Below are 115,343 nucleotides of genomic sequence, written 5' to 3' on the forward strand. Positions count from 1 at the left end.
CGTCACCCTGCAGCGCAGCCTGCTGCCCCGGGGCGTACCGGAGCAGTCCGCCGTCGAGGTCGCGCACCGCTATCTGCCTGCCCAGGCCGGTGTGGGTGGTGACTGGTTCGATGTCATCCCGCTGCCCGGCACCCGGGTGGCCCTGGTGGTCGGCGACGTCGTCGGCCACGGTCTCCACGCAGCCGCCACCATGGGCCGCCTGCGCACCGCCGTGTACAACTTCTCCACCCTCGACCTGCCTCCGGACGAACTCCTGAGCCACCTGGACGAGCTGGTCGCCCACATCGACACCGACGAGCAGGAGTGGCAGGGGATCACCGGAGCCACCTGCCTGTGCGCCGTCTACGATCCCGTCACGGGGCAGGTGACGGCCGCCACCGCCGGGCATCCGGGTCCCGCTCTGGTCCGCCCCGACGGAACCGTGTCCTTCCCCGAGGTGCCCGTCTCCCCGCCGCTGGGCCTGGGCGAGGGCCTGCCCGTGGAGACCATGACGGTCACCCTGCCCGAAGGCTCCCGGCTGGCGCTCTTCACCGACGGGCTGATCGAGAGCCGCGACCGCGATCCGGACGCGGGCCTGGCAGCGCTGCGCGCCGCCCTGGCCGGGCCCGCCCGCACCCCGGAGGAGACCTGCACCGCGGTGATCGACGCGATGCTGTCCACCAGGCCCAGCGACGACGTCGCGCTGCTGGTCGCCCGCACCCGCCGACTGGACCCCGCGCGGATCGCCGAGTGGGACGTGCGGCCCGACCCCGCGGCGGTGTCCCCGGTGCGCAACGCCTGCGCCCGCCGACTGGCGGACTGGGGCCTGGAGGAGATCGCCTTCACCACGGAACTCATCCTCAGCGAGCTGATGACCAACGCCATCCGCTACGGCACCGAGCCCATCCGGGTGAGGCTGCTGTACGACCGCAGCCTGATCTGCGAGGTCTCCGACGGGTCCAGCACCTCCCCGCACCTGCGCCGGGCCGAGGCCACCGACGAGGGCGGCCGCGGTCTGTTCCTCGTCGCGCAGTTCGCCGAGCGCTGGGGCACCCGCTACACCGCCCGCGGCAAGATCATCTGGAGCGAGCAGGCCCTCCTCGACGGGGCCGCACCGCCCGCGATGGATCTCGGGGAGGCGCTCCTGGCCGGGTGGGACGACGAGGGGTTCTGAGAACGCGCCGGCACGGCAGCCGCAGGGAAGCCAGCGGACACCACCGTCCGGGACTGCGCCGCCGAGGCCGCCGAACGTACGCTGGCCTCGATCAGTACGCGTCCGCCCGTTATGGAGCCTTTGTGCCCACACCTCGTCTCCGGACAGCCTTCGTCGCCGCCTGCCTGGTCCTCGCGGCGCCCCTCGGCGCCTGCGGAGACAAGCCCGGCACCGCGCCCAGAGCACCCGCGGTGGCCACCTCCGCCGCGAACGCCGGCGGCATGGCGGCACTGACCACAGCGGCGAAGAAAGAGGGCTCGCTCAACACGATCGCCCTCCCGAGCGACTGGGCCAACTACGGCGCGGTGATCGACGGCTTCGAGAAGAAGTACGGGATCAAGGTCATCGTGGAGAACCCGGAAGGTACCAGCCAGGACGAGATCAACGCCCTGAAGGAGCACAGGGGCGGAGGCCGGGCCCCCGATGTGATCGACGTGGGGGACTCGTTCGCGCGGTCCGCGGCGCGGCAGGGCCTGCTCGCTCCGTACGAGGTCGCCGCGTACGACGAGATCCCCGAGGAACAGAAGGACGACCGGGCCCGCTGGTACAACAACTACGGCGGTTACGTCTCGATCGGCTGTGACGCCAAGCGCGTCAAGACCTGCCCCGCGACCTTCGCCGACCTGCGCAAGCCCGAGTACAAGGGCAAGGTCGCGCTCAACGGCGACCCCACCAAGTCCAACTCCGCCTTCGCCGCGGTCTACGCGGCGGCCCTGGCGAACGGGGGTTCCTTCGACGACATCCAGCCCGGCATCGACTTCTTCGCCGAGCTCAGCGAGAACGGCAACTTCATCCCGGTCGAATCCACCCCGGCCACGATCGCGAAGGGCCGGACCCCGATCAGCATCGACTGGGACTTCCTCAACCTCGGATACGCCGACGAGTTCCGCGAGAAAGGCACGGACGTCGACTGGCGGACCGCCATCCCCTTCGACGGCAGCTTCGCCCAGTACTACGCGAGCGGGGTGAACAAAGACGCTCCGCACCCCGCGGCGGCACGTCTGTGGCAGGAGTACGTCTTCAGCCCGGAGGGCCAGAACCTCCGGCTCGGCGACTATGCACGCCCCGTCCTCATGGACGCCATGGAGAAGGACGGCACCCTCGACAAGACCGCCGCGGAGAAACTGCCGACGGTCGAGGGCACGCCGACGTTTCCGACGGAGGCGCAGACGGAGAAGGCGAAAGAGACCGTCAACCGCGGTTGGGCCGAGGCCGTCTCGGGCTGAGGGCCAAGAGCGCTCCTGGCCAGGCACGCACACGCCCGTCCGGGCCTCACACCGGTGGCCACGGAACTCGCGGCCGCTGTCCGGCCCGGCTACAGGCCGTGCCCACCGTTCGACGATCGGATCGAGGAGCTCGGCGAGACGGTCCCCGACCGCCTCACGGTGGTGAAGGGCGTCCTGTGTCGACTCAGCGCCCGGCCGCACGCCCCGGTCCGCGAAGGCATGGAGCATGCGCAGGACCACCCGTACAGCACCACGGTACGCCGCGACGCTCATCGAACTGCCGCCCGCCCGAAGCCCCTCGGCAGCATGGAACTCGCGAGCGACGGCTTCCCGCCCGGCGGCCTCGCGAGCCGGAGACGCGGTAGGAAACCGACCCCGGCCGGCGGCGCACGGGCCCCCTCGGCGAGGGCCGCGTGCCGTCCGGTCGCCGACATGACGAGCGTGCGCCCTCCGCACCCGCGCGAGGCCATGGTCTGGGCGACGGTGGAGCCCGAGGGCGCGCCGACCGGCGCCACACCCGGCAGTCCGACCCCGACCAGCCACGAGGAGGAGGCCGCCCGGGCGGGGAGGGCCGAACCCAAGCGGGCCATGACCGACCGCACCGCTTTCACCGTGGTCTCCCGCCGTGGCTGGACCCACCGGTTCAGCCTGCGGCCCCTCGCCCCCACCCGGGCCGGCGACGGGTCCGTCAGCTACGTGCTGACCGGTGCTCCGGCGTCGGACGGCAGGTACAGGACCTGGTCGGTGGGGTGCCCGGGGCAGTCTCACCGGTGATCCGCGCCCCTCCGCCGAGGCGGCGTCAGCCCCGTTGGCTCGTGGCGGCGGACGCCACGGACGCCACGGTCGCGGGGTCCTCGCCGGTGAGTTCCGCGATGCGGTGCGGGGCGATTCCCGCCGCCACGGCCCGGGCGAGGAGCGCGTCACGGTCACCGGCGCAGTCGCGGTAGGCCAGCAGCTCCTCCTCCACCCGGGCGAGAGCGCCGGGCGCGAGCGCGTGGCGCAGTCGGAGCAGTTCATCGTCGCTCAGCGGCACGGGCAGTTTCTCCGCCCCTTCCGGGATGGCCGCCGTCTCCTCGGGCGGCAGCAGCCGGAGCGCGCCCGAGGCGGCCGTGACTCCCTGTGCGTTCAGCCAGGCCCGTACCGCCGGGGTCTCGAGGCACTCCAGGTCCCCCACGACGGCGACCGGCGCGCCCGGCGGGGTGACCGGGCCGTCCACGAGAAACAGGTAGGCGTCGTCAGTCATGTTCTCTCCTCGGCGCACACGATGGTCCTGTGCCGCCCCGCCTACCCCCTCCGGCGCCGGCCATCACCGTCCTCGTGCGGGAACTCAGTGCAACCGGGTGGTGGAGAGCCGCACCTCGTAGATCCGGACGCCCTGCCGGGTGCGGTCGTCGCCGACGGAGAAGTGGACGGTCGAGCCGCCCCGGACCGAGTCCTCGATGTCGGGGGCGGCCCGCTGGGATCCGCCGCGTTCTGCGCCGATGAGATGCGGACGCCGTCCCCTCCGGGCAGAGTGGGGAAGGACCTGTTCGTACCGAGGTGGTCCCCCTGTGGTCCCGCGTGCTGGAGACGGGACGGAGTGATGCGAGGATTGTCGTGACGTCGGAGTGATCGATGTTCCGCAGACGGCCGGCCGACAACAGCGAGGACCTTCTGGTCCGGCTCGGGTCGCTGACCGCCAGGGCGCGGGAGCTGGCCGAGACGCAGCGTTCCCGTGTCGAGCTCGCCGTGGCCCTGCAGCGCGACATGCTGCCCTCGGACCTGCCCGGTTTTCCGGGCGCCCGGCTGGCCGTCCGCTATGAGCCCGCCAACCACGGGCTCAACGTCGGCGGTGACTGGTACGACGCCTTCTCCCTGCCCGGCGGGCAGATCGGCATGTCCATCGGTGACGTGCAGGGGCACAACATCGAGGCCGCCGCCTTCATGGGACAGGTCCGCGTGGCACTGCGCGCGCTGGCCTCCGTCACCGGAGACCCGGGAGAGCTGCTCGGTCGCACCAACGACCTGCTGATCTCTCTGGGCGCCGACCTCTTCGCCACCTGCACCTTCCTGCGGCTCGACCCCGCTGCCGGCACCCTGGAGTGCGCCCGGGCCGGTCACATCCCCCACATCTGGGCCACCGCCGACGGCCGCTCCGGCATCGACGACAGCGAGGGCGGGCCTCCGCTCGGTGTGCTCCGCGACGTCGACTACCCGACCACGCGCCACCGGCTCACCGCCGACGGTGTCTTCGTCCTCCTGACCGACGGGGTGGTGGAGGGGCCTTCGCTCCACGTCGACGAGGGTCTGGACCGGGTGACGAGGCTCGCCGGGATCACCGCCGTCGCCGGGATGGACGTCGACGCGCTCGCCACCGCCGTCATGAAGCTGGCGGCCACGGTGGGGCACGAGGACGACGCGGCCGTCCTGGTCGTCGGCCACGACGGCGGTCCGGCCCGGTCGGCGGCCGAGGAGTGAGGGGAGGGGGCTCGCCTCGGGCCGGATCGGTCCTCGGGCCGGATCGGGCCCGTTCCGTACGACGGTGCCCGACACGCAGGGGTCCTTGCCCGGTCGCGGCGGCCCGGCCGGTGTCTGATGGCTGACGTGTTGGATACTCGGCAGTTCCGGCCCTCTACGGAGGCGGCTCTGACGTCGCTGGCCGTGGCGGTCTGCTACTACGCGGCCGGACGACTCGGCCTGCTGGGCAGCCTCGTCGTCGAAGGCGTGGTGGTCACCCCCATCTGGCCGCCCACCGGCGTCGCCGTCGCCGCCCTGCTGCTGCTCGGCGCGCGGGTCTGGCCCGGGATCGCCCTCGGCTCCTTCCTCGTCATCGCCTCCCTCACCACTCCGGGGCCCACCACGGTGGTCACCGTGGTGAGCAACACCGTCGCGCCGCTCTGCGCCTTCCTGCTGCTGAGACGGGCCGGCTTCCGGCGCGACATGGCGCGGCTGCGGGACGGACTCTCCCTGGTCTTCCTCGGCGGGTTCGGCGCCATGCTGATCAGCGCGACCGCGGGGGTCGGGCTGCAGGTGACGAAGGGCTCCCTGAACAAGAGCGAGTTCTGGCCCGCCTGGCTGGCCTGGTGGGTGGGCGACACGATGGGGGTGCTGCTCGTCGCCCCGCTCCTGCTCGTCCTCGCGGGGCCGGCCGGACGGTTCCGGGTGCGGCGCTGGAAGGAGGCGGCCTTTCTGGGGCTGACGACCCTGGTCCTCATGCCCATGGCCGTGCTCAGCCCGATGAGCATGCTGTTCCTCGTCTTCCCCCTGCTGATCTGGGCGGCGCTCCGCTTCCAGCTCGCCGGAAGCATGCTGTGCGCGCTCTTCGCCTCCGTGCTCGCCACCTTCGAGGCGACCTCCGGGCGGGGCGCGTTCCTCCACCTGACGGACGTCGAGATCATGGTCAAGCTCCAGGCGTTCAACGGTTCCGCCGCCCTGACCGCCCTGCTTCTCGCCTCCGTCGTCACCGAGCAGCGTGCGACCCGCCGGTCGGTGCGCCGCGCCTGCGAGGAACTGGCGGAGGTCCTGGAGCACCTCACGGCGGGCGAACTCTCGCCGGGTCCACCCGGCACCACCGAGAGCCGGGCAGCCCCACCCGGCGGGCACCGGGATCCGTGACACCCGGCAAGCACCGGGATCCGTGACACCCGGCAAGCACCGGGATCCGTGATCCCCGCGCCGGAGCCGGAGCCGGCGCGGGGATGCCGACGAACCGGGTCGCGGACGGTGCCGGGTGGCGGAAGCCCCCTCGGGGGTCTCGAAGCGAAGCCGCCGGGGGCGCTTCGCAGAACCGTCATTGCCCCTTAACGCCGGATCGTTGACCGGTCCCCTCGCGCTTGCGAGCATCGGGGCATGAGGTCGTCGAGCTGTCCCCCGCATCCCTAGGCCCTCGGTTGCCGGGGCCGCCGTGCCACCGTACGACCGCCTCCCGGACCGAGGAATCCCGATGCGACCAGCGCTCATCGCGACGCCGGGCGGAAAGCCCGCCGCCGACCAGCCCGACGCCGCCGCCGTCCTGCGGGCCATCCTGCGCGGAGGCCCGCTGGCCCGCACCGCGATCATCGGGGAGACGGGCCTGAGCGCGGCCGTCGTGTCACGGCACGCGGCCGAACTGCTCGCGATGGGACTGGTCTGGGAGCCGCCCGAGCCGCACCGGCCGCCCCGGCCCGGACGCCCCCGCATCCCTCTGGACATCGAGACCGCGCACCACGTCGCGGCGGGCGTGCACATCGCCGTCCCGCGGCTCACGTTCTCGCTCACCGACCTGCGCGGCAGCGTCATCGCGTACGAGCACGTGCCACGGCAGCCGCAGCACGGGGCGGTCCTCCAGGACGTCGCCGCACGACTGCCCGGCTTCCTGCGCAGACACCTCGGCGGGCGCTCCGTCCTCGGCCTCGGCGTGGCCACCGGCGGCTGGGTCGATCCCGACGCCGGGGTCCTGGTCGAGAACGCCGCGCTCGGCTGGCGCGACATCCCGCTGCGGCGCTCGCTGCAGCGCGCGGTGGGACTGCCGGTCCATGTGGAAGGCCACGCCCGGGCGCTGGCCCAGGCCGAGCTGCTGTTCGGCGCGAACCGCGGCGGCGACCTGGTGCACCTGTTCGTCGGCAACGCCGTGGACGCGGCGATCGCCACCGGCGGCGTCCTGCTGCAGGGCCGGCGGTACGGCGCCGGCGGCATCGCCCACCTGCCCGTACCGGGGTCGGCGGAGCCGTGCCCCTGCGGCCGCACCGGCTGCCTCCAGGTCACCGTCTCCGACCGTGCCGTCGCGCGGCGCGCCGTCGCCGAGGGCGTCATCCCGCACCCCGATCTGCGGCTGCTCGTGCGTGCCGCCCGCGCGGGCGACGTCCGGGCGCTCGACCTGTGCCGCACCCGCCTGCGGCTGATCGCGCACGCGGTGCGGCCGCTGCTCGACCTGATCCGCCCGGACGACCTGGTGCTGACCGAGTTCGCCACCCTCCGTCTGCCCCGGCTGCTCGACGAGCTGACCCGCGAGCTGACGAGCGGCGGCGACCAGGTGCGGACCGGCTCCTTCGGCGCGGACACGCTCGCGGTGGCGGCGACCGCGCCGGTGCTCGCGGCCGTCTACCAGGACCCGTTGGGGCTGCGTACCAGCGGCGGCGCCCGATGAGCGGGGCGGGGCGGGGTGGGTTTCTTCCGCGCCGCCAGAAAATATTGCCCGTACCGGCACGGGAGCAGCACACTCTTCCCATGGACGCACAGCAGAGGGCCACGATCCGGGCAGCCGCAGACCGGCACCCCGTGAACGCCTTCCGCGCGCACCACTTCGCCGGACTGGGCTGTCGCGCCCGCTGACCGGCTCTCCGCCGGCGCGCGCCGCCGCGCCGGGGCACTGGGTACTGATCCCGGCGTACGCCTCCGCCGGACTCCGGCCTGAATCAGGGACGTTCACCGGCTGAAGCACGGCCGGAGCGCAGCGGAGCACCGACTGGAGCACTCCCTGGGGCACCAGGCCGGTGCTCCGGCCGAAGCACGGCTGAGCACCGCCCGGAGCTCTGGCCGAAGTACCGGCCGGAGCACCGGCGCCGGCCCCTTTCCCGGCTTCGCCGCGCACCGGACACCGGCCGGGCGCCCTTCACACCCGTGCGCCCGCGCCCGGCAGGTGGCCCCACGGGCCCCGACGCCGGCCCGGTACGCCCGGTCGCCTTCCTCACCCGCCCTCATTCGTCATGCCCGAAAGGACTCGCCCCATGAGCACGCTCACCGTCCGTCCCGTCGCCGGTCACATCGGCGCCGACATCGACGGCGTGGACCTCGCCGGCCCGCTGGCCGTCGAGACCGTCGACGAGATCAAGCAGGCCCTCCACCGTCACAAGGTCGTCTTCTTCCGGGGGCAGCGGCTCGACCACGCCGCGCAGATCGCCTTCGCCCGCCACTTCGGCGAGCTCACCTACGCCCACCCGCACGACGACGCCCCGCCGGAGGACCACCCGGAGATCTTCACCATCGACCCGCGCCGCTTCGAGGAGCGCTACGGGGAGAACTTCCGGGCGGAGTACCGCAAGCGCCAGTACAGCTACTTCGACGGCTGGCACACCGACGTCACCGCCGCGGTGAACCCGCCCGCCGGGTCCATCCTGCGCGCCGAGACGGTCCCGGAGTTCGGCGGCGACACGCAGTGGACCAACCTCGTCGCCGCGTACGAGGGGCTGTCCGCCCCCGTCAGGGCGTTCGTGGACACGCTGCGCGCCGAGCACCGGTACGGCGGCGGCCGGCCGGTCGGCGAGGACGGCGCGTACGCCCGCCGGGTCAACGACAACCTGCTCGTGTCCGTGCACCCCGTGGTGCGGGTGCACCCGGAGACCGGGGAGCGCGCGCTGTTCGTCAACCCCGGGTTCACCAGCCACATCGTGGGCGTCACCGCCGCGGAGAGCCGACGGATCCTGGACCTGCTGTACGCCGAGATCACCCGGCCCGAGTACACGGTGCGCTTCCGCTGGGAGCCGGGGCACGTGGCGTTCTGGGACAACCGGGCCACCGCGCACCTCGCCCCGCGCGACCTGGAGCACCTCGACGTCGAGCGCCGGCTGCACCGGGTCACGCTGATCGGCGAGGTCCCCGTCGGACCGGACGGACACCCGTCCGAGTCGGTCGCCGGGCGGCCGTTCACCGCCGACCACCGGGTCGTCGCCGCCTCCTGACACCCGAGCGGGGCCACCGACGTCGGCGGCCCCGCCACCCCCTCGGCCCGTCTCCTCGGTCCCCCTCTCGGTCTGTCTCCTCGGTCCCCCCTCGCTCGGCCCTTCGAGCCACCCCGCCGGCCCCCGCCGGCCCTCCGCTCCCGGTCGCGTCCCTCCTCCCCCGGCCGATCCCTCGCCGGCACGTGAAAGGCCCCGTATCGCCATGTCCCTGCACACCTCAAGACCCCTGAACCGCCGGGGATTCCTCGCCCTGGGCGGCGGCGCGCTGCTGGCACTCGCGGGCTGCGCCTCCCCCGACCAGCCCGGCTCCACGCAGCTCGGCGCGCTGCCGACCGTCGCGCCCGACAAGAAGACCACCCTCCGGCTCGGAACGGCCACGACGCAGGCACAGCTCGCCGCCGAACCCTCGCTCGGTCCGCTGCCGTTCTCCGTCGAGTGGGTCCGGCTCAACGGCGGCCCCGAGACCATCCAGGGCTTCCGCGCGGGCGCGGTCGACCTGGCGAGCAACGCCGGGATGCCGCCGATCCAGGCGCACGACATCGGCTTCGACGCCAAGATCGTCGCCGTCGCGCACAACACCGCGGTCACCTACATCCCCACCACCCGGCCGGGCAGCGACATCCGGACGGCGAAGGACGTCGTCGGCAAGCGGATCGCCTTCTCCCAGGGCCAGGCGCAGGGCGTGACGATCCTCAAGTGGCTGAACGGGAACGGCATCTCCCACAAGGACGTGACCCTGGTGCCGCTGCCCAGCGCCCAGTTCCTGACCGCCCTCCAGGGCAACCAGGTCGACCTCGCCCCGCTGACCGAGCCGTCGTTGACGAAGTACCTGAAGCAGTACGCGAAGGACGGCGCGCGCACCCTGCCCACCGACGTCCAGGACCTCCTGAGCCTGCTGTGGGCGCCCACGGCGGTGCTCGCCGACGAACGCAAGGCGGCGGCGATCCGGGCGTTCATCCCGATCTGGGTCCGGGGCAACAACTGGTCCTGGGAGAACCCCGAGCAGTGGGTCGAGTCGTACTACGTCAAGGATCAGGGCGTCACCCGCGAGGACGGCGAACGGATCGTCAAGGCCCGGAGCAAGCCGCTGTATCCCACGAACTGGGACTCCTCGATCGCCTGGGAGCAGTCGATCGCCGATCTCATGTCCGGCGCCGGCTTCGTGAAGAAGTTCGACGTCAGCGTGCTGTTCGACCGGCGGTTCGAGAAGGTCGCGGCGGAGGCCGCGCCCGCCGCGTACCGAGGACAGGCCTGAGATGGGCGAACACCTCTGGTACATCCCGAACACCGTCGAGCCCGGGCATCGCGGCGACGACACCGTCGAGGGCCGGGGCACGCTGGACCACTCGACGGAGCTGGCCCGCGCCGTCGAGGACCACGGCTGGGCCGGGGCGCTCCTCGGCACCGGCTGGGGCCGTCCGGACACCTTCACCGTCGCGGCCTCCCTCGCCGCCCGTACGACGACGTTCAAGCCGCTCATCGCCATCCGGCCCGGCTACTGGCACCCGGCGAACTTCGCCTCCGCCGCGGCCACCCTCGACCGGCTCAGCGAAGGCAGGGTCCTGGTCAACGTCGTCAGCGGCCTCGACGACGCCGCGTCCTACGGCGACGGCGAGTTCGACCCCGCCCGCCGCTACGAACGCACCCTGGAGTTCCTCCGGCTGGTGCGCCGCTTGTGGAACGACGAGGAGGTGACGTTCCGGGGAGAGCACTACCGGGTGGAGAACTCCAGGGTCCGGCCGCGTCCCTGGCGCGCCGAGGAGGGCCGGCACCCCCGGCTGTACTTCGGCGGCGCGAGCCCGGCCGCCGAGCGGGTCGCCGCGCAGGAGGCCGACGTCCAGCTGTTCTGGGGCGAGCCGCTGGACGGCGTCGCCGAACGCGTCGACCGGCTGCGGACGCTGTCCGACGAGGTCGGGCGCGGACACCGGCCGCTGGAGTTCGGGCTGCGCGTGACGACCCTCGTGCGGGACACAGCCGAAGAGGCGTGGCGCGCGGCGGAGGAGAAGGTCGCCCGCATGGCGCGGCAGGACCCGCGCGCCCGGGAGGCGTTCCGGCGCGGCACGGCCGTCGGCCAGCGGCGGCTGCTCGACCTGGCGGACCGGGGCGACGTCCTGGACAGCTGCCTCTACACGGCCCCCGGCCGCTACGGAGGCGGCGGCGCCGGTACGACCTGGCTGGTCGGCTCCGCGCGGGAGGTCGCCGACGCGCTGCACCGGTACCGCGAGCTCGGCGTGACCCACTTCGTGCTGTCGGACACCCCGTACCGGCAGGAGATCGCCCGCGTCGGCGACGCCCTGCTCCCGCTCCTGGCGGAACCGGCCGCGTCCCCCGCCGGATCAGCCCCGCGGCGGCTGTCCGCCGCCCGCTCCTCGGAGGCCCCCGCATGACCGCCGTCCTGCACGACACCACCTCCCTGCGCGCCGTGTACGGCGCGTTCCCCACCGGCGTCACGGCGATCGCCGCCCTGGTCGACGGCGAGCCGGTCGGGCTGGCCGCCAGCTCGTTCACGACCGTGTCCCTCGCGCCGCCGCTGGTCTCCGTCTGCGTGGCGCACACCTCCGGCACCTGGCCGGTGCTGCGCCGCGCCGGCCGCCTGGGCGTCAGCGTGCTCGGCGCGGACCAGGGGGCGCTGTGCCGGCGGCTCGCCGGTCCGGCCGGCGGGCGTTTCGCCGGGACCTCGTGGCAGGCGGACGAGGACGGCGCGGTGCTGCTGGACGGCGCCGCCGCCTGGTTCACCTGCTCGGTCGACGACGAGATCCGGGCCGGTGACCACGACATCGTCGTCCTGCGCGTCCACGACCTGCGCCTCGACCGGGACGTGGACCCCCTCGTCTTCCACGCCAGTTCGTTCCGCTCCCTCCTCCCCCGACCTCCGGAGCCTCGATGAACCTCGACCTGACCTCCCGAACGGGCGGTGGCACGGCCACCGTGACCGGCGGGCCGGAGAAGGCACCGCCGTCCTCGGCGCCCCCGGCCTCCACACCGCCGGCGGACGCGACGACACCGGACACGGCGGCGGCCGCCGGTCTGGTGCCGGCGATCCAGCGCCGCCTCGGGCGCGGCAAGTCGGTCCCGTTCGGCCGGCTCCTCGGCCCGCTGCTGCTCGTCCTCGCCTGGTGGGGCGCCTCGGCGGCCGGCTGGCTGGACCCGCGCAAGCTGTCGTCGCCCGCCTCGGTCGTGACCTCCGCCCAGGAGCTGTGGATGAGCGGGCGTCTGCAGGAGAGCGTGCAGGCCTCGCTGTCGCGTGCGCTGCTCGGCCTGCTCATCGGCGTCGTGGCCGGCGTGGTGCTGGCGCTGGCGTCCGGGCTCTCCCGCATCGGTGACGCGGTCGTGGACGGCACGCTGCAGGTCAAGCGTTCGATCCCCAACCTGGCGCTGCTTCCGCTGCTGATCCTGTGGCTGGGCATCGGCGAGACGATGAAGGTGGTCGTCATCGCGCTCGGCGTGACGGTCGGCATCTACATCAACACCCATGCGGCGCTGGTCTCCATCGACGCCCGCTACGTCGAACTCGCCGAGGCACAGCGGCTGTCGCGCCGGCTGTTCCTGCGCAAGGTCGTGCTGCCGGCCGCGCTCCCGGGCTTCTTCACGGGGCTGCGGCTGGCGGTGACCGCGGCCTGGCTCGGTCTGATCGTGGTCGAGCAGATCAACGCCACCTCGGGCATCGGCCACATGATGTTCCAGGCCCAGCAGTACGCCCAGTCCGGGATCATCCTCGTCGGTCTGGTGCTGTACGGCACCTTCGGCTTCGCCTCCGACGCCCTCGTCCGCCTGGTGGAGGGGAGGGTGCTGTCGTGGCGACGTACGATCACCGCCTGAGCGACGGCGACCCGGTCGCCGAGGCGGTGGACTCCGCCGCCGTCCGCGTCAGCGGCCTCACCCGGTCCTTCGGTGACCGCCAGGTCCTCCGGAACGTCGATCTGACCCTCGCCCGCGGCGAGTTCACGGCGCTCCTCGGGCGCAGCGGCTCGGGCAAGAGCACCCTGCTGCGCGCGGTGGCGGGACTGGACCACACCACCGTCGGCACGGGCGAGATCCTGGTGCCGCGGCGGGTCTCGCTGGTCTTCCAGGACTCGCGGCTGCTGCCGTGGCTGAGGGTCCTCGACAACGTGGTGCTCGGCCTGCCCGGCGGCGACGCCAAGGAGCGCGGCCGTGCCGCCCTCGACGAAGTCAGCCTGGGCGGGCGGGTGTCGGCCTGGCCGCACGAGCTGTCCGGCGGCGAGCAGCAGCGGGCCGCGCTGGCCCGGTCGCTGGTGAGCGAGCCCGAACTGCTTCTCGCCGACGAGCCGTTCGGCGCCCTCGACGCGCTGACCCGCATCCGGATGCACCGGCTGCTGCGCCGACTGTACGAGCGGCACCGGCCGGCCGTGCTGCTGGTGACCCACGACGTGGACGAGGCGGTGGCCCTCGCCGACCGGGTGCTGGTCCTCGACGACGGCGGCTTCGTCCTGGACCTGCGCATCGACCTGCCCGCCGGACGCGACCCGGGCGACCCGCTGTTCCAGCGGCACCGCACCACCCTGCTGGGCGCCCTGGGCGCCCTCCCCGACGACCGTACGAAGGACACGAGGGAACCGTCATGAGCAAGCGCGCCGAGAAGCTCCATCTGAACGCCTTCCTGATGGGCGTCGGCCACCACGAGGCCGCCTGGCGGCTGCCGGAGTCGAACCCGTACGCCTCCTGGGACGTCGAGCACTACCGCAACCTCGCCCGGATCGCCGAACGGGGCAGACTGGACTCGCTGTTCCTCGCCGACAGCCCGGGACTGATGGGCGATCCCGCCCGCCGGCCCGGCGGGCGGCTGGAACCGACGGTGCTGCTGACGGCGCTCGCCGGGGTGACCGAGCACATCGGTCTGATCGCGACCGCCTCGACGTCGTACAACGAGCCGTACAACCTGGCCCGCCGGTTCGCCTCCCTCGACCACGTCTCCGGCGGGCGGGCCGGGTGGAACGTCGTCACGACCGCCGGAGCGGACGCGGCCCGCAACTTCGGCCTGGACGACGCGCCCCTGCACAAGGAGCGCTACGAGCGCGCCGACGAGTTCCTCGAGGTGTCCACCAGGCTGTGGGACAGCTGGACGGACGACGCGATCGTGGCCGACAAGGACGCCGGTGTCCACGCCGACTCCACGAAGGTCCGCAGCATCGATCACGCCGGGCGGTTCTTCCGGGTCGCCGGACCGCTGAACGTGCCCCGTTCGCCGCAGGGTCACCCGCTGCTCGTGCAGGCCGGTTCGTCGGAGGACGGCAAGGCGTTCGCGGCGCGGTGGGCGGAGGCGGTGTTCACCGCGCAGCAGACCCTCGAAGAGGCACAGGCGTTCTACGCCGACCTGAAGAAGCGGGCCGTGGCGCACGGCCGCGATCCGCAGGGCGTCAAGATCCTGCCCGGGATCGTGCCGGTCATCGGTGACACCGAGGCGGAGGCGGAGGAGCTGGACCGCGAGCTGGACCGGCTGATCAGCCCGGAGTTCGCCAAGCGGCAGCTCGCCCGGCTGTTCCGGATCGACCCGGACGCGCTGGACCTGGACGGACCGCTGCCGGACGACCTGCCGTCCGAGGACGAGATCGAGGGCGCCAAGAGCCGGTACACGCTGATCGTGGAGCTGGCCCGGCGGGACGAGTTGACCGTGCGTCAGCTGATCGGCCGGCTCGGCGGCGGCCGCGGGCACCGGACGTTCACCGGCACGCCGGTGCAGGTGGCCGACGCGATCGAGGAGTGGTTCGACGGCGGCGCCGCGGACGGGTTCAACATCATGCCGCCGGTCCTGCCGTCCGGTCTGGAGGCGTTCGTCGGCAAGGTGGTGCCGATCCTCCAGGAGCGCGGCAGGTTCCGCACCGAGTACACCGGCAGCACGCTGCGCGACCACTACGGACTGCCCCGCCCCGCGGACCCTCTCACGACCCCGCAGGCCCTCGGAGCGTCCGCGTGACGGTCGCACCTTGTCGCACCGCGGACCGTACGTCCCCGGCGTCGCCCGGACCGGCCGGCGCGGGCTGGGTGCGCCGGCTGGTCCGGTACTGCCTGGTCCACCGCTCCGACCTGGCCTGGGCGTACGGCGCCGCGCTCGTCGCCGCGGTGGCCACGGCCGTACTGCCGCTGGTCCTGCGCCACGTCGTGGACGGGGTGGCGTCCCCCTCGGCCGTGCTGACCCCCTGGGTGGTGCTGTTGCTCGGTCTCGGCGCGCTGCGGTTCGGGGCGAGCTTCATGCGCCGGTACCGCTCCGGCCGGGTGTCCCTCGGAGTGCAGTACGCGCTGCGCAACGACGCCTTCGCCGCGCTGCTGCGGCTCGGCGGCCGCCAGCAGGACGAACTGCACACGGGCCAGGTCGTCAGCCGGGCCGTCTCCGACGTGACGCTCGTCCAGATGCTGCTGCAGTTCCTGCCGAACATGTTCGGCAACGCGCTGATGTTCGCCCTCTCGGTGGCGCTGATGTTCGCGCTGTCGCCGCTGCTGACCCTGGTCGCCCTCGTCGTCGGCCCTGTGCTGTGGCTGATCGCGTACCGCAGCCGCCGCGACCTGTTCCCGGCCAACTGGCACGCGCAGCAGGAGGCGGCCGAGGTCGCGTCGACCGTGGAGGCGGCGGTCGCGGGCGTCCGCGTGGTCAAGGGGTTCGGGCAGGAGGAGCGTGAACTGGCGGAGCTGGAGCGGCGGTCGCGCGGGCTGTTCTCCTCGCGGTTCCGGGTCGCCCGGCTCACCAGCGGGTACAACCCGGCGCTGCAGGCCGTGCCGGTCCTCGGGCAGGTCGCCGTGCTCGCGCTGGGCGGCTGGCTGGCGCTGCGCGGCAGCGTCTCCCTGGGCACCTTCGTGGCGTTCAACGCCTATCTCGGCTCGTTCGTGACGCCCGTGCGCCAGGTGGCCATGCTGCTCACCGTCTGGCAGCAGGCACGCGCCGGGGTGGAGCGGGTGCTCGACATCGTCGACACGGCTCCCGGGATCACCGACGCCCCGGACGCCGTCGCCGTGCCGGACGGGGCGCCGGCCCTGGAGTGGGACGGTGTGGTGTTCGGCCATGACGCCACGGCCGCCCCGCTGCTCGACGGGTTCACCCTGAGGGTGGAGCCCGGGGAGACGCTGGCCCTGGTCGGTGCGGCCGGGTCGGGCAAGTCCACGGCGGCGGCGCTGCTGCCCCGGTTCTTCGACCCGGTCGCCGGGACGGTACGGGTCGGCGGCGTCGACGTCCGCGGACTGCGGCTCGCCGAACTGCGAGCCCGGATCGGCTTCGTCTTCGAGGAGCCGCATCTGCTGTCCGACACCATCGCGGCGAACATCGCCTACGGGCGTCCCGGCGCCGGACCGGCGGAGATCCGCCGCGCGGCGCGGCTGGCGCAGGCCGACGCGTTCGTCAGCGCCCTGCCGGACGGCTACGACACCGTGATCGGCGAACAGGGCCTCACCCTGTCCGGCGGGCAGCGCCAGCGCATCGCCCTGGCCCGGGCGATCCTGCCCGACCCCGCCGTCCTGGTGCTGGACGACGCGACCTCCGCCATCGACGCCCGGGTCGAGGCGGCCATCCACGCCGGCCTGCACCAAGTGGCACGGCAGCGCACCACGTTGGTCATCGCCCACCGGGCGTCCACCCTTGAACTGGCCGACCGAGTCGCCGTCCTGGACCACGGCCGGGTCGTCGACACCGGCACGCCCGACGAACTCCGGGAGCGCAGCGCGCTGTACCGGTCGCTGCTGTCTCCCGATGAGCAGCCCGGCGAACTCGGCGTGGACGAGGCGTCGGCCGCGGAGCCGCCGCGGCCGCGCGGTGTCACCGAGGAGCTGTGGCGCCCCGCCCCGGACGCTCCGTCGGCCGGTCCGGACGTCGGGGCGCGGGCCGCCGCCGCCTACGCGCAGGCCGCCGCGACTTCCGGGCCGGGCCGCGCGGGGCCGGGCGGAGGACTGCTCGGCGGCGCCCCGGCCGGCGAGGAACTCCGGGACCGACCGGCGGCGCTGCCGCGTGTGGACGTGGATCCGAAGGTCTCGCCCGAGCAGGCCCGCGCCTGGGACCCGGACTTCGGACTGCGCACGCTCGTACGGCCCTTCCGGCTGCCGCTGCTCGGCGGTCTTGCGCTGGTCGGCTCGGACGCGCTCGCGCAGCTCGCCGTACCGGTCCTGGTGCGGCACGGCGTCGACAGCGGCGTCGGCCGGTCCGCACCGGCGGTGCTGCTCGCGACCTCGGCCGTCGCGGCGGTGGTCGTGCTGCTCGGCTGGCTGGTGAACGTCGCCCAGGTGCGGGTGACCGGCCGCACCGGCGAGCGTCTGCTGCACACGCTGCGGGTGCGGACGTACGCCCAGTTGCAGCGGCTCGGTCTGGACTACTACGAGCGCGAGCAGGGCGGCCGGATCATGACCAGGATGACCACGGACGTGGACGCGCTGTCGGCGTTCCTGCAGACGGGTCTGGTGACCTTCGTGGTCTCCCTGCTGACGATGCTCGGTGTGCTCGTCGCCCTGCTCGTCATCGACGCGGGGCTCGCCGTCACCCTGCTCCTCGCCCTGCCGGTCCTCGTCGCCGCCACAGCGGTGTTCCGGGCGCGGTCGCTGCCCGCGTACCTCGACGCGCGGGAGCGGGTCAGCGCGGTCAACGCCTACCTCCAGGAGAACGTGGCCCTGATCCGGGTCACCCAGGCCTTCGGCCGCGAGGCGCGCAACGCCCGCGACTTCGCCCGCCTGGCCGGGGCGTTCCGCGACTCCAGGCTGCGGGCGCAGCGGCTGATGGCGACGTTCTTCCCGTTCGTCGAGTTCCTCGGCACGGCGGCGACCGCCGTGGTCCTGGCGATCGGCGCCGGGCAGGTGCGCGACGGCCGGCTCACCGCCGGTGTCCTGATCGCGTTCCTGCTCTACATCGAGCTGTTCTTCTCGCCGGTCCAGCAGCTGTCCCAGGCGTTCGACGGCTACCAGCAGGCGGTCGTGGGCCTGGGCAGGCTGCGCACGTTGATGCGCGAGCCGGTCGGCACGCCGGTCGCCGAGCGCCCGGTGCCGGTGCGCGAGCTGCGCGGCGAGATCGAGTTCGACCGGGTGTCGTTCGGCTACCGGGGCGGCGGGCGTGAGGTACTCCACGAGGTCAGCCTGCGGGTCGCCGCCGGCGAGACGGTGGCCCTGGTCGGGACGACCGGCGCGGGCAAGTCGACGATCGTCAAGCTCGTCGCCCGCTTCTACGACCCGACCGCCGGGACCGTACGGATCGACGGCACCGACCTGCGCGCCCTGGATCCGGCGGGGTACCGGCGCCGGCTCGGGGTCGTCCCGCAGGAGGCGTACCTGCTGGGCACGACCGTGCGGGACGCGATCGCGTACGGCCGTCCCGACGCCACCGACGCGGAGGTGGAGGCCGCGGCGCGGGCGGTCGGCGCGCACGCGATGGTGGCCGGACTGCCGCACGGCTATCTGACCGAGGTCGGCGAGCGCGGCCGGGGCCTGTCCGCGGGCCAGCGGCAGCTGCTGGCGCTGGCCCGGGCCGAACTCGTCGACCCGGACGTCCTGTTGCTCGACGAGGCCACCGCCTCGCTCGACCTGGCCGGCGAACGCCGGGTGACCGCCGCGACGGCGGCGCTCACCCGGCGGCGCACCACGCTCGTCGTGGCGCACCGGCTGACCACCGCCGCCCGCGCGGACCGGGTGATCGTGCTGCGGGACGGCACGGTCGCCGAGGCCGGCACGCACCACGAACTGCTCGCGGCGCACGGCCCGTACCGGAGGCTGTGGGACGCGTTCCGCGCCGCCGGCGGGGCGGCGAGCGTCGACCGGCTCGCGGAATCCGGGACGGCACCCGGACGGCGGCCCGTCTCCACGGCCACGGCCACCCCCGCGCCCGTTCCCACAACCGTCCCCACGCCCGTCCCTGCGGCTGTCCCCACGGAAGGAACGTCATGACCATCCCGTACCGGCCCTTCGGCCGCACCGGCGTGCAGACGAGCGCGCTCGCCCTCGGCGCGATGAACTTCGGCGCCCGGGGCAACCCGGACCACGAGGACGGGGTCCGCATCATCCACCGCGCCCTGGACGCCGGGATCAACATCGTCGACACGGCGGACGTGTACTCGCAGGGCGAGTCGGAGGTGATCGTCGGCAAGGCCCTCGCCGGTCGCCGGGACGACGTCTTCCTGGCCACCAAGTTCCACGGCCGCATGGGGGACGACGTCAACCGGTTCGGCAACTCGCGCCGGTGGATCCACCGTGCCGTCGAGGACAGCCTGCGGCGTCTCGGCACCGACCACATCGACCTCTACCAGGTGCACCGGCCGGAGGAGGACACGGACTTCGACGAGACGCTCGGCGCACTGACCGATCTGGTCCGCCAGGGCAAGGTCCGCTACCTCGGCACGTCCACGTTCCCGCCGTCGCGGATCGTCGAGGGGCAGTGGATCGCGGAGAGGCGGGGCCGTGAGCGGGTGGTGGCCGAGCAGCCGCCGTACTCGATCCTGGCGCGCGGCGTGGAGGCCGAGGTGCTGCCGGTGGCCCAGCGGTACGGCTTGGCGGTGATCCCCTGGAGCCCGCTGGCCGGCGGCTGGCTGACCGGCCGCTACCGGGCAGGCGGGCCGCAGCCGGATTCGAGCCGGGCGGGCCGCCAGCCGGGCCGCTTCGAGATCGGCAGCGCGGAGAACGCGGCCAAGCTGGAGGCGGTCGAGGCGCTCGCGGCCCTGGCCGAGCAGTCGGGCCTCACCCTGATCGAACTGGCCCTCGGCTTCGTCCTCGCCCACCCGGCAGTCACCGCCCCGATCATCGGCCCGCGCACCCTGGAGCAGCTGGAGTCCCAGCTCGGCGCGGCCGACAGGCCCCTGCCGGCGGACGTCCTGGACGAGATCGACAAGATCGTTCCCCCGGGCACCACCCTGTCGTCCCAGGACTCGGGTTACGCCCCGCCGTCCCTGCGCGAGCCGGCGATCCGCCGACGTCCCCTCGGCTGACGGGGACGGATCAGGGCGGGCCCGGCCCGCCGACGGCTCGCCGAAGCCGATCCGGGGGCCGCGGCGATCACCGCGGCCCCCGGGAGCGATGAACCACGCACAGGCGCCCACTTGCCCGACGAGGCGTCAGCCATGAGAAGCCGGAGGCCCCTCGTGACGGTCAGGACCCCGATGACCGCCGTGACCACGCCAATCGCAGGTACGAGCGGGGGAAACACCGGGCCGGACGGGCCGAGAGTCGCTTTGCCGAGGATGAGCGACGTCACCAGCGCGGCCCCGCGTCCCGAAGCCGGCCGGCCGGGTACTCAGCCGCTCGCGCCGTCGTCAGGAGCGCGCCAGTCGGGCCGCGAGATAGGGCGCGGTGGCGCTGCGGCGGGCCTTCGCCACCTTGGCCGGCGGGCCCGCCGCGACCACCCGTCCGCCCGCGTCGCCGCCGCCCGGACCGAGGTCGATGACCCAGTCGGCGGTGGCGATCGTGTCCAGGTCGTGCTCGACGAGGACGACCGTGTTGCCGGCGTCGACGAGCCGGTGCAGCTGCCGCAGCAGCAGCGCGATGTCCGAGGGGTGCAGCCCCGCCGTCGGCTCGTCGAGCAGGTAGAGCGCGTGCCCGCGGCGGGCTCGCTGCAGTTCGGTGGCCAGTTTGACGCGTTGTGCCTCACCGCCGCTGAGTTCCGTCGCGGGCTGGCCCAGCCGCAGGTACCCCAGTCCCACCTCGCGCAACGTCTCCAGACTGCGGGAGGCGGCCGGGACGGCGGCCAGGAACTCGGCGGCGGCGTCGACGGACAGCGCCAGTACTTCCGCGATGTTCTTGCCGCGGTAGGTGACCTCCAGCGTTTCGGCGTTGTACCGGGCGCCTTCGCAGGTCGGGCACGGCGCGTAGGTGCCGGGCAGGAACAGCAGTTCCACCGCGACGAACCCTTCGCCCTGGCAGGTCTCGCACCGCCCCTCGGGCACGTTGAAGGAGAACCGCCCGGCCGAGTAGCCGCGCGCCCCGGCTTCGTCCGTCGCCGCGTACAGCTTGCGCACCGCGTCGAACATCCCGGTGTACGTGGCCAGGTTGGACCGGGGCGTCCGGCCGATGGGCCGTTGGTCGACCCGGACCAGCCGGTCGAACGACTCGACCCCCGACGCGTCCTGGACGTCGACCTCCAGCCGCGCCTCGTCGGGCTCCTCGGGTACGAGTCCGAGGTGGCCGCGGACGACCTCGGCGAGCACCTGCGTCACCAGCGTCGACTTCCCGGAACCGGACACGCCCGTCACCGCCGTCAGTACGCGGAGCGGTACGTCGACGGACACGTCGTGCAGATTGTGCCGGGAGACGCCGCGCAGGCGCAGCCAGCCGTGCGGCGTGCGCGGGCGGTGATCGAGCGGCTGGGCGCGCCCGAACAGGTACTGGCTGGTGGCCGACTCCCCGACCCGCTCGAGACCGGCGACCGGGCCGCTGTACAGCACGCGTCCGCCGCCCTCGCCCGCACCGGGACCGATGTCGACCACCCAGTCCGCCCGCCGCACCACGTCCATGTCGTGCTCCACGACGAACAGCGAGTTGCCCGCCGCCTTGAGGCGGTCCAGCACCTCCAGCAGCGGTTCCGCGTCAGCCGGGTGCAGGCCCGCGGAGGGTTCGTCGAGGACGTAGACGACGCCGAACAGCCCCGAACGCAGCTGGGTGGCGATCCGCAGGCGCTGCGCCTCGCCCGGCGACAGGGTCGTCGAGCGGCGCCCGAGGCTGAGATATCCCAGGCCCAGGTCGAGCAGCACCTCGATCCGCGCGACGAGATCGCCGCAGATCCGGACCGCGGCCTCGGTCGTCTCCCCGGACCGGGCGGTCGACGTGGTGGCGTCGGCCTCGGACCGCCCCGCGACGGGCCGCAGCAGCGCCACGACCTCGGTGAGCGGCATCGCGCTGATCTCGGCGATGGAACGTCCGGCGAAGGTCACGGCGAGCGCCTCGGGCCGCAGTCCGCTGCCGTGACAGGCGGGGCAGGGCACACTCCTGACGAACCGCAGCGCCCGTTCGCGCGTCTTCTCGCTCTTGGAGTCGGCGAGGACGTGCATGACGTGCTTGCGGGCGCTCCAGAACTTCCCCTGGTAGCCGTAGTCGACGCGGCCCTCCTCCGGCTCGATGTACACGGAGGGCTGCTCGTCCGTGTACAGCAGCCAGTCCCGGTCCTTCTTCCTGAGCCTGCGCCACGGCCGGTCGATGTCGATCCCCAGGCCGTTCACGACACTGCGCAGGTTGGCGCCCTGCCAGGCGCCCGGCCAGGCGGCGATCGCCCCCTCGCGGATGCTCAGCGAGGGGTCCGGGACGAGCAGGTCCTCGGCGACGTCGTGCACGACGCCCAGCCCGTGGCACTCCGGGCAGGCGCCGGCCGCGGTGTTGGGGGAGAACGACTCGGCTTCCAGCCGTGCGGCCCGGGGCGGATAGGTGCCGGCGCGGGAGTACAGCATGCGCAACAGGTTCGACAGCGTGGTGAGGGTGCCGACCGTCGAGCGCGAGCCGGGCGACCCGCGTCGCTGCTGCAGGGCCACGGCCGGCGGCAGCCCGGTGATCTCCTGCACGTGCGGTGCGCCGACCTGTTGCAACAGCCTTCGGGCGTACGGTGCCACGGACTCGAAGTAGCGCCGCTGGGCCTCCGCGTAGAGCGTGCCGAACGCGAGTGAGGACTTGCCCGAGCCGGAGACGCCGGTGAAGGCGACCAGCGCGTCCCGCGGAACGTCGACATCGATGTTCCGCAGGTTGTTCTCACCGGCGCCCCGGACATGCACGAAGGGGTCGGTCGTGTCCTCGTTCACCGTTCCTGATTACCTGATCGCGCCGCGAACCGCGCGACAGGCGCCGTCACCGGCTCCCGCTCCCGCTCCCGCTCCCGCTCCCGGGGAACGTCCGGGGGTGCTCCACCGTGGATGTGCCGACCGGGGGGACGCCGAGCCGGTGCTCGTGATGGCGCACGCGACCGTGTGGCCCGGTGGGTGCAGACCAGGGCCCGGCAGGCCGTGAAAGAGACCGTGCTCAGCTCGGCGGGCCCCCGGGCACCGGGTCGAGGTGCCTGCGGGCAGTCAGCCGCCGCGGGGCCCTTCATCGGTCGTCTCGCGCCCCTCCATCCGGGCCGGGCCGGTGAGGAAGAGGGCGGCTCTCCGCAACGTGTCCACGGTCATGACTGTCGGTATCGGGGTGGTCGTCCGCTACGCGGGCTTGGTGGTCGTCGACCTGGTGTGGGCGCTGTTCGTCCTCGACGACCGGCCGTTCGCTTCCACTGGTGGTCGTCCGGGCAGGAGCCGCTGATCGGCCGGTGCGCGGTTGTTTCGCCCCGGGGCCGACGGGTACCCGCAGGGCGCGCCGCCGGAGCGCCGAAGCTCCGCCTGGCGGGCCGGTGGCGGCACCACCGATCCATCCGATCCGGGTGGAACGGCCTGTAGAGGCGTGCCGGGGCCACGGACTCCGTCGTAGCGACTTCCGCGAGTCAGGCTCTTCGCGCCGCCTCGTCATCGCCGTGCCGCGGCCATGCCGCGGCACCGAGGGAAGTCATCATGAAGGCAGCGGTATACGAAGGACCGCGAACGGTCACAGTGAAGGACGTACCGGACGCGAAGATCGAACACCCCTGCGACATCATCGTCAAGATCACCACCACCAACATCTGCGGTTCGGACCTGCACATGTACGAGGGCCGCACCTCGTTCGAGTCCGGCCGCACCCTGGGACACGAGAACCTGGGCCAGGTGGTGGAGGTCGGCCCGGCCGTCCGCAAGGTCCAGGTCGGCGAGTACGTGGTCCTGCCCTTCAACATCGCCTGCGGCTTCTGCAAGCAGTGCGAGCGGGGTCTGACCAACTACTGCCTGACCATGCAGCCGGAACCCGCCCTCGCGGGAGCCGCCTACGGATTCGCCGAGATGGGCCCCTACCAGGGCGGCCAGGCGGAGCTGCTGCGCGTGCCCTACGGCGACTTCAACGCGCTGCGTCTGGGCGAGGACGCCGCCGAGCGGCAGACCGACTACGTGATGCTCGCCGACATCTTCCCCACCGGCTATCACGCCACCGAGATGGCCCACGTCAAGCCGGGCGACCAGACCATCGTCTTCGGGGCCGGTCCCGTCGGGCTGATGGCGACCTACTCCGCCCTCCTCAAGGGCGCCGGCCGCGTCTGGACGGCCGACCACCAGCCCGACCGGCTGCGCATGGCGGAGGAGATCGGGGCCATCCCGATCAACACCGCCGAGCAGAACCCGGCGGAGGTCGTCAAGGAGGCCACCCTCGGTCTGGGCGCCGACAACGGCTGCGAATGCGTCGGCTACCAGGCCCACGACCCCCAGGGACACGAGGACGCGAGCCTCACGCTCAACGGCCTGATCGACTCGGTCAGGTTCACGGGCGACATCGGCGTGGTGGGCGTGTTCCTGCCCGAGGACCCCGGCGGCGCGGAGGCCCAGGGCGAGCTGGAGGCCCAGGGCAAGGTCCCGATCGACTTCGGCATGATGTGGTTCAAGGGCCAGCGCATGGGCACGGGGCAGGCGCCGGTGAAGAAGTACAACCGGGCGCTGCGGGATCTGATCGCCGGCGGGAGGGCGAAGCCGAGCTTCGTCGTCTCCCACGAGCTCAGCCTGGACGAGGCCCCCACCGCCTACGAGCACTTCGACGCCCGTGACGAGGGCTGGACCAAGGTGGTCCTGCATCCGAACGGACACGGGAACGGCCACAAGCGGTAGGAGACCCGGGGCCGCCGTACCCCCCGTTCCCCCGGACCGGTCCGGGAACGGGTAGCGGTATGCCCGTCCGCCGGACGGGGCTGGGGGCGATCGCCGTGCTCCGGCGGGACCCGAACCGACAAGGATTGCCCGCGCTCCGGCCCGGAGGACGGACGGCGGACGTTCAGCGGTGTCCGCAGCGGGCAGCACCCCCTCCCCGCGGCCTCGGCCGCGGGGAGGGGGCCGTGTGGGGGGCTTCCTCGCCCGACGGTTGCCGCGGTTGCCGCACCTCGACCGGGCCGACGCGACGCGGCAGAGGCACCTCTCGGAACTCCCCCGCGGGCATCCGTGATCACCCCCGCCCCGACGGGCCGGCAGCCGGCCCATGACTTCCGGACCTCGGTCCGGAGGTGGCGGTCGGAAGTGGGCGGATCCGGGGCGTTGACAGTGCCGCCGATACCTCTCGATACTGACTGACGGTTCAGTTAGCGACCCTGTTGCCACACCTGGAGGCACCATGTCCGACCTCCCCACCGAGCTGGTCCCGTTCACCCCCGAACAGCGTGGCATCGTCGAACTCACCCGGACCTTCGCCCGTGACGAGATCCGCCCGCGGGCGCGCGCCGTGGACGAGGCCGACGTCGAGACGCCGTGGGACCTGTGGCACAAGGCCGCCAAGGTCGGCATCACCGGCTTCATGCTTCCCGAGGAGTACGGAGGCGGCGGCTTCACCGACGTCTTCACCCAGTGCCTCGTGCAGGAGGAGCTGTGCGTCGGCGACCTCGGCATCGGAAACCTGCTCTGCTCCAACGGATTCTTCGCCGACCCGGTGCTCGAACTCGGCACCGAGGAACAGAAGCGGACCTGGCTCACCCCGCTGACCGGTCCCGACACCCCGATGACCGCCCTGGCCACCACGGAGCCCGGCGCAGGCTCCGACGCCGCGTCCATCGTGACGACGGCCACCCGCACCGACGGCGGCTACCTGCTGAGCGGCCAGAAGGCCTGGATCTCCAACGCGGGCGAGGCCGAGCAGTACGTCGTCTTCGCCAAGACCGACCCCACCCGGCGTTCCAGGGGCGTGACCGCCTTCCTGCTGCGCAAGGACACTCCCGGCGTCACCTTCGGCGAGCCCATGCGCAAGATGGGCCAGCGCGCCATCGTGTGCCGGGAGGTCTTCTTCGCCGACGCCCTCGTGCCCGAGGAGAACCGCCTCGGAGAGGAGGGGCAGGGCTTCCAGGGACTCATGCGGACCTTCGACGTCTCGCGGGTCGTGCTGGGGGCGGCGGCGACCGGCGTGGCGCGGGCCGCGTACGAGTACGCACGCGACTACGCGCGCACCCGGCAGCAGTTCGGCAAACCGATCGTCGAGCACCAGGCGGTGGCGTTCCGCCTGGCCGACATGCGGACCCGGATCGAGCAGGCCCGCCTGATGACCTGGCGCGCCGCCAAGCGCCTGGACGCCGGCCTGTCCGCGACGACCGAGGCCGCCATGGCCAAACTGACCGCCTCGGAGACGGCCGCGTACTGCACCTGGGCCGCCGTGCAGACCCTCGGCGGCTGGGGCTACTCGCGCGAGTACCCGGTGGAGCAGTGGATGCGGGACGCCAAGCTGGAGGAGATCGAGGAGGGCACCTCGGACATCATGCGGCTCGTGATCTCGCGGGGCCTGTGATGACGACTCCGCCCGAGGAGGGCGAGGCCGTCACCGGCGGCGAGGCCGTCGTCCGCGCCCTCGCCTCGCACGGTGTCACCGACGCCTTCGGGATCCCCGGCACGCACAACCTGGAGATCTACCGCCACCTCCGGGCCTACGGCGTAAGCCATGTGACGCCCCGTCACGAACAGGGTGCGGGATACGCCGCCGACGCGTACGCCCGGGTGTCCGGCCGACCCGGTGTCGCGATCACCACCACCGGCCCCGCGCTGCTGAACATCGCCGCCGCCGTCGGCCAGGCCCACTCCGACAGCGTGCCGCTGCTCGTCGTCTCCCCCGGCATGCCGCTGCGGCACCCCCGCCAGTCCACCGGACTCCTCCACGAGATGCGCAGCCAGACCGAGGCCCTGCGCGGCGTCGCGGCCTTCAGCCACCGGGTGTCGTCGGTGGAGGAGATCGGCTCGGCGGTGGCACGGGCCTTCACCCTCTTCCGTACGGGCCGGCCCCGTCCGGTGCACATCGAGGTGCCGCTGGACCTTCTGGAGACCGTGGAGCCGGCGGGGCCCGTACGGCGTGCGCCGCTCACCGGACCCCCCGCGCCCGACCCGGCGGCGGTGGGGAAGGCGGCCGAAGCCCTGCGCGCGGCCCGGCGGCCCGCGCTGGTCCTGGGCGGAGGGGCCCGGGCGGCGGCCGCGGAATGCGCGGCGCTCGCCGGGGAGCTGGGCGCGCCGGCCGTGACCACCGCCAACGGCAAGGGCGTGATGGACGAGCGCCATCCGCTCTCGCTGGGCGTGTCGCTGCACAGCCCGGCCGTGCAGAAGTGGCTGGTGGACCGCGACGTGGTCCTCGCCGTCGGCACGGAGCTGGCCGAGTCCGACCTCTGGGGTCCGCCGCCGGCCCTGACGGGCACCTTGATCCGGGTCGACGTGGACCCCGCCCAGATGTACGCGGGGCTCCCGGCGGACGTGCCCCTGGTGGGCGACGCCCGTGCCCTGCTCAGGGCGCTGCTCGCCGAGTGCCGGGGAAGAACCGACGGCGTCCCCGCGGACCCCGACGGCGTCCGTGCCCTCCGTGCCGCCCGGGACGACGAGACCCGCACCCGCGACGCGCGCTGGCTGCCGTACCTCGAAGCCGTGCGCCGCGTCCTCGCCGAGGACGCCGTCCTCACCTCCGACAGCGCCCAGTGCTGCTACTACGGCGCACTGCCCCATCTGCCCCTCGGTCCCGAAGGCCGCTATCTGCACCCCACCGGTTTCGGCACCCTCGGCTACGCCCTGCCCGCCGCGATCGGCGCGAAGACCGCGTGCCCCGGGCGGCAGGTCGTCGCCCTCAGCGGCGACGGCGGCCTGCAGTTCTCCGTGCAGGAGCTCGCCACCGCCGCACAGCTTCGGCTCCCGCTCCCCGTCGTGGTCTTCGACAACGGCGGCTACGGCGAGATCCGCGAGGAGATGGCGGCCCGCGGGGACACTCCCCTGGCGGTGGACCTGCCCGCCGTCGACCTCCCCGCGCTCGCCCGCGCCTACGGCGGCCGGGGCGCGGTGGTCCGCTCGCCGGAGGAGCTCGCCGACGCCCTGGCCCTCGCGCTGACCGCTCCCGGACCCACCGTCCTCACCGTCCCCGAAGTTCCCGAAGTTCCCGAGGAGTCCCCCCGATGACGCCCGAGACCGCGACCGCCCTCACGCACACCCCTCTCATCTCCCTCACCTGGACGGACCATGTGACCGGCCGCCAGGGCCACCTGGTGATCGACCGGCTCGTGCGCGGCGTCTCCAGCGGCGGGCTGCGGATGCGGGAGGGCTGCACCCTCGACGAGGTCGCCGGCCTGGCCCGCGGCATGACGATGAAGGAGGCCCTGCACTACGACCCCGAGGGCCGCTACATCCCGCTCGGCGGCGCCAAGGGCGGCATCGACTGCGACCCGCGCGACCCCGAGGCGTACGGGGTGCTGGTCCGCTACCTCCGCGCGATGCGGCCGCACATCGAGCACTTCTGGACCACCGGCGAGGACCTCGGCCTCACCCAGGACCTCGTCGACCGCGCGGCCGCCGAGGCCGGTCTGGTCTCCTCGATCCAGGCCGTGTACCCGCTGCTCGACGACGAGGCCGCGGCCCGGCGCCGGCTCGCGGACGCGTTCGCCGTGGACGTGGACGGCATCGGGCTCGACGAGCTGGCGGGCGGCTGCGGGGTCGCCGAATCGGTCCTGACGGCGCTGGACAGGGCCGGTGTCCCGCACGCGGGGACGCGGGTGTCGGTTCAGGGCTTCGGGACGATGGGCGGGGCGACCGCCCGCTTCCTGGCCCGGGCCGGGTTGAAGATCGTCGCCGTGGCCGACGTCAAGGGCACGATCGTCCACCCGGACGGCCTGGACGTGGAGGCCCTCCTTGCCGCCCGGGACGCGTACGGGACCGTGGACCGCGCCGCCCTGCGCGCGGACGACCGCGAACTGCCCGGCGACGCCTGGCTGTCCGCCGACGCCGACGTACTCGTCCCGGCCGCCGTCTCGTACGCGGTCGACGCCGGCAACCAGGCCGGGATCACGGCCCGCTGGATCGCCGAGGCGGCCAACATGCCGGTCCTGCCGGAGGCCGAGGTCCTGCTGGCGGCGCGCGGCATCACCGTCCTGCCGGACGTGGTCGTCAACTCGGCCACCAACGCCTGGTGGTGGTGGACCCTCTTCGGCGACATCGGCGCGGACCCGGACGAGGCGTTCGCCCACATCCGGCGCTCCATGCGCGCGCTGGTCGAGCAGGTCCTGACCCGGGCCGAGCACGACGGGACCACCCCGCGCGCGGCGGCGCACGGCGTCGTCGCGGACCGGCTGCCGGTGATCGCCGCACGCTTCGGCTGGTACGCATGAGCCTGGACGCCCTCTTCGACCCGCGTTCCGTCGCTGTCGTCGGGGCCTCCGCCGACCCCGCCAAGTGGGGTTACTGGCTGGCCGCCGGCGCCCTCGCCGGACGCTCCCGGCGCACCGTCCACCTCGTCAACCAGCGGGGCGGCAACCTCGGCGGCGTGCCCTTCCTGCCGGACCTCGGGTCCCTGGCGACCGTTCCCGAGCAGGTCGTCGTCGCGGTGCCGCCGCCGCAGGTGCGGCCCGTGGTCGTCCAGGGGCTCGCGGCGGGCGCGCGGTGCTTCACCGTGATCACGTCCGGGGGGTCAGGTCCGCAGGAGGAGCGGGAACTGGCCGCGCTCGTCACCTCGCACGGCGGGCGGCTGCTCGGCCCCAACTGCATGGGCGTCGTCGACACCACCACCGAACTGCGCCTGAGCTGGGGCGACTTCCCGGCGGGCGGGGTCGGGCTCGTGTCGCAGAGCGGCAACCTCGCACTCGAGATCGGCAGGCTGCTGGCCCGGGCCGGACAGGGATTCTCCCGGTTCGTCTCGCTCGGCAACCAGCGCGACATCGACGCGGCGGACGCCCTCGACGCGCTGATCGCCCACGAGGCGACGCGCGTCGTCGCCGCGTACGTGGAGGACTTCCGGGACGGACGGCGCCTGGCCCGTACCCTGGCCGCCGCCCACGCGGCCGGCAAGCCCGTCCTGCTGCTGACCCTCGGCCGCAGCGAGGCCTCCGGCCGCGCGGCGGCCTCCCACACGGGCGCGCTGGTGAGCGCCCGGGCGGTGGTGGACGCCGTCTGCCGCGACACGGGCGCGATCCTGCTGGAGTCGGCGGGCGAACTGGTCGACACGGCCGTCCTGTTGACGGCGGCACGGCACGGCCTGGGGCAGAGGCGGGCGCGGGGACGGGGGCAGGCACAAGGGCCGGGACAAGGGCCGTGCCTCGGGCTGAGCCGGGCCGTGCCCGCGGACGCCGCCGGCGGAGCCCCCGCGTCCCCCGAAGCGGCGCGCATCGCCGTCGTCGGCGACAGTGGGGGCCAGGGTGCGCTCGCCGCCGACGCGCTGGCCGCCCGCGGGCTCGACGTCCCCGTTCTCGACGAGGCCACCCGGGCCGCCGTCGCCGCGCACCTCCCCGGTCGGGGCGGCTGCGGCAACCCCGTCGACCTCGCGGGCGCCGGGGAGGCGGACCTCCGCAACTACGCCCGGATCACCCGGGCCCTGCTCGACGGCGGGGACACCGATGCCACGGTCCTCACCGGCTACTTCGGCGACTACGCCACCGCCAACCCCGACCAGACCCGCGAGGAGTGCGAGGTCGCCGAGGAGCTGGCGGAGGCCGCGGGAAGAGCCGGCCGGCTGCTCGTCGTCCACACCATGGCCCGCGACACCCCTGCCCTGACCGTGCTGCGCGAACACGGCGTGCCCGTCTACGAGCGCATCGAGCAGGCCGCGACCGCCCTGGCCCATGCGACCCGGCCGGCACGCGCGACGCCGTACGCGCCGCCCGAGCGGGTGCCGTCCCCGTCCCGCCCCGTCGCGGACGGGGAGTACGAGAGCGTCCGGACCCTGCTCCGGTCGCACGGACTCGACTTTCCCACCGCCGAGTTCGTCGGCACGGCCGACGAGGCGGCCGACGCCGCCCGCCGCACCGGGTACCCGCTCGTCCTCAAGGCGATGGGCCTGGCCCACAAGACCGAGGCGGGCGGGGTGGCCCTCGGCATCGCCGACGAGACCGCGCTGCGCGTCGCCTTCGCCCGGATGCGCGACGCCACCGGCGCCGCCCGGTACGCGGTCGAGGAGATGGCCGTCCACCCGCACTCCGTCGAGCTCATCGCCGGAGTGCGATACGACCCGGCGTTCGGGCCCGTCGCCATGGTCGGCCTCGGCGGGGTCACCGCCGAACTGCTCGCCGACACCGCGCTCGCCCTCGCCCCGCTCACCCCGGGGCGGGCGCGCGAGCTGCTGCTCTCCCTGCGGCACGCACCGCTGCTCACCGGCTGGCGGGGTGCGCCCGCCGTCGACCTGGATGCCGCCGCGGACGCCCTGTGCGCACTGGCGCGGGCCGCGTCCGAGCATCCCGAGCTCACCGAGCTCGAAGTCAATCCGCTGCTCGTCCACCCGGGCGGCGCGGTCGCCCTCGACGCCCATGGAGTGCCGGCATGACATCGGAACCCGGCCGGTTCGCCGGCCGTACGTACCTCGTGACCGGCGGCGGCAGCGGCATCGGCCGCGCGATCGCGCTGGCGCTGGCGGCGGCGGGTGCGCGCGTCACCGTGGCGGGCCGCACCCCGCAGCGGCTCGACGAGACGGTCGCCCTGATCGAGAAGGCCGGCGGGGAGGCCCTCGCGGTGCCGACGGACGTACGCGACCCGGAGGCGGTGGACGCGCTGGTGGCCGCGGCGGTCGAGCGGTTCGGCAGGCTGGACGGGCTGGTCAACAACGCCGCAGGGAACTTCGTCGTCCCCGGCGTCGACCTGTCCCCGGGCGGCTGGCGCGCCGTCGTCGACATCGTCCTCAACGGCTCGTACTACTGCACCCGTGCCGTAGCCCGCAGGCTGCGCGAACAGGGCACCGGCGGGTCGATCCTCTCCGTGATCGCCACATACGCCTGGCACGGCCATCCGGGCACCGTCCACTCGGCCGCCGCGAAGGCCGGCGTCCTGGCCATGACGCGGACCCTGGCGGTCGAACTCGCCCCGCTGGGCATCCGCCTGAACTGCATCGCCCCCGGCCCGACGGAGACGGAGGGCGCCGGCGCGGCCCTGTGGGCCACCGACGAGGCCCGCGAGGAGGTTCTGGCCACGGTCCCGGCGGGCCGCTTCGCCGACCCCGCCGAGATCGCGGAGGCGTCGCTGTTCCTCCTGGGCGACGGGGCGTCGTACCTGACCGGCGAGTGCCTCACGGTGGACGGCGGCCAGTGGCTGGGGAAGCAGGTGTACGGGCGGTCGGCCGGGTAGCGGAGCAGACCGTACGCAGCGAGGGGCGGCCCGTGCGCCGCCCCTCGGGCATGGGAGGGCCGGCACCGACACGGGGGCCGGCCCTCCGCCTGCTCGGGCGCCGGGACATCGGGCCGGGCCGGACCGCAGGTGCTCGCCACGGCAACGGGCTTCCGGACGCACGCACGACCGCGGCCGAGGAGAACCGGGCTTCCGGACGCACGCACGGCTGCGGCCGAGGAGAACCGGGCTTCCCCGGCGCTCCTCGGCCCCATCGGTTTCCGTCACGTGCGGGACGTCCGCGAGGACGACGGCACGGTCACCCGTGTGCCGGCCCTCGGTCGCCCGGCCTGAGCCTCAGCTCTTCGTACGACGGGTCTTCGCGCCCGCCGCGTAGAAGACGAGGCCGATGACCGCGATGATCAGCAGCGGCACGACCTGACTCAGCGTGTACGCGGAGCGCTGGCCGGCGAAGGCCTCGGGCAGGGAGTCCGCGGGGGAACCCTCCGTGCCGAACCAGCCGACGCCGAAGCCCGGCCAGATCAGCACGACCACCGTGAAGGCGACCAGGCCGGTCGCGAGCGCGGTGACCGTCCAGGTGCCGAGGCGACCACCCGGGACGGCGTACGGGCGCGGGGTGTCGGGGTACTTGCGGCGCAGCACCACCAGGCTCGGGAAGGTGATGACGTACGAGATGAAGGTCGTGCAGATCGTCAGGCCCAGGCCCGCCGCGAAGTACTTCTCGCCGTCGCCCCCGGTGAGGTTGAGGGCGGCGACGAGGAGGATCGACGCGAGGACCGCCGAGAGCAGGTTCACCCGCACCGGGGTGCCGTGCTTCTCGGAGATCGTGCCGAGCCAGGCCGGCCCCGCGCCGTCGGCGCAGGCCACGGCCTGGGCACGGTGCGCGCCCATCGCCCAGGTGACGCCGGAGGTCAGCAGGCCGATGATGAGCCCCGCGGCGGCGATGCCGCCGAAGACCGCGCCCGCGCCGGTGAGGGTGACCGTGCCGTCTGCGGCGATGGATCCCCCGTAGACCGTGAAGACGGCCTTGCAGGCGTCGATGAAACCGCCGAGGCTGCCGATCCTCTCGCTGGGCAGGACGAACATGATGCCGAGGATGGGACCGCCGTAGAGCAGGAGCGAGGCGATGCCGGAGCGGAGGATGGAGAGCGGGATGTCACGGCGCGGGTTGCGCATCTCCTCGGCCGCGGAGCTGGGCAGTTCGAAGCCGACGTAGTTGAAGATCAGGACGGGGACGAGCGCCACGAAACCGGCGTAGGTCGGTGAGAACTCGCCGGCGGGCAGGGCGTGCACGCCGTTCCGCACGGCGAAGACGACCACCGAGACGAGGAAGAACCCCAGCAGCACGATGCGCGCGACGGCGCCCGCGATCGGCACCCACTTGCCGACCCGGACGGACTGGACGACGGCGAGCGCGCCGCCCCAGATGAAGACGAGACCGGCGGCGTACTTCCAGAGACCGGGCAGCGGCGTGAAGAACTCCTCCCAGGTGGTGAGGGCGATGATGCACAGGCTGCCGCCCACCCACACCGGGTTGGAGATCCAGTAGAGGATCTGGTTGAGGCCCGCGGTGAGCCGGCCGAAGGCGAGCCGGGTCCAGACGTACGGGCCGCCCTGGACGGGGAAGGCCGAGCCGAGTTCGGCGACGAGGAGTCCGTAGGGAAGGAAGAAGAGCACCGCGAGGATGGCCATCCAGGTCAGTCCCTGCGGGCCCTGCGCCGCGACCGACCCGATCGTGTCCAGTCCGACGAGGGTGCATATGAGGAACAGCAGGACGTCGAAACGGCGCAGCTCCTTGCGGAGCCGGCCGCGTTGTTCGCCCCAGCCCTCGGAGAGGTCTGGGGTCTCGGGTGCGGGCTCTTCGGCCCTGCTGGCGGTGACGGGTGCTTGGGTCACGGGGCGGACTCCTACGGCAGCACGGGGGAGGGTCACGTACGGAGCGGCACGGCATCTGACTGAACGGCCAGTCAGTAGCCAGCACTGTGAGCCCGGCCACACGGCACTGTCAAGGGCTGTGTAGGGTAAAGCCGTGGCCAGAGTCCGGTTGAGCGTGGAGGAACGGCGCGCGGAGATCCTGCGCGTCGCCGTCGAGCAGATCGAAGCCCGTGGCGTCAGCGGCGTGCGCATCGCGGACGTCGCCTCGGCGCTCGGAGTCAGCAGTTCCCTGGTGCTCTACCACTTCTCCACCAAGGAACTGCTCGTCGCCGAGGCCTTCGCCCACGCCGCCGAGGGAGACCTCGCCCACCTGCGCAGGCTGCTGGACAAGCCCCGTACCAGCGCCGTGCTCCGGCTGCGCTCGGCCGTGCGCTGGTACGCGCCGACCGGGCAGGCGAAGGGCTGGCGGCTCTGGATCGAGGGCTGGGCGGCCGCGCTGCGCGAACCCGCCCTGAGGAAGGTCGCCCACGACCTCGACCAGCAGTGGAAGGCCGCGATCGCCGACGTCGTCGCGCAGGGCGTGGCGGCCGGCGAGTTCGTCTGCGACCGCCCCGAGGACGTGGCCTGGCGTCTGACCGCGCTGCTCGACGGACTGGCCGTGCAGATGACCTCGTACAAGGGTCCGCTCAGCCGCGCCACGATGCTGGAGTGGGTGGACGACGCCCTCGTGACCGAACTGGGCATCGACCACGAGACGCTGACGACCGGTCGATAGGGCCGCCTCTCCCCCACCGGCCGTGCGGCGCGGTCCTTCTGCCGCAACCATTGACGCGCTCGTCAGTGTTGCCGCATCCTCTCGGGCCATGGAGAGACAGAGCGGAACGCGTCTGATCGAATCCGATGTCGTCGTCGTGGGCGGAGGGTACGCCGGGCTGGCCGCGGCACTCCGGCTCCACGACAACGCCGTCGACTTCACCCTGGTCGAAGCCTCCGACCGGGTCGGCGGACGGGTCCTGACCGAGATCCGACCGGGCTGCGGCCCCATCGACCACGGCGGCCAATGGGTCGGCCCCACACAGACCCGCCTCGTCGAACTCGCCGCACGCTTCGGCTGTCCCACCTTCCCGACCTGGGAGAAGGGCAGCCACATCGAGGTCTGGCACGACGGCGCGAGGGTCCCCTACACCGGCGCCGCGCCCGCCGACGGGCCCGGCACGGCCGAGTACGTCCGGATCACCGGGCTCCTCGACGAGTTCGCCCGCACCGTGGACACCGTCCGGCCGTGGCGCACGGCCCGCTTCGCGGAATGGGACGCACGGACGGCACGGTCCTTCTTCCGGTCCGAAACCGACGACGCGGACGCCCTGCGCCGCCTGGCCCTCGCCGTCCAGGGGCTGTGGTGCGCGGAGCCCGACGAGATCTCGCTCTTCCACGTGCTCTTCTACATCGCCGCGGCCGGCGGCTTCGAGCAGCTGATGGAGACCCGCGGCTGCGCCCAGGACAGCCGGTTCGTCACGGGCGCCGCCGGCCCGGCCCGCGCGGTCGCGGCCCTGCTCGGCGACCGCGTCCGCCTCGGCGAGCAGGCGCTCGCGATCGCGTACGACGCCGACGGCGTCCGCGTCCGCACCCCGGCCACCTCGCTCCGGGCTCGCCGGGCGATCGTGGCCCTGCCCCCGCACGCCGTACGGGCCATGGGCTTCGCGCCACCCCTGCCCGCCGCCCGGGACGGCTGGCTGTCGCACAGTCCGATGGGACGCGTCGCCAAGGTCCACACGGTCTACGACACCCCGTTCTGGCGCGAGGAGGGACTGTCCGGAGTGGCGACCCTGTACGACGACGGGCCGGTCGGCGTCGTGTTCGACAACTCCCCGGAGGACGGCTCGCACGGCGTTCTCGTCGGATTCGTGTACGGCGACCGCCTGGACGGCTTCGCCGCCCTGGACGGGGCCGGCCGCAGGGCGGCCGTACTGGACGGCCTCGTCTCCGTCGCGGGCCCCCGGGCCGGACGGCCGCGCGACTACACGGAGAAGATCTGGTCCGAGGACCCCTTCGCCCGGGGCGGATACGAGGCCTACACGACGCCCGGCGGATGGAGCGGGCACGGCGAACGCGGCTGGCGGGAGCCGACCGGCCCCCTGCACTGGGCGGGGACGGAGACCGCTTCGGAGTGGAACGGCTACATCGACGGCGCGGTGTCGTCGGGATACCGGGCCGCCGACGAAGTCCTCGCCGTCCTGGGCGGGGCGGACAGGGCGGGCGGGGCGACGCGATGACGGCGATCCGGCGGGCGCAGGACGACGACGCCCGGGCCGTGGCGGATCGGGCGCGCCTGGTGGTGCGGTCGGCGGCGGTCAGCCAGCGCGAGTTCGCCGCCCGCGTCGGCATGGAGCCCACCGCGCTGTCCAAGGCCCTCAACGGCGGCCGCCGCCTCGCGGACCGCGAACTCGCCGCCATCGCGCGGATCGGGAAGGTGTCCCTGCGGTACCTGCGGACCGGGGAGGGCCGGCCGCCCACCGCCCCGGACGACCCGGTGCCGCCCGAGGCGCGACGCCGCGCCGACGCCGTCGACGCGGAGGTCCGTCGGGCCCAGATCCTCGAGGAGACCGCGCGGCTCATCGCCCGCCGCGGCTTCCACCAGGTCCGGGTCGCGGACATCGCCCGCGCCTGCGGAACCAGCACGGGCACGATCCACTACCACTTCCCCACGAAGGGCGACGCGCTGCGCGCCGCCCTGCACCACTACGCCGAGCGGCTCCACCGGCGGCTCGAAGCCGAGTTCCGGGACGCGGACGGGCCGGTCGAGAAGCTGCGGCGGCTGATCGACGTCCAGCTGATCAGCGGCGAGGACGACAACGACGAATGGTCGGTGTGGGTGCAGTCGTGGAACGAGGCGATCCTCGACCCCGCGCTGCGGGAGGGCCAGCGCGAGATCTACGCCCGCTGGCGGCGGACCGTGCTCGACCTGGTGCGCGCCTGCCAGTACGAGGGGATGGCCGGGGACGCCGATCCGGAGGCGCTGACCAGCCGGTTCACCGCTCTCGCGGACGGCCTGGCCATCCAGGTGCTGGCGGGGAACGGGGAGATGTCCCCGGCCCGGATGCGGGACCTGCTCCTCGACGCGTTCGAACCGCACATCACGCTCCGCTGACGGGGCGCGGCGGCCCTCTTCCGGCCGCCGCCCGCCGGGCCCGAGAAAGGACGTTCCATGACGACTCGGTTCCCCCACCTGTTCAGCCCGCTGAGGATAGGCGGCGTCACCGTGCCCAACCGGATCCTGTCCTCCGGCCACGACACGGTCCTGGCCGAGGACGGCGCGGTGACCGACGACCTGATCGCCTATCACGAGGCCCGCGCCGCGGGCGGCGTCGGCCTGATCGTGCTCCAGGTCTCCGGCGTGCACGAGTCCGCCCGCTACACCACGCACGTGCTGATGGCCACGGACGACGCGTGCGTCCCCGGCTACGCCCGGCTCGCGGCGGCGGTGCACCGGCACGGTACGAAGGTCTTCGGCCAGCTGTTCCACCCCGGCCGGGAGATCCTGGAGTCCGGGGACGGCACCGCGCCGGTGGCGTGGGCGCCCTCGGCCACGCCGAGCGAGCGCTTCCACGTCATGCCGCGCGCCATGACCGAGGCGGAGATCCACGAGGTCGTCGACGGTTACGGACAAGCGGCGCGCCGACTGCGCGAGGCCGGACTCGACGGCGTGGAGGTCGTCGCCAGCCACGGCTACCTGCCGGCGCAGTTCCTCAGCCCCCACGTCAACGTCCGGACCGACGGCTGGGGCGGCGACCGCGAGGGGCGGCTGCGGTTCCTGCGCGAGGCGCTGCGCAGCGCCCGGGCGGAGGCCCGGCCGGGCTTCGCCGTCGGCCTGCGCGTCTCGGGCGACGAACTCAGCCACGACGGCCTGGACACCGAGCTGGTCCTGGAGACCGTCGCCCGGCTCGACGCCGAAGGCCTCCTCGACTACGTCTCGGTGTGCGCGGGCAGCTCGTCCAGCCTGTCCGGGGCCGAGCACATCGCTCCGCCCATGTTCCGGCCCGCCGGTTACACCGCCCCGCTCGCCGCGAAGGTACGCGCGGTGGTCGGCGTCCCGGTGATGGTGGCCGGCCGGATCAACCAGCCGCAGGAGGCCGAGCAGATCCTCGCGGACGGGCAGGCCGACGCCTGCGCGATGACCAGGGCGCTGATCTGCGACCCGGACCTGCCGGCCAAGACCGCCGAAGGCCGTGCCGAGGAGATCCGTGCGTGCGTCGGCTGCAACCAGGCCTGCATCGGCCACTTCCAGCTCGGCCATCCCGTCTCTTGCATCCAGCACCCGGAGACGGGGCGGGAGCGTCGCTTCGGGGTTCTGCCGCTCGTGTCACGGCGCAAGAAGGTGTTCGTGGTCGGCGGCGGCCCGGCCGGCCTGAAGGCCGCGGCCGTGGCGGCCGCACGCGGTCACGACGTGGAACTGCACGAGGCGGGCCGGCGTGTGGGCGGCCAGGTGCTCCTTGCCGAACGGCTCCCGGGGCGGGCCGAGTTCGGAGGCGTGGTCACCAACCTGGAGGGCGAGGCGCACCGCGCCGGAGTCCGCGTCGTGACGGGCTCGCGGATCGACGCCCCGGACCTCGCCGCCGCGGCCCCGGACGCCGTGGTCCTCGCGACCGGGGCCCGGCCCCGCCGACCGCGCATGGAGCTGATGGACGACCCGGTGGTGCTGGACGCCTGGTCGGTGATCCGCGGCGACGCCGAGATCCCGCGCGGCCGCCGGGGACGGATCGTGGTGGCGGACTGGCGCGGCGACTGGATCGGCCTCGGCACCGCCCTCCTCCTGGCCGGCCAGGGCCGGAAGGTGACCCTCTGCGTGACCGGCTTCGCGGCCGGCGAGCACCTGCAGCAGTACGTACGCGCCGCCATGCTGGCCCAGGCCGTGCGCGCCCGGATCGAGATCGTTCCCAACGTCCGGCTCCACGGCGCGGACGACGACACCGTCTACCTCCAGCACACCCTGACCGAGGACCCGGTGGTGCTGGAGGGCGCGGCCGGAGTCGTACTGGCCCAGGGCCACCTCCCGGTCACCGACCTCGACCCGCTCGCCCTGGGCGTCGCGCCCGACCGTGTCTTCGCGGTGGGCGACCGCGTCAGCCCGCGCACGGTGGAGGAGGCGGTACTGGAGGGCCTGACGGTGGCGTCCGGGCTGTAGACGTGGCGACTCCGCCGCCGCCGAAGGATCCGCGCATCGTTCACCCCTGAGCTCTTCGCCCGCCGCCGGCCCCGCCGCCGCGCGACCTGCACCCGCCCGCACGGCGTGAGGCACCTGTCCGCCGCCTACCGAGATCCGGACCATGCCGGAAGGACACGGTCGGCCGCTCGTTCAGTGCCGCGGGAACGCCAGTGCCGTCGGAGCCGGCCCCAGCGTCGTCGTGCCGGGGGGCGACCGATGGCCCAGCCCCGTACGGTACGCGTCCAGCGCGGCCTCGGTGCGGCCGCCGCGGCGCAGAAGGTCGCCCAGCAGACGGCACAGATCGGCGAGGTCGCCGCTCGCGCCGCTGCGCTCCAGCAGTCCGAGCGCCATGACGTAGTGCTCCTCGGCGGTCTCGGTGTCCCCCCGCTCCTCGGCGATCAGCCCGAGCAGCCTGTGCGCACCCCCCGCGTGCACCGCGCCGTGCCGGTCACCCAGCTCAAGAAATGCGGAGAGCAGATCCGACGCCTCGCCGTGCCGTCCGAGCCGCCGGAGGACATCGGCCAACTCCACCTCCACCTGCGCGGTGAACAGAGTCGCGCGTCTGGCGCTCAGCATGTCCCGGGCGGCCCGCAGCTCCTTTTCGGCTGAAGCCAGTTCGCCCTTCTGGGCCTGGACGTAGCCGCGCATCCAGTGGCAGTGCGCGAGATCGGTGCACAGGCTCAGCTGCTGGTAGACGGCCTGCGCCTTGGCCAGTGAGGCGTCGGCGTCGGCCGTGCGCCCCTCGGCGAGGAAGGTGCGGGCCACCTGCCGGTGCATGCCCGCCACCAGTGCCGGATCGTCGACCTGCGGAGCCAGCGCCAGGGCGAGCTCGGCCGCGTGCGCGGCACGGGCGTGTGCACCCATGTCGATGTACGGGCCGATCACGGCCGCGTACAGGATGACCAGCGCCTCGGGGTCGGCCAGGCCGCTCGCGCCGAGCTCGTCGATGGTGGATTCGAGGAGGTAGCAGGCGTAACGCAGCTCCCCCGCCAGGAGGTGTGCGACGGCACGGCCCCGGATCGCGCGTGCGCGGCGGGGCAGCGGCTCCTCGGCGAGGAGCCGCTCGGCGGCCTGGAAGTGACGTCCCGCGTCGACCAGTTCACCGGTCTCCAGGGCACAGTCGCCGAGCCCGAGCAGCGCCTCGGCCTGCTCGGGAACGAGTCCGAGGTGTTCCGCATCGGCGAGGAGCCGGCGGTAGCGCACGGCGGCCTCGTCAGCCGTCCCGGTGGCCAGCTGCTGGTGGGCGTCGGAGAGGGCGAGCCGCAGCTCGGTGGCGAGGTGCGCGGGGCGGCCGGTGGCCAGTTCTTCGTACGACGTACCGAGCCGCTCCGCGAGGAAGCGCAGTGCGGTCTCCGAGGGCCTGACCTTGCCCGACTCCAGCGTCGAGACGTACGCGGGGGTGTACGAAGGCTCGGCCAACTGCCGCTGCGTCAGACCGCGTTGAGTGCGCAGGCGCTGTACTCGGTGGCCGATCGTGATCGGATCGTCCATGTGGACCCCCTGGTTCGTGAACTCCCCAGTATCCAGAAGCGGTAGGCATTGCGCACCCCTCGCCCTCCCTCTAGGTTAAGCAACTTGTTCAGCCCATTTACTGACGCGGTTAACTCGCCTGACAGGGGACTGATTTCATGCGTTCAGCACGACGCGGAGCCATGGCGGCAGGAGCGGCCCTCGCCCTCGCGGCCGTACTCGCCGCCGCACCCGGCAGCGCCGCCGCGGATCCGACGGCACCCCCCACGGCCGAGGTCGAGGTCGAGGTACCCGGGCCGGAACACGGGAAGCTCGCCGGATCCGGCCACACGCGTGTGCCACCGGAGGGCCGGAACCGGCCGGCCTCCCGCCTGACGGCGACCGAGGCGGTCGCCGACGGCGAGGTGGCCGAGGTGGTCGACAACGGCCCCGTCGCCGACCGGCTCGACATCGTGGTCGTCGGAGACGGCTACACCGTCGCCGAACTGCCCCGCTTCCACGCCGACGCCCAGCAGAAATGGGCCGAGCTGACGGCCGTCGAGCCGTACACCACCTACCGCAACCTCTTCAACGTCTGGACCGTCGACGCCGTCTCGAACCAGTCCGGCGTCTCCGGCGACCCCTCTCCCGACACCCTCCGTGACACGGCCCTCGGCTCGTACTTCTGGTGCGACGGCATCGAGCGGCTGCTCTGCGTCGACCAGGACAAGGTCGACGGATACGTGGCGAAGGCTCCCGAGGCCGACCTGGTGCTCGTCCTCGCCAACAGCACCAAGTACGGCGGCGCGGGCTACAACGAGCCCAGCAAGACCCTCGGCTACGAGGGCATATCGACGGCCTCGGCGGGCAACGAGAAATCCGGCCAGGTCGCGATCCACGAAACCGGCCACTCCCTGGGCAAGCTCGCCGACGAGTACTTCTACCCCCACTACCCCGGCTACGAGCGCTACGTGGGCCCCGAGCCCGCCGACTCCAACATCACGACCCTCACCGCCGACGACATGGCCGACCGGGGCGCCAAGTGGCACCGCTGGCTCGGTGAGGAGTCTCCCGACGGCGGCGCCGTCGGCGCGTACGAGGGCGGCGGCTACTACGTCACCGGACTGCGGCGTCCCACCGAGAACTCCATGATGCGCTCCCTCGGCAAGCCCTTCAATCTGCCCGGAGTGGAGGCGATGATCGCCGGCTTCTACCGCGAGGCGCGCATCGCCTCCCCCGTCACGCCCACCGATCGCACCCTCCGCAGGGGCGACACCGCCGAAGCCCTCGTACCCCGGCTGACGGGGGCGGACGGGCGTCAACTCACGATCCGCTGGTACCTGGACGGGCGGGAGGTGAAGTCCCTCGCGGGCCGCACCGACGTACGGGTGTCCGACCCGGCCCTGCGGCTGCTCGACCTTCGGACGCACACGCTGTCCCTCACCGCCGAGGACCGTACGCCCTCGGTGCGGGACCGCGCCGTCGCCCGGACGATGAGGTCCACGGTCAGCTGGTCGGTCCGGCTCTGAGGGCTCCGGCGGGCATGCGTCGCGGTTCGCGGGCGGTTCGAGGACGCCGTCCGGGAGCGTGACGCAGTGGCGGTCGATGCGGATCGGGCGGTCCGGAGGTGCGGGCCGTCCCGTGGGTGACCACAGTGCGGCCCCCGCACCACATGTCCTGGTGGAAGGCGACGTCCCACGGCGGCACTCCTGCCCGCGGTCGAGCCCGCCTCCCCACCGAGTGAGGTGGCCGACACCAGGATCCGGGCCACTCTCGGACCAGCCTCCACCGACAACGACCGTCACGGCCGCTCCCGCGTGGGGCACGGCCGGCGCGGTGCACTCGCCGTGCCCCACGCGGGAGCGGAGCCAGTGCCTGGCGGGCGCCGGCCCGCTGCTCGAGCGTCATCTCATCGAGCTGTCGGCCCGCGCGGCGGGCCGGGGCCCGCCCCCTCGACGACGGGCTTCACACGAGGGCGCCTTCCCTCCGACGACGGCCTCAGCGGCGGCATCCGCTGCCCACCGGCGCTCGTCGAGCGATCGTCCGGTTCACGGGACGGTCCCTCTGAGCACAGCCCGATCCGGACATGCACCGGACGTCCCGCCGCGTCAGACGCTTCCTCCCTTTCGCGATCGCGCGACCGGGATGTCGGACGAGCTCTCGCAGGACCGGGCGGCGGCCCGGCGTCCGGAACGGGAGCCGTATCCGGCAGGCTCCCCTGTCCCTGCGGGTAGGGTCGCTCTGCTGGGAGGACCTGTGCAGAGTGGGAGTCACGTGTGAAGCGGCCGACGATTGCGGACATCGCGCTCCGCGCCGGAGTGTCCAAGGTGGCCGTCTCCTACGCCCTCAACGACCAGCCGGGGGTCTCCGACTCGACCCGTGCGTCGATCAAGGCGATCGCGGAGGAGCTCGGCTGGCGTCCCAACAGCGCCGCGCGGGCTCTCAGCGGTGCTCGCGCCCAGGCGGTCGGGCTCGTCGTGCGGCGGCCGGCCTCCACCCTCGGTACCGAGCCCTTCTTCATGGAGTTCATCAGCGGCATCGAGAGCGTCCTCTCCGACCGCGCGTACGCCCTGATGCTGCAGATGGTCGACAGCGAGGAGCGCGAACTGGAGATCTACCGGCGCTGGTGGGGAGAGCGGCGGGTGGACGGCGTGTTCCTGGTCGACCTGCGCACCGACGACCCGCGCGTGCCGGCGATCGAGGCCCTCGGCCTGCCCGCCGTGGTCATCGGACCGCCGCACACGGCGGGCTCCCTGCCCGCCGTGTGGTCGGACGACGGAGAGAGCGTGCGGGAGGCGGTGCGGTACCTGGCGGCGATCGGCCACCGGCGCATCGCGCGGGTGGCCGGTCCCGAGGGCTTCGCGCACACCGTCGTCCGGGACGCCGCCCTCCGCGAGGGCTGCGCGGAGGCAGGGCTGCCCGAGCCCGAGATCGTTCATACCGACTACACCGGCGACGAGGGAGCCCGCGCCGCCCGCCGGTTGCTCATCGCCGCCGAGCGCCCCACGGCGGTGATCTTCGACAACGACATCATGGCGGTGGCCGCGTTGTCCGTGGCCCAGGAGATCGGTCTCTCGATCCCCCGCGAGCTGTCCGTCGTGGCCTGGGACGAATCGCCGCTCACCCAGGTCGTCCGGCCCGCGCTGTCCGCTCTCGCCCGGGACATCCCGGCGTACGGAGCCAGCGCGGCACGGACCCTGCTCGCCCTCGTCGCGAACGGGGAGGCCGGGAACGCGGAGGAGGAGTACGCCCGGTTCGTACCACGGGGCAGTACCTCCGCTCCGTCGGCCTGAGCCGCCCCGCGGGCACCGCGCCCGCTACTTCGTGGCCCCTTGCGCGAAACCGTTGTAGATCCACCGCTGGAGCAGCAGGAACACGACGAGCGTCGGCAGGATGACGAGGATCGCGCCCGCCGAGATGGCCTCCCAGTGCGCACCGAAGGGGCCCTTGAAGCGGAACAGCGAAGTGGAGATGGTCCCGAGGTCCTCCGAGTGCATGTAGAGGAAGGGGATGTAGAAGTCGTTGTAGGTGGTGATCCCCTTGATGATGACGACGGTGGCGATCGCCGGCTTGAGGAGCGGAAGAATGATCTTCCGGTAGATCGTGAACGCGTTGGCGCCGTCGAGGCGGGCGGCCTCGTCCAGCGAGCGGGGGATGGAGCGGATGAACTGCAGGAAGACGTACACCGAGACGATGTCCGTGCCCATGTAGAGGAGGATCGGGGCCCAGCGGGTGTCCACCAGGCCGAAGCTGTTGACGACCTGGAAGGTCGCGACCTGAGTGGTGACGCCCGGTACGAGGGTGGCGACGAGGAAGAGCGCCATGACGAGCTTCTTCGCCCGGAAGTCGAAGCGGTCGACCGCGTAGGCCGTCATCGAGCCGATGATCACGGTGCCGCCGACCGAGAAGACGAGGATGAAGGCGGTGTTGCCGAAGGCCGCGAGCATGTGGCCGTCGGTGAACGCCGTGGCGTAGTTCCGGAAGTTCAGCCAGTCCCCCGGCAAGGAGAGCGCGCCGCCGTCGGAGACCTCCTCGGACGTCTTGAGCGAGGTGAGGAAGACGACAGCCAGTGGCAGCAGGACCACCACCGTCGCGGCGAGCAGGGACAGGTAGGTCAGCGCGGTCCCGACCGGCAAGCGGCGGCGCGTCGTCGGGGCGGGGGTCATACGAGGTCCACCTTGTCGTCGGGCACGAGCCGGCGCTGGAGCCAGGTGATCAGCAGGATGATCGCGAGCAGCACCACGGCCGCTGCCGAGGCCAGGCCGGTCTTGTTGAACTGGAAGGCGAGCTTGACCGTCTGGATGACGAAGGTCGACGTGCCGGTCGCGCCGCCGGTCATGATGTAGGGGATCTCGAACACGGACAGGGAGCCGGAGACCGCCAGGATGACGCTGAGGCTGAGGACGGGCTTGATGCTCGGGGCGATGATGTGGCGGAACTGCTTCCATTTGCCCGCACCGTCCAGTTGGGCCGCCTCGTAGAGCTCTCCGGGGATGGACTGGATGGCGCCGAGGAAGAGGACGAAGTTCAGCCCCGTGAAACGCCAGACCGACACGCCCGCCAGGGACACGTTGGCAGAGGTGGGATCGCCGAGCCAGGGATGATCGGTGGTCACACCGAGCCGGGCCAGTACGGAGTCGAGGGTCCCGCCGTCCTGGAAGAAGTAGAGGAAGACGAAGCCGATCGCGACGCCGTTGATGAGGTAGGGGAAGAAGAGGATCCCCTTGAAGAAGTTGCGGAACCTGAGATCGAAGCTCAGGACCGTGGCGAAGTAGAGGGCGACTCCGATCTGGAGGACGGACGCGGCGAGGTAGTAGCCGCTGACGAAGAAGACCCGGAAGAGCTCGGGGCGGGTGAAGATCTGGACGTAGTTCTCCACCCCCGTGAACTCGCGGTCGGGGCTCACTCCGTCCCAGTCGGTGAAGCTGTAGGAGATCATGCTCGCCACGGGCACGTAGGTGAACGTGATCAGCAGCGCCAGCGGCACCGCCAGGAAGAACCACGGGGTGATGCGCCGGAGCGGGGAGTCGCGCCAGGAGCGTCCCCGGGTGCTCGTGGCGCCCGGGAGTTTCCGGGCCGCGACGGCGACCGGGCCCGCCGGGCGGTCGTCCCGGGTCGTCTGACGCGGCCTCCGCGTCGGCTCGGTCCGGGAGGGGGCAGGAGGTGTGTCGGTCATGTCGGCCTTTCGTGTCCGCGGCTGCGGGAGATCGGGGCCCGGCCGGTGTCGTACGGCCGGGCCCCGCTCCGCCGGTGTCAGGAACCGGCGGTCTTCGCCGCCTCGTCCCACCTCTTGTCCAGGTCGGCGAAGAAGTCCTGGAGGCTGCCCTCCTGCGCTCCGCGGGCGGTGTCGATGAGCTTCTGCCGGTAGTCGGGCTTGTTCAGGCCGATTTCGGCTGCGTTGTCGATGTCGTTGACCAGGGCCGTCCTGGCCTCGGAGCGCTCCACGAAGGTGACATCGTTGTCAACGAAGTCCTTGAGGGTCGCCGGCATCGGAGCCGACTTCACCGCCGGCACCGCGCCCTCCTGCTCCGAGTAGCCGGACTTCTCCGTGAACCAGTCGATCCAGGCGCGCGCGGCCGGCTTGTTCTCGGAGTAGGCGCTGACGGCCTGCTGGTAGTCGGAGACCAGGGTGGCGCAGAACTTGCCGCCCTTCTGGGCGGGGAAGGGCATGAAGCCGATGTCCGCCGGCGAGCCGCCGGCCTCCTTCGCCGCGCCCTGCATCTGCGTGATCGACCAGGAGCCGAGCATCATCGTGCCGACCTTGCCCTCGGCGAGCATCGCCTTGGAGCTCTCCCAGTTCGTGGTGGTCGGGTCCTTCTCGGCGAGACCCTGCTTCACGATGTCGTGGACCAGCGTGTCGATGGCGTGGAGCTCTCCCCCGGCCTTCCACGGCGACACCGGGCCGGCCAGCTTGTCGGTCGCCTTCGCGTCGCAGGTCACGGAGCCCACGTTGGCGGTCCACTGGACCAGCGGCCAGCCGTCCTTGAAGTTCGTGTAGTAGGGAACGGCCTCGGTCTTGTCGCCGATGGCCTTCAGGTCCGCGAGGAACTCCTGCGGGGTCTTCGGCCACGCGGCGATCCCGGCCTTCTTCCACACGGCCTTGTTGTAGACGAAGCCGTTGGCGGTGCCGAACTGGGCGATGCCGTAGACCTTGCCGGCCACCTCGGTCTTGTCGCTGAAGCGGTACTTCTCCGCGAGTTCGGCGGTCGGCCCGAGGGGGGCGAAGAACTTCGGGTAGTCGTTCTTGGCGACCGCCGCGGGGATCATCAGCACGTCACCGTAGGCCTTGGCGTTCATACGGATCTTCACCTCCCCCTCGTAGTCTGTGATCCCCTCGAACTTCACCTTCACCTTGGGGTAGAGCTTGTTGAACTCCGCGGCGTACCGCTTCAGCGTGCCGTTCTGGACGAGGTCGGTCCGCTGGGTGAGGACCTTGATCTCCCCGGAGACCTCGTTCGGGTCGGCGGGCGCCGCCGCGGTCTCGCCCGACGCGGCACCTCCGCCACTGCATCCCGCCACGGTCAGCATCGCGACGGTGAGAAGCGCGCCCGTGAGCGTCTTCGTCTTCCCCATGTGCCCAACTCCTTCAGGGTTACGGCTCAGGTCAAAGTGGGATGTCGGCACTATGACAGGACCGTATGAACCGGTAAAGCTCCGGATTCCCGCACGATGCCCAATCGTTATCGGTGCACCACGAAGACGCCCAATCGCGCCCTCATTCGAGACTCTCCGTACACATTCCATTACGGAAATGAGCTTTACCGGTTCATAGACAGCCGGTGTGCGTACGGCTAGGTTGTCCGGGTCGTATACGCATCCCGCCGCAGTCAGGCGATTGGAGCCGCACACATGAAGGACGTCACCCAGCTGACCGAGGGCTGGAGCCTGCGCCACGAGGGCGCGCTGCTCCCGGCCCGCGTTCCCGGCTGCGTCCACACCGATCTGCTCGCCGCGCAGGTCATACCCGACCCCTTCATCGGCCGGAACGAGACCGAGATCGCTTGGGTCGGCAGGCAAGGGTGGTCCTACGTCACGGAGTTGACCCACGACAGCACGCACGAGCGCACGGAGCTGGTCTTCGACGGACTGGACACCGCCGCGGAGATCGTCCTGGCCGGCGACGTCCTCGGCACGACCCGCAACATGCACCGCGCCCACCGCTTCGACGTCACGGGCCTCACGGGCCGCCTGGAGGTGCGCTTCGGCTCGGCGTACGAGGAGGCGGACCGGGTCCGCGCGCTCACCGGGGAACGGCCCAACGTCTATCCGGAGCCCTTCCAGTACATCCGCAAGATGGCGTGCAGTTTCGGCTGGGACTGGGGGCCCACCGTCGTGACGGCGGGCATGTGGCGCCCGGTGCGCCTGGAGCACTGGTCGACCGCCCGGCTCGCCGAGGTCCGCCCGCTCGTCACGGTCGACGGCGCGACCGGTCACGTCGAGCTCCGGCTCCGGGCGGAGCGCACGGAGCGCGGCACCGGTCGGCCGCTGACCGTCCGAGCCACCGTCCGAGGGGAGGAGGTGGAGACCGAGGGCCAGGTCTCCTTCACCGGCGACGAGGCGGTGCTGCGTCTCGAAGTGGCCGCGCCGCGGATCTGGTGGCCGCGCGGCTACGGGGACCAGCCCCTGTACGAGCTCGAAGTGACCCTGCTCGACGAGGAGGAAGGGCCGCTCGACGCCTGGCGACGCCGGATCGGCTTCCGCAGCGTCGAACTCGACCGGTCCCCCGACGCGCACGGAACCGGCTGCACCTTCGTCGTCAACGGCGTCCGGATCTTCGCGCGCGGGGTCAACTGGATCCCGGACGACGTGCTGCCCTCCCGGATGACGCCGGAGCGCTACCGGACCCGGCTCCGTCAGGCCGCCGAGGCCAACGTCGACCTGGTGCGCGTCTGGGGCGGCGGCATCTACGAGGACGACGCCTTCTACGACGTCTGCGACGAACTCGGACTCATGGTGTGGCAGGACTTCCTGTTCGCCTGCGCCGCCTACCCCGAGGAACAGCCGCTGCGCGGCGAGGTCGAGGCGGAGGCGCGTGACAACGTTGTCCGCCTGATGACGCACCCCAGCCTGGTCCTCTGGAACGGCAACAACGAGAACCTCTGGGGCTTCCGCGACTGGGACTGGGAGGGGCCTCTCGCGGGCGACTCCTGGGGCGAGGGGTACTACCTCGGCGTGCTCCCGCGCATCGTCGCCGAACTGGACCCGACCCGCCCGTACACGGCGGGCAGCCCGTGGTCGGGTTCCTGGGAGCACCACCCCAACGACCCCCGCCACGGAACCCACCACTCCTGGGAGGTGTGGAACCGCCAGGACTACGCCGAGTACCGCGCGAACGTCCCGCGTTTCGTCGCCGAGTTCGGCTGGCAGGCACCCCCCGCCCTCGCGACGCTGCACCGCGCCCTGCCCGGCGAGCACCTCGCCCCGGACTCCCCCGGCATGCTCCACCACCAGAAGGCCGAGGACGGCAACGGCAAACTCGACCGGGGCATCGCCCGGCACTTCCCGCTCCCCGAGGACGACTTCGACCGTTGGCACTACCTGGCGCAGGTGGTGCAGGCGCGGGCCGTGGCGGCGGGCATCGAACACTGGCGGGCCAACTGGCCGGTGTGCGCCGGCACGGTGGTGTGGCAGCTCAACGACTGCTGGCCGGTGAGCTCGTGGGCGGCGATCGACGGCGACGGCCGGCTCAAGCCGCTCTACCACGAACTGCGCCGGGTGTACGCGGACCGGCTGCTGACGCTGCTGCCGGGCGAGGACGGGCCGGTGCTCGCCGTCGACAACCAGTCGGGCGCTTCCTGGCACGCCCAGGTCACCCTGCGGCGGTTCGACGCGGACGGCACCGTCCTGGCGAGGTGCGTGGTCGAGGTCGAGGCCGCGCCGCGCTCGGTCGCCCGGTCGGTGCTCCCGGCGGAACTGCTGCCCGCCCCCGGATCCTCCAAGGAGTTCCTCGTCGCCGACGCCGACGGGCTGCGTGCGGTGCACTTCCCGGTGCCGGACCGGGAGTTCGCCTACCCGCCCGCCCGCTACGACATCCGGCTGGAGGCCGTCCCCCGTGAGGGCACGGCCGTCGACGTGGTGGTGACGGCGCGGACGCTGGTGAGAGACCTCCTCCTCCAGCCCGACCGGCTCGGTCCGGCGGCGAGCGCCGACCGGGGCCTGCTCACGCTGCTCCCCGGCGAAGAGACCAGGATCCGGTTGAGCGGCTGCGGAGACCTCGACCTCGACGGCGTCGAACGGGTCCGCGCGGCCCTGTTCAGCGTGGACCCGGCGTGAGCGCCCGCGCTCCTCGCGTGACCATCAACGACGTCGCCGCGCGGGCCGGCGTGTCGAAGGGCGCCGTCTCCATGGCGTTCAACGACCGCCCGGGGGTGTCGCGGGCGACCCGCGAGCGGATCTTCGAGGTCGCTCGCGAGCTGGGCTGGGCCCCGCACCAGACCGCGCGGAGCCTGTCCGGCCGACGCGCGGGCATCGTGGGCCTGGCCGTCTGCCGCCCGGCCCGGCTGCTCGGTCTGGAACCCTTCTACATGGAGTTCATCTCCGGCATCGAGAGCGTGCTGACGGACCGTTCGTGCTCTCTGCTGCTCCGTCTGGTGCGGGACCTCGACGAGGAGGTCGCCCTGTACGAGGAGTGGTGGCGGAGCAAGACGATCGGCGGGGCCATCCTGGTCGACTTCCACCAGGAGGATCCCCGGATCCCCCCGCTGCGGGCGCTGGGGCTGCCCGCGGTCGCCGTCGGACACCCGTCGCTGACCGGCGGTTTCCCCTCGGTGTGGACGGACGACGCCACGGCGGCCGCAGACGCCGTGCGATACCTGGCGGCGCTCGGCCACCGGCGCATCGCCCGTGTGGGCGGTCCGGCGGGACTCGGGCACAGCGCCATCCGCGCGCGGGCGTTCGAGGCCACGATGGCCGAGCTCGGTCTCGACGGCCGCCGCCAGGTGTCGACCGGCTTCGCCGGCGAGGAGGGTGCACGGGCTACTCGCGGGCTTCTGCTGACGCGGGACCGCCCGACGGCGATCGTGTACGACAACGACATCATGGCCGTCGCGGGGGCCGCCGTGGCGGCCGAGATGGGGCTCGTGGTGCCGGACGACGTGTCGTTGCTGGCCTGGGACGACTCGCAGCTGTGCCGACTCACGCACCCGCCGCTGTCGGCGATGAGCCATGACGTGCACCGCTTCGGCGAGGAGGTCGCGCGTGCCCTGTTCGAGGTGATCGAAGGCACCCGGAGCGAGGCACTCCAGGTGCCGACGCCGTCGCTGACCCCCCGGGGTTCCACGGGCCCGCCCCGTACGCGCGAAGGCGCATGACGAGGGGCCGTACCCCCTGCCGGAGGTACGGCCCCTCGTCCCGACAGTCGTGGGAACGCCCCCGGCCGCCGGTTCCGCGGAGCCTGCGCTTTCGCGAGCCGCCCGAGCCTCGGCACCGGCACCTTCGGTGTGCCGCGCCCCTGGCACTTCCGACCCGGCGGGTCACCGGAACACCCGGCGCGCGGCCGCCTCAGGAGGGACGCAGGCGCGGGTGCGCCCGCAGCCAGCGCAGGTGCTCGACGGCGGTGGCGCCCCTGCCTCCGGCGTGGTCGCCGAAGGGCCACTCCCTGATGTCCTTCTCCCCCGCGTACGCGCGGAAGGCCGCGAGGACGGTGGACGGCGGGCAGACGGGATCCATCAGACCGGCGCTGAACAGCGCGGGAGCCGTGGCCCGGCGGGCGAAGTGCACACCGTCGAAGTACCCGAGGGTGGTGAAGACCCGCTCCGTCGCGTACGGGGCGTGGTGGCGGAGGTGGTCGACGAGTTCGGTGTACGGGCCTTCGGTGGCCGTCTCGGCGCCGCGCCGGATGTGGCAGAGGAAGGGCACGTCGGGCAGGGCGCCCGCGATGCGGTCGCCGGTGAGTCCGGCGACGGCCAGGGCGAGCCCGCCTCCCTGGCTGGCGCCCTGGACCACGATCCGCTGCGGGTCGACGTGGGGGATCGTACGTGCGGCGTCAACCGCCCGGACGCAGTCGGTGACGAGGCGTCGGTAGTAGTGGGCGTGGGGCGACTCGATGCCCCGGGTCATGTACCCGTGCACCCAGTGGGTGCCGCCGTCCGGGTGCGGATCGGGGGTGTCGTGGCCCTGGCCCCGGCTGTCGACGACGAGGTGGGCGTATCCGGCGGACGCGTACAGGAGATGGTCGACGACCCGCCCCCGGCCTCCGCTGTAACCGATGTACGTGACCACCGTCGGCAGGGGCTCCTCCGCCTCGGAGGGAACCAGGAGCCACGCCGCGACGGGGTCGCCGGCCCAGCCGGCGAATCTCACGTCGTAGGCGTCGAGCGTGGTGAGGGGCGAGTCGGACACCGGCCGGACGGCCGGATCGCTCCCGGCCTCCCGCGCGGTCCGCAGGGTCTCGTCCCAGAAGGCGTCGAAGTCCGCCGGCTCCTCCGGGAGATCGGCGGTCCGGGCGGCCGGGTGGTCCGGCGGAAGGTCGGTGTACGGCACGGGAGGCTCCTCACGGAGGGGACCGGCCGCGCTCGGCCCGTCGGGGCGGCGCGGCCGGTCGTGTCGGGTGGGTGCGGGCCCCGTCACGGGGGGGGGCGGGGCCCGGAGGGGCGGGTGTGAATCAACTCATGGCGCAGATGGCGCCGTTGAGGGTGAAGGTGGCGGGGACGGCGTTGCCGCCGGTGGACGAGGCGCTCAGGCCGAAGCTCACGCTGCCGCCCGCCGGGATGGTCTCGGTCCAGGATTCGTGCGTGGCGTGCACCTGGTTGCCCTCCTGGGCGACCTTGGCGTTCCAGGCGGAGGTCACCGTCTGGCCGCCCGGGAAGGCGAAGTCGAGCCGCCAGCCCTTGACGGCCTGGGTACCGGTGTTGCGGATGGTGACGTCGGCGTTGAAGCCGGTACCCCAGTCCTGCAGCCGGTAGCCGACGGTGCAGCCTCCGGCGGACGGTCCGGCCGCGGTGGTGAGGGTGGTGGTGACGGAGCGCGGGGAGCGGTTGCCGGCGGCGTCGCGGGCGTACACGGCGAAGGTGTAGGTCGTGGAGGGCGTCAGACCGGTGAGCGTGGCGCTCGTGCCCGTCGTGGTGGTGACGGGGGTCTCCGCCGAGCCGGTGACGCGGACGACGTCGTAGCCGGTGACGCCGGTGCCGTCGGTGGCGGCGGTCCAGGTCAGCCGGGCCCCGGTGGCGGTCACCTCGGACGCGGTGGGAGCGCCGGGGGCGGTCGGCGCCTGGGTGTCGCCGCCGGTCCCTCCGTAGACGCTCGCCTCGCGCGAGGTCTGCCGGATGCCGTCGGCACCGTCGAACAGGCGCTGTCCCCAGGGCGTGAGCCGGCTCGCGTCGAAGTCGGTGGCGAGGTCGAGGTATTCCACTCCCCCGCCGTTGCCGCTCCACGACCAGCCCAGGTAGCCGAGGTTCAGCTGCCGGGCGGTGGCCATGATGGCGTCCTCGTCAGGGTTGCCGTCCGAGTGGTCGTTGCCGAACTCGCCGACCACCAGCGGGAGTTTCCGGCTGATGAAGCTGTTCAGGTACGCCTGGACCTCGGCGGCGGTGTCGTAGACGCCGTACATGTGGATGGAGAAGACGGTGTTGCGTTCCGGGTCGGCGGCGAAGACGGCGGGGGCGTTGTCCCGCATGGTGTTCGACCAGTCCTGGCCCCAGTTGGGGGCGTCCGCCATGAGGGTGTGGTGGAAACCGGCGGCGCGCAGCCGGGTGACGGCGTTCTTGGTGTCCTCGGTCCAGGCGCTGTAGCCGGTGTTGCCGTGCGGCTCGTTGCCGAGGTTGATGACGACGTACTTCTCCTGGCCCTTGACCGCGCCGGCGACCTCCAGCCAGTAGTCGACCGCCTTGGCGAGGGAGACGGCTCCGCTCTGTTCGCCGTAGCCGGTGGTGTCGTGGGCCTCGAGGACGCAGACCAGCTTGTTGGCCTTGCACTGGGTGACGATGTTCGCGACGTCGGCGGCGCCGTTCTTCGTCCACCGGTCGCCCGTGCTGAGCACGATCCGGGCCGAGTTGGCGCCGAGCGCCTTGAGGTCGGCGAGGGCCTGACCGGTCCTGCCGGGGTACCAGGCGTGGGCGTGGTTGACTCCGCGGAAGACGAAGTCCTGGCCGTTGGCATCGAGGAGCCGGCCGTCGGTGACGTGGAAGCCGGTGGTGGAGGTGTCGGCCGCGTGGGCCGCGGCGGGCGCGGTGATCGTCGCGGCGGCGAGGGCGAGCAGCGCTCCCGCCGCAGTGGCCAGTGTCCTGTTCATGTGGTGCTCCCAACTCGGTCGCGCGCATGCCGGGGGCGCGGTGCCATGGCGTGCGGGCTTGCCTGACATGGAGGGTGCGGTACTGCCGGCCCTGCGGAACGACGCGTCGAGGACACGAGGGTGGGCCGGTGGGTTCCCGCTGCCCGGTGTGTTTCTGCGGCTCTCACCGAGCAGGGGAAGGAAGTGCGCCGACCGGTGGGGTTGTCCCCGCGCGGCGGTGGCGTGGCGGATTCGCGATACGCCCGGCGACCGATGACGAGGTTAGAGGGGAAGAAGGCCGGAAGACAATAGGTGGAACCTAACCGGTTAAGTTGCCTTGGATCCTTCGCGTGGACCCGGAGTGGCGTCGGACGCGACCTCGATTCCGACCGTGGCGCGAAAGACGGCCCCCTCTCCCGCGAGGGAGACCGCCTCGGCCGCGGGGACGTAAAGGGACTGCCCCGGTCCGATCCGCAGGGTGTCGCCTGTCGCCACCGAGGTCACCCGCGCCGCTCCCTCGACGCACAGGACGATCTGCGGCACTCCGGCGGGAAGCGGGCGCGACTGCTCCGCGCCGCGGAGCCGGAACCGCGACAGCCGGAAGTCGTCGACGGGGATCGGGTAGATCTCTTCGCCCGCCCGCTCCCTGGGCGTGAGGACACGGCCGGGCAGGGCGCTGAAGCGGATCACGCGCACCAGCTCGGCCGCGTCGACGTGTTTGGACGTCAGTCCGCAGCGCAGGACGTTGTCGGAGTTCGCCATGATCTCCACGCCGAGGCCGGAGAGGTACGCGTGCGGGACGCCGGCGCCGAGGAACAGGGCTTCCCCCGGACGCAGTTCGACACGGCGCAGCATCAGGGCGGCCAGCAGCCCCGGGTCGCCCGGGTGTGCCCGGGCGACCTCCGCGTAGCAGAGGAAGTCCTTCTGGTGCGGGCCGACGCGCGCGGCGGCTGCCGTGACGGCTTCGGTGACGGTGCCGAGAAGCCCTTCGGACGGGTTGAGGAAGGCGGTGAAGACCTCCGCGAGGGCGGTCTCCTCCGGCCGGCTCCTCAGCACCTCGGCATGGGGACGAAGGGCGGGTACGGCGAGGGCGTCCAGGAGGTCGGCGCACTGCCGGACGCTTCGGAAACCGCACAGCCCGTGGAACCGGGTGAGGGCGACGATCATCTCGGGCTTGTGGTGGGGATCCCGGTAGGTGCGGTGCGGAGCGCCCAGGGGCACTCCCAGGGCGTTCTCCAGCGTGAAGCCCGCTTCGGCCTGGGCGGGATCGGGGTGGACCTGCAAGGAGAGCGGGGCGTCGGCGGCGAGCAGCTTCAGCAGGAACGGCAGCCGGGGGCCGAACCGGCGCAGGGTGGGCGTGCCGAGTTCCGTCGCCGGGTCCGAGCCGATCACCCGGTCCAGGGGCAGCGGCCCGTGCCCGCGGTCGACCCGGGACGGCGCGGCGGGATGGGCTCCCATCCACAACTCGGCCTGGGGCTCGCCGGTGGGCGGCGTTCCCATGAGGCTCGGGATCGCGGTGCGGGAGCCCCAGGCATAGGGCTGGATGGTGTTGGAGAGGAGGTCCACGAGCTCTCTTTCCGGACGGGTCACGGACGGGGTGCACGGCTGTCGGCGGCACCGGCACCCGCGCGGGACGGATCGGCCGAAGCGGCGGCGACCGCGGCTGCCCCGATCAGCCCGGCGTCGAGCGCGAGCCCCGCCGGCACCACCGGGACGTCGCGGGTGAAGTCCAGGACCGCGTAGTCGGCGAGGTGGCGGCGGAGCGGACCGAAGAGCGTCTCGCCGGACTGCGCGACACCACCGCCCACGACCACGAGCTCGAGTTCGACCAGCGCCGTCGTGGCCGCGATGCCCGCGGCCAGGGCACGGCCCGCCCGGTCGAAGGCGGCGCGGGCCCTCGGGTCCCCCGCGCGGGCCGCGTTCGCGACCTCGGCGGCCGTCGGGGCGACGCCGGGCGGTGGGGTCCACCCGGCCTCCAGGGCATGGGCGGCGATGGCGGTACCGCTGGCGAAGCGCTCGACGCAGCCGCGCGCGCCGCAGGGGCAGAGGGGGCCGTCCTGCTCCACGGTGATGTGGCCGATGTGACCCGCGTTTCCCGAGCGGCCCGCGTGGAGAGCGCCGTTGAGGATCAGCCCGCCGCCCACCCCGGTGGAGACGACCATGCAGAGCGCGTTGTCCGCCCCCCTCGCGGCTCCCGTCCAGTGCTCGGCCGCGGCCATCGCCACGGCGTCGCCCACGAGGACGGGCCGGATCCCGGACGGCAACCGCGGGTGCTCCCGCACCCGGTCCACGAGCGGAAAGGAGCGCCAGGCCGGGATGTTGACCGGGCTGACCGTGCCCGCGACGGTGTCGACGGGCCCCGCGCTGCCGATGCCCAGGCAGGAGAGGGCGGCCCACTCGGGGTGGGCGGACAGTTCCTCCATGACGGCGGACACCTCGGCCATGAGCTCCGGTGCGGAACCGTGGGCGGGGGTGGCCCGCTGGGACCGGGCGACCAGACGGCCCTCGCCGTCGATCAGGGCGCCGGCGATCTTCGTACCCCCGATGTCGAGTGCTCCGTACACCATCGCGTCGAGCCTTCCGTAAGGGCGGACAGGGAAATGTGCACCACACTCTGGCTGCAGCATGACAACGTTGTCTAGTTAACTGGTTCAGTTAAGTCCTTGTTTAGTAAAACCGATCCCGTTCCGCCTTCGGCCCCTGGACGGAACCGCTGAATCACCTCATGCTCGGCTCTGCTTTCCCACAGCCGATTTCATGTCTCCCGATCGAAGGACGTCCTTTTTCATGACTGAACCCGCGGCCTTTCCACCCGACTTCGAGTTCGGCACCGCTACCTCCGCGTACCAGATCGAGGGCGCGGCGGAGGAGGACGGACGGGGACCGTCGATCTGGGACGCCTTCGCCCGGCGCGGCGGCACCGTCCTGGACGGCAGCAGCGGCGACACCGCCTGCGACCACTACCACCGGCACAGGGAGGACGTCGCCCTGCTCGCGGACCTCGGAGTGGCCACGTACCGCTTCTCCGTCGCCTGGCCGCGGATCCAGCCGTCCGGCGAAGGCCCGGTGAACCCGCGAGGGCTCGACTTCTACGAGCGCCTGGTCGACGACCTGCTGGACGCCGGTGTCACACCGGTCGTGACGCTCTACCACTGGGACCTCCCCCAGCTCCTGGAGGACGCCGGGGGATGGCGCTCGCGGGACACCGCCCAGCGCTTCGCGGAGTACACGGAGCTGGTCGCGTCACGACTCCATGACCGGGTACCCCGCTGGATCACCCTCAACGAGCCGTGGTGCAGCGCCTTCCTGGGATACGCCGACGGCGAGCACGCCCCGGGAGCGCGCGAGGGTACGCCGGCGCTGGCCGCGGCCCACCACCTGCTGGTCGGCCATGGCCTGGCGATGGAGGCGTTGCGCGCCGTCGGCGTCCAGGAGGCGGGCATCGCGCTCAACCTCGACCACATCTCCCCGGCCACCCCGGCGGCCGCTGATGTGACCGCCGCCCTTCGCGCCGAGACGCAGCGCAACCTGATGTGGACCGACCCGTTGCTCAGGGGGTGTTACACCGCCGCCGAAGCGGACACCTGGGGTGAGCTGATCGAGCGCCAGGACTTCCGCCGCGAAGGCGACCTCGCCCTCATATCGGCCCCGATGGACTTCCTGGGCATCAACTACTACACGCCGTCCACGGTGCGCGCCGCCCCCTGGCGCGAACCCGACCCCGCCCGCCGCACCGCGATGGACAACCGCTTCGAGGCCGTCTCCGTCCCCGGCGTCCGTCACACCGCCATGGGCTGGCCCGTCGTCCCCGGTGCCCTCCAGAAACTCCTCGTCTCGCTCCGCGACCGCTACGGCACGGACCTTCCGCCGATCCACATCACCGAGAACGGCTCCGCCGAACACGACGCCCTCACCCCCGACGGCAGCGTGCACGACACCGACCGCGTCGCCTACCTGGACAGCCATCTCCACGCGGTCGCCGAGGCGCTGACGGAGGGCGTGGACGTGCGCGGGTACAGCGTCTGGTCCCTCCTGGACAACTTCGAGTGGGCCTACGGGTACAGCAGACGCTTCGGGCTGGTCCACGTCGACTTCCCGACCGGGCGGCGCACTCCCAAGGCGTCCTACCACTGGTACCGGTCGCTGCTCGCCGGGAGGAGGAGCAGGCCGTGAGGAAAGGGCTGCCTCTCCGCCTCGGGCCGGGAGCTCGGCGGCCCCGGGCACGTCCCCCTGCGGTCCTCCTCCCGGCGACTCCCGAGCGACGCCCGACAAAGGCCGTTCCCCACGTCCGCGCCTGCCCGTGGCTCGGGGGGCGGGGAGGTCGGAGGCCGGCCGACAGTCCTCAAGCCGGCCGCTGAAGCCGAAGCGGGATCGCGGACTCCTCACGACCGCACCCACCGGAACGCCCGGGACCGGGTGACCGGTCATTTCGCCGATGCCTTCCTCCGTCGTCGCCCCGACAGTGACGGGGCCGGTCCACACCGGTGCGCCGGCCGTCTTCCGGTCGGCGTCGCGCAGCCCACGCCATGACGGCACACGACCCGAGAGGACGACTCCGTCGTGAAACGACACATCGCCGCCGCCGCAGCCCTGTCATCCCTGGCCTTCCTGGCCGCGCCCACCGCCACCGCCACCGCCGCGGACAATCCCTACCAGCGCGGCCCGGCGCCCACCGTGGACTCCATCGAAGCGGTCCGCGGTTCGTACGCGGTCTCCCAGACCAGCGTCTCCTCCCTCGCCGCCACCGGGTTCGGCGGCGGCACCATCTACTACCCCACCTCCACGAGCGACGGCACGTTCGGCGCCGTGGTGATCTCCCCCGGCTTCACCGCGTACGAGTCCTCGATCGCGTGGCTCGGACCGCGGCTCGCCTCACAGGGCTTCGTCGTCTTCACGATCGACACCCTCACCACGCTGGACCAGCCGGACAGCCGGGGCCGCCAGCTCCTCGCGGCACTCGACTACCTGACCCAGCGCAGCTCGGTCCGAAGCCGCGTCGACGCCTCGCGACTGGGTGTCATGGGCCACTCGATGGGCGGCGGGGGCACCCTGGAAGCCGCCAAGAGCCGGCCCTCGCTCAAGGCCGCCATCCCGCTCACCGGCTGGAACACCGACAAGACCTGGCCCGAGATCAGCACCCCGACCCTGGTCGTGGGCGCCGACGGCGACACGATCGCCCCGGTCGCCACCCACTCGGAGCCGTTCTACGAGAGCCTGCCGGCCTCACTGGACAAGGCCTACCTGGAGCTCAACGGGGCCACCCACTTCACCCCCAACAGCTCCAACACGACGATCGCGAAGTACAGCATCTCCTGGTTGAAGCGGTTCATCGACGACGACACCCGTTACGACCAGTTCCTCTGCCCCCTGCCACGGCCGAGCCTGACGATCGAGGAGTACCGGGGCACCTGCCCCCTCGGCTCCTGACGCGCCCGGGGTCCTCGCCGCCGGTGCGGCGAAGACCCCGGCGTCGGCCGTTCGGCCGCGTTCAGCTGCCGACGGCCCGCGAAGGCCCGCTCTCCCCGGGCCCGCCCGGCTCCGGGCGGCCCGGGTTGTCCGCGGGCACAGCGGGTGGGCCCGAGGTGTGGACCCCGGCCCAACGCCTCCCTCTTTCCTCGCTCCTTACCGGCCAGTACCGTGACGGCGTGAGTGGAGCGCCGAGGGTCGCCGCTGCTCCGCGGCTGTACGACCGCACGTCCGAACTCGCCGCCGTGGCGGAGCTGGCGGCGCGGGCCGCCGAGGGGAAGGGCGCCGTCCTGCTGCTCACCGGGGGCCCGGGCACCGGTCGGACCGCACTGCTGGACCGGGCCGTACGGGACTCCCGGGTCCGGGCCCACCGGGTGGCCGCGCCCGGCGGCAACCGCGTCCCCTGGAGCGGGATACGCGCCCTCGTGTCCGCCCTCGCCCCCACCCCCTCGGCCGCGCGCCGTGCCCTGCGGGCGGCCCGTGGCCCGGGCGGCGTGCCCGGGGCGCTGGCGGCCCTGTGTCCCGGCGAGCCGCTGCTGCTCTGCCTGGACGACCACCACCTCTGGGACGCCCATTCCCGCACCGCGCTCGACGCGGCCTGGCGTGCGAACACCGGACCGTGGGCGTGGGTCGTCTCGTTCGCCGCCTATCACCGGCCCCCCGATGTGCCGGGTGCCCGGCTGCTGTCCCTCGGGCGGCTGAGCCGCGACGGCGCGCGGAACCTGCTCGACGACGTGTGCCGGGTGCCCCTGACGGCGTCCTTCCGCACGCGACTGCTCGACGAGGCCGCGGGCCATCCCGGTGTCCTGACGGCGACGGCCGCCCGTGTCTCCGCCGAGCCGGGGGGCGCGGACGGCCCCTCGGGTCCGGTCACCGACGACGCCTCGCTGGCCGAGGTGTACCGAGGGCTCCTCGACTCCCTGCCGGCGGAGTGCGGGCGGGTGCTGGCCCTGGTGGCCGTCGCCGGGGAGCCGCGTCCCGAGCCCGGGCGGCCGGACCCCGCGGCCGGGGGGCCCGGGGCCCTGCGCCCGGTCGGCGCGGACGCGGTCCTGGCGGTGGCCCGCGCCGTGCGCGCGTCGCCCGAGGCGCTCGACCGGCTGGTCGCCGACGGGCTCCTGCGCGGAACCCGGGAAGCACTCCGCTTCGACGACCCCTTCCTGCGGCGCGCGGTCCTGGGCACCGTGCCGCCGTCCCGGCGCCGGGAACTGCACGCCCTCTTCGACCCTCCCGCCGCGGCCCGGTCCGGCGGCCGGAGCGGGCCGGCGGGCGGGGACGAGGCCGCGAAGGGGCGGGGTGCGGCGCCGGCGCGCGTACCTCATCCCGCCGGGTCCGGTGCCGGGACGTCCACCGCGCCGTCCCGCTCCCGCGGAGCGTCGCCGGGATCCGGGCCGGCCGGCGTTCCCGGACTCCCGGCAGAAACCGGTCCGGCCCGCGACGCCGGACACCGGCCCGATCGGTTCCGGGCGCCGGGGGGCGCCGGCGAGCCGACCGGCGAGGCGCGGGCGCCCGAGGACGCACGGGGGCTGCCCGGTGTGGTGCGGGGAAGGGCCGAACTCGCCCGCGGACTGGCCGGACTGGGCGACGGTCCGGTCGGGGACGCCCATCAGGTGCTGCTCCTCGCCGCCTCGCTGCTGCGCGAGGGGGCGCCCGAGGAGGCCTCGGAGGCACGGTTCCTCGCCATGGAGGCGGCGTGGGCGGCCGGGGACCCGGAGGCCTGCGCGACCGCTCTCGGCGGGGGCGGCTTCGGCGGCGAACGCCCCGGATCCTTCGCCGGCGCCGACACGGTGGAACGGGACTTCCGCGACGGGATGCGCGCCGCGCTCGCGGTGCGGCTGGAGGAGGCGCGTGCACCGCTGGCCCGGGTCGTGGCCCGCGACGGCACGTCCGACGAGCCGCGCCGCCTGCTGCGGGCGGGCGCCGCCGCCCTGGTCCTGGGGGACGCGCCCGCCGCCGTACGCGTCCTCGCCCGTGCCCTGGCCACGATGCGCGCCACCGCCGGGACCGCGCTGCTGCCCCGGGTACTCGAGCACCTGGCCTACGCCGAGTTGCGGGCCGGACAGCACGAGCGCGCCGCCGCGCACGCCAGGGAGGGACTCCGTACGGCGGAGTCCACCGGGCAGCGCAACGCGGCCGCCCACCAGCACGCGGTCCTCGCCCTGGCGGCCTCCGTCCGGGGCGACGCCCAGGCCGTCGTGGAGCACGCGGGCCGTGCGCTCGGGACCGCCCGAGCGCACGGCCTCGTCCAGGCGACGACGCTCGCCGAGTGGTCGATCGCCCGGGCCGAACTGGCAAGCGGGCTCGCCGCGCAGGCCGCGGCGCGTCTCGCTCCCCTCGTCGGGAGGGGGCCTCGCGGCGGTCACTTCGCCCTACGGATGCTCGTCGTGCCCTGCTTCGTCGAGGCGGCCTGCGCGGCGGGCCGGGAGGCCGAGGCCGGCACGGCGGCCGAGGAGTTCGCGGTCTGGGCAGGGCTCGGCCTCGACCCCCAGGCGCCCGGCCAACTGGCCCGCTGCCGGGCACTGCTGGCCGAAGGAGGCGACTCGGCGGACTGGTACCGGGAGGCGGTGCGGCACCACGAGGAGAGCGGCAACGACTTCGAACGGGCCCGGACCCTCCTCGCGTACGGCAAGTGGCTGCGCCGCCGCAGGCGTCTGGTCGAGGCCCGGGGTCCGCTCAGCGACGCGATGGTCACCTTCGAGCGCGCGGCGGCCGGCGTGTGGGCCGACCAGGCGCGGGCCGAACTGCGGGCGACCGGAGGTGCGGTGGGCAGGAGGGCCGTCCCCGGTGCGGTGGGCGAGTTGACCCCTCAGCAGCAGCGCATCGCCCGACTGGTGGCGGCGGGGGCGACGAACCACGAGATCGCCGACCGGCTGTCGCTGAGCCCCCGCACGGTCGACCACCACCTGCGGAACGTCTTCGCCCGGCTGGGAGTCCGCTCCCGCGTCGAACTGTCGGGGCTCCTGTCCCGTACCACGGGGGACGGCCGCCGCTCCGACCGGTGACCCGGCGGGGTCCGGGAAGCGTCCGGTCCTCGGCCGCCGTTCCCACCGGTGCCCCGGCGGGGTCCGGGGAACGCCTGTTCCCGGTCGCCGTCACCTCCGCCGTCGCCGCGGTCGGCCCGGCCAGCCCCCGCCGTCGCCGCGGTCGGCCCGGCCCGCACTCGGCGGCAGCCCGGCGCGGGCGGCGAACCGCCGCCGGACCGGCCGTCGCCGCCCGCTTCGAGGCCCGGACGGTGAGAGCCCGGCGGTGCCGTCCGGAGGGCTCGGGCCGTTCCGCCCGTTTCCCGGCGGCCGCCGGCCCGGCGGGCTCGACATCCACCGCACGGTCCCGCTCGCCGAGCCCCGGGGCTCCCTCAGGCCCAGGGCTCCCCCACGCCCGGGGCTCCCCGGGCCCGGCGGTCCACGCTCGCCCTCTTCGTGCGGGACGAGCGGTCCGGGCGGGTCCCTCGCCGCCTCAGCACGAGGCCGTCAGGCGGAAGGCGTCCAGGGCCAGCGTCATCTCCGTGAGGTCCCTCGGCCGGGACAAGGACCGGGACGTCAGCTGCTCCAGGCGGCGCAGCCGGTTGAAGACCGTGTTGCGGTGGCAGTAGAGCCGAGCCGCCGCCCGGCCCGCCGAACCCTCGCACTCCAGCCAGACGTCCAGTGTCTCCAGCAGGATCGCGCGGTCGGCCGGGTCCAGTTCCAGCAGGCTGCCCAGGACGTCCGTCACCAGCAGGCCGGCCAGCTCCGGCTGTCCGACCACCAGGGCGCCCGCCATCCGGCGGTCCAGCCGGACGATCTGCCGTGAGTCCGGCGGGCTGGTCCGCAGGGCCAGCTCCGCGAGCCTGCGTGCTCGCCCCAGCTCCGCGAGACCCGTCACCACCGGGCTGATCCCTCCGGGTCCCGGGCAGCGCCCGTCGAGCAGTTCGGACAGCGCGTCCAGACCGATGCCCTCCGCCAGCGACACCACCCCGATCTCGCAGTCCGCGCCCATCCGCCACAGGAACCGCGCGCCCGCCCCCTGCACCCGGCGGTGGAAGGGCTCGGGGGCCTCCCGCCGGTCGTGCCGCAGCACCACCACCGCGTACCGGCCGTGCTCCGGCAGATCCAGGCCGGCCGCCGCCCGCGAGGTCACCTCCGGCGAACACCGGCCTTGCAGCAGTGCGTCCAAGAGGGCCTGGAGCTGCTCGTCGGTACGCCGCCGCAGCTCCCGCTCCGTCGCCCGGTACGCCTCCGACGCGGTGTCCGCCTGCGCGTCCACCGCCTGCCAGACCATGGTCGCCGACTGGGTCAGCACCGCCAGCCTCGACGGGAACGCCGCCGCGTCCTCGACCAGCGCCTCCCACACCAGATGACCGGCGTGCCGGTAGGCGTGCACCAGCAGCTCCAGCGGCATCCCCTGCTCGGCACGCCGCCGCCCCAACTCGTCGGCGTGTTCCAGGTCCCGACGCGGTGAGTCCCGCGGTGCCGAGATCATCTCGATCCCGATCCGCAGCGCCTCGTGGGCCTCACGCCAGTGCTGGTCGTACGGCACGATCCGGCCGTACGCCGGTTCGTACTCGTGCAGTTCTCTCAGGTGCTCGTCCACCAGCTCGGGCAGCCGCTCCAGAAGCGCCGTACACGCCTCGGCCAGCAGCTTCCAGTCATCGCCGGTCCGTGGTCTGCGCCGTCCCATGCCGGGAGGATGCCACCCCGTCCCCCTTCCCGACAGGCCCCTGACACGCGGTGTTGTGCGCGTGCACAACCCGTCCCGGCGCCCGCTGGTCACCGGCAGCGTTTCGGCCGCCGCACGTGGACGGGCGGCCACCGCGGTGCTGGGGTGATCGCCACTGAACAGGCCACGGAAGGGGAACCATGGGAGGGACCGGACTCGCCCTCGAGGTCACGGACCTGTCGGCGGGATACGGACCGGTACGCGCCCTGCGGCGGGTGTCGCTCACCGTGCCGGAGGGCGCCGTCGTCACCGTTCTCGGCGGCAACGGCGCGGGGAAGTCCACTCTGCTGAGGGCCGTCTCGCGCACGCTGTCGTTCCACGGCGGGGCCGTCACCTCCGGCTCCGTCGCCTTCGGCGGGCGGCCGATCGGCGCGCTCGCGCCGGACCGGGTCGTCGCCGCCGGGATCTCCCAGGTGCCGGAGGGGCGGCAGGTCTTCGCCCGGATGACCGTGGAGGACAACCTGCGGGCGGGGGCGCTCGGCGCACGGGGAGACCGGAGGGCGAAGGCCTCGGCCCTGCGACGGGTCCACGAACTCTTCCCCGTGCTCGCCGACCGGTCCCACCAGCGCGCCGGGCTGCTGTCCGGCGGTGAACAGCAGATGCTCGCCGTCGGACGCGCGCTGATGGCCTCGCCGAAGCTGCTCCTCCTCGACGAGCCCTCGCTGGGCCTCGCCCCGCTCATGGCGGCCCGGATCGCCGACACGATCCGCGAGATCAACGCCCAGGGCACCGCCGTCCTCCTCGTCGAGCAGAACGCGGCGCTCGCGCTGCGGCTCGCCGACCGGGCGTACGTCCTGGAGGTCGGCGAGGTCTCCCTCTCCGGCCCGGCCGCCGAACTCGCCGCCTCCGACGAGGTGCGGCGGCGCTATCTGGGCGTCGTCGACGAGGCCGCGGACGCGGACGCCTCGGACGCCGCCGTCGCGCACCCCGTCCTCGCCCGCTGGGAGGAGATCCGATGAGTGAGCCCGCCACCCGGGGCCCGGACCCCGGTGGTCCCGCGAAGCCGCCCGCCGCGCCCGGCGAGGGCACCGCGGCGGACGCCCGGTCCGCGGAGGTCCCCGCCCCGGAAGGGCCCGTCCCCGCGAAGGCCCACGCCGCCGTCCCCGCCCTCGACGTCCGTGACGTCACCGTCCGCTTCGCGGGGCTCACCGCCCTCGACGCGGTCTCGTTCACCGTCCGTCCCGGCACCGTGCACGCCGTCATCGGCCCCAACGGAGCCGGCAAGTCCACCTGTTTCAACGTGCTCTCCGGCGTCTACCGGGCGACGTCGGGAAGCGTCCGGCTCGGCCCGCACGAACTCACCTCCCTGCCTCCGCACAAGATCGCCGGACTCGGTGTCGCCCGCATCTTCCAGAACCTCGCGCTGCCGCCCCGCGCCACCGTCGAGGACAGCCTGCTGCTCGGCCGTCACCGGCTGACCCGTACCGGTTTCCTCGCCGCCGGGCTCCGGCTGCCCTCCGCCGCCCGCGAGGAAGCCCGCCACCGCGCCCGCGTCCGCGAGATCGCCGCCTTCGTCGGCCTGGAGAAGCAGCTCGCGCAGCCCGCCGGATCCCTCCCCTACGGACAGCAGAAGCTCGCCGAACTGGCGCGCGCCCTCTGCATGGAGCCCTCGCTGCTGCTCCTCGACGAGCCCGTGGCCGGGATGACCTCCGACGAGCGCCGGCGTACCGCCGCCGTCATCGCCGGCGTCCGCGACAGCCTCGGCATCTCCGTCGTCCTCGTCGAGCACGACATGGGAGTGGTGATGCGGCTGGCCGACTCCGTCACCGTCCTCGACTTCGGCCGCCGGATCGCCGACGGCGCTCCCGGCGACGTCCAGAACGACCCCGCGGTCGTCCGCGCCTATCTCGGAGAGGAGACCGCCGGATGACCACCTTCGCCGAACTCCTGCTCAACGGCGTCTCGTTGGGATCCGTATACGCTCTCATCGCCCTCGGTTTCGTGGTGATCTTCCGCGCCACCGAGGTCGTCAACTTCGCCCACGCCTCCCTGCTGCTCGCGGGCGGCTACGTGACCGCCGTGCTCCACGAGAGCATCGGCTTCTGGCCGGCGCTGCTGGCCGGGATCGGCGGCGCGGCCCTGGTCGGCGCCGGTGTCGAGTTCCTCGTCATGCGCCGCTACCGCGGCTCCGACCAGAGCGTCCTCGCCATCGTCACCATCGGCGTCGACATCCTGCTGGCCACCGAGCTGACCCGCCGCATCGGCACCGACATCCTGTCGCCCGGCGACCCGTGGGGCGACGCCGTCGTCACCGTCGGCCCGGTCACCCTGGCGCAGACCCGCATAGCGGCCTTCCTCGTCGCCGCACTGCTCATCACCGCCTTCCTGCTCGCCTTCCGCCACACCTCCTGGGGCGTCGCCATGCGCGCCGCCGCCGAGAACCAGGAGACCGCCGCCCTCATGGGCATCCGGCTCGGCCGGGTCTCGCTCGGCGCCTGGGCGGTGGCCGGCGGCCTCGCCGCCGTCGCCGCGCTCTTCCTCACCGTCTTCCCGACCCCGGGCCTGGAACGGACCACATCCCTCGCCGCGATGAAGGCCTTCCCGGCCGCCATCCTCGGCGGGCTCGACTCCACCACCGGCGCCCTCGTCGGCGGCCTGCTCGTGGGGGTCACCGAGTCCCTCGCCACCGGTTACCAGGGCGATCTGACCTTCCTCGGGCGCGGCATCGGCGATCTCGCCCCGTACCTGGTGATGGTCGCGGTCCTGCTCCTCCGCCCCGCCGGACTCTTCGGCACGAAGGAGCTGTCCCGTGTCTGACGCGCTTCCCCGCCGGAGCACGGCCGTCCTCGCCCGGCCCCGTGTGTACGGGTGGGCCGCCGCCGGGCTCGTGCTCGTCGCCTTCCCCTTCTACCTGGACCGGTTCTGGCTCCAGGCCGGGCTCTTCGCCATGGCCGCCGCGATCGGCGCCATCGGCATCAACCTGCTGACCGGAGCCACCGGCCAGCTCTCGATGGGCCACGCCTTCTTCCTCGCCGTCGGCGCTTACGGCTACTGCGTCTTCGCCGGGGACGGGACGGACGGGCTCACCGGCCTCGGCCTGCCCGGCTGGCTCGCCGCCGTCCTCGCCGTCGCCCTCGCGGGTGCGGCCGGCGGGCTGTTCAGTCCCATCGCCGGTCGGCTGCGGGGGGCCTACCTCGGCATCGCGACCCTCGCGCTGATCTTCATCGGACAGCACGTCCTGTTCAACGCCCACGGCCTCACCGGTGGCTTCAACGGCCGCGCCGTGCCCCCGCTGAACCTCTTCGGCATCGCCTTCGACGACAGCGAACTACTGGTCGCCCGGGTCCCGTTCGGTTCCGCCGAGAAGCTCTGGTACCTGGGGCTCGTCCTCCTGCTCGCGGGCGTCCTCTTCGCTCGCGGCGTCCTCCGCGGCCGTCCCGGCCGAGCCATGAACGCGATCCGGGACCACCGGATCGCCGCCGGCGTCATGGGCATCCCCGTCGCCCGCTACCGCGCCGCCGTCTTCGTCCTGTCGTCCATGTACGCGGGACTGGCGGGGGTCCTGCTCGCACTGGTCTTCCAGCGCACCGTGCCGGAGTACTTCGGCATGCTGCTCTCCCTCGAATACCTGGCCATGATCGTCATCGGCGGTCTCGGTTCGGTCGCCGGGGCGGTGGTGGGCGGCGTCTTCGTCTCCCTGCTGCCGCAGCTCCTCAACCGGTACAGCGACGCGCTGCCCCTGGTCTCCGCCCCCGGCACGGGCGGGATCACACCGGGGGAGGCCGCCCGCTATCTCTACGGCGCCGCCGTCGTCGCGGTGGTGCTCTTCCTGCCCGGCGGCCTGGTCCGGCTCGCCGCCCGGTCCCGCGGGCGGAACGCCCGACCCTCGCACTCCTCTGGGGAGGAACGATGACCCACCGACGCCAGGCCCCGAGAACCACGGCCGCCGCGCTCGCCGCCGCCCTCGTCGTGCTGACCGCCGCCGGCTGCAGCTCCAAGGCCACGTCCACCGACGCGGCGAACACCGGGGCGGACGGGGTGAAGTCCGGCACGGGCGTCACCGACAAGACCATCACGGTCGGTGCGCTCACCGACATGACGGGCGTGTACGCCACGCTCGGCAAGAGCGTCACCCAGGCACAGCAGTTGTACGTGAAGCAGGTCAACGCGGCCGGCGGGATCTGCGGCCGGCAACTGGAGCTGACGGTCCGCGACCACGGCTACGACCCGCAGAAGGCGCTCTCCGCCTACACCGAGCTGGAGCCGAAGGTCGCCGGTTACATGCAGTTCATCGGCTCTCCGTTCGTCGCCGCCGTGAAGCAGCGCGTCGACGCCCTGGACAAGGGGGTGGTGCTGCCGCAGGCCTGGTCGGCCTCACTGCTCGGCTCCCCGTACATCCGCGTCCTCGGCTCCACGTACGACATCGAGACGATCAACGCCGTCGACTTCCTGGTGAAGGAGAAGGGACTGAAGGCGGGCGACAAGCTGGGCCACGTCTACTTCGAGGGCGACTACGGCGAGAACGCGCTGGCGGGGTCGAAGTACGCGGCCGGGAAGGCGGGGCTGACGGTCGTGGAGCAGAAGGTCAAGCCCACCGACAACGACATGTCGGCGCAGGTGGCGGCGTTGAAGCAGGCGGGCGTCAAGGCCGTCGTCGTCAGCACGGGCCCGCGGCAGGCCGCCTCTCTGGTCGGCGTCGCGGCGGCGGCGAAGTTCCTGGTGCCGGTCATCGGCAACAACTCGGCCTTCGCCCCCCAGCTGCTGGGCACCCAGGCCGGGCCGGCGCTGGAGAAGATGTACTGGTTCGCCTCTCCGAGCCTTCCGATCGGCGCCGACACCCCGGCCGCGAAGAAGCTCGTCGCCGACTACAAGGCCGCGTACCCGAACGACAGCCTCGACAACGGCATCGTGGCCGGCTGGACGGCGGCCGGCGTCTTCGGGGAGGCGCTGAAGAAGGCGTGCGACGCCAAGGACCTCACCCGGGAGGGCATCGACAAGGCCCTGCTGACCCTGAACGCGTACGACGCCGGGTTCGGGACGCACGACTTCAGCGACCCGGAGGCGCCGTCCTCGCGCGAGTCCGTCATCCTCCAGCCGGACAAGTCCGTCCCCGGCGGCATGCGGACCGTCCGTGAGCCGCTCGTCTCCGAGGCGGCGAAGGGCTTCACGCCGAAGGCCGGCTGAGCGCACGTCACCGCGGCGTCCGGCCCGCCGGCCGGGCCGGTACTCCTTCCGGATTCCCGACCCGCCCGGCGGGGCGTCCCCCGCGCGAGGCGGGCACGGCGGAGGCCGGGTCCCGCGCCGCGCCCGCCGGGGAGGGAACGCTTTCAGCAGCCGGCGGACCACTGGTGGGAGCCGCCCTGGTCGTTGGCGCCGGCGTCGTGACCGACCTCCTGCCCGGGGGCCAGGCAGAGGGTGACCCTGCCGAGGTGCTGGCGGCCCTCGTAGACCTTGACGTGGTCGGGCACACCCGGGCCGGAGACGCCGTGGTTGGCCCAGGAGGAGTCCTGCTTGAACATGTCGCCCTCCCACCAGCTGTCGTCACCGCTGTGCTCGATCTTCAGGCCGTCGAAGTCGGCGTGGGTCCAGACACAGAAGTAGCCGCTGCGGCAGTCCGCCGCCTCGGCGGCGGCCGAGGTGGCGAGGATCCCGGCGGTGGGGATCAGGACGGTGGCGAGGAGGGTGGTCAGGCGCTTCATGCGGGTGGGTTTCCTTTCGGTGGCGGGGTCTTGAGCACAGCGGTGGCTTCGGCGAGGGCGTGGGCACGCAACCGCTCCCATCGGGCGATCTCGGTGCGGTGGCGGGCCCGGACCTCGGTGAGGTCGCGGTGGGTGTGGGCGGCCTCGGGGCCGAGGTTGTTGACGACGACCGAGACGCGGAACCACCCGGGCTGGTCGCCGTAGAGCCGCTGTTGCGCGGCGGCAAGACAGCCGTCGGTGTGGGCGCGTACGACGTAGCCGGTGGGGAGCGGGAGGGACAGTTCGGCCGGGCCGGAGCCGAAGAGCGCCGCGTCGACCTTCCGGTCGTCCGTGCCCGGCGGCCGGCTCCTCCCGGCGCGGGGCGGGACGAGTCCCTGGCGGGCCAGGCAGGCGTCGGTGAGGCGCTGGGTGGCGGCCTTGATCAACTCGTCCGGATCCGGGGCGGGTTTCGAGGCCCGTGCCGCACAGCCGGTCAGGACCGCGCAGGCCAGGACCGCCGCGGTGGCCGGCAGCCGTGCGGGCCGGGACGGCCGGCGACGCGTCCGGGCGGGCGATTCCTTGATCACATCCATGGTGTCTAGTCGCCGGAGCCCACCGCGCGACAGGGTGACGGCCCGGTCTCACCCGACCGGGTGCTCCTTTTCACCCTGGGGGGTCTTGTTGCGCGGAGCCCCGGGCGCGAACCTCACCGGCTGACTCGACCGTGTCCGCGGCTTGCTCGTCCGCATCACCGACCGTCGAAGCGGAGGGAAACCTTCCATGCGCGTGGCGCGTCCCTCACCGGCATGCAGACACGACGTGACCCGCCCTGGACAGCCGGCTGCTCGACACTTCTCGCGGGAGCAGCGGCCGGTTACGGTGCCCACCGGCTGTCCCGGGCGGCACGACGGACATGCGCGGTCGTCCTTCGCGAACACCCGAGCCTGTTCGACTGGTGGACCTGGGAAGCGCCGCTCACCGTCATCGCCGCGACTTTCACGGGACTTGCGGCATGGGCGATGCCCGCCCTGCTGCTCCCGCGCACCACGCCCCGAGCCCTGCGCGTGATCGCCCCCGGCGCTGCCCTCGTGATCGCCCTGACGGCCCTTGCCCTGGTCCACTTCGCCTGGCTGGGCACACCGCTCGGAGTCGGCAACGACACGAACGGCGGCTGCGCCCCCGACAACGTTCCCGCCTGGTGGCCTCACTGGCTACCCGCCTGATGTCGCCCTGCCCCCCCGTAGCGGCACGCGATCGTTCGTCGTCGAGCGTTCGGTGGGCCGCGCGGCGCTTCCCGCGGCACCGGGAAGCGGCCGGCCTCCGCTCGGGTCGGTACGACCGGACCGCCGGGATTCGGCCCGGACGGCTGGTCCTCGGCCGGAAGGCGGGCGGGGCGTCGGCGCGGGACTCCCGACGTGCCTCGTGTCTTGCGGGTTCGCCGATGAGGCGCGGTGGGACAGTGGAGTCCGACGGCCGGTCGGCCGGATCGCGGCCGGACCTCCTCGACGCCCGGACTCGAACAGGAGCTCTTGATTGCGCTTCTACGCCCAGACACCCGCACGCCGAAACCTTCAGGTGCTCGCGGACCTGATCGCCGTGGCCCTGATCGCCGCCGCCGTGTGGGCGGCCTTCGCCGTCCGCAGGGCGATCCTGCTGCTGGCCGAACCGGGCCGCAAGGTGGAGAGCGCCGGCGACAGCCTCGCCGAAGAACTCGGCAACGCGGGGGACGCGGCATCGGACGTGCCGCTCATCGGCGACATCCTGAAGAAGCCGCTCCAGTCCGCGGCCGACGCCGGCTCCGGCTTCGCCGACGCGGGAGTGTCGCTCCAGGAGACCGTCCACCAGGTCGCCGATGTGGTCACGACGGCCCTCGTCCTCGTCCCGGTGCTCTTCGTGCTGCTGCTGTGGCTCCCGCCGCGGCTGCTCTGGATCCGGCGCAGCAGCACCCTGCGCCGCCTCGCGGAGGCTCCCGGAGGCGCGGACCTGCTCGCCCTGCGCGCCCTCACCGGTCCTCCGGGCGCGCTCGCCGGGCTCCCGGCCCCACCGGGCGGATGGGCCGACGCCTGGCGTCAGGGGGACCGGCAAGCCGTCACCGACCTGAGCAGGATCGCCCTCGACCGCATCGGACTCCGGCCCTGACGCGGGGGTCCCACTCCTTCGGCGTGGGGCCCCCAAGCGGCGGAACGGACGGCCGCCCGTCGTGGGGCGCGCCGGTCGTGGGGCATACGCCGCACGGCCAGGACGCCGCGGCCTTTCCGGTCGCGGTCACCGCGCGTCCCGGTCGGCAGGAGACCGACCGGGACGCGGCCGAGTGGACGCCGCACCGCCCGGGACGCACTTCCGGTACCCCTCCGAGCGGGTCGGCACCGGACTTTGCCGGACGTCCCGTGCGGGGCCGGCTTCCGTCCCCTGGCGACGCGTGGTGCGTCAGGCGTTGACGAAGTCGCGCACCTGCCCGTAGACGGTCGGATCCGAACCGATGGCGGTGTGACCGAGGCAGGCGGTCTGGGTGTTCCTCGCGCCGCTCAGAGCGACGCTGCTGTCGGGGTTGATGACCGTGTCGCAGGGCGACCACCAGGTGCCGTAGCGCGGGTCGCCCGGGGTCTCGTCACCGGCGTTCAGCGAGGCGAGGAAGGCGGAGCCGATGCGCATCTCGAGGCAGGAGGTGTAGGCGCACCCGTTGGCCCAGTCGGTGCCGTGGTTGGGACCGGCCAGCGAGACCCAGGCGTCGATCTTTCCGCTGCCGCCCAGGTTCTTGGCGTAGTAGCGGCTGGAGAGCCCGCCCATGGAGTGGCTGACGATGTCGACCTTGGACGCGCCGGTGGCCGCGAGCAGGCGGTCCACCTCGGCGGCCAGCTGCTGGGCGGTGGTGGCGTTGGACTGTCGCCAGTCGTAGCTCCACTGGTCCAGGTGGGACGAGGGCCAGCCGTCGGCCCGGAAGTCGTCGGCCATGGTGTTCCAGTAGGAGCCCGACGAACTGTATCCGTGGACGAACAGGACGGGGTTGCTGGACGGCCCGAAGGCGGATGTTCCGGCGGCGTGGCCCGGGGCCGCGGACGTGAGTGCCAGCAGGGCGCCGGCGAGGGCGGCGAGCACGTACTTCTTCAAGGCGTACCTCTGGGTGATCGGCTCGGTGGGGGGCGGCGCGAGCAGAGGTTACTCCCTGGTAGCCGCGCCGGGTCAATGGCCCTTCAGGGATCGATACCAGCCCTTGACCTGCGGTTTCGCTCCACCTCGTAGCGTTTGTGCGGCACCGGAGGCCCCGGCCGCCCCGCATCCCGACCGCGCGTCAGGAAGCCGCGGACCGCGCCGGGGTGCCGACCTCGGCCGGACCCTCCGGCCGGATGACACGGATGGGTAACGGAACCCCCGACGGCTTGTCAGTACAATTTCACATTACTATGTTACGGGTCACATTCCACTCAGCCCTCTGGCTGTCCGCTTCGCACCCGGAGTGACCCCTCATGAACAAGCGCACGCGCACCTCCCTGGCCACCGCCCTCGTGGCGACGCTCGCCCTCGGCGTCACGGCGTGTTCCGGCGGGAAGGAAGCCGGCGGCGACCGGAACCGGAAGAACCCCGTCACGGCCAACAACGGCGCGACGGTCGGCGGGACTCCGCAGAAGGGCGGCACCCTGACCGTCCTGTCCAACCAGGACTTCACCCACCTCGACCCCGCCCGCAACTGGGTGATGGGCGACATGGACTTCGGCACGCGCCTCCTCTACCGCACCCTCGTCACCTACAAGGCCGAACCGGGCGCCAAGGGCGGCGACCTCGTCCCAGACCTGGCCGAGGACCTCGGCACTCCGTCCAACGGGGCGAAGACCTGGACCTTCCGGCTGAAGCAGGGCCTGAAGTACGAGGACGGCACCCCCATCACCGCCCGGGACGTCAAGTACAACGTCGAGCGGTCCTTCTCCCCCGACCTCCCCGGCGGCCCCGACTACGCGGCCCGCTACCTCGCCGGCGCCGAGGGCTACCAGGGCCCGGCGGGAGGCGAGCACCTCGACTCCGTCAGGACTCCGGACGACCACACGATCGTCTTCGAACTGCGCAAGCCCTTCGCCGAGTTCCCCTACGCCACGGTGCTGCCCACCTTCGCCCCGGTGCCCCGGGCGAAGGACAAGGGCCCCCAGTACGACAACCGGCCCTTCTCCTCCGGCCCGTACAAGATCGAGTCCTACGCCCGCGACAAGCAGCTCGTCCTGGTGCGCAACACGCACTGGGACGCCGGGACCGACACCGTGCGCAAGGCGTACCCGGACCGGATCGTCGTGACGATGGGACTGAAGGGCAACCAGATCGACGACCGGCTGATCGCGAGCGCGGGCGCGGACGCGTCGGCGGTGTCCTGGGGCAAACTGCGTCCCGAGTCCACCCCGAAGGTGCTCACCAAGGCCGACGTCAAGGCGCGGCTGCTCGCCGAGTCGACCAACTGCACCGAGATGGTGCAGATGCACACCGGCCGCGCCCCCTTCGACGACGTGAGGGTCCGCCGGGCCGTGCAGTACGCGCTGGACCGCGAGGCCCTCGTCACCGCCTCCGGCGGACCCGCGCTGAACGACGCGGCCACCGCCCTCATGCCCGGCTCCCTCTTCCAGGGCGGCAAGCAGCCCGACACCCTGGGGATACCGCTGACGGGTGACGTCGCCAAGGCCGAGCAGCTCCTGAAGGAGGCCGGCAGGCCCGACGGGCTCTCCACCGGCATCACCGTCTCCAACGGCGACAAGGCCGTCGGCGAGGCGATCCAGCAGTCCCTCGGCCGGGCCGGCATCAAGGTCACCATCGAGACCGTCGACCCGTCCGCGTTCTACGACACCATCGGGGACACCGAGAACCGCACCGACCTCGTCTACACCGGATGGTGCCCGGACTACCCCTCCGGGTCGACCTTCCTGCCCTTCGTCTTCGACGGCCGCTACATCAAGGAGAAGGGCAACTCGGGCAACCACTCCCTCTTCCGGGACCGGGCCACGATGAAGCGGATGGACGAGATCGCCGCCATGGCCGACGCGGCCCGGGCGAACAAGGCCTGGCAGACGCTGGACGGGGAGATCCTCGCCAAGGCCCCCACGGCGCCCGCCGTCATCGAGCGCATGCCGCTGCTGCTCGGCACCAACATCGCCGGCGCCTTCGGACACACCTCCTTCGGCGGCCAGATCGACTACGCGACGGTCGGCCTCAAGGACCCGGCGAAGAGCGGGAACTGAGGAACCACCAGTCATGTCGACCATTTCTCCGACCTCACGCGCGGGCAGCGGTCCCTGGCGACTCGCCCGCGCGGAACTGCGCCGCCGCCCCTCGGTGAAGGTGTCCCTCGCCGTCGTCACGCTCTTCGCGGTCATGGCCGTGGCCGCCCCGCTGCTCAGCGCGCTGGGCGGCTGGGGGCCCGAGGAGTTCGACAAGAGCGCCGTCGATCCGTATCTGGGAGGCCTGCCCGTCGGACCGCTCGGCGGCGTCTCGGCCGAACACTGGCTCGGCGTCGAACCCGTCACCGGCCGCGACCTGTTCGCCCGGGTCGTGCACGGCGCCCAGGTCTCCCTGCTCATCGCCTTCGCCGCGACGGCCATCGTCGTCGCCGCCGGGACCGCGGCCGGGATCGCGGCCGGCTACTTCGGCGGCCGCACCGACAGCGCCCTCTCCCGCCTGATGGACCTGACGATGTCCTTCCCCTCCCTCATCTTCATGATCGCGATGATGTCGGTGGCGCGGGACGTCAACCGGATCGTCCTGATGACCCTGGTCATCGGCCTGTTCGGCTGGCCCGGCATCGCCCGCGTCGTCCGCGGCCAGACCCTCTCGCTCAAGCACCGCGAGTACGTCGACGCCGCCCGCGTCGGCGGCTCCGGCCCCTGGCGGATCCTGACCCGCGACATCCTCCCCGGCGTCGCCGGGCCGGTCATCGCCTACACGACCCTGATCGTCCCCGGCATGATCGCCACCGAGGCGGCCCTCAGCTATCTGGGCGTCGGCGTCCGTCCGCCGACGCCCTCCTGGGGCCAGATGATCGCCGAGAGCGTCGCCTTCTACGACACGGATCCCATGTACTTCGTCGTCCCGAGCCTCTGCCTCTTCCTCACGGTGCTCTCGTTCACGCTGCTCGGCGACGCGCTGCGCGACATCCTCGACCCGAGGGGAAGCCGCACGTGATCCTCTACCTGGCCCGCCGGCTGCTCGGCGTCGTCGCCGTCCTCGTCGCCATCGCCGCCGTCACCTTCACCATCTTCTACGTCCTGCCCTCCGACCCCGCCGCCGCGGCCTGCGGAAAGTCGTGCAGCGCCGAGCGCCTGGAGGCCATCCGCGCCCACATGGGCCTGGACCAGCCGCTGTGGCGGCAGTTCGCCGACTTCACCGCCGGGATTCTCACCGGCCGCACGGTCGGCTCCGGCCCGTACGCGCTGAACTGCGACTTCCCCTGCCTGGGCTACTCGTACGAGAACAGCCAGCCCGTCTGGGACCTGCTCGTCGACCGGCTCCCGGTCTCCGCCTCCCTCGCCCTCGGCGCCGCCGTGCTCTGGCTGCTCCTCGGACTCTCCGCGGGCGTCGCGGCGGCCCTGCGCAAGGACAGCCTCACCGACCGCGTCCTCATGGTCGGCGCGGTCGCCGCCGCCTCCCTGCCCGTCTACTTCACCTCGGTCATGCTGATCTACGGGCTGATCCGGGTGGCCGGACTGCTGCCCTATCCGCAGTACACGCCGTTCGGCACCGACCCGCTCGACTGGGCCGCCAACCTGCTGCTGCCCTGGCTGGCGCTCGCGATCCTGTACGCCGCCATGTACGCCCGCCAGAGCCGCAGTTCGATGATCGAGACCATGGCGGAGCCGTACATCCGCACCGCCCGCGCCAAGGGACTCCCCCGCCGCACGGTCGTCGTCAAACACGGGCTCCGCGCCGGCATGACCCCCGTCCTCACCATCTTCGGCATGGACCTCGGCGGTCTTCTCGCCGGCGCCGTCATCACCGAGTCCATCTTCGGACTCCCGGGCGTCGGCCGGCTGTTCTACGGCGCGCTCTCCACCGGCGACCAGCCCGTCATCCTCGGCGTCACGCTGCTCGCCGCCACCTTCATCGTCGTCGCCAACCTGGCCGTCGACCTGCTGTACGCCGTCGTCGACCCGCGAGTGAGGTACTGATGGCCGACTCCGCACCCCTGTTGTCGGTACGGGACCTCACGGTCACGTTCCCGACGAAGCACGGCCCCGTCCGGGCGGTCGACTCCCTCGCCTTCGACGTGCCGCGCGGCCGGACCCTCGGCATCGTCGGCGAGTCCGGATCCGGCAAGTCCGTCACCTCGCTCGCCGTCATGGGCCTGCACACCGGCGCGGACGTCACCGGTTCCGTCGTCCTGGACGGGCAGGAGCTGATCGGCCTCTCCGACCGCGCGCTCAACAGACTGCGCGGCCGGAAGATGGCGATGATCTTCCAGGACCCGCTCTCCAGTCTGCACCCGTACTACACCGTCGGGGAGCAGATCGCCGAGCACCACCGGGTCCACTTCGGCTCCGGTCGCAGGGCCGCCCGCGCGCGGGCCGTCGAGGCCCTCGCCGAGGTCGGCATCCCCGAGCCGCGGCGCCGGGCCGGCGAGTACCCGCACCAGTTCTCCGGCGGGATGCGCCAGCGCGTGATGATCGCCATGGCGCTGGCCTGCGAACCGGACCTGCTCATCGCGGACGAGCCGACGACCGCGCTCGACGTGACCGTCCAGGCCCAGATCCTGGAACTGATCGCCCGCCTCCAGGAGGAACGGGGACTGGCCGTCGTCATGATCACCCACGATCTGGGCGTGGTCGCCCGGGTGGCCCACGACGTCCTGGTGATGTACGGCGGCCGGGCGGCCGAACAGGCCGCGGTGGACGCCCTGTTCACGGCCCCCGCTCATCCGTACACCCGGGGTCTGCTCGACTCGCTGCCCCGGCTCGACGACCCGGACGACGCGCCGCTGCGGGCGATCCCCGGCAGCCCGCCGTCCCTGCTCGACCCGTCACCGGGCTGCCCGTTCGCGCCCCGCTGCCCCCGCGCCGCCCGCGGCTCCGAGGAGGAGCGGTCGCGGTGCGCGGCCGAGCGGCCGGCGCTCGGCGGCCCGGAGGGACACCCGGTCGCCTGCCACTTCCCCGCGTACGAAGGCGTCGCCCCATGACCACCACACCCCCGCCCCTGCTCCGCGTACGGGACCTCGGGATGACCTTCCCCGGGCGCCGGGGCCGCTCGGCACCGATCCGGGCCGTCGACGGCGTCGGCTTCGACCTCGCGGCGGGCGAGACCCTCGGCCTCGTCGGCGAGTCCGGCTGCGGCAAGTCGACCACGGGCCGCGCGATCGTCCGCCTCCTCGAACCGACCGCCGGCTCCGTCTCGTACGACGGACGCGACATCAGCCACCTGTCCCAGCGGCAGCTGAAGCCGCTGCGCCGCGACATCCAGATGGTCTTCCAGGACCCGCACTCCTCCCTCAACCCACGGCAGACGGTGGCCCGGATCATCTCCGATCCCCTGCTGGTGCAGGGGAGCCCGGCGACGGAGGCGCGCAAGCGGGCCGTCGAGCTGATGGAGCTCGTCGGGCTCATCCCGGAGCACATCGACCGCTATCCGCACGAGTTCTCCGGCGGCCAGGCCCAGCGCATCGGCATCGCCCGCGCGCTCGCCACGAGCCCCCGGCTGGTCGTCGCGGACGAGCCCGTCTCCGCCCTCGACGTCTCCGTGCAGGCGCAGATCGTCAATCTGATGGAGCGGCTCCAGCGGGAGCTGGGCCTCGCCTATCTCTTCATCGCCCACGACCTGTCCGTGGTGAAACGGGTCTGCGACCGGGTCGCCGTGATGTACCTCGGCCGGATCGTGGAGATCGGGGACAAGGAGCGGGTGTACGGGGCGCCGGAGCATCCGTACACCCGGGCGCTGCTCTCGGCGGTGCCGCTGCCCGACCCGGCCGCCGAGCGGACCAGGGAACGGATCACGCTGCTCGGCGACCCCCCGAGCCCGGCCGCTCCCCCGCCCGGCTGCACCTTCCACCCCCGCTGTCCCAAGGCGCAGGCGATCTGCCGCACCGAGGCACCGGCCCTGCGGACCACCGCACAGGGCGAGGCCCGTCAGGTGGCCTGCCACTTCCCCGAGAGCGCCTGACACGCGGCCGGCATGCGGTGTGCCCCGGGACCGACCGGTCCCGGGGCACACCGCTGTCGACGGACCACCGCTCGGTGACGCGGACGGTCTCCCCGTAGCCGTCGGCGCGACCGCCCGTCCTCCGGTCGGCGGAGACTCCGGCGGCGTCGGGCGTACGGGTCAGGCGCCCGCCGCCACGGCCGTCAGCCAGGCGTTCCAGTCGGCCTCGTAGTCCAGCGAGGTGAGGAAGGCGCGGGCGGCGGTCCAGTTTCCGGTGCGGTAGTGGCCGAGCACGGTGGCGACGTCGGCGGGGTGGCGCTCGACCATGTAGCGGGCGGCGAGGTAGCCCCAGTTGTAGGTGCGGTTGACGTCGCTGTTGGCGTAGGTGGTGTCGAACAGCGTGCGCAGGGAGTACGTGTGCTTGCCGGCCTCGGCCAGCGCGTTGGTGTAGGGGATCCCGCGGTAGGAGTAGGAGACGTACTCCGCGATGCCCTCGCCCCACCACACGGTGGGGGTGGTCTGGCTGGCGCCGAAGTCGCCGTACAGGTCGTAACGGCCGTCGAGGTAGTGGGTGTACTCGTGGTTGAGGTTCCAGATCTGCCAGCCGGGGCTCACGTCGGTGCGCTCGTAGCAGATGAACCGGGGCTGGTTGCCCGGGCTGGAGGGGTCTCCCTCCAGGTACATGCCGCCGTTGTTGGTGTCGATGCCGTAGATCTTCCTCGCGTAGGCCTTGTAGTCGGCGCTCGAGTTGAAGACGTCGACCTCCAGGGTGGTGTTGTAGTCGTTCGCGACCGGTCCCGAGTCCTTGACCACGCCGTGGAAGTAGGCGTCCTGGCCGGTCAGGCTCGCGCAGGTCGCCGCCAGCTGAGCGGCTGTCATCTCCTGGGCACGTATGCGCAGCGACGGGTTGCAGTCGTGGACGATCGGCAGGATCCGTGACTCCAGCCCGCCGCCGGCGGTCGCGCCGGGAACGTTCTTGGCGTTTCCGTGGGCCGGGCGCTGGGCCGGGTCCGCGAAGACGTGTTCCGGCCGGGGGTCGGCCGGACCGGCCTGGGCGGCCTGGGCGGGAGCGGCCGCGACGGCGGCGACGAGCAGGGCGGTGGCGATGGCCATGGCGCGCAAGATTCACTCCTGGGAGGGAAGTTGGGAACCCGTCCGTGACGGGCTGCGCAGTAAAATGGCACATGTCACATGGCTTTTCAATATTGTTCACAAGGCCGTAGGGAGCCCGTTCGCCGTCCGACTCCGCCCCGGGGCAGGGGAATTGCAGGGGCCTGGCCACCGAGGGAACAGGGGACGCCCACAGCTCGTGGAGCGGCTTCGAGCGGCCGTCGGTCGAGCGGGACGGCACCGCCCGTACGAGGGCGAGGACATGGGGACGAAAACCGGCGCCGAGTTCGTCAGACCCGCCTACGGGGGCTTCGACCTGGTCTTCCTGGTCCTCGGCGAGGGCTGGACCTTCGGCGGTGTCGGTCGCTGATCGGCCGTTCGGAGGTCCGGGGTGCCCGCGCTTCGTGACGGGACATCAGGCCGCCGCGTACGCGGCGCATCACGGGGCGTTTTCCCGCTCCGAACCGGAGCGCTTCCTCCTCTTGGACGGCCTGGCGACTGCCCTTCGGCCCGTAAGCCGTCGGTCAGCCGGCGGCGCCGTCCTCACCTGTCCCGTCCGAAGGCAGCGCAGAGCCTGACGCGCAGCCTGCGGAAAGGGACCGGGGCGATCAGGAGGAGGAATCAGCACCGGCCGGCCCCACGGCGATCCGCGGCGCCCCCACTCCCCGAGCGCCTTCCGGGTCCGGTCCTGTCTGATGAAGGGATTGATTGCGAATGCACGTGTCCCAGCAGCTTGTCGGAAGCCGCGTGTCTAGGGTCGCTCTGCCCGTGTGTATCGCCTTCCCTCCCCGACGGAGTTCTCATGGTCACTTCCACGGAACCACCCACCCTCGTGCCCACGGAAAGGAGGAGCAAGGGCCGGATCGTCGTGGACTGGCTGACGACGACGGACCACAAGAAGATCGGGCACCTCTACCTGATCACCTCGTTCGTCTTCTTCCTGCTCGGTGGAATTCTCGCCCTGGTGATCCGGGCGGAGCTGGCGCGGCCGGGTCTGCAGATCGTCTCCCCCGAGCAGTACAACCAGGCGTTCACCCTGCACGGCACGGTGATGCTGCTGCTCTTCGCCACCCCCACCTTCGCCGGCTTCGCCAACGCGATCATGCCGTTGCAGATCGGGTCGCCCGACGTCGCCTTCCCGCGGCTGAACATGTTCTCGTACTGGCTGTTCCTCTTCGGCGGGCTGATCGCCTTCTGCGGCATCTTCACCCCGCAGGGCACGGCCGACTTCGGCTGGACCGCCTACACGCCGCTCAGCGGCGGGGAACGCACGCCCTACGTCGGCGGCGACATGTGGATCATGGGGCTCACGCTCGGCGGCTTCGGGACGATCCTCGGTGCGGTCAACTTCATCACCACGATCATCTGCATGCGCGCCCCGGGCATGACGATGTTCCGGATGCCGATCTTCACCTGGAACGTGCTGCTGACCTCGGTGCTCGTGCTGTTCGCGTTCCCCGTGCTGGCGGCGGCGCTGTTCGCGCTCGAGGCCGACCGGCAGTTCGGCGCGCACGTCTACGACCCGGCCAACGGCGGGGCGCTGCTGTGGCAGCACCTGTTCTGGTTCTTCGGCCATCCCGAGGTCTACATCATCGCGCTGCCGTTCTTCGGCATCGTCACCGAGATCCTGCCGGTCTTCTCCCGCAAGCCGATCTTCGGCTACGTGGGACTCATCGGCGCCACGATCGCCATCGCGGGCCTGTCGGTGACGGTGTGGGCGCACCACATGTTCGCCACCGGTGCGGTGCTGCTGCCGTTCTTCTCCTTCATGACCTTCCTGATCGCGGTGCCCACGGGGGTGAAGTTCTTCAACTGGATCGGCACGATGTGGAACGGCTCGCTCTCGTTCGAGACCCCGATGCTGTGGTCCATCGGATTCCTCGTCACCTTCCTCTTCGGCGGGCTGACCGGAATCATCCTGGCCTCGCCGCCGATGGACTTCCACGTCACCGACAGCTATTTCGTCGTCGCCCACTTCCATTACGTGGTCTTCGGAACGGTCGTCTTCGCGATGTTCGCCGGCTTCTACTTCTGGTGGCCCAAGATGACCGGCACCATGCTCGACGAAAGGCTCGGCAAGATCCATTTCTGGACGCTCTTCGTCGGCTTCCACACCACGTTCCTCGTCCAGCACTGGCTCGGGGCCGAGGGAATGCCCCGGCGGTACGCCGACTACCTGCAGGCCGACGGATTCACGACGCTGAACACCGTCTCCTCCATCGGCGCGTTCCTGCTGGGCATGTCCACCCTGCCGTTCTTCTACAACGTCTGGAAGACGGCCAAGACCGCCCCGCGGGTCACCGTGGACGACCCGTGGGGCTTCGGCCGCTCCCTGGAATGGGCCACCTCCTGCCCGCCGCCCCGGCACAACTTCCTCTCCATCCCGCGCGTCCGCTCCGAGTCACCCGCCTTCGACCTGAACTTCCCCAGCCTCGCGGCGCTCGACTACGGCCGGACGCACAAGCGGGACGTCATCGACGACCCCGGCGCCGCCCAGGGCCCGGAAGACGGCCGAGGGGCATGACCGTGCCCGGCCGTCGTGAGCACCAGGGCCTGCCGGGCCCGCCCGACCTCATGGCCGGGGCGGCCCGGCGTGACCTCGCGGCCGAAGCGGTCACGGGCATCGTGCGGCTCGAGGGGTACCTGCTCGCGCAGCGTGCGAGGACCGAGGCCGCCGAGGCCGGTGCCGCCTTCGCCCACCGGTTTCCCTGGCTGGGACCGGGCGAGGAGGCCGAGGTCGCCCGCGCCTTCGCCCAGGAACACCTGGCCGTACGCCGACGGATGCTCGAGGCCGCCGTCGCGCACGCGGAGGAACTCCGCCGGGAGTACGGCCGGCGCTACGCGTGCCTGCGCCGGCGTCTGGTCGGTACGGCTCTCGGCGTGGCCGCCGGCGCGGCGGCGGTGCTGTGGGTCGTCGCGGTCGCGCGGGGCGCCGGTTAGTCAGGTGCGGGGCGCCGCTTGGTCAGGTACGGGGCGCAGGTTGGTCAGGTACGGGGCGCAGGTCGGTCAGGTGCGGGGCGCAGGTCGGTCAGGTGCGGGGCGCAGGTCGGTCAGGTACGGCGTCTGCGGTCCGACCGCCAGATCAGCAAGGAGACCAGACTGAGGACGACCAGGGCACTGCCGGCCACGAGGGCCAGCACGCGGTCCGCCGTGTCCACGGCGGTGTTCTGGGCGTCCAGGACGAGCGGCGAGACGATCAGCCACGCGCCCGCCAGACCCACGACGGCATCGGATCGCAGGCTCCCGCCGCGATAGATGCGCCACCCCGCGGTGAACGCGACGACGAGCCCCACGAGCATCTCGTTGATCTGCGCGTCCTTGGGCCCTGCCTGCGTGGCCATCGGCACCAGCAACAGCAGCACCGAGACCGCCAGCATCAGCAGGCCCAGGATCTGATCGTGGGCCCCCTGGCGCAGCACATGAGCAGGGTCCGAGACGCGCGGCGTCAGACCCCGGTCGATCTGGATCACCATGGTTCGCCATCTCCCCGTGCCGATCTCGCGCGACCGGCCGTCGCACCTTCGCTCCCACCCCGTCCGGCTCGGGACCCCGCGTACGCGGCGAGGCGCAGCGCACGCAGGCGGTCGACGGGGTGGAAGCCGGGCAGGCAGTTCCGATAGGGGTCGAATCCGTGCCGAGCGGGCGCGTGCTCCTCACGGAAGAGGGTGAGCCGCGCCAGAGGCCGCCAGCCCGCAGGCGTCCCGACCCGTAGGTCGAACACGACGGGCCGTGAGGCCGCCGCCGCCCCCACCGCGGCCGGGTCGGCCGCGATCCGTGGGGAGTTCGGCACGGGAAACGCGGCCACGACGCCCTTCCCGGCACCCACGACATAGGACAGGAGCGTGGTGTACGGACCGGCGGTGGCGGACACGCGCGGAATCGGCACGTGCCGGGTCAGGCGACCGCGACCGCCGCTGGTGAGCAACAGCTCCAGGGAGCGCCCCGGTCCATCCGCGTCCTCCACCCGCAGCGCGAGCCCCAGCCCGTCGGGAAGCGGGCGGGGCAACCCGGCCGCCCGCGACCACCGTGCCGTCACCGGGTACGACGCGGGCCGGTCGAACCACGGCACGCCCCACCGGATCTCCTGGTCGGGCACGTCGAGGCGTCCCGCGAGCACCACGCCGTGGGGGTGCAGGGCGGGCCGGGCGCCCCGGCGACGGGCGACGGCCCGCGCCGCGCGGAAGACGACGCCCGCCTCGTCGGCGCCGACGCCGGCGTCCAAGCGGGCCGTGCCCGTGCGTCCGATGCCCGTACCGCTCGTTCTCATGCCCGCCGACTACCCCGGCCGCGCCGGTCGACTCGCCCGCGGTGCCTCCGAGTCGCCACGGCAGACGAGTGGGAGCGCTACGAGTTCACGCTGCTGCGCCGCACCACCGCGCCTGCCAGGCGGCGAACCGTCCTCGGCGGAGTCCAGAGGTCTCGACCGGATTTCCGCGCCGTGCGCGGTCACCCCTGGTCACCACTCGGGATGGACGTCGTGGCTGTCGTAGCGGGCACCGGTCGCGGTGATCCAGGGCCTGAAACGCCCGGGCCCCGAGCCCTCGTGCGCGTAGATCACCGGTTCCTCCGTCTCGTCGGTGACGATGACGGCTCCCGCCTTCTGCGCCCAGCGCAGGGCGTGCGTCCAGTGCCTGCCACGATGATCGGTGCGGTAGTCGGGGATCTTGCATTGAGCCATCGCTCTCACCGCCATGCCATGACGTCACCCGCCCGCCCGTGAGGAACGGGCGGGCGTCCGGCCGGCGCCGAACATGCGGAAATACCCCATCTGTGTATTTTTGAACATCTCGGTTCCGGGACCCTACCCGCAGGTACCGGCTCCGCTCCGCCACGCCCGATCACCGCAGCCTGGAGAAATGATGGCAGCGAGCGTCTCGGTCCTCCTCTACAGCAGCGACGCCGACACCCGGGCGCAGGTCCGTCTGGCCACCGGCCGCAGCCCCGCCCCCGACGTCCCGCCGGTCACGTTCGTCGAGTGCGCGACCCTTCCCGCGGTCCTGCGGGCACTGGACACGGGCCGCATCGACGCCTGCGTGCTGGACGGCGAGGCGGCCCCCGCAGGGGGCATGGGCGTGTGCCGGCAGATCAAGAACGAGGTCTTCCGGTGCCCGCCGGTCCTGCTCCTGATCGGCCGGCCCCAGGACGCCTGGCTGGCCACCTGGAGCCGCGCCGACGCCGTGATCACCCTGCCGGTGGAGCCGATGGGATTCGCCGCGGCCCTCGCCGCGCTGCTGCGCGCGCCGCATTAGACCGACGGCTCGCGAACGCGGCCGGGGAGCCCGCCCGATCCGGCGCCCCTCCCTGCGCACTGCGCAACATTCACCCATTTCGTCTATTTATGCCGGATTTATGGGTAAGCGGTGGGTGAACATCCTTCGGAGGTCATCATGGCATCAACTCATCGCGCACCCATCGAAGAACATCCGGACCTGATGGAACTGCGCGCCCGGCACGACAGGGCCGCCGTCACCCCGCGAGCCCAGATGATCGAGGCCCTCGCCCTGGTCACCGGTCTCTTCCTGGCCGCGTCCCCCTGGATCGTGGGCTTCAACGGCTTCACCACACTGGCCGTCACCAACCTCATCGCCGGACTCGCGTACATGCTGCTCCTCGGCGGCCTCGGCACCTCGTACGAACGCACCCACTCCATGGCCTGGGCCGCGGCCGTCATCGGCATCTGGACCTGCGTCGCCCCCTGGGTCGTCGCGGGCGACGTGGCCCACACCCGCTCCATCACCAGCAACCTCATCACGGGAGCCATCGCCACCCTCCTGGCTCTCGCCGCCGCGTCCGCGGCCCGCGACCGCACCGGCACCCGGCGCGGTTCCCCCACCGGCCGGCGCCACCCCATGGCCGGGGACCGCTGACCCCTGACACGAGACCGGATCCGACCTGCCCTCAGGCCCGGATCCGGTCTCCTGTCCCTTGTTCCCCACCCCCTCGCAAGCCCCTGCCGAACGGCCTCACGGCCCACCCGGCCTCACCGCGCGAACCGACGACGGCGTGCCTCGCGGCGGCGAGTCCGGTCGCCGGACTCCGTCCCCGCCGCCCACCAGGACGCCAGCCATGCTGCTTCCTTCGCCGCATCCATGAGATAGGTGGCCGGAATCCGCCGCCTCGGCACGTACACCAGGTCGACGGCGAGGAACGTCAGCGCCGTGCCGATCCCCGTACGACGGGCATGTCGCAGTCCCTCGGGGCCGGGAGCCGCCATCAGCATGCTGATGCCGGCCGAGGCGAGCAGGGCGCCGCTCGTCTTCTGCAGCCACCCTTCCGCCTTCGCTCCGTACACGCGCTCGAAGGTGCGGAGCGAGACCACCGGCCACAGACCGCCCACCAGGTTGAACAGGCCTTGGGCTCGCGCCACGGTCAAGGGGCTGGGCATGGCTTCCTCCTCCGCTCCGGCTTCCGGGATTGCGGGTGCCCTGAAGGGGCGGTTCCATACGGGCTCCGCACCGGCTCGGTTTCCGGACGGCGTCCGTGATCACCATCGCTCCGCCGCTCCGCCGCTCCGTCGGCCGTCGGCCGTCGGCGGGGAAGTCGGTCCGCCGTACGGGAGCGGGGGGACAAGAGCCGGAAGAGACCGTTCAGTCCGCGCAGGGCCTCGGCATCGCCGGACGCCGAGACTCAAACCATGACAAAAGGATTGAGGGGCGCTCCGACAGGTCACACGCGAAGACGAGTGGAGTTCTCTTCCATCGATCCAGGAGGACGCGATGAGCAAGCCCCAGCAACCCGGACAGCGGCGTAGCGGCAAGGGAGCGGCCACGCCCGAAGATGCCGCGGCCCTCAAGGCACGGCAGAGGCCAGGAGGCGCGGAGAAGTCCTCGGGGCGCCCCCACGGCACCGACAAGGGGAACCGAGGCGGTGGCGAAGGGGGCGGCACCCCACCCGAACAGGAGGGCATGGGCACTTGACCTTCGACCGGCGGTCGTGACGGCCGGGTCCGGTCATCGCCGCGCACCTCAGCGGGCCCGAGGGCGGCCGGAGCCGCCGCGCACGCGGCGGCTCCGGCCGCGGGCACGGCACACGGCACACGGCACACGGCACACGGATCAGGTGTGACGGTCGAGGGGCCCCCAGCCGTTCGGCTGGCGTTCGACCTCGGACGAGGCCTCCTCGATGACGCGATCACCGATCCAGCCCAGGGGCCGCACCTCCGCGACCAGGGGCTCGTTGTCGGGCCCGCGCCCGACCTCGCGTCCGCGCAGGAGCCAGGGCCGCACCCGGGGGTCCTTGACCCGCGGGAGGTGGGAGTAGTCGTGGAGACGCCGCGCGGCCCAGGTGCGCAGGGGGCGGTCGCCCCACCAGGGCTCGACGTCCAGGGGACTCGCCGACAGGCCCGGGAGCGGGACCCCGGTGAGATCGTCGCGGCTGCTCACGTCCGGCAGATCGGCATCGGGGCCCCTCGACCACCGCACGTACAGGCCGCTGCCCCGGGCGAGGACGTCGGCGAGTTCGTCCAGCGAGTCGATGCTGGGGAGAGGGGAGGCGTTCGACGGGTTCACACCCCGCCCCTACCCGAACCACGGCCGATGCAGCACCACTGACCACATCGTCGACGAACACCCGGAAGGACGCCCGGACGCCGCCCGTCGCCCCGCGACGGGCGCGGGGCCCGCCGATGGCCGGCCCCGCCGAGCGGTCCGCGTTCCCCCGAATGCACCCAGGAACGCCCGTTCGCATGAGGCCCGGCCGTAGCGGGGCCGCTCGGGATGCCGGATGCCGAGCGGGACGAGAGGGTGGCACCGGGCTCGAGGGACGTCGGCCGGTGGGGCGGCGAGGCACTCGCAAACCACGGAATCCCACAGGAAGAGAGAGCAGGCATGGTCCGGAAGAACTCGAGCAAGAACACGGGCGAGATCACGGCCCGGAAGTCCACGCCCCGGAAGTCCACGGCGCCCGAGGGCGGTCCCCGGCGGCAGGACGCGCCGCGCGCCGTGCCCGGGAAGCCGGCGCCCGAGCCGCCGGAGGTGACCGAGCCGACCCTGCCCCGGGGCCCCCTGCCGCCCGCTCCCGACCAGGACGGCCCCGACACCGTCAGCCCGACCGGACAGCCCACGGGTGCGCCCCAGGCGGCCGTGGCACAGGGCGGCGCCCATCTGACGAACGCCCAGGGCACCCGGCTCTACGACAGTGACCACTCGCTCAAGGCCGGTGCACGCGGCCCGGTGCTGCTCCAGGACCACCACCTGCGGGAGAAGATCACCCATTTCGACCACGAGCGCATTCCCGAGAGGGTGGTCCATGCGCGGGGGGCCGCCGCGCACGGGGTCTTCCGGGGTTACGGCACGGCCGCGAAGATCTCCAAGGCCGCGTTCCTGGCGAAGGACGTCGAGACACCCGTCTTCGTACGCTTCTCGACCGTCCTCGGCTCACGCGGCTCCGCGGACACCGTCCGTGACACGCGCGGTTTCGCGACGAAGTTCTACACCTCCGAGGGCACGTTCGACCTGGTCGGCAACAACATCCCGGTCTTCTTCATCCAGGACGGCATCAAGTTCCCCGACATCATCCACGCCGGGAAACCGCACCCGGACCGTGAGATCCCCCAGGCACAGAGCGCCCACGACACCTTCTGGGACTTCGTCTCCCTCCACACGGAGGCCACCCACCACACCCTGTGGAACATGTCCGACCGGGGCATCCCCCGCTCCTTCCGGATGATGGAGGGCTTCGGCGTCCACACCTTCCGCCTGACCGACGCCGAAGGCTCGACCTCCCTGGTGAAGTTCCACTGGAAGCCGAAGCTCGGCGTCCACTCCCTGGTCTGGGAAGAAGCGCAGATCACCAACGGCATGGACCCCGACTTCCACCGCCGCGACCTGGCCGACGCCATCGAGGCGGGCGCCTTCCCCCAGTGGGAACTCGGCGTACAGGTCTTCCCCGACACCCCGGAGCAGACCTTCGAGGGGATCGACCTGCTCGATCCCACCAAGATCGTGCCCGAGGAGCTCGCGCCGGTGCGGCCCGTCGGTCTGATGACCCTCAACGCCAACCCGACCAACTTCTTCGCCGAGACCGAGCAGGTCGCCTTCCATCCCGGACACCTCGTGCCCGGCATCGACATCACCGACGACCCGCTGCTCGCCGCGCGCCTGTTCTCCTATCTGGACACCCAGATCAGCAGGCTCGGCGGCCCCAACTTCGCGCAACTGCCCGTCAACCGCCCCCACACCCCGGTCAACGACATGCTCCGCGACGGGATGCACCAGACGGCGGTGCACGCCGGAGTCGCGCCCTACCGCCCCAACTCCCTGGACGGCGGCTGCCCGTTCCTGGCCGGTGCGGACGACGGGGCCTTCATCGAGTCCCCCGTCGAGGTCGCCGCCGCGCGGAAGGTACGCGAGGCGCCCGCCTCGTTCGCCGACCACTTCTCGCAGCCCCGGCTCTTCTGGCTGAGCATGACGCCGACCGAACGCGAGCACATCATCGCCGCCTACACCTTCGAGCTGGGCAAGTGCTACGAACAGGCGGTGAAGGAGAGGATGCTGACCGTCCTCGCCAACATCGATCCGCAGCTCTGCGAGGAGGTCGCCACCGGTCTCGGGCTCCCCGCCCCGGCCGCCACCGAACCGCTCGCGGACGTCGAACCGAGCCCCGCCCTGTCCCAGCTGGGCCGCACCTGGCCGGTGGACGGGAGGATCATCGGCATCGTGGCCGACGGCGACGCCGACCTGAAGGGCGTCCGGTCCGTCAGGAAGACGATCCTCAACGCGGGAATGGTCCCGCTCGTGATCGCCCCGACGGGCGGCACCCTGGGGTCGCGGAACCCCGTCACCGTCCAGCGCACCTTCGCCACCGCGCGCTCGGTCGAGTTCGACGCCCTGCTCTTCGCCGGTGCGCCCCGGGCCGCGGCCGACGCCCACGGCGCCCGCGACGCGAAGGCCGGCACGTCCGGCCCCGACGGCCCCGACCCCCGGGTCCTGTTGCTGCTGACGGAGGCGTACCGCCACGGCAAGGCCATCGGCGGCTGGAACGGCTCCTCCCGGATCCTCGAAGCGGCCGGCATCCACGAGAACGAGCCGGGCATCGCCTTCGCCGACACCGCCGCCGCGGCCCTGAAACAGCTCACCCGCGCCCTCACCGGACACCGCGCCTGGGACAGGTTCCCCGCGACCGTCTGAGCGGGGCCGCCGCCTCCCGGGGACACACGACCGTCGTCTCAGGCGCCGTCGGTCTCCAGGAGGCGGCCGGTGCGCTCGCTCGCGCCGGTGAGGACGAGGGGGACGCCGAGGCCGGCGCACATGCGGTGGGCACGGGCGAGGGCGCTGAGGGTGGCGGGGCTGGGGTCGGCGGCCGGAACCGCGATGACGACCCGGGCGGGCCGGTGCGCCTGGACGAGGGCCTCGATCCGGAGGGCCGCCGCGGCGCGGTTGGTGACGTCCAGGTCGCGGTGGAGCGTCACGTGCAGGGCGTCGGGGCGTACAACGTGGCTGACGAGCAAGGTGTCCCTCCGCGCAGGACGAGGAAGGCCCACAGGTCGGACGCCGTGTGGGCGGTTCGTCCGAGGATGTCATGAGTGGCGGCCATGCGGCGTTCACGTGGTGTTCACCGCGCGGAGTGTCCGCCCGAGAACCCCTGAAGTTCACGTATATGAATCGGTGGGGGTACGCCCTAGGGTGAGGAGGACCGGGGCGACCGGTCGAGATTTCGAACGAGACCTTCACTCACCAGGCGGTTTCCATGACCCAGTTCGACCTGTCCCTCGACCGGCTCCGCACCTACCGGAGCGCGTCCGTGGAACCCGAGGACTTCGACGCCTTCTGGACCAAGACCCTCGACGAGGCACGCGCGCACGAGCTGGACGCGCGCTTCGAGCCCGTGGTGACCGGGCTCGCCACGGTGGAGGTCTTCGACGTGACCTTCGCCGGGTTCGGCGGGCACCCGGTCAGGGGATGGTTCGTCCTGCCGGCCGGCACGACCGAACCGCTGCCCGTCGTGGTGGAGTTCCTCGGGTACGGCGGTGGGCGGGGCCTTCCGCACACCCATCTGCTCTGGGCCTCGGCCGGGTTCGCGCACTTCGTGATGGACACGCGCGGGCAGGGCAGCGGCTGGGCCACCGGTGACACCCCGGACCCGACGGGCAGCGCGCCCTCGTTCCCGGGCTTCATGACGCGGGGCATCGAGGACCCGTACTCCTACTACTACCGCCGGCTCTTCACGGACGCGGTGCGCGCCGTGGAGGCGGCCCGCTCGCATCCGCTGGTGGACGCGGGCCGTACGGCGGTGACGGGCGGGAGCCAGGGCGGCGGCATCACGCTGGCCGTGGCGGGGCTGGTGCGGAACCTGGTGGCGGTGGCGCCGGACGTGCCGTTCCTGTGCGACTTCCCGCGCGCGACCACGATCACGGACCGCATGCCGTACCGCGAGATCGGCAACTACCTCAAGGCGCACCGCGGCCGGGTGGAGCGGGTCAGGGAGACGCTGGCCTATTTCGACGGGGTCCACTTCGCGGCCCGTGCGACGGCCCCGGCGCTGTTCTCGACGGCCCTGGAGGACGAGACGTGCCCGCCGTCGACGGTGTTCGCGGCCTTCAACGCGTACGCCGCGGAGGAGAAGGCGATCGAGGTGTACGACTTCAACGACCACGAGGGCGGCGGCGCGTTCCAGCAGGCCGCCCAGCTCCGCTGGCTGCCGGGGAAGCTGCGTCAGGGCTCCTGAAACGGGGCCGGAGCCCGGGCCGTGCAGCGGACCCGGGCTCCGGCGGGGTGCACGTGAGCCGCACACCGGCGTGCCGCCCGCCTCCCGGACGGGCGTCACGCTCGCTGGTTTCAGTGCCAGTACTTCATGGTCGGACCTCCTCCCCCGCTCGTGGACGCAGTGTGACCTCCAAGCGGTCGAGACCACGGAGGGTCAGATTGCGCCGGTGTTCCGGTTCCGCGACGGCCCGTGCGTCCGGGTAGTCCCTGGCCAGGGCCCCGAGGACCGATCCGGCGAGCCGGATCGCCATGGACGCGCCCAGACAGGCATGGGCCCCGCGCCCGAACCCGAGGTGCGGGTTCGGGGCGCGGTCGAGTCGCAGTTCTGCGGGGTGGTCGAACCGCAGCGGGTCGTGGTTGGCCGCGCCCAGGAAGAGCGTGACCGGATCACCCGCCTTGATGGTGACGCCACCCAGTTCGGTGTCGGTGACGCAGACCCGGGCGTCCGCCTGGACCGGTGCGTCGTACCGGATGAGTTCGTCCACGGCCGGGGCCGGGCTCGCCCGGAACGCGTCGAGCGCGCCGGGGGCGGTGAGGAGAGCGGCCGCGGCGTTGCCGAGGAACCGTGAGGCGGATTCGTAGCCCGCGTGGAGGACGGCCCGCAGACTGTTCCGCAGAACCGTTTCTGCCACGCCGCTTTCCGCCGCGTGCTCGGCCACGTGGGCGATGAGCCCCTCCTTCGGCGGGTCCGCGAGCCATCCGCCGGCGTACTCCGCGAGTCGGGCCCGGGCCGCGACGGCGGGCTCGTGCTTCTCGGGCCACAGCCCGGCGTCCATGCCGTCGACGACGGTACGGGACATGGGCACGAACCAGTCGAGTTCGGGGGCGGGGACACCGAGGAAGGCGGTGACGAAGCGGAGGGCGACCGGTTCGGCGAGCTCTCCGACGAAGTCGAAGGAAGGCCGTTCGGCCAGCTCGGCGAGCAGGTCCGCGATCCGGTGCTCCAGACCGTCGTGCAGGGCCCGGCGGTCCTGGGCGCGGAAGCCGTCGAGCAGCAGGTGCCGGATGGCGGTGTGCTCCGGCGGGTCGAGGGTCTGGACGCTCAGCAGCGGTGCGGGGATGTCCTCGCCCGCGCGCCGCCAGTCGGAGGCGAACCGGTTGCCGTCCGTGAGGACCGCGAGGCAGTCGGCATGGCGGGTCAGGACCCAGGAGCCGAGCGGTTCGTGCCAGAAGACCGGCGCGGTCTCCCGCAGGTGCGCGTAGGCCGGGTAGGGGTTCCGCAGGATCGACGGACGGGCCAGATCCAGGATCGGGTCCACGGCTGCCGCTTGCTCCACGAAACGTCTCCCCTGCGCATCGGGCCTGGTTGAGGCCTTGGCTGCTTACCGAGTCGATCGCACGAGGCGCCGGATCACCGGTGGGTGAACGCCTCGTTGGTGTCTCACCGGCGGTTCGCCGGTGCCTCCCCGTACATCATCCGAGCCGAGCGCCGGTGACGCTACCACGCAACTGGGGCGGCTGGTATGACTACCTGCCTCAGATCTTTCACAAAGCTCCGGGGAGTTACGGAAGATGACCGGCCAAGACCAGACAATCGTTCACGATGTCCCGGTAAACGTTGCTCAACAGCCCAACCCCTACCCGCTCTTCGAACGCATCCGTGAGCACGGCGTCGTCCAGCGCGTCCGGCTGAATCCCGCTCTTGAAGTCTGGATGGTCACCGGATACGACGAGGCGGTGGCCGCGCTCACCGACCCGCGCCTCAGCAGCAGCCCCGTCGGGGTCGCCGGCCTCGAGGAGGAGATGGCCCACCAGGAGCGCACCAACGTCCTGATGGCCAGCATGCTCGTGGCCGACGGCGAGGACCACACCCGGCTGCGCAACCTCGTCTCGAAGGCCTTCACCTTCCGGCGCGTGGAGCAGCTCGCACCCCGCGTCCAGGCGCACACCGACGCCTTCCTCGACGCGATCGCCCAGCGCGGATCAGCCGATCTGGTCGCGGAGTTCGCGCTGCCGCTGCCGATGGCCGTGCTCGGCGAACTCATCGGCATCCCGGCCGAGGGGCAGCCGGACTTCGCCCGTCTCGCGGTCGGCCTGATCATGCCGCCCAACACCCCGGAGCGGCTCGCCAAGGGAGCACGGGCCCGCGCCGAACTCACCGAGTTCTTCGAGCCGTTGATCGCCGCGCGCAAGGCCGACCCGAAGGACGACCTGCTGAGCGCGCTCTGCGCCGCGCAGGCCGAGGAGAAGATCAGCGACCGTGAGCTGACGGCCATGGCCATCCTGCTCACGCTCGCCGGCCACGAGACGACGGCGAGCCTCATCGCGAACGGCGTCCACGCCCTCCTTCGCCACCCGGAGCAGTTCGCCGCGCTGCGCGACGACCCCTCGCTGCTGCCCGGCGCGATCGAGGAACTCCTGCGCTACGAGGGCCCGGTGAGCCGGGGCGTCGCGCGCTTCACGGTCGACGCGTACGAGATCGGCGGGGTCACCGTCCCGCCCGGCGAGATGATCATCATCGGGCTCGCCGCGGCCAACCGCGACCCCGCGCGCTACGACCGTCCCGACATCCTCGACGTGGCCCGTCGCGAGGTGCCGCAACAGCTCGCCTTCGGTCACGGTGTGCACTTCTGCCTGGGCGCCCCGCTGGCCCGCGCCGAGGCCAGGATCGCCATCGGCACCCTGCTGCGGCGCTTCCCCGACCTGCGGCTCGCCGACCCGGACGCGGACCTGAGCCGGCGCGAGGGCATCCTGCGCGGCATGGCGACGCTGCCGGTGACCTTCACCCCGCAGGCGTGAGGGGGGCGACGGTGACCTCCTCCTCTCCGGCCGCCCGCCCGGTGGCGGAGTTCGACGAGATCGCCCCGGGGTACGACGAGTCGCGCGGCGGTACGGCGCGTGCCGCCGGTTTCGCGGAGCAGCTGGTGCCGCTGCTCGACCCGGCGCGCCCGGTGCTCGACATCGGCGTCGGGACGGGCATCGTGGCGGCCGAACTGACGGCGCGCGGCCACACCGTGTACGGCGTCGACCTCTCGCCCGGGATGCTCGCGCGGGCGAGGGCCCGGCTCGGCACGCGGGTGGCGGTGGGCGACGCCTGCCGGCTGCCCGTGCGGAGCGGATCCGTGGACCAGGCCGTCTCGACCTGGTTGCTGCACGCGGGCCCGGACAACCGGGCCGTGCTGGCCGAGGTCGCGCGGGTCCTGCGGCCGGGCGGGCGCTATCTGGTGATTCCGGCGGGCGGGACGCGCCCGGCGGACGACATCGGGGTCCTCGTCGGGGAGTTGGAGGACCGTCTCGATCCGGAGGGCGGCCGTCGCGACGGGCCGGAGTGGCTGGCCCCGATCGGCGCGGCGCACGGCCTCGTCTACGAGGGGACGGCCTCGGAACGCCCCACGTCCTTCCCCGTGTCGCCGCGGGCGATGGCCGAGTCGCTGACGCGCGGTCTGTTCACCGGCGCCTGGGCGGTGGGCGGCGAGGCCACCCGTCTGGTCGACGAGACCAGGTCCCGCCTGCTGGCCCTGCCCGATCCGGACGTTCCCCGGGTCCGGGAGGCGGCGGACGTCGTCCTGGTCTTCAGCCGACGGGCCTGACGGGGCGACCCGTCGCGGGCCCGAGCCCGGCGGGGCGACTCCCCGGCCCACCCGCCGTGTGGGCGATCGTCCCGCAGGGCGGGACGGGTGGGCACACGGGACGGCGCCCATAGCGGGGCCTCCGCGTTCCGCGCCCGGACCCGCACCACCGGGGAGCCGTGCACGGGGTGCGGGTCCAGGCGCGGGAGCCTCGGGCGCCGGCAGGGGCGCCGTCCGTTGTGCCCCAGCGGAACGACTGCCCACAACGGCGGTGGGCGGGCCCGTCAGGCGCGGCCGCGCAGTGCCGCCGCGTAGGCCTCGTCCGGGTCGAGGCGGCGGAGCTCCTCGGCGATCAGTTCCGCGGTGGTCCGGACCTTCAGGGCGAGGACCCTGCCGGGCTGGCCGGGAATGGCGAGGTGCGCGACCGGGCCCTCGGGCCGGTCGATGCGGATCTCGCCGTCGGGGGTGCCCATGCGGACGGCCGTGACGACGGGGCCGTCGGTGACGACCCGGTCGACGGGGACGCCGAGCCGGACCTCGAACCAGCGGGCCAGGAGTTCGGCGCTGGGGTTCTCCGCCTCGCTCTCGACGGCGGCGGAGGTGATGGTGAGCGGTGCCTGGTCGAGGGCGGCGGCCAGCATCGAGCGCCACGGGGTGAGCCGGGTCCAGGCGAGGTCGGTGTCGCCGGGTGCGTACGAGGCGGCGCGCTTCTCCAGCGCGGTGAGGGGGTCCTCGACCGCGTACATGTCGGTGATGCGGCGCTGTGCGAGCGAGCCCAGCGGGTCCCGGGAGGGCACTTCGGGGGCGTCGACGGGCCACCAGACGACGACGGGCGCGTCCGGCAGGAGCAGCGGCAGGACCACGGAGTCGGCGCGGGCGCCGACCTCGCCGTACAGCCGGAGCAGGACCGTCTCGCCCGAGCCGGCGTCGGTGCCGAGCCGGACCTCCGCGTCGAGCCGGGTCACCTGCCGCTCGCGCGGGGTGCGGGCGTGCCGCTTGATGACGACGAGGGTGCGGGAGGGGTGTTCCCGGGACGCCTCGTTGGCCGCCTTGACGGAGTCGTACGCGTTCTCCTCGTCGGTGACGACGACGAGGGTGAGCACGGCGCCGACGGCGGGGGTGCCGACGGCCCTGCGACCCTGCAGGATCGCCTTGTTGATCTTGCTGGAGTCGGTGTCCGTCAGATCGATCTTCATGTGCGGCGCCCGTCCCTTCCTTCTGCGGCGAGCCTAACCCTCCCGCGCGGCGGACGCGTGCGGGTCCCCCGGCGGAAGTCGTCCTACGCGGGCTCCGATTCCGCGTCGGGAGCCGGGTCGGGGGACGCCTGCTCCTGGGCACGGCGGCCGACGACGGCCGCGGCGGCGATCGCCGTGCCGAGGAAGGCGACGGCCACCACCCAGGGGCGGTCGAGGACGTGCCCGGTGGCGTGGTCCAGGGAGTAGCGTCCGGCGCCGGTGATGCCGATCCCGGCGGCCGTGAAGCCGAGGAAGGCCGGGTACTCGTAGCCGCCGCCCTGGGCGAAGAAGCCGGCCGGGGCGTGGACGGCGACGGCTCCCGCCATGGCGCCCGCCGCTGCGGCGCCGGCGGCCGGGGTGGCGAGGCCGAGTGCGAGGAGGACGCCGCCGCCCGCCTCGCCGAGACCGGCGGCGATCGCGCTCTGGCGGCCCGGGTTGAAGCCCATGGCCTCCATCGCCTTGGTGGTGCCCTCGAGACCGCCGCCCCCGAACCAGCCGAGGAGCTTCTGCGTGCCGTGCGCGGCGAGGACGGCGCCGGTGCCGGCTCTCAGCACGAGCAGCCCGAGATCGCGTCGGTTGAGGTGGGCCATGGGGTTCTCCAGGTGCGGGAGGCGGACGCGTACGCCGTCCACTCTCGTCCCGCCCGCTCCCCCGCGCCCTCCGGGACCCGCCCCGGATAGGCCACTTGAGTCACGTTTTGCGGCGTTTGTTCGGTGTTGCTTGACTGAGTGGGCTTTCGTCCCCGAGGGAAGTGGGTACGCATGTCCGCCGAGTCCACCGAGACCGCAGCCCTGCGGGAGAAGGTCCGGGCGCTGATGCCCCGGGCGAAGGAGGACCTGACCGCGCTGGTGGCGATGCGCTCCGTCGCCGACCCGCGCCAGTTTCCGCCCGAGGAGTGCGCGAAGACCGCCGACTTCCTCGTGCGGGCCTTCACGGAGGCCGGGCTCCGGGACATGCGCCGGGTGACGACCCCGGACGGCACGGACGCGGTGGTGGGGCACGCGCCGGGTCCTGAGGGGGCTCCGACGGTGCTGCTCTACTGCCACTACGACGTGCAGCCGCCCCTCGACGACGCCGCCTGGCGGACCCCGCCCTTCGAGCTCACCGAGCGCGACGGGCGCTGGTACGGACGCGGCGCCGCCGATTGCAAGGGCAACATCGCGATGCACCTGACGGCGCTGCGCGCGCTCGGCGGGCCCGAGGGCCGGGGCTTCCCCGTGAACATCAAGTTCGTGGCGGAGGGTTCGGAGGAACAGGGGACGGGCGGCCTGGAGCAGCTCGTGCCGCTGCAGCCCGGACTGTTCGCCGCCGACGCCCTGTTGATCTGCGACACGGGCAACTTCGCGCTCGGCCTGCCCACCGCCACCACCTCGCTGCGCGGCCTCACCAACGTCGTCGTGACCGTCTCGACCCTCAGGGGCGAGATGCACTCCGGCATGTTCGGCGGCCCGGCACCCGACGCCCTCGCCGCCCTCGTCCGGATCCTCGACAGCCTCCGCGACGAGCACGGCGACACGGTGATCAAGGGGCTGCCCGGCGACGGCCTCTGGGACGGGGTGGACTACCCGGCCGAGCAGTTCCGCGCCGACGCGGGCGTGCTGGAGGGGGTGTCCCTCGTCGGCACGGGCTCGGTCGCCGACGAACTGTGGGCCCGGCCCGCCGTCACCGTCCTCGGCATCGACTGCCCGCCGGTGGTGGGCTCCTCGGCCGCGATCCAGGCGAAGGCACGGGCCAGGGTCAGTCTGCGGGTGCCGCCGGGGATCGACACGGACGACGCCCTGCGCGCCCTGACGGACCATCTGGTCTCGGCCGCCCCGTGGGGCGCCCGGGTGGAGGTCGAACCGGAGAGCGCCGGGCAGCCCTTCCGGGCGCGCACCGACGGACCCGCCTACCGGGCCCTCGGGGCGGCGCTCCGCGAGGCGTACGGGAAGGACATGGTCCAGTCGGGGCAGGGCGGCTCGATCCCGCTGTGCAACGTGCTCGCCGCACAGTTCCCGGCGGCGGAGATCGCCCTCATCGGCGTCGAGGAGCCGGGCTGCCTCATCCACGCGCCGAACGAGAGCGTGGACCCTTCCGAGATCGAGCACATGGCACTGGCCGAGGCCCTCTTCCTCAGCTCGTACGCCACTCCCCTCTGACCTACCGCCCCCGTGACGAAAGGACCGGTGCCGCCCCATGACACAGACTCATGACGATCCGTACGGCCGCTCCGCGCGAGGGGACGCGCCGCCCGGCCCCCTGGGCATCCTCGCGGGCTTCGCCTGGCAGGCCCTGCTCGTCGCCGGGCTCGTCTCGCTGATCCTCGGCGTCGTGGTGCTGGCCTGGCCGGAGGCCACCCTGCGGGTGGTGGGGGTGCTCTTCGGTCTGTACCTGCTGCTCAGCGGTGTGACGCAACTGATCGCCGCCTTCGGCACGCACGCCACCACGGCACTGCGGGTGATGGCCTTCATCAGCGGCGCGCTGTCGATCCTGCTCGGTCTGTTCTGCTTCCGGAGCGCGACGCAGTCGACCCTGCTGCTCGCGCTGTGGATCGGGATCGGCTGGCTCTTCCGCGGCATCACCCAGACCGTGGCCGCGGCCTCCGACCCGGCGATGCCCGCCTCCGGCTGGCAGGCCCTCCTCGGCATCGTCAGCGCGCTCGCCGGAATCGTGCTGATCGTGTCCCCGCTGGAGTCCGCCACGGTGCTCACGCTCCTCGGCGGCATCTGGCTCATCGCCGTCGGCGCGGTCGAGGTCGTCACGGCCTTCATGGTCCGCTCCCGAGCCAAGGACCTTCCGCCAGGCGCCTAGCGGATACTCGCCGCCTCCGTCCGCCGTCCGCCCGCGCCCCGGGCGGACGGCGGGCTTCGTTCACCCGCGCCCCGGGCGGACGGCGGGCTTCGTTCACCCGTGCGCTACATTTTGCCGGTCCTTGACCACCGATCCCCCGTGATCGCAACCTTCGGAGCCGGCACCTCATGAGCGACATCGTCAACGGCCTCGGCCGGGCCGGCGCCTACGGCGCCCTCGGCGTGGTCCTGCTGATCCTCGGCATCGTGCTCGTGGACCTGCTGACCCCCGGGAAGCTCGGGCGCCAGATCTGGGAGGACCGCAACCGCAACGCCGCGGTCCTGCTGAGCTCGGCGCTCCTCGGGATCGGCGGCATCGTCTTCACCTCGATCTGGACGACGTACGACCACTTCGGCAAGGGGCTCGTCTCGACCGCCGCGTTCGGCCTCCTCGGCCTGGTGATGATGGCGGTGGCCTTCCTCGTCGTCGACCTGGTCACGCCGGGGAAACTCGGTGCCACGCTCGTCGACCCCGAGCCGCACCCGGCGGTCTGGGTGACGGCCTCCTGCAACATCGCGGTCTCGGCGATCGTCTCCGCCTCGATCGCCTGACGGTCACGCGTCACGGGGACATGGGCTCGACCTCCAGGAAGCGGCGGCCGCGCGGCCCCTTGTAGAGGAGCGCCTCCCAGCCGAGCCGCGCCAGGACGGGGACGCATGCGCCCAGGGCCTCCGCCTCCTCCTGGGCGGCGCCCGTCCCCGGCGGGCCGAGCCACTCCACCACGGCGGTCTCCGGCCGCTCCCCCGCCCTGACCCGGTAGCCCGTGGAGAGCCGGACCCCGGCGGCGTCCACGGACGAGGGCGTGATCCCGCCGGACTCCAGGACGAGGGCCACCGCGCGGACCGGCCGCAGGCGCTCCCAGTCCGCGGGCACGGTCCTCGGGTCACCGCCCCGGCGCAGGGTCAGCCGTCTGATCTGGAGCAGTCCGTCGACGGCCGCGCGGATCTCCCGGGACCGCTGCTCGGCCTCGGCCGGGGGCAGCGGCGGCCCGTCGCCCGTGGCCGCCTCGAACACGCCCGAGCCGCCCCCCGCGCCGGTGGTCACAGGAGCCGCCGGATGTCGCCGCGGACGCGGTAGAACCCGCCCGCGGCGGGGTGCAGGGCGTCCACCACGTACCGCGCGCCGGGCTCCCGGATCGCCCGCGGGAACTGCACGTTCCACCCGGACTCGTATCCCTGCGAGACGACCCGCACCCTGGTCCGGCCCGACTCGGTCACGCACTCCACGACCACCGAGCCCGCCGGTGCGTCGCTGACGGCGGTCACCGCCGTCGCGGTCGTGGCCGGCTCGTACACCGGCAGGGCGGCGGCGAGCTTGACGTCCCGCGCGACCGGGACCGTGCCCTGCTGCGCGGCCTCGATCGCGGTCTCGCTCGCGTCCACGCAGACCAGCGAACCGTCCGTCGTCACCAGGTAGAGCCGCTCGTCCCGGTACTGCATGGAGAGCGCCGAACCGCCGCCCGTGCCCAGCTTCCACAGCCGGGTGCCGTCCTCGGCGAAGCAGTAGACGGAGGAGGCCGAGTCGGCCGCGAAGACGAACCGGCCGCCGGGCGAGGTGGCGCAGGAGTAGACCGGGCTGTCGCAGGAGTACACCGCCTCCACGCGCCCGTCCTTCTTCGCGAGCCGCTGCACCTTCTTGCGGGACGTGCCCGCGTAGACCGCGGTGTCCTCCTGCCAGCCGAAGAGGACTCCGCCCTCGGTCGCGGTGTGCCACAGTTCGCCGCCGCCGTCCGGCGCGTGGGCGGCGACGCCCTTCGTGTCCCCGTAGTAGACGGCGTCGCCGTCGGCGCGGACCATCCAGGCGTGCTCGCCCTGGCCGCCGCGCGCCCACTGGTGCTCGTCCTCGTGGTCGATGACGGTGAGCCGGCCGGAGCGGTCGGCGACGTGCAGGACGCCCTCGTGGATGTCGAGCCAGAAGATGTCGACGTCGGTGGCGATGTCGTAGGCGGCGAAGGGGAGCTTGGACGAGAGGTCGTACACCTTGCCGTCGTCGCAGCCCGCGTAGATCCAGAAGTCGTCGGCGACCAGGCACTTGACGCCGTCCGGCAGGCTGAACCGGGCCTGCACCTCGCCGCCGCGGTCGAGCGTGAAGACGTCCCCCGCCTGGTTGCCCACCCAGCAGCGCTCCTCGTCGACGTGGATGCCGAAGGCGGCCGAGCCGGTGCGGAAGCGCCAGAGGACGGGGGCGACGGCCCGCGCGGTGGAGGGTGCGGAGCTGACCTCGCGGCGGGTCACGGGACGCGCGGCGCGCTGTCCCCGGACGGCGGGGGCGTACCCCTTGCGGACCTTCTCGCCGATCTTCTTCGCCGCCGCGGCCTGCGCCTTCGCCGCCGTCGGGAACGTGGAGCGCTGGGTCTGGCCGTCCGAGCCGATCCGGCCGTAACGGACCGACACCGCGAGGTCCTCGACGGTCACTTCGTAGAACTTGTGGGCACCGCCGCCGTCCTGCGACAGCTCCAGATAGGTCGTCGTCATGGTGAGAACGGTAGGGGCCACCACTGACAACGGCCTGCCGCGCAGCCGCGGCCGAGGACGGGAGGCCCGGGCGTCCGGGACTTTCGCCGCGGCGTTCCGTCCCCGGCCCCGCCGCCCCCGTGCAAGGCGGCGACGGCCCTCAGGCCCCGACGCGGTCCGCCGCCGTCCGCCGGTTCTCCTCGATCGTGATGCGGCCCTTCCGGATCGTGGCCAGGCGGGGGGCGCGGCGGGCGACGGCGCTGTCGTGGGTGACCATGACGAAGGTCAGCCCGTGCTCCTCGCAGACCCCTTCGAGCAGGTCGACGATCTCGTCGCGCATCGACTCGTCGAGGTTGCCGGTGGGCTCGTCGGCGAGGAGCACCTTGGGCCGCTTCACCAGGGCGCGGGCGATGGCCACCCGCTGCTGCTGGCCGCCGGAGAGCTCGGACGGCAGGTGCCCGAGGCGCTCGCCGAGACCGACCGACTCCAGCGCCTCGGCGGCCCGGGGGCGCCGCTCGGCGGCCTTGACCCCGAGGGGGACGAGGGCGGCCTCCACGTTCTCCTGGGCGGTGAGCGTGGGGATGAGGTTGAAGCTCTGGAAGACGAAGCCGATGTTCCGGCCGCGCACGGTCGTCAGCCGGCGCTCGGAGAGCGCGGCCAGGTCGGTGCCGTCGAGCAGGACCCGGCCCGAGGTGGGGCGGTCGAGGCCGCCGAGCATCTGGAGGAGGGTCGACTTGCCGCCGCCCGTGGGGCCCTGGATGACCAGCCGGTCTCCCTGGGCGAGGGTGAGGTCGATCCCGGCGAGCGCGTCGACTCTCTGCCGGCCCCGCCGGTACTGCTTGGTGACGCCGATGAGTTCGTACATGGTGGGACTCCTGTGGTCCGTTTCCGTGGGCTGTGGGCCGTGGGCCGTATCCGTGGTCCGGCGGTCCGTGGGCCGTATCCGTGGTCCGGCGGTCCGTGGGCCGCGGGTGGGTTCGGGCGTGCGGCTACTCGACGCGGCGCAGCGCGTCGGCGGGACGCAGCCGGGAGGCGCGCCACGCACCGAAGGCGCCCGCGACGAGCCCGCCGCCGAGGGCGAGGAGGACGGCGAGACCGACGGTGGTGACGCTGACGGGGGCGGTGAGGGCGATGTCGACCGTCCTGCCGACCGCCGTACGGGCTGCGCCGGGGCCGCCGAAGACCATGCCGCCGCCGCGTCCGCCGCCGAACCCTCCGCCGTCCGCGCCGAGTTCGGCGGTGAGGGTCGGGCTCGCGGCGGTGACGGCGTACGCTCCGGCGAGGCCGACGGCGATGCCGAGGACACCGCCGATGACACCGTTGACGAGGGCTTCGCCGACGACTTGGCGGGTGACCCGGCCGCTCTTCCAGCCGAGGGCCTTGAGGGTGCCGAACTCGCGGACCCGGCGGCCGACGGCGGCGGAGGTGAGGAGCCCGGCGACGAGGACGGCGGCGAGCAGCACGGCGTACGAGAGCCACTTGCCGACGTCGGCGGCGAGGTCGGCGGCGGTGTCGAGCGAGCCGGAGACCGTCTGCGCGAGGTCGGCGGAGGTGGTGACGGTGGTGCCGGGGACGTTCTTCCGGATGGCGGCCTCGACCGCGTCGATGCGGGTCGAGTCGGTCGCCTTCACGTAGATCGTGGTGATCCTGCCGGCGGACGCGGAGAGCGTCTGCGCCTGCTCCAGGGGCAGGTAGACCTGGGCGGCGGACTGCCCGCTGTCGGCGGTCGCGATGCCGATGATCTCGAACTTCACTCCCTTGACGGTCAGTTCGTCGCCGACGGAGAGGCCCTTCTCCTGCGCGTAGGCGCTGTCGACGACGGCGACCTCGGCATCGGTCTCGGTGGTCCTGAAGGTGCGGCCCGCGGAGACGGTGGAGGTGGTGAGGGGGCCGAGGTCGGGGGCGGTGACGTCGGTGCCGTAGATCGTGAAGGAGTCGACGTCGAAGGCCGCGCCGCCGCCGGTGACGGTGTCGCCGGGACCTCCGCCGTCGCCGACGTTCCCGCCGGCCGGACCGCCGGGCGGGGTCTGGCCGCGCTGGATCCGACCGCGCTCGAACTCTCCGTCGATCCTCAGGCTGACGAGGCTCAGACCGCCCACCGCCCGGTCGACGCCCTGCTGCTTCGCGACCGTGCCGACGGTGGAGTCGGCGAGGGTCTGGAAGCCCTGGACCATCAGCCGGTCGCTGCTCTGCTCCTCGCCGTCCTCCTTGCCCTGGAACTCGAACCGCGGCCGCTGCGGCTGCGCGCCGGCCTCGGGCCGCTCCTGCGCCTTGGTCACCGTCAGGTCCGTACCGAGACCGTAGAGGGATTCCAGCACCTCGCCCTGGGCCCGGTTCATGCCGGAGGAGACGGAGTTGACGACGATGACCAGCGCGATGCCGAGCGCGAGCCCGGAGGCGACGACGAGCGCCGCCTTTCTGCGGCGGCGCAGTTCGCGCCGGAGGTAGGTGAGGAACATGGGCGCGAAGCTAGGGGCGGTGCGTGATGACGGGATAAGGCCCGCGTGAGAGCGGGATGAGAGCGGGCGGGACGACGCCCGGCCGCCGCTCGGCCTCCCGCCGGACCCGGCGGCCTGGGCCGTCAGCCGCCCGCCGCCGTCGTGGCGTACGCCAGCGGGTCGGACAGGACGTCGTGGAGGACGAGGGCCGCCGCGCCGCGCGACGCGTCGGTGGCGGCGGACGCCGGGCGGAGGCGCTCCGCGTCCGGGGTCCAGAGGCCGGAGACGACCCGGGTGGCGAGCTCCTCGACGACGGCGGGGGCCAGCCAGGGCATCAGGCGCGGGTAGATGCCGCCCAGGACGACGGCCTCGGGGTCGAGGAGGTTGACGGCCCCCGACAGGGCGCGGCCGAGCATCCGGCCGGCCTCGGCGAGGGCGGCGAGGGCGCGCGGTTCACCGGCCCCGGCGCGGCGCGCGAGGTCCGGGACGTCGGTGGCGCCCGCCGAGGCGAGGAGGGCGGCCTGTCCCGCGTACTGCTCCAGGCAGCCGCGTGAGCCGCAGCGGCAGCGCGGGCCTTCGGCGTCGACGACGAGGTGTCCGATCTCGCCGGCGAAGCCGTGGGCGCCGCGCAGGAGTTCGCCGTGGACGACGATCGCGCCGCCGACGCCGATCTCCCCCGTCAGGTGCAGGAAGGTGCGGAGGGGGCCGAGGTCGCCGAACCACAGCTCGGCGAGGGCCGCCATGTTGGCCTCGTTGTCGGAGGTGACGGGGAGGCCGGCGGTGCCGGGGCGCAGGGCGGTGAGCGCCTTGCCGAAGAGGGCTTCGGCGGGGACCTCGTTCCAGCCGAGGTTGGGGGCCTGCCGGACGGTCCCGTCGGAGACGAGTCCGGGGAGGGCGAGTCCGGCCCCGGCCGGGGCGAGGTGCCGTTCGGCCGCGGCGTCCAGGGCGTCCGCGGCGACGCGGGCGGCGCGGGCGAGGACGTCGGCGGCCTCGGCGTCCCGGTTGTCGAGGTACTCGGTGCGGCGGACGCGGTCGGCGCCGGTCAGGTCGACGACGCAGACCGTGACGTAGTCGACGTTGATCTCGACGCCGAGGCCGGCGGGTCCCGTGTCGGCCGGTTTGAGCACGGTGCCGGGCCGTCCCGCCTGCCCGCTGAAGGTCTTGCCCGACTCGACGAGGAGGCCGAGGTCGAGGAGCTGCTCGACGAGGGAGGAGACGGCGGGCCGGGTGAGCCCGACGCGGGCGGCGACGGCCGCCCGGGTCGTCTCGCCGGCCTCGTGGACGGTCCGCAGGACGAGGCTCAGGTTGTGCCGGCGCACTCCCGACTTGTCGGCCTTGGGTTCCGTGGGCTGGTTCATGGTGAGCGAGAGCCTAGTCGGCCCTTTCGCCCGCGCGAAAACAGTTCGGTGACCGAACCTTTCCGCGTTAGGCTCCGCCCATGACGCTTCCGCGCGACTACCGCGGTCAGACCTGTGCCCTCGCCCGCTCGATGGAGATCGTCGGCGAGCGCTGGACGCTGCTGATCCTGCGCGACGCCTTCTACGGGGTCCGCAGGTTCGGTGAGTTCGCCGCGCACCTGGGCGTCCCCCGGGCCGTCCTCGCCGACCGGCTCGCCACCCTCACCGAGGCGGGCGTCCTGGTGCGCCGCCCCGAGACGGGCACGGGCCGCCGCGAGGTCTACGGGCTCACGCCCAAGGGGGTGGCGCTCTGGCCCGCCGTCCGTGCGCTCACCGCCTGGGGCGAGGAGTTCCACGCGGCGGAGGGCGGGCCGCGCCGCGTCTTCCTGCACGTCCAGGACGAGGCGCCGCTCGAACCGGACGGGCGCTGCACCGGCTGCGGCTCGGCCGTGCCCGTCCAGGACGTCCTGGTCGCCCCCGGCCCGGGGCTCGCCCCCTCGGCCCCGGACGACGACCCGGTGACGGCGGCGCTCGCCCGGCCGCACCGGCTGCTCTCCCCTCTGCTCACCACCGCGCCCCCGAGGCGCCCCACGAAGGGTTCACCCCGATGAAGATCCTGGTCGTCGGCGCCGGTGCCACCGGTGGCTACTTCGGCGCCCTGCTCGCCCGCGCGGGCGAGGACGTCACCTTCCTGGTCCGCCCGGCCCGGGCGGCCGCGCTGCGCGAGCGCGGGCTGCGGGTCGTGGGCCGCGACGAGGAGTGGGCGGTGGAGCCCCGCCTCGTCACGGCCGGCGAGCTGCGCGAGCCGTACGACCTCGTCCTGCTGTCGGTGAAGTCCACCGGGCTCGACCGGGCGATCGAGGACGTCGCGCCGGCCGTCGGACCGGACACGGCGGTCGTGCCGCTCCTCAACGGCCTCGCCCACATCGACGCCCTCAACGCCCGCTTCGGCGCGCCGGCCGTCCTCGGCGGCGTGGCCAAGGTGGTGACCGCCCTCGACGACTCGGGCGACATCCGGCGGCTCGCGCCGCTGGCCCATCTGTCCTTCGGGGAGCAGGACGGGACGGTCTCCGCGCGCGTGGAGCGGATCCGGAAGGTCCTCGACGGGGCGGGGATCGACGCGCCGGTGCCGGCGGACGTCCTCACGGCGATGTGGCACAAGTGGGTGTTCATCACCACGTTCGGCGCGGTGACGAGCCTGATGCGCGGCACGGTCGGCGACGTGTACGACGTGCCGGGCGGCCCCGCTCTCGGCCCGGCGCTGCTCGACGAGGCCGCCGCGGTCGCCGCCGCGGCCGGGCACCCCGTACCGGAGGAGGAGCGGGCGGCGACGCTCGCCGTGGTGTCCGCGCCGGGTTCGCCGATGGTGCCGTCGCTCTACCGCGATCTGGCGGCGGGCCGCCCGACCGAGGTCGAGCACCTCTTCGGCGACCTGACCGCCCGGGCCCGCGCCCTGGGCGTGGCGACCCCGCTGCTCGACCTGGCGACGCTGCACCTGCGCGTCCACCAGCGCCGGGTCACGGCTGCCGCGGGGGTCTGACGGGAGGAGGTCGTCTCCCCCGCCCGGGAGACGACGGGGCCACCAGGGCGACGCCGGGCCCCCGGTCCGGCGGCAGTCCGGTCGGCATGATGAAACTCAAGGCCCTTCCGGGTGTGCCTCGTTGGGCCGCCGTCGCCTCCCACGCCGTGCCGCTGGTCGTCCTGCCGTCCGACCTCTGGCGCGTCGCCCTGACGTTCGGCGCGCCGGTGGCCCGGGTCGACGGCCCGACTCCCGGCCCGGCCGTCTACCGACTCGGACTCACCGCCCTCGCCGAGCTGCTCGATCGCGTACCACCGCCGCCGTACGGCCCGCGGGAAGGCCGCGGCAGGGGTCGTGTGAGACCGCTTCAAGCTCCCAGCGCCTCGCCCCCGGCCCCTACCGGTCGGCGGGCACGGGCTCGCCGGAGTACCGGTCCAGGCCCGCTTTCCAGCGTCGCTGCTGCTCCAGCCAGTGCACGTAACGCGGTGCGTCACCGAGCCGGACGCTGATCGGGTAGGGGTCGAACTCGTCCAGGAGCAGCTTGCGGAGGAACTCGGCCATGCCGCAGGGGAACAGGGTGAAGTCCTCGCGGGTGTGGCGACCGCAGACCAGGACGGGCCACCGGTCGGGGTCGGGGTCGGTCGTCAGCCAGCAGAGGATGTCCGCGCCGGAGGTGACGCCCCAGGCGAGGATGTGCTCCGGGTCGATGTCGAGGCCTTCCTGGCCGTGCAGCATCTCCCAGGTGTGACGGGCGTTCTCGGTCTCCTCCTCGAAGGTGCCGGGATCCCACTGGGGGTACTCCTTCGGCAGCGGCATGAGGACGCTCACCTCCCCCACCGTCCCGAACGTGCCGGCGCCCCAGAGGGACATGAAGGCCGTGCAGTCCCGCGGGAGTCGCGTGCCCCACCGTTCTTCCGCGGCCGTCCAGTCGATCTCCTCGTCGCTGCCGAGATCCGCCGGAAGGACCTCGGCCGGCAATGCGATGTCCGTCGCGTCCTCCACGGCAGCCCCTTCGATCCGATGAGATCGCCGAGCCTACGAGAACGCACCGACAACCGCGCGACGGAGCCGGTCGGCGCCCGGGGGTCATGCGGTTTTCCGTGGCAGCGGGAGACCAGGGCCTGTCCGGAAAGCCCCCTAGGCCGGTGCGTCCGCGGCGGGCCGGGCACGCCGTGCGCGGTTCCGCAGGTGGACGACGAGCGGGAGGGCCGATGCGATCAGCGCCATCACGGCGGCGCCGACCCAGTGCCGCGTCTCCTGGCCGATGAGCAGGCACGAGACGGCACCGAAGCAGGCGCCCGCGGCCGGGACCAGGGCCGCGTGCCGGCCGGCGGGCGTATCGGTGAGGGAGGCCACGCCGAGGTAGGCGACGATGAAGCCGGCGAACAGGGCGAACGTGTACCACTCCCCGCCGTCGGGTAGGGCGTAGCCCCTGCGGGTTCGCTCCAGCCCCAGGTCGACCGCCCCGGCGACCGCCCAGAAGAACGCGCTGGAGGCCACCACGCCGAGAGCGACGCGCCACGCCGTGTTCGTCATGCCGGGATCGTACGGGCGGGAGGCGGAATTCGGCCAGGACGGTGTTCCGATCCGCCGTGGGCGCGGGCGCGAGAACGCCGGCACGCGGCCGGCCGCCGCCCGGCCCTCATGGTCGGCAGCCGCCCGGTTCTCACGGCCGGTGGCTGCGCGGTTCTCACGGCCGGCGGCTGCCGCGGATGTAGTTGTCGCTCGCCGTGGGCGGGGAGTTGTGGGCGCCGAGGCCGAAGGAGACCCGGTCGGCCTGGGCCTGGCGGAGGGCCTGCTGTTCCCGGAGCACGCCGTCGACCGTGTCCGCCCGGCCGCCGCCCCTGCGGAGCAGGGTGATGGTCAACAGCGCCCCGACGCAGCCCAGTACGCCGAAAAGGATCAGTAGAGCGGTCATGGTGTTCCCCCGTCGTCTTCCGCAGGGTAACCCGGAGATCGCGGGCGGAACAGGGCTTCGCGAGCCGCACGCGGCGGTCCCGCCGTCCGTCAGCTCAGGAGCGTCGGTGTCGCCGCGGCGAGGACCGTCGCGATGCGGTCCCAGGCCTGCTCGTCGCGCGGAGCCGGGGGCAGTTGCGCTCCGGTGCCCGTGCCCCAGGCGGTGGCCAGGGCCACCGGGTCGGAGCCGGTGACGGCGCCCGCGGCGAGGGCCGCGGCGCCGAGGGCGACGAGTTCGGTGGCGGCGGGGACGATCAGGGAGCGCCCGGAGAGCCTGCGGACGGTCTCGGTCCAGGCCCGGCCTCGCGCGCCGCCGCCGACGAGGCGCAGCGGGCGGTCCCGTACGCCGGGGGCGGCGGGGTCGAGGCCGCAGGCGGCGAGGAGTTCGTCGAGGGCGCGCAGCACGGTGAAGGCCGCGCCCTCGTAGGCGGCGCCGAGGACGGCCCTGGGGTCGGTGTCGTGCCGGAGGCCGGTGACGAGCCCGGCGGCGTGCGGGAGGTCGGGGGTGCGTTCGCCGTCGAGGTACGGGAGGACGACGACGTCGCCGCCGGGGGCGGCGTCCTCGCGGTCGAGGCCGAGGAGCGTGGCGAACCGGTCGACGGCGAGGGTGCAGTTGAGGGTGCAGCCGAGCGGCAGGTACGTGCCGTCGGTGGCGGCGAAGCCGGCGAGGCCGGGGGCGACGGGGCGGGTGCGGGTCGCGGCGAAGACGGTGCCGGAGGTGCCGAGGCTGACGACGGGGTGGTCGAGCAGGCCCGCGCCGCCGAGCCCGAGTCCGACGGCGGCGGCCATGTTGTCGCCGGTCCCGGCGGCGACGGCGACCGTGCGGGGCAGGCCGAGCGCTTCGGCGGCGGCGGCGGTGAGGGTGCCGACGCGGGTGGCGCCGGACGGGGCGACGGTCGGCAGCAGGGCCGGGTCAAGGCCGACGAGGTCGAGGACGTCGGGGTCGTAGGCGCGGGTGGCGGTGCCGTACCAGCAGGTGCCGGAGGCGTCCCCGGGGTCGGTGACGGCGGATCCGGAGAGGCGTTCGGTGAGGTGGTCGTGCGGAAGGCGGACGCCGGCCGTCGCGGCGGCGTGGTGCGGCTCGTGCTCGCGGAGCCACTGCCATTTGGCCGCGGTCATGGAGGCGACCGGGACGGAGCCGGTCCGCGCCGGCCAGGACGCCGGGCCGCCGAGGCGGGCGGCGAGGGCGGCCGCCTGGGGGGCGGAGCGCGTGTCGTTCCAGAGCAGCGCGGGGCGGAGGGGGCGGCCGTCGGGGCCGAGGGCGACGAGGCCGTGCTGCTGGCCGGCGACGGCGATGCCGGTGACGGCCGCCGCCGGGACGTCCGCGTCGCGCACCGCCGCGCGGACGGCCGTGACGAGGGCGGTCCACCACTCCCCGGGGTCGCTCTCGCGCGCCCCGGCGGAGCCGGTGACGGTGTGCGGTGCGCGGCCGAGGGCGAGGAGCTCGCCGGTGTCGGCGTCGACGGCGGCGGCCTTGGCGGACTGCGTGGAGCTGTCCACGCCGATCACCACGGAGCGGCGGCTCATGGGCATGTCCTCACCTTGTCTCTCGGCTGTCGGGGCTGGCGTCCGGGCGCCCCGTCCCGTATTAGTTATCTCAGAAAACAAATCTGGCTGCCAGTAGCAGGGAGACGCCATGACCGACTTCTCGCCCACCCCCGGGGACCGCTTCACCTTCGGCCTGTGGACCGTCGGCTGGCAGGGCCGCGATCCCTTCGGCGAGGCGACCCGCCCCGCCCTCGACCCCGTGGAGGCCGTCGAGCGGCTCGCCGCCCTCGGTGCGTACGGCATCACCTTCCACGACGACGACCTGATCCCCTTCGGGACGCCGGACGCCGAGCGCGACGCGATCGTCAAGCGCTTCCGGGGCGCCCTGGACCGCACCGGGCTCGCGGTGCCCATGGCGACCACGAACCTCTTCACGCACCCCGTCTTCAAGGACGGCGCCTTCACCGCCAACGACCGGGACGTGCGCCGGTTCGCCCTGCGCAAGACCCTCCGCAACATCGATCTGGCCGTCGAGCTCGGCGCCACCACCTACGTCGCCTGGGGCGGCCGGGAGGGCGCCGAGTCCGGCGCGGCGAAGGACGTCCGGGTCGCGCTCGACCGGATGAAGGAGGCCTTCGACCTGCTCGGCCAGTACGTCACCGAGCAGGGCTACGACCTGCGCTTCGCGATCGAGCCCAAGCCGAACGAGCCGCGCGGCGACATCCTGCTGCCCACGATCGGGCACGCCCTCGCCTTCATCGAGCGGCTGGAGCGCCCCGAGCTCGTCGGCGTGAACCCGGAGACCGGACACGAGCAGATGGCCGGGCTGAACTTCCCGCACGGCATCGCGCAGGCGCTGTGGGCCGGCAAGCTGTTCCACATCGACCTGAACGGCCAGTCGGGCATCAAGTACGACCAGGACTTCCGCTTCGGCGCGGGCGACCTGCGGCAGGCGTTCTGGCTGGTGGACCTGCTGGAGACGGCCGGTTACGCGGGCCCGCGCCACTTCGACTTCAAGCCGGTCCGCACCGACGGCTTCGACGGGGTGTGGGAGTCCGCGAAGAACTGCATGCGGAACTACCTGATCCTCAAGGACCGCGCGGCGGCCTTCCGTGCCGACCCGGACGTCGTGGCGGCGCTCGCCGCCTCCCGGCTGCCCGAGCTGGCCGTCCCCACGGCCGCCGACGGTCTCGCGGCGCTGCTGGCCGATCCCACCGCGTACGAGACGTTCGACCCGGACGCGGCCGCGGAGCGCTCGATGGCCTTCGAGCACCTGGACCAGCTGGCCATGGAGCACCTGCTCGGCGTGCGCTGAGGACCGTACGGGCGGTCAGCGGCCGGGGAGCGTCGAGCGGCGGACGACCGGTTCCGGCCGGAGCACCACGTGCTCGTGCCGGTGGTCGGCCGCCTGCTCGCCGGTCTCCTCCAGGAGCGGCTCGGCGGCCTCCGCCCCGAGGGTCGGCGCCGGCTGCCGTACGGAGGTCAGGGGTACGGCCGCGGTCGCGGCGAGCGCGAGCAGGGCGCCCTCGCGCGGGTGCGCCCGGTGGGCGGTGGAGGCCGTGACGCGCTGCGCGGACGCGGCCCCTGCGACACTACGTACCGCAGGGCGACGGCGCCGCCTGGGACAGGGCCGCCGCCCGACCCGAACCGTCCCCGAGGAAGCCGTGATGCGTGTCGCCCTCTTCGTCACCTGCGTCAACGACGCCGTCTTCCCGTCGACGGGCGTGGCCACGGTCCGGCTCCTCGAACGGCTCGGCGTGGCGGTCGACTTCCCGGCGGCCCAGTCCTGCTGCGGACAGCCGCAGTTCAACACCGGCTACCGCGCGCAGACCGAGCCGCTCGTACGGCGCACGGTGCGGGCCTTCGAGGGCTACGACCACGTCGTGACCCCGTCGGGCTCGTGCGCGGCGATGGTCCGCCGCCACTACCCGTCGTTCGGTACGGAGGCGGGGGCCCTGGCGCCTCGCGTGTACGAGCTGACGGAGTTCCTGGTGGACGTGCTCGGCGTGACGGACGTGGGCGCGTACTTCCCGCACCGGGTGACGTACCACCCGTCCTGTCACGGCCTGCGGCTCCTCGGGCTCGGGGAGCGGCCGCGGCGGCTCCTGGAGGCGGTGAAGGGCCTGGAGCTGGTGGAGCTGCCGGGCGCGGAGGAGTGCTGCGGCTTCGGCGGCACGTTCGCGGTGAAGAACCCGGACGTCTCGGCGGCGATGGGCGCCGACAAGATCAAGAACGCGCTGTCCACGGGCGCGGAGGTCCTGTGCGGCGCGGACAACTCCTGTCTGCTGCACGTGGGCGGCATGCTGAGGCGGCAGGAGGCGCCGCTGCGGGCGCTGCACCTGGCGGAGATCCTGGCGAGCACGGAAGAGGAGCCCTGGGCATGAGCGGGACCTATCTGGGGATGCCGGCCTTCCCGGAGGCGGCGCGGGAGGCCGTCCGTGACGAGCGGCTGCGCGCCAACCTCCGGCACGCGACCCACACCATCCGGGACAAGCGGGCGCGGGCGGTGGCCGAGCTGGACGACTGGGCCGCGCTGCGCGAGGCCGGCAGGCGCGTCAAGGACGAGACGCTCCGCCACCTCGACGCGCACCTCCTCCGGTTGGAGGAGTCGGTGACGGCGGCGGGCGGCACGGTGCACTGGGCGGCGGACGCGGCCGAGGCCAACCGGATCGTCACAGAGCTGGTGAAGGCGACCGGCGAAAGCGAGGTCGTCAAGGTCAAGTCGATGGCCACCCAGGAGATCGGGCTCAACGAGCACCTGGAGGCCGAGGGGATCCGCGCCTACGAGACCGACCTCGCCGAGCTGATCGTGCAGCTCGGCGAGGACCGCCCCTCGCACATCCTGGTCCCGGCGATCCACCGCAACCGCGGCGAGATCCGGGACGTCTTCCGCGAGAAGATGGCGAGTTGGGGCCGCCCGGCACCGGAGGGACTGAGCGACGCCCCGGCCGAGTTGGCGGAGGCGGCCCGGCTGCACCTGCGGGAGAAGTTCCTGCGGGCGAAGGTCGGGATCTCGGGGGCGAACTTCATGGTCGCCGAGACCGGCACCCTCGTCGTCGTCGAGTCCGAGGGCAACGGCCGCATGTGCCTGACCCTGCCCGAGACCCTCATCTCCGTCGTCGGCATCGAGAAGGTCGTCCCCACCTGGCGGGACCTGGAGGTCTTCCTCCAGACGCTCCCCCGCTCCTCGACGGCCGAGCGGATGAACCCGTACACGAGCATGTGGACCGGCACCACCGACGGAGACGGACCGAGCGCCTTCCACCTGGTGCTCCTCGACAACGGCCGCACCGACGTCCTCGCCGACGAGGTGGGGCGTCAGGCGCTGCGCTGCATCCGCTGCTCGGCCTGCCTCAACGTCTGCCCGGTGTACGAGCGGGCCGGCGGTCACGCGTACGGCTCGGTCTACCCCGGCCCGATCGGCGCGATCCTCACCCCGCAGCTGCGGGGCACCGCGAGCGAGGTCGACGCCTCGCTGCCCTACGCCTCCTCGCTGTGCGGCGCCTGCTACGAGGTGTGCCCGGTCGCCATCGACATGCCCGAGGTGCTCGTGCGCCTGCGGGAGAAGGTCGCCGGGGAGGGCGGCAAGGGCCACCGCCTGGAGAGGGCCGCGATCAAGGCCTCCACATGGGTCCTGGACCACCCCGGCGTGCTCGGGGCCGGGGAGCGCCTCGCGTCCGCCACCCGCAAGCTGCACCCGAGGAAGCTGCCCGGGCCCGTCGCCGGCCGGTGGACGGAGAGCCGCGACCTGCCCGAGATGCCCGCCGAACCGTTCCGCGACTGGTGGAGGAGGAACCGGACGTGACCGACCTGCCCGTGCGGAACCCCGCGAGGAGGAACCGGACGTGACCGATTCCCGCGCACGGATCCTCGCCCGGATCCGTACAGCCGTCGCGGACGCGCCCGAGGCCGCGCCCGTCGTCCGCGACTACCGGACCCGCCACGTCCCGGACGACCCGGCCCGGCTCCTCGACCTGCTCCACGAGAACCTCGCCGACTACCGGGCCCGTGTGCACCGCACCGGACCGGACGGCGTCGCCGGCCTGGTCGCCCGGTTGCTCCGGGAGCGCGGCGCGCGCAGTGTCGTCGTGCCGCCCGGGCTGCCCGAGGAGTGGCTCGCCACGACCGAGGCCGTGCGGCGGCCCGACGGGCCACGGCTGGGCCCGTGCGAACTGGACGGCACGGACGCCGTGGTGACGGGGTGCGCGGTGGCGATCGCCGAGACGGGCACGATCGTCCTGGACGGCGGTCCGGGCCAGGGCCGCCGGGCGCTGACGCTCGTCCCCGATCTGCACCTCTGCGTGGTGCGGGCCCCGGAGCAGGTGGTGGCCTCGGTGCCGCTCGCGCTCCCCCGGCTCGCCCCGGGGCGTCCGCTGACCTGGATCTCCGGGCCGTCCGCGACGAGCGACATCGAGCTCGACCGGGTGGAGGGCATCCACGGGCCGCGCACCCTGGAGGTCCTCCTGGTGACGGGCGGCTGACACGCGGAAGCAGCCGGGCCCGGGGGCGTCCGGCTGCTTCACCCCGGGGCGGCGTCAGGTCGACTCGCGGCGGACGAGCTCCGTCGGCAGGATGACCGTCGCCGGGTCCTCGCCCGCTATCCGTGCCAGGAGCGTCCGGACCATCTCGGTGCTGATGCGGTCCCAGGGCTGGCGGATGGTGGTGAGGGAGGGGCGGGAGGAGAGGGCCGCCGGGGAGTCGTCGAAGCCGCCGACGGCGATGTCCTCGGGGACCCGCCTGCCCGCGCGGTCGAGCGCGTCGAGGACGCCCTGCGCCATCAGGTCGGAGGCGACGAAGACGGCGTCGATGTCCGGGGCGCGCTCCAGGAGGACGCGGGCGGCGTCCTCGCCGCTGGCCCGGCTGTAGTCACCGGTGGCGATCAGCGTCTCGTCGACGGGCAGGCCGTGTTCGGCGAGCGTCTCGCGGTAGCCGGCGAGGCGTTCCACCCCGCCGGGGGTGTCGAGCGGTCCGGTGACGGTGGCGATGCGGCGCCGCCCGGTCGCGTACAGGTGGCGCAC

The 115,343-nt window shown here is 73.1% G+C and carries 96 protein-coding genes and 2 pseudogenes (1 of these 98 running past the window's edge); 62 read left to right on the top strand and 36 right to left on the bottom strand.

Annotated elements, in window-relative coordinates; genetic code table 11:
* The 3 genes from K7G60_RS07050 to K7G60_RS07060 all read left to right on the top strand — a co-directional run.
* Positions 1–1,153 (top strand): ATP-binding SpoIIE family protein phosphatase (locus K7G60_RS07050; RefSeq protein WP_225799927.1); only part of this gene is annotated, 1,153 nt, incomplete at its 5' end.
* Between the two features lie 122 nt (positions 1,154–1,275).
* Positions 1,276–2,418 carry an ABC transporter substrate-binding protein gene (locus tag K7G60_RS07055; RefSeq protein ID WP_225799928.1) on the top strand — a complete coding sequence of 381 codons (1,143 nt, stop codon included), beginning with the start codon at positions 1,276–1,278 and terminating at the stop codon, positions 2,416–2,418.
* Positions 2,419–2,850: 432 nt separating this feature from the next.
* Positions 2,851–3,192, top strand: coding sequence for a hypothetical protein (locus K7G60_RS07060; protein WP_225799929.1), 342 nt, complete (start codon positions 2,851–2,853; stop codon positions 3,190–3,192).
* A gap of 25 nt (positions 3,193–3,217) precedes the next feature.
* On the opposite strand, the gene K7G60_RS07065 is transcribed toward K7G60_RS07060, so the two are convergent.
* Complete coding sequence (locus K7G60_RS07065; protein WP_225799930.1) at positions 3,218–3,661, bottom strand: DUF6003 family protein; 444 nt, start codon at positions 3,659–3,661, stop codon at positions 3,218–3,220.
* A 371-nt stretch (positions 3,662–4,032) separates the two neighbouring features.
* Here K7G60_RS07065 and K7G60_RS07070 point away from each other — a divergent pair, with 371 nt between their 5' ends.
* From K7G60_RS07070 to K7G60_RS07125, 12 genes are all read left to right on the top strand, one after another.
* The gene (locus tag K7G60_RS07070; protein WP_225799931.1) at positions 4,033–4,875 is read left to right on the top strand and encodes a PP2C family protein-serine/threonine phosphatase; all 843 of its coding nucleotides are present in this window, start codon (positions 4,033–4,035) and stop codon (positions 4,873–4,875) included.
* A 117-nt stretch (positions 4,876–4,992) separates the two neighbouring features.
* A complete protein-coding gene (locus K7G60_RS07075) occupies positions 4,993–6,012 on the top strand; it encodes an MASE1 domain-containing protein (RefSeq protein ID WP_225799932.1) in 1,020 nt (339 codons plus the stop codon).
* 328 nt (positions 6,013–6,340) lie between these two features.
* Complete coding sequence (locus tag K7G60_RS07080; protein ID WP_225799933.1) at positions 6,341–7,522, top strand: ROK family protein; 1,182 nt, start codon at positions 6,341–6,343, stop codon at positions 7,520–7,522.
* Positions 7,523–8,102: 580 nt separating this feature from the next.
* Positions 8,103–9,053, top strand: coding sequence for a TauD/TfdA family dioxygenase (locus tag K7G60_RS07085; RefSeq protein WP_225799934.1), 951 nt, complete (start codon positions 8,103–8,105; stop codon positions 9,051–9,053).
* A 202-nt stretch (positions 9,054–9,255) separates the two neighbouring features.
* Positions 9,256–10,308, top strand: a complete 1,053-nt coding sequence (locus K7G60_RS07090; RefSeq protein ID WP_225799935.1) for an ABC transporter substrate-binding protein — start codon at positions 9,256–9,258, stop codon at positions 10,306–10,308.
* Position 10,309: 1 nt separating this feature from the next.
* Complete coding sequence (locus K7G60_RS07095) at positions 10,310–11,440, top strand: LLM class flavin-dependent oxidoreductase (protein WP_225799936.1); 1,131 nt, start codon at positions 10,310–10,312, stop codon at positions 11,438–11,440.
* Positions 11,437–11,940: a flavin reductase family protein gene (locus K7G60_RS07100; RefSeq protein WP_225799937.1), complete on the top strand. Its 504-nt coding sequence runs from the start codon at positions 11,437–11,439 to the stop codon at positions 11,938–11,940. Before K7G60_RS07095 ends, K7G60_RS07100 begins: the two co-directional genes overlap by 4 nt.
* A complete protein-coding gene (locus K7G60_RS07105) occupies positions 11,937–12,872 on the top strand; it encodes an ABC transporter permease (protein WP_225799938.1) in 936 nt (311 codons plus the stop codon). The genes K7G60_RS07100 and K7G60_RS07105 overlap by 4 nt, the downstream gene beginning before the upstream one ends.
* On the top strand, positions 12,848–13,636 hold the full coding sequence (locus tag K7G60_RS07110) for an ABC transporter ATP-binding protein (RefSeq protein ID WP_374115601.1): 789 nt from the start codon (positions 12,848–12,850) through the stop codon (positions 13,634–13,636). The genes K7G60_RS07105 and K7G60_RS07110 overlap by 25 nt, the downstream gene beginning before the upstream one ends.
* Positions 13,633–14,985, top strand: a complete 1,353-nt coding sequence (locus K7G60_RS07115; RefSeq protein ID WP_225799939.1) for an LLM class flavin-dependent oxidoreductase — start codon at positions 13,633–13,635, stop codon at positions 14,983–14,985. Before K7G60_RS07110 ends, K7G60_RS07115 begins: the two co-directional genes overlap by 4 nt.
* Positions 14,982–18,917, top strand: a complete 3,936-nt coding sequence (locus K7G60_RS07120) for an ABC transporter ATP-binding protein (protein WP_374115602.1) — start codon at positions 14,982–14,984, stop codon at positions 18,915–18,917. The genes K7G60_RS07115 and K7G60_RS07120 overlap by 4 nt, the downstream gene beginning before the upstream one ends.
* Entirely contained in the window at positions 18,914–19,951 is a 1,038-nt protein-coding gene (locus K7G60_RS07125; RefSeq protein WP_225799940.1) for an aldo/keto reductase, read from the top strand. Before K7G60_RS07120 ends, K7G60_RS07125 begins: the two co-directional genes overlap by 4 nt.
* 324 nt (positions 19,952–20,275) lie before the next feature.
* On the opposite strand, the gene uvrA is transcribed toward K7G60_RS07125, so the two are convergent.
* Positions 20,276–22,744 carry an excinuclease ABC subunit UvrA gene (gene uvrA, locus K7G60_RS07130; protein ID WP_225799941.1) on the bottom strand — a complete coding sequence of 823 codons (2,469 nt, stop codon included), beginning with the start codon at positions 22,742–22,744 and terminating at the stop codon, positions 20,276–20,278.
* A 361-nt stretch (positions 22,745–23,105) separates the two neighbouring features.
* Between uvrA and K7G60_RS38785 the strand changes: the two genes are divergently transcribed.
* The 7 genes from K7G60_RS38785 to K7G60_RS07160 all read left to right on the top strand — a co-directional run bounded on the left by K7G60_RS38785 (position 23,106) and on the right by K7G60_RS07160 (position 32,086).
* Positions 23,106–23,234: a hypothetical protein gene (locus tag K7G60_RS38785; protein ID WP_263985640.1), complete on the top strand. Its 129-nt coding sequence runs from the start codon at positions 23,106–23,108 to the stop codon at positions 23,232–23,234.
* Positions 23,235–23,479: 245 nt separating this feature from the next.
* A complete protein-coding gene (locus tag K7G60_RS07135; RefSeq protein ID WP_225799942.1) occupies positions 23,480–24,655 on the top strand; it encodes a glutathione-independent formaldehyde dehydrogenase in 1,176 nt (391 codons plus the stop codon).
* A gap of 496 nt (positions 24,656–25,151) precedes the next feature.
* Entirely contained in the window at positions 25,152–26,309 is a 1,158-nt protein-coding gene (locus K7G60_RS07140) for an acyl-CoA dehydrogenase family protein (protein WP_225799943.1), read from the top strand.
* The gene (locus K7G60_RS07145) at positions 26,309–27,946 is read left to right on the top strand and encodes a thiamine pyrophosphate-dependent enzyme (protein WP_225799944.1); all 1,638 of its coding nucleotides are present in this window, start codon (positions 26,309–26,311) and stop codon (positions 27,944–27,946) included. The genes K7G60_RS07140 and K7G60_RS07145 overlap by 1 nt, the downstream gene beginning before the upstream one ends.
* Positions 27,943–29,148, top strand: a complete 1,206-nt coding sequence (locus K7G60_RS07150) for a glutamate dehydrogenase (RefSeq protein ID WP_225799945.1) — start codon at positions 27,943–27,945, stop codon at positions 29,146–29,148. Before K7G60_RS07145 ends, K7G60_RS07150 begins: the two co-directional genes overlap by 4 nt.
* Positions 29,145–31,292, top strand: a complete 2,148-nt coding sequence (locus K7G60_RS07155) for an acetate--CoA ligase family protein (protein ID WP_225799946.1) — start codon at positions 29,145–29,147, stop codon at positions 31,290–31,292. The genes K7G60_RS07150 and K7G60_RS07155 overlap by 4 nt, the downstream gene beginning before the upstream one ends.
* On the top strand, positions 31,289–32,086 hold the full coding sequence (locus tag K7G60_RS07160; RefSeq protein WP_225799947.1) for an SDR family oxidoreductase: 798 nt from the start codon (positions 31,289–31,291) through the stop codon (positions 32,084–32,086). The genes K7G60_RS07155 and K7G60_RS07160 overlap by 4 nt, the downstream gene beginning before the upstream one ends.
* 336 nt (positions 32,087–32,422) lie before the next feature.
* On the opposite strand, the gene K7G60_RS07165 is transcribed toward K7G60_RS07160, so the two are convergent.
* The gene (locus tag K7G60_RS07165) at positions 32,423–33,982 is read right to left on the bottom strand and encodes an APC family permease (protein ID WP_225799948.1); all 1,560 of its coding nucleotides are present in this window, start codon (positions 33,980–33,982) and stop codon (positions 32,423–32,425) included.
* A 133-nt stretch (positions 33,983–34,115) separates the two neighbouring features.
* On the opposite strand from K7G60_RS07165, the gene K7G60_RS07170 reads away from it, so the two are divergent.
* The 4 genes from K7G60_RS07170 to K7G60_RS07185 all read left to right on the top strand — a co-directional run bounded on the left by K7G60_RS07170 (position 34,116) and on the right by K7G60_RS07185 (position 39,143).
* Complete coding sequence (locus K7G60_RS07170; protein WP_225799949.1) at positions 34,116–34,736, top strand: TetR/AcrR family transcriptional regulator; 621 nt, start codon at positions 34,116–34,118, stop codon at positions 34,734–34,736.
* A gap of 88 nt (positions 34,737–34,824) precedes the next feature.
* The gene (locus K7G60_RS07175; RefSeq protein ID WP_225799950.1) at positions 34,825–36,234 is read left to right on the top strand and encodes an FAD-dependent oxidoreductase; all 1,410 of its coding nucleotides are present in this window, start codon (positions 34,825–34,827) and stop codon (positions 36,232–36,234) included.
* Complete coding sequence (locus K7G60_RS07180) at positions 36,231–37,109, top strand: TetR family transcriptional regulator C-terminal domain-containing protein (protein ID WP_225799951.1); 879 nt, start codon at positions 36,231–36,233, stop codon at positions 37,107–37,109. Before K7G60_RS07175 ends, K7G60_RS07180 begins: the two co-directional genes overlap by 4 nt.
* 57 nt (positions 37,110–37,166) lie before the next feature.
* Positions 37,167–39,143: an FAD-dependent oxidoreductase gene (locus tag K7G60_RS07185; RefSeq protein ID WP_225799952.1), complete on the top strand. Its 1,977-nt coding sequence runs from the start codon at positions 37,167–37,169 to the stop codon at positions 39,141–39,143.
* A gap of 171 nt (positions 39,144–39,314) precedes the next feature.
* Here the strand turns inward: K7G60_RS07185 and K7G60_RS07190 are convergent, their stop codons facing one another.
* Entirely contained in the window at positions 39,315–40,655 is a 1,341-nt protein-coding gene (locus K7G60_RS07190) for a helix-turn-helix transcriptional regulator (RefSeq protein ID WP_225799953.1), read from the bottom strand.
* Between the two features lie 137 nt (positions 40,656–40,792).
* Between K7G60_RS07190 and K7G60_RS07195 the strand changes: the two genes are divergently transcribed.
* Positions 40,793–42,142 (top strand): M64 family metallopeptidase, encoded by a 1,350-nt coding sequence (locus K7G60_RS07195; protein WP_225799954.1) that lies wholly within the window; start codon positions 40,793–40,795, stop codon positions 42,140–42,142.
* Positions 42,143–42,889: 747 nt separating this feature from the next.
* Positions 42,890–43,906 (top strand): LacI family DNA-binding transcriptional regulator, encoded by a 1,017-nt coding sequence (locus K7G60_RS07200; RefSeq protein ID WP_225799955.1) that lies wholly within the window; start codon positions 42,890–42,892, stop codon positions 43,904–43,906.
* A 24-nt stretch (positions 43,907–43,930) separates the two neighbouring features.
* Here K7G60_RS07200 and K7G60_RS07205 read toward each other — a convergent pair whose 3' ends face one another.
* From K7G60_RS07205 to K7G60_RS07215, 3 genes are all read right to left on the bottom strand, one after another.
* Complete coding sequence (locus K7G60_RS07205; protein WP_225799956.1) at positions 43,931–44,779, bottom strand: carbohydrate ABC transporter permease; 849 nt, start codon at positions 44,777–44,779, stop codon at positions 43,931–43,933.
* Entirely contained in the window at positions 44,776–45,789 is a 1,014-nt protein-coding gene (locus K7G60_RS07210; protein WP_225799957.1) for a carbohydrate ABC transporter permease, read from the bottom strand. Before K7G60_RS07210 ends, K7G60_RS07205 begins: the two co-directional genes overlap by 4 nt.
* Before the next feature lie 77 nt (positions 45,790–45,866).
* Positions 45,867–47,186: an ABC transporter substrate-binding protein gene (locus K7G60_RS07215; RefSeq protein ID WP_225799958.1), complete on the bottom strand. Its 1,320-nt coding sequence runs from the start codon at positions 47,184–47,186 to the stop codon at positions 45,867–45,869.
* Positions 47,187–47,462: 276 nt separating this feature from the next.
* On the opposite strand from K7G60_RS07215, the gene K7G60_RS07220 reads away from it, so the two are divergent.
* Positions 47,463–49,886, top strand: coding sequence for a glycoside hydrolase family 2 protein (locus K7G60_RS07220; protein ID WP_225799959.1), 2,424 nt, complete (start codon positions 47,463–47,465; stop codon positions 49,884–49,886).
* The gene (locus K7G60_RS07225; RefSeq protein ID WP_225799960.1) at positions 49,883–50,923 is read left to right on the top strand and encodes a LacI family DNA-binding transcriptional regulator; all 1,041 of its coding nucleotides are present in this window, start codon (positions 49,883–49,885) and stop codon (positions 50,921–50,923) included. Before K7G60_RS07220 ends, K7G60_RS07225 begins: the two co-directional genes overlap by 4 nt.
* A 190-nt stretch (positions 50,924–51,113) precedes the next feature.
* Here the strand turns inward: K7G60_RS07225 and K7G60_RS07230 are convergent, their stop codons facing one another.
* The 4 genes from K7G60_RS07230 to K7G60_RS07245 all read right to left on the bottom strand — a co-directional run bounded on the left by K7G60_RS07230 (position 51,114) and on the right by K7G60_RS07245 (position 56,387).
* A complete protein-coding gene (locus K7G60_RS07230; protein ID WP_225799961.1) occupies positions 51,114–52,094 on the bottom strand; it encodes an acetylxylan esterase in 981 nt (326 codons plus the stop codon).
* A gap of 121 nt (positions 52,095–52,215) precedes the next feature.
* Positions 52,216–53,841 carry a cellulase family glycosylhydrolase gene (locus tag K7G60_RS07235; protein ID WP_225799962.1) on the bottom strand — a complete coding sequence of 542 codons (1,626 nt, stop codon included), beginning with the start codon at positions 53,839–53,841 and terminating at the stop codon, positions 52,216–52,218.
* Positions 53,842–54,147: 306 nt separating this feature from the next.
* Positions 54,148–55,386, bottom strand: coding sequence for a mannose-6-phosphate isomerase, class I (gene manA / locus K7G60_RS07240; RefSeq protein WP_225799963.1), 1,239 nt, complete (start codon positions 55,384–55,386; stop codon positions 54,148–54,150).
* 20 nt (positions 55,387–55,406) lie between these two features.
* Positions 55,407–56,387, bottom strand: coding sequence for an ROK family protein (locus tag K7G60_RS07245; RefSeq protein ID WP_225799964.1), 981 nt, complete (start codon positions 56,385–56,387; stop codon positions 55,407–55,409).
* A 220-nt stretch (positions 56,388–56,607) separates the two neighbouring features.
* Between K7G60_RS07245 and K7G60_RS07250 the strand changes: the two genes are divergently transcribed.
* The 3 genes from K7G60_RS07250 to K7G60_RS07260 all read left to right on the top strand — a co-directional run bounded on the left by K7G60_RS07250 (position 56,608) and on the right by K7G60_RS07260 (position 62,285).
* Entirely contained in the window at positions 56,608–57,993 is a 1,386-nt protein-coding gene (locus K7G60_RS07250) for a GH1 family beta-glucosidase (protein ID WP_225799965.1), read from the top strand.
* 387 nt (positions 57,994–58,380) lie between these two features.
* Entirely contained in the window at positions 58,381–59,247 is an 867-nt protein-coding gene (locus K7G60_RS07255) for an alpha/beta hydrolase family protein (RefSeq protein WP_374115603.1), read from the top strand.
* Positions 59,248–59,465: 218 nt separating this feature from the next.
* Complete coding sequence (locus K7G60_RS07260) at positions 59,466–62,285, top strand: LuxR C-terminal-related transcriptional regulator (protein ID WP_225799966.1); 2,820 nt, start codon at positions 59,466–59,468, stop codon at positions 62,283–62,285.
* A 451-nt stretch (positions 62,286–62,736) separates the two neighbouring features.
* On the opposite strand, the gene K7G60_RS07265 is transcribed toward K7G60_RS07260, so the two are convergent.
* Entirely contained in the window at positions 62,737–63,936 is a 1,200-nt protein-coding gene (locus K7G60_RS07265; RefSeq protein ID WP_225799967.1) for a CdaR family transcriptional regulator, read from the bottom strand.
* A 179-nt stretch (positions 63,937–64,115) separates the two neighbouring features.
* Here K7G60_RS07265 and K7G60_RS07270 point away from each other — a divergent pair, with 179 nt between their 5' ends.
* From K7G60_RS07270 to K7G60_RS07290, 5 genes are read left to right on the top strand one after another with little or no spacing between them, the layout of a single operon-like run.
* Positions 64,116–64,934, top strand: a complete 819-nt coding sequence (locus K7G60_RS07270) for an ABC transporter ATP-binding protein (RefSeq protein ID WP_225799968.1) — start codon at positions 64,116–64,118, stop codon at positions 64,932–64,934.
* Entirely contained in the window at positions 64,931–65,845 is a 915-nt protein-coding gene (locus K7G60_RS07275) for an ABC transporter ATP-binding protein (protein WP_225799969.1), read from the top strand. Before K7G60_RS07270 ends, K7G60_RS07275 begins: the two co-directional genes overlap by 4 nt.
* Positions 65,842–66,732, top strand: coding sequence for a branched-chain amino acid ABC transporter permease (locus K7G60_RS07280; protein WP_225799970.1), 891 nt, complete (start codon positions 65,842–65,844; stop codon positions 66,730–66,732). The genes K7G60_RS07275 and K7G60_RS07280 overlap by 4 nt, the downstream gene beginning before the upstream one ends.
* Positions 66,725–67,828, top strand: coding sequence for a branched-chain amino acid ABC transporter permease (locus K7G60_RS07285; RefSeq protein ID WP_374115604.1), 1,104 nt, complete (start codon positions 66,725–66,727; stop codon positions 67,826–67,828). The genes K7G60_RS07280 and K7G60_RS07285 overlap by 8 nt, the downstream gene beginning before the upstream one ends.
* The gene (locus K7G60_RS07290; RefSeq protein WP_225799971.1) at positions 67,825–69,099 is read left to right on the top strand and encodes an ABC transporter substrate-binding protein; all 1,275 of its coding nucleotides are present in this window, start codon (positions 67,825–67,827) and stop codon (positions 69,097–69,099) included. The genes K7G60_RS07285 and K7G60_RS07290 overlap by 4 nt, the downstream gene beginning before the upstream one ends.
* A 143-nt stretch (positions 69,100–69,242) precedes the next feature.
* Here K7G60_RS07290 and K7G60_RS07295 read toward each other — a convergent pair whose 3' ends face one another.
* Positions 69,243–69,614: a peptidase inhibitor family I36 protein gene (locus K7G60_RS07295; protein WP_225799972.1), complete on the bottom strand. Its 372-nt coding sequence runs from the start codon at positions 69,612–69,614 to the stop codon at positions 69,243–69,245.
* Complete coding sequence (locus tag K7G60_RS07300) at positions 69,611–70,186, bottom strand: hypothetical protein (RefSeq protein WP_225799973.1); 576 nt, start codon at positions 70,184–70,186, stop codon at positions 69,611–69,613. The genes K7G60_RS07295 and K7G60_RS07300 overlap by 4 nt, the downstream gene beginning before the upstream one ends.
* A 213-nt stretch (positions 70,187–70,399) precedes the next feature.
* Between K7G60_RS07300 and K7G60_RS07305 the strand changes: the two genes are divergently transcribed.
* Both K7G60_RS07305 and K7G60_RS07310 read left to right on the top strand, forming a co-directional pair.
* Entirely contained in the window at positions 70,400–70,816 is a 417-nt protein-coding gene (locus tag K7G60_RS07305) for a hypothetical protein (protein ID WP_225799974.1), read from the top strand.
* A gap of 310 nt (positions 70,817–71,126) precedes the next feature.
* Complete coding sequence (locus K7G60_RS07310; RefSeq protein WP_225799975.1) at positions 71,127–71,732, top strand: hypothetical protein; 606 nt, start codon at positions 71,127–71,129, stop codon at positions 71,730–71,732.
* A gap of 288 nt (positions 71,733–72,020) precedes the next feature.
* On the opposite strand, the gene K7G60_RS07315 is transcribed toward K7G60_RS07310, so the two are convergent.
* Positions 72,021–72,701, bottom strand: coding sequence for a triacylglycerol lipase (locus K7G60_RS07315; RefSeq protein ID WP_225799976.1), 681 nt, complete (start codon positions 72,699–72,701; stop codon positions 72,021–72,023).
* 356 nt (positions 72,702–73,057) lie between these two features.
* Between K7G60_RS07315 and K7G60_RS07320 the strand changes: the two genes are divergently transcribed.
* From K7G60_RS07320 to K7G60_RS07340, 5 genes are read left to right on the top strand one after another with little or no spacing between them, the layout of a single operon-like run.
* Positions 73,058–74,806, top strand: coding sequence for an ABC transporter substrate-binding protein (locus K7G60_RS07320; RefSeq protein ID WP_225799977.1), 1,749 nt, complete (start codon positions 73,058–73,060; stop codon positions 74,804–74,806).
* Positions 74,807–74,819: 13 nt separating this feature from the next.
* Positions 74,820–75,746, top strand: a complete 927-nt coding sequence (locus tag K7G60_RS07325; RefSeq protein WP_225799978.1) for an ABC transporter permease — start codon at positions 74,820–74,822, stop codon at positions 75,744–75,746.
* Positions 75,743–76,729, top strand: a complete 987-nt coding sequence (locus K7G60_RS07330) for an ABC transporter permease (RefSeq protein WP_225799979.1) — start codon at positions 75,743–75,745, stop codon at positions 76,727–76,729. Before K7G60_RS07325 ends, K7G60_RS07330 begins: the two co-directional genes overlap by 4 nt.
* A complete protein-coding gene (locus K7G60_RS07335; protein WP_225799980.1) occupies positions 76,729–77,733 on the top strand; it encodes an ABC transporter ATP-binding protein in 1,005 nt (334 codons plus the stop codon). Before K7G60_RS07330 ends, K7G60_RS07335 begins: the two co-directional genes overlap by 1 nt.
* A complete protein-coding gene (locus K7G60_RS07340; RefSeq protein WP_225799981.1) occupies positions 77,730–78,710 on the top strand; it encodes an ABC transporter ATP-binding protein in 981 nt (326 codons plus the stop codon). The genes K7G60_RS07335 and K7G60_RS07340 overlap by 4 nt, the downstream gene beginning before the upstream one ends.
* Before the next feature lie 165 nt (positions 78,711–78,875).
* Here the strand turns inward: K7G60_RS07340 and K7G60_RS07345 are convergent.
* Positions 78,876–79,634 (bottom strand): annotated as a pseudogene (locus K7G60_RS07345) (collagenase); the annotation flags it as partial.
* A gap of 967 nt (positions 79,635–80,601) precedes the next feature.
* Here K7G60_RS07345 and ctaD point away from each other — a divergent pair.
* Positions 80,602–82,323 (top strand): cytochrome c oxidase subunit I, encoded by a 1,722-nt coding sequence (gene ctaD / locus K7G60_RS07350; protein ID WP_225799982.1) that lies wholly within the window; start codon positions 80,602–80,604, stop codon positions 82,321–82,323.
* 2 nt (positions 82,324–82,325) lie between these two features.
* Entirely contained in the window at positions 82,326–82,739 is a 414-nt protein-coding gene (locus tag K7G60_RS07355; RefSeq protein ID WP_225799983.1) for a hypothetical protein, read from the top strand.
* Positions 82,740–82,849: 110 nt separating this feature from the next.
* Here K7G60_RS07355 and K7G60_RS07360 read toward each other — a convergent pair whose 3' ends face one another.
* The 3 genes from K7G60_RS07360 to K7G60_RS07370 form a co-directional block, all read right to left on the bottom strand.
* Positions 82,850–83,272, bottom strand: coding sequence for a hypothetical protein (locus K7G60_RS07360; protein WP_225799984.1), 423 nt, complete (start codon positions 83,270–83,272; stop codon positions 82,850–82,852).
* The gene (locus K7G60_RS07365; protein WP_225799985.1) at positions 83,266–84,066 is read right to left on the bottom strand and encodes a phosphodiesterase; all 801 of its coding nucleotides are present in this window, start codon (positions 84,064–84,066) and stop codon (positions 83,266–83,268) included. The genes K7G60_RS07360 and K7G60_RS07365 overlap by 7 nt, the downstream gene beginning before the upstream one ends.
* 189 nt (positions 84,067–84,255) lie before the next feature.
* Positions 84,256–84,477: a hypothetical protein gene (locus tag K7G60_RS07370; protein WP_225799986.1), complete on the bottom strand. Its 222-nt coding sequence runs from the start codon at positions 84,475–84,477 to the stop codon at positions 84,256–84,258.
* Positions 84,478–84,658: 181 nt separating this feature from the next.
* On the opposite strand from K7G60_RS07370, the gene K7G60_RS07375 reads away from it, so the two are divergent.
* Both K7G60_RS07375 and K7G60_RS07380 read left to right on the top strand, forming a co-directional pair.
* On the top strand, positions 84,659–85,048 hold the full coding sequence (locus tag K7G60_RS07375; protein WP_225800060.1) for a hypothetical protein: 390 nt from the start codon (positions 84,659–84,661) through the stop codon (positions 85,046–85,048).
* Between the two features lie 138 nt (positions 85,049–85,186).
* Positions 85,187–85,666: an SPW repeat protein gene (locus K7G60_RS07380; protein WP_225799987.1), complete on the top strand. Its 480-nt coding sequence runs from the start codon at positions 85,187–85,189 to the stop codon at positions 85,664–85,666.
* Between the two features lie 113 nt (positions 85,667–85,779).
* Here the strand turns inward: K7G60_RS07380 and K7G60_RS07385 are convergent, their stop codons facing one another.
* Together K7G60_RS07385 and K7G60_RS07390 are read right to left on the bottom strand one after the other, a co-directional pair.
* Positions 85,780–86,184, bottom strand: coding sequence for a hypothetical protein (locus tag K7G60_RS07385; protein ID WP_225799988.1), 405 nt, complete (start codon positions 86,182–86,184; stop codon positions 85,780–85,782).
* Between the two features lie 670 nt (positions 86,185–86,854).
* Positions 86,855–87,307: a DUF6098 family protein gene (locus K7G60_RS07390; protein ID WP_225799989.1), complete on the bottom strand. Its 453-nt coding sequence runs from the start codon at positions 87,305–87,307 to the stop codon at positions 86,855–86,857.
* A gap of 318 nt (positions 87,308–87,625) precedes the next feature.
* On the opposite strand from K7G60_RS07390, the gene K7G60_RS07395 reads away from it, so the two are divergent.
* Positions 87,626–89,926 carry a catalase gene (locus K7G60_RS07395; protein WP_225799990.1) on the top strand — a complete coding sequence of 767 codons (2,301 nt, stop codon included), beginning with the start codon at positions 87,626–87,628 and terminating at the stop codon, positions 89,924–89,926.
* A gap of 38 nt (positions 89,927–89,964) precedes the next feature.
* Here K7G60_RS07395 and K7G60_RS07400 read toward each other — a convergent pair whose 3' ends face one another.
* Positions 89,965–90,246: a hypothetical protein gene (locus K7G60_RS07400; RefSeq protein ID WP_225799991.1), complete on the bottom strand. Its 282-nt coding sequence runs from the start codon at positions 90,244–90,246 to the stop codon at positions 89,965–89,967.
* A gap of 239 nt (positions 90,247–90,485) precedes the next feature.
* On the opposite strand from K7G60_RS07400, the gene K7G60_RS07405 reads away from it, so the two are divergent.
* Complete coding sequence (locus K7G60_RS07405) at positions 90,486–91,463, top strand: acetylxylan esterase (RefSeq protein ID WP_225799992.1); 978 nt, start codon at positions 90,486–90,488, stop codon at positions 91,461–91,463.
* Between the two features lie 124 nt (positions 91,464–91,587).
* On the opposite strand, the gene K7G60_RS39120 is transcribed toward K7G60_RS07405, so the two are convergent.
* Complete coding sequence (locus K7G60_RS39120) at positions 91,588–92,778, bottom strand: cytochrome P450 (protein WP_225799993.1); 1,191 nt, start codon at positions 92,776–92,778, stop codon at positions 91,588–91,590.
* Between the two features lie 376 nt (positions 92,779–93,154).
* On the opposite strand from K7G60_RS39120, the gene K7G60_RS07415 reads away from it, so the two are divergent.
* Positions 93,155–94,240: a cytochrome P450 gene (locus K7G60_RS07415; protein ID WP_225799994.1), complete on the top strand. Its 1,086-nt coding sequence runs from the start codon at positions 93,155–93,157 to the stop codon at positions 94,238–94,240.
* Positions 94,241–94,251: 11 nt separating this feature from the next.
* Positions 94,252–95,031, top strand: coding sequence for a class I SAM-dependent methyltransferase (locus K7G60_RS07420; RefSeq protein WP_225799995.1), 780 nt, complete (start codon positions 94,252–94,254; stop codon positions 95,029–95,031).
* Between the two features lie 263 nt (positions 95,032–95,294).
* Here K7G60_RS07420 and opcA read toward each other — a convergent pair whose 3' ends face one another.
* Both opcA and K7G60_RS07430 read right to left on the bottom strand, forming a co-directional pair.
* On the bottom strand, positions 95,295–96,206 hold the full coding sequence (gene opcA, locus K7G60_RS07425) for a glucose-6-phosphate dehydrogenase assembly protein OpcA (protein ID WP_225799996.1): 912 nt from the start codon (positions 96,204–96,206) through the stop codon (positions 95,295–95,297).
* Between the two features lie 83 nt (positions 96,207–96,289).
* Positions 96,290–96,835: a DoxX family protein gene (locus K7G60_RS07430; RefSeq protein ID WP_225800061.1), complete on the bottom strand. Its 546-nt coding sequence runs from the start codon at positions 96,833–96,835 to the stop codon at positions 96,290–96,292.
* 171 nt (positions 96,836–97,006) lie between these two features.
* Here K7G60_RS07430 and K7G60_RS07435 point away from each other — a divergent pair, with 171 nt between their 5' ends.
* The 3 genes from K7G60_RS07435 (at position 97,007) to K7G60_RS07445 (ending at position 99,625) form a co-directional block, all read left to right on the top strand.
* Positions 97,007–98,383, top strand: coding sequence for a dipeptidase (locus tag K7G60_RS07435; RefSeq protein ID WP_225799997.1), 1,377 nt, complete (start codon positions 97,007–97,009; stop codon positions 98,381–98,383).
* A gap of 37 nt (positions 98,384–98,420) precedes the next feature.
* Positions 98,421–99,035, top strand: coding sequence for an HdeD family acid-resistance protein (locus K7G60_RS07440; RefSeq protein ID WP_225799998.1), 615 nt, complete (start codon positions 98,421–98,423; stop codon positions 99,033–99,035).
* A 167-nt stretch (positions 99,036–99,202) separates the two neighbouring features.
* On the top strand, positions 99,203–99,625 hold the full coding sequence (locus K7G60_RS07445) for a DUF350 domain-containing protein (protein ID WP_190158424.1): 423 nt from the start codon (positions 99,203–99,205) through the stop codon (positions 99,623–99,625).
* Between the two features lie 10 nt (positions 99,626–99,635).
* On the opposite strand, the gene K7G60_RS07450 is transcribed toward K7G60_RS07445, so the two are convergent.
* The 5 genes from K7G60_RS07450 to K7G60_RS07470 all read right to left on the bottom strand — a co-directional run bounded on the left by K7G60_RS07450 (position 99,636) and on the right by K7G60_RS07470 (position 105,323).
* Positions 99,636–100,118, bottom strand: coding sequence for a hypothetical protein (locus K7G60_RS07450; RefSeq protein WP_225799999.1), 483 nt, complete (start codon positions 100,116–100,118; stop codon positions 99,636–99,638).
* Positions 100,115–101,548, bottom strand: coding sequence for a WGR domain-containing protein (locus K7G60_RS07455; protein ID WP_225800000.1), 1,434 nt, complete (start codon positions 101,546–101,548; stop codon positions 100,115–100,117). The genes K7G60_RS07450 and K7G60_RS07455 overlap by 4 nt, the downstream gene beginning before the upstream one ends.
* A 139-nt stretch (positions 101,549–101,687) precedes the next feature.
* Positions 101,688–102,392 carry an ABC transporter ATP-binding protein gene (locus K7G60_RS07460; RefSeq protein WP_225800001.1) on the bottom strand — a complete coding sequence of 235 codons (705 nt, stop codon included), beginning with the start codon at positions 102,390–102,392 and terminating at the stop codon, positions 101,688–101,690.
* Positions 102,393–102,516: 124 nt separating this feature from the next.
* A complete protein-coding gene (locus K7G60_RS07465; RefSeq protein ID WP_225800002.1) occupies positions 102,517–103,986 on the bottom strand; it encodes an ABC transporter permease in 1,470 nt (489 codons plus the stop codon).
* A gap of 122 nt (positions 103,987–104,108) precedes the next feature.
* Entirely contained in the window at positions 104,109–105,323 is a 1,215-nt protein-coding gene (locus K7G60_RS07470; protein WP_225800003.1) for an ROK family transcriptional regulator, read from the bottom strand.
* Between the two features lie 80 nt (positions 105,324–105,403).
* Here K7G60_RS07470 and K7G60_RS07475 point away from each other — a divergent pair, with 80 nt between their 5' ends.
* Together K7G60_RS07475 and K7G60_RS07480 are read left to right on the top strand one after the other, a co-directional pair.
* Entirely contained in the window at positions 105,404–105,973 is a 570-nt protein-coding gene (locus K7G60_RS07475; protein WP_225800004.1) for a helix-turn-helix domain-containing protein, read from the top strand.
* Complete coding sequence (locus K7G60_RS07480; RefSeq protein ID WP_225800005.1) at positions 105,970–106,902, top strand: ketopantoate reductase family protein; 933 nt, start codon at positions 105,970–105,972, stop codon at positions 106,900–106,902. Before K7G60_RS07475 ends, K7G60_RS07480 begins: the two co-directional genes overlap by 4 nt.
* Before the next feature lie 375 nt (positions 106,903–107,277).
* Here K7G60_RS07480 and K7G60_RS07485 read toward each other — a convergent pair whose 3' ends face one another.
* From K7G60_RS07485 to xylB, 4 genes are all read right to left on the bottom strand, one after another.
* Positions 107,278–107,883, bottom strand: a complete 606-nt coding sequence (locus K7G60_RS07485; protein WP_225800006.1) for an SMI1/KNR4 family protein — start codon at positions 107,881–107,883, stop codon at positions 107,278–107,280.
* A gap of 135 nt (positions 107,884–108,018) precedes the next feature.
* The gene (locus tag K7G60_RS07490; RefSeq protein WP_225800007.1) at positions 108,019–108,417 is read right to left on the bottom strand and encodes a hypothetical protein; all 399 of its coding nucleotides are present in this window, start codon (positions 108,415–108,417) and stop codon (positions 108,019–108,021) included.
* A gap of 154 nt (positions 108,418–108,571) precedes the next feature.
* Positions 108,572–108,799 carry a hypothetical protein gene (locus tag K7G60_RS07495; protein ID WP_225800008.1) on the bottom strand — a complete coding sequence of 76 codons (228 nt, stop codon included), beginning with the start codon at positions 108,797–108,799 and terminating at the stop codon, positions 108,572–108,574.
* A gap of 89 nt (positions 108,800–108,888) precedes the next feature.
* A complete protein-coding gene (gene xylB / locus K7G60_RS07500) occupies positions 108,889–110,364 on the bottom strand; it encodes a xylulokinase (RefSeq protein WP_225800062.1) in 1,476 nt (491 codons plus the stop codon).
* A 109-nt stretch (positions 110,365–110,473) separates the two neighbouring features.
* On the opposite strand from xylB, the gene xylA reads away from it, so the two are divergent.
* The gene (xylA, locus tag K7G60_RS07505; RefSeq protein ID WP_225800009.1) at positions 110,474–111,640 is read left to right on the top strand and encodes a xylose isomerase; all 1,167 of its coding nucleotides are present in this window, start codon (positions 110,474–110,476) and stop codon (positions 111,638–111,640) included.
* A 15-nt stretch (positions 111,641–111,655) separates the two neighbouring features.
* Here xylA and K7G60_RS07510 read toward each other — a convergent pair.
* A pseudogene (locus K7G60_RS07510) lies at positions 111,656–111,841 on the bottom strand (substrate-binding domain-containing protein); the annotation flags it as partial.
* 151 nt (positions 111,842–111,992) lie between these two features.
* Here K7G60_RS07510 and K7G60_RS07515 point away from each other — a divergent pair.
* Genes K7G60_RS07515 through K7G60_RS07525 form a run of 3 tightly spaced genes read left to right on the top strand, consistent with a single transcriptional unit; the run spans position 111,993 to position 114,806 of the window.
* Complete coding sequence (locus K7G60_RS07515; protein ID WP_225800010.1) at positions 111,993–112,709, top strand: (Fe-S)-binding protein; 717 nt, start codon at positions 111,993–111,995, stop codon at positions 112,707–112,709.
* Positions 112,706–114,130: a LutB/LldF family L-lactate oxidation iron-sulfur protein gene (locus tag K7G60_RS07520; protein ID WP_225800011.1), complete on the top strand. Its 1,425-nt coding sequence runs from the start codon at positions 112,706–112,708 to the stop codon at positions 114,128–114,130. The genes K7G60_RS07515 and K7G60_RS07520 overlap by 4 nt, the downstream gene beginning before the upstream one ends.
* A gap of 40 nt (positions 114,131–114,170) precedes the next feature.
* The gene (locus K7G60_RS07525) at positions 114,171–114,806 is read left to right on the top strand and encodes a lactate utilization protein C (RefSeq protein WP_225800012.1); all 636 of its coding nucleotides are present in this window, start codon (positions 114,171–114,173) and stop codon (positions 114,804–114,806) included.
* A gap of 54 nt (positions 114,807–114,860) precedes the next feature.
* Here K7G60_RS07525 and K7G60_RS07530 read toward each other — a convergent pair whose 3' ends face one another.
* On the bottom strand, positions 114,861–115,343 hold the 3' end of the coding sequence (locus K7G60_RS07530) for a LacI family DNA-binding transcriptional regulator (RefSeq protein WP_225800013.1). It continues 543 nt past the right edge of the window; 483 of the gene's 1,026 nt are visible here — the last part of the coding sequence; the start codon falls outside the window, past its right edge; its stop codon occupies positions 114,861–114,863.

Origin of the sequence: Streptomyces sp. NK15101 (genome assembly GCF_020400725.1) — a bacterium.
Lineage (GTDB): Bacteria > Actinomycetota > Actinomycetes > Streptomycetales > Streptomycetaceae > Streptomyces.

Bases quoted from the DNA above. Each gene is read 5' to 3' on its own strand.
- K7G60_RS07060 (WP_225799929.1), top strand. From the start codon at position 2,851: ATGACGAGCGTGCGCCCTCCGCACCCGCGCGAGGCCATGGTCTGGGCG.
- K7G60_RS07065 (WP_225799930.1), bottom strand. From the start codon at position 3,661: ATGACTGACGACGCCTACCTGTTTCTCGTGGACGGCCCGGTCACCCCG.
- K7G60_RS07070 (WP_225799931.1), top strand. From the start codon at position 4,033: ATGTTCCGCAGACGGCCGGCCGACAACAGCGAGGACCTTCTGGTCCGG.
- K7G60_RS07075 (WP_225799932.1), top strand. From the start codon at position 4,993: ATGGCTGACGTGTTGGATACTCGGCAGTTCCGGCCCTCTACGGAGGCG.
- K7G60_RS07080 (WP_225799933.1), top strand. From the start codon at position 6,341: ATGCGACCAGCGCTCATCGCGACGCCGGGCGGAAAGCCCGCCGCCGAC.
- K7G60_RS07085 (WP_225799934.1), top strand. From the start codon at position 8,103: ATGAGCACGCTCACCGTCCGTCCCGTCGCCGGTCACATCGGCGCCGAC.
- K7G60_RS07090 (WP_225799935.1), top strand. From the start codon at position 9,256: ATGTCCCTGCACACCTCAAGACCCCTGAACCGCCGGGGATTCCTCGCC.
- K7G60_RS07095 (WP_225799936.1), top strand. From the start codon at position 10,310: ATGGGCGAACACCTCTGGTACATCCCGAACACCGTCGAGCCCGGGCAT.
- K7G60_RS07100 (WP_225799937.1), top strand. From the start codon at position 11,437: ATGACCGCCGTCCTGCACGACACCACCTCCCTGCGCGCCGTGTACGGC.
- K7G60_RS07105 (WP_225799938.1), top strand. From the start codon at position 11,937: ATGAACCTCGACCTGACCTCCCGAACGGGCGGTGGCACGGCCACCGTG.
- K7G60_RS07115 (WP_225799939.1), top strand. From the start codon at position 13,633: ATGAGCAAGCGCGCCGAGAAGCTCCATCTGAACGCCTTCCTGATGGGC.
- K7G60_RS07125 (WP_225799940.1), top strand. From the start codon at position 18,914: ATGACCATCCCGTACCGGCCCTTCGGCCGCACCGGCGTGCAGACGAGC.
- K7G60_RS38785 (WP_263985640.1), top strand. From the start codon at position 23,106: ATGACTGTCGGTATCGGGGTGGTCGTCCGCTACGCGGGCTTGGTGGTC.
- K7G60_RS07135 (WP_225799942.1), top strand. From the start codon at position 23,480: ATGAAGGCAGCGGTATACGAAGGACCGCGAACGGTCACAGTGAAGGAC.
- K7G60_RS07140 (WP_225799943.1), top strand. From the start codon at position 25,152: ATGTCCGACCTCCCCACCGAGCTGGTCCCGTTCACCCCCGAACAGCGT.
- K7G60_RS07145 (WP_225799944.1), top strand. From the start codon at position 26,309: ATGACGACTCCGCCCGAGGAGGGCGAGGCCGTCACCGGCGGCGAGGCC.
- K7G60_RS07150 (WP_225799945.1), top strand. From the start codon at position 27,943: ATGACGCCCGAGACCGCGACCGCCCTCACGCACACCCCTCTCATCTCC.
- K7G60_RS07155 (WP_225799946.1), top strand. From the start codon at position 29,145: ATGAGCCTGGACGCCCTCTTCGACCCGCGTTCCGTCGCTGTCGTCGGG.
- K7G60_RS07160 (WP_225799947.1), top strand. From the start codon at position 31,289: ATGACATCGGAACCCGGCCGGTTCGCCGGCCGTACGTACCTCGTGACC.
- K7G60_RS07175 (WP_225799950.1), top strand. From the start codon at position 34,825: ATGGAGAGACAGAGCGGAACGCGTCTGATCGAATCCGATGTCGTCGTC.
- K7G60_RS07180 (WP_225799951.1), top strand. From the start codon at position 36,231: ATGACGGCGATCCGGCGGGCGCAGGACGACGACGCCCGGGCCGTGGCG.
- K7G60_RS07185 (WP_225799952.1), top strand. From the start codon at position 37,167: ATGACGACTCGGTTCCCCCACCTGTTCAGCCCGCTGAGGATAGGCGGC.
- K7G60_RS07190 (WP_225799953.1), bottom strand. From the start codon at position 40,655: ATGGACGATCCGATCACGATCGGCCACCGAGTACAGCGCCTGCGCACT.
- K7G60_RS07195 (WP_225799954.1), top strand. From the start codon at position 40,793: ATGCGTTCAGCACGACGCGGAGCCATGGCGGCAGGAGCGGCCCTCGCC.
- K7G60_RS07205 (WP_225799956.1), bottom strand. From the start codon at position 44,779: ATGACCCCCGCCCCGACGACGCGCCGCCGCTTGCCGGTCGGGACCGCG.
- K7G60_RS07210 (WP_225799957.1), bottom strand. From the start codon at position 45,789: ATGACCGACACACCTCCTGCCCCCTCCCGGACCGAGCCGACGCGGAGG.
- K7G60_RS07215 (WP_225799958.1), bottom strand. From the start codon at position 47,186: ATGGGGAAGACGAAGACGCTCACGGGCGCGCTTCTCACCGTCGCGATG.
- K7G60_RS07220 (WP_225799959.1), top strand. From the start codon at position 47,463: ATGAAGGACGTCACCCAGCTGACCGAGGGCTGGAGCCTGCGCCACGAG.
- K7G60_RS07235 (WP_225799962.1), bottom strand. From the start codon at position 53,841: ATGAACAGGACACTGGCCACTGCGGCGGGAGCGCTGCTCGCCCTCGCC.
- K7G60_RS07245 (WP_225799964.1), bottom strand. From the start codon at position 56,387: ATGGTGTACGGAGCACTCGACATCGGGGGTACGAAGATCGCCGGCGCC.
- K7G60_RS07250 (WP_225799965.1), top strand. From the start codon at position 56,608: ATGACTGAACCCGCGGCCTTTCCACCCGACTTCGAGTTCGGCACCGCT.
- K7G60_RS07265 (WP_225799967.1), bottom strand. From the start codon at position 63,936: ATGGGACGGCGCAGACCACGGACCGGCGATGACTGGAAGCTGCTGGCC.
- K7G60_RS07270 (WP_225799968.1), top strand. From the start codon at position 64,116: ATGGGAGGGACCGGACTCGCCCTCGAGGTCACGGACCTGTCGGCGGGA.
- K7G60_RS07275 (WP_225799969.1), top strand. From the start codon at position 64,931: ATGAGTGAGCCCGCCACCCGGGGCCCGGACCCCGGTGGTCCCGCGAAG.
- K7G60_RS07280 (WP_225799970.1), top strand. From the start codon at position 65,842: ATGACCACCTTCGCCGAACTCCTGCTCAACGGCGTCTCGTTGGGATCC.
- K7G60_RS07290 (WP_225799971.1), top strand. From the start codon at position 67,825: ATGACCCACCGACGCCAGGCCCCGAGAACCACGGCCGCCGCGCTCGCC.
- K7G60_RS07295 (WP_225799972.1), bottom strand. From the start codon at position 69,614: ATGAAGCGCCTGACCACCCTCCTCGCCACCGTCCTGATCCCCACCGCC.
- K7G60_RS07300 (WP_225799973.1), bottom strand. From the start codon at position 70,186: ATGGATGTGATCAAGGAATCGCCCGCCCGGACGCGTCGCCGGCCGTCC.
- K7G60_RS07305 (WP_225799974.1), top strand. From the start codon at position 70,400: ATGCAGACACGACGTGACCCGCCCTGGACAGCCGGCTGCTCGACACTT.
- K7G60_RS07320 (WP_225799977.1), top strand. From the start codon at position 73,058: ATGAACAAGCGCACGCGCACCTCCCTGGCCACCGCCCTCGTGGCGACG.
- K7G60_RS07325 (WP_225799978.1), top strand. From the start codon at position 74,820: ATGTCGACCATTTCTCCGACCTCACGCGCGGGCAGCGGTCCCTGGCGA.
- K7G60_RS07335 (WP_225799980.1), top strand. From the start codon at position 76,729: ATGGCCGACTCCGCACCCCTGTTGTCGGTACGGGACCTCACGGTCACG.
- K7G60_RS07340 (WP_225799981.1), top strand. From the start codon at position 77,730: ATGACCACCACACCCCCGCCCCTGCTCCGCGTACGGGACCTCGGGATG.
- ctaD (WP_225799982.1), top strand. From the start codon at position 80,602: ATGGTCACTTCCACGGAACCACCCACCCTCGTGCCCACGGAAAGGAGG.
- K7G60_RS07360 (WP_225799984.1), bottom strand. From the start codon at position 83,272: ATGGTGATCCAGATCGACCGGGGTCTGACGCCGCGCGTCTCGGACCCT.
- K7G60_RS07365 (WP_225799985.1), bottom strand. From the start codon at position 84,066: ATGAGAACGAGCGGTACGGGCATCGGACGCACGGGCACGGCCCGCTTG.
- K7G60_RS07370 (WP_225799986.1), bottom strand. From the start codon at position 84,477: ATGGCTCAATGCAAGATCCCCGACTACCGCACCGATCATCGTGGCAGG.
- K7G60_RS07375 (WP_225800060.1), top strand. From the start codon at position 84,659: ATGGCAGCGAGCGTCTCGGTCCTCCTCTACAGCAGCGACGCCGACACC.
- K7G60_RS07380 (WP_225799987.1), top strand. From the start codon at position 85,187: ATGGCATCAACTCATCGCGCACCCATCGAAGAACATCCGGACCTGATG.
- K7G60_RS07385 (WP_225799988.1), bottom strand. From the start codon at position 86,184: ATGCCCAGCCCCTTGACCGTGGCGCGAGCCCAAGGCCTGTTCAACCTG.
- K7G60_RS07395 (WP_225799990.1), top strand. From the start codon at position 87,626: ATGGTCCGGAAGAACTCGAGCAAGAACACGGGCGAGATCACGGCCCGG.
- K7G60_RS07405 (WP_225799992.1), top strand. From the start codon at position 90,486: ATGACCCAGTTCGACCTGTCCCTCGACCGGCTCCGCACCTACCGGAGC.
- K7G60_RS07415 (WP_225799994.1), top strand. From the start codon at position 93,155: ATGGTCACCGGATACGACGAGGCGGTGGCCGCGCTCACCGACCCGCGC.
- opcA (WP_225799996.1), bottom strand. From the start codon at position 96,206: ATGAAGATCGATCTGACGGACACCGACTCCAGCAAGATCAACAAGGCG.
- K7G60_RS07430 (WP_225800061.1), bottom strand. From the start codon at position 96,835: ATGGCCCACCTCAACCGACGCGATCTCGGGCTGCTCGTGCTGAGAGCC.
- K7G60_RS07435 (WP_225799997.1), top strand. From the start codon at position 97,007: ATGTCCGCCGAGTCCACCGAGACCGCAGCCCTGCGGGAGAAGGTCCGG.
- K7G60_RS07440 (WP_225799998.1), top strand. From the start codon at position 98,421: ATGACACAGACTCATGACGATCCGTACGGCCGCTCCGCGCGAGGGGAC.
- K7G60_RS07445 (WP_190158424.1), top strand. From the start codon at position 99,203: ATGAGCGACATCGTCAACGGCCTCGGCCGGGCCGGCGCCTACGGCGCC.
- K7G60_RS07455 (WP_225800000.1), bottom strand. From the start codon at position 101,548: ATGACGACGACCTATCTGGAGCTGTCGCAGGACGGCGGCGGTGCCCAC.
- K7G60_RS07460 (WP_225800001.1), bottom strand. From the start codon at position 102,392: ATGTACGAACTCATCGGCGTCACCAAGCAGTACCGGCGGGGCCGGCAG.
- K7G60_RS07465 (WP_225800002.1), bottom strand. From the start codon at position 103,986: ATGTTCCTCACCTACCTCCGGCGCGAACTGCGCCGCCGCAGAAAGGCG.
- K7G60_RS07470 (WP_225800003.1), bottom strand. From the start codon at position 105,323: ATGAACCAGCCCACGGAACCCAAGGCCGACAAGTCGGGAGTGCGCCGG.
- K7G60_RS07475 (WP_225800004.1), top strand. From the start codon at position 105,404: ATGACGCTTCCGCGCGACTACCGCGGTCAGACCTGTGCCCTCGCCCGC.
- K7G60_RS07480 (WP_225800005.1), top strand. From the start codon at position 105,970: ATGAAGATCCTGGTCGTCGGCGCCGGTGCCACCGGTGGCTACTTCGGC.
- K7G60_RS07490 (WP_225800007.1), bottom strand. From the start codon at position 108,417: ATGACGAACACGGCGTGGCGCGTCGCTCTCGGCGTGGTGGCCTCCAGC.
- K7G60_RS07495 (WP_225800008.1), bottom strand. From the start codon at position 108,799: ATGACCGCTCTACTGATCCTTTTCGGCGTACTGGGCTGCGTCGGGGCG.
- xylB (WP_225800062.1), bottom strand. From the start codon at position 110,364: ATGAGCCGCCGCTCCGTGGTGATCGGCGTGGACAGCTCCACGCAGTCC.
- xylA (WP_225800009.1), top strand. From the start codon at position 110,474: ATGACCGACTTCTCGCCCACCCCCGGGGACCGCTTCACCTTCGGCCTG.
- K7G60_RS07515 (WP_225800010.1), top strand. From the start codon at position 111,993: ATGCGTGTCGCCCTCTTCGTCACCTGCGTCAACGACGCCGTCTTCCCG.
- K7G60_RS07520 (WP_225800011.1), top strand. From the start codon at position 112,706: ATGAGCGGGACCTATCTGGGGATGCCGGCCTTCCCGGAGGCGGCGCGG.